Origin of the sequence: Xanthomonas sp. Leaf148 (assembly GCF_001423585.1) — a bacterium.
Classification (GTDB): Bacteria; Pseudomonadota; Gammaproteobacteria; order Xanthomonadales; family Xanthomonadaceae; genus Xanthomonas.
On sequence record NZ_LMOP01000014.1, the window covers coordinates 1 to 81,985 of the forward strand.

The following is an 81,985-nucleotide window of genomic DNA, read 5'->3' on the forward strand; positions in this document are numbered from 1 at the left end:
CCTGCCTGGCGCGGCGACCCGCACGCACGTACCAGCCAATCTTCATTGCGTTACATGGCGCTCGAACCACGCGCAGCTAGGTGACGACGACGTACACGTATGAGGCGACGCACACAAACCCTCGCTCGGAAACCCTCGGCTGTGCCCCTGCAGACCGCTATCTGGTAGCTGGCTGACCGCCACTCGATTGCTTTTCAGCATGCCGACCTCCATATCGTGCCGTGCCGGTGCATGACCGGCTGTTGCTGGATGCGCTGATGCCGGAATTGCCTGAAGTCGAAACTACGGTGCGCGGCCTAGCGCCGCATCTGGTCGGGCAGCGCATCCATGGGGTGATCCTGCGTCGGCCGGATCTGCGTTGGCCCATTGCCGAGCAGATCGAGCGTTTGCTTCCTGGAGCTACCATCACGCAAGTCCGTCGACGTGCCAAGTATCTATTGATGGATACCGATGCCGGCGGGAGTGCGTTGCTGCATCTGGGCATGTCCGGGAGCTTGCGTGTATTGCCTGGCGACACGCTGCCGCGCGCACATGATCATGTAGATATCAGCCTGCAGAACGGGCGTGTGCTGCGCTTCAACGACCCGCGTCGGTTTGGTTGCCTGCTGTGGCAATCCGACACCCAGGTGCATGAGCTGCTTGCTGCGCTAGGTCCGGAGCCATTATCGGAGGCATTTACTGGCGATTATCTCTATGCGCTATCGCGCGGTCGTCGCGCTGCAGTTAAAACCTTTCTGATGGATCAAGCAGTGGTTGTCGGCGTGGGAAATATCTATGCCGCTGAGAGCCTGCATCGTGCGGGAATCAGCCCATTGCGCGAGGCTGGAAAGGTGTCGCTTGATCGATACCGGCATCTGGCTACTGCGGTGAAGGATATTCTGGGATACGCGATCCAACGCGGCGGCACGACATTGCGCGACTTCATCAGCCCGGACGGCGCACCTGGCTATTTCGAGCAGGAACTGACGGTCTACGGCCGCGAGGGTGAGCCCTGCAAACAGTGCGGGCGGGCCTTGAAACACGCAACGATTGGACAACGCGCGACGGTGTGGTGCAGCAGTTGCCAGCGTTGAGGTATGGCAGCACCTTTTAAGCCGTTCCTGCTGCCTCCCGGATCAGATGGATCTTCGCAATCGATGTGCAGCCTCAACGGATAAACAGCCGACCGGGCGATCAATGGCTCCACCTTCGCAGTAACAAGATGCAAACGGCTAGTTTCCACACCTGCACCACGCCACAATCGATACGTCCTGCATTTGGAACTGCCTTATGCCCATGTCACGGCCTCTTTTCATTCCCTTGGTGGCTGGCGGGGCACTGGCGCTATTGCTTCCTGGCAAGGCACATACGGATGAGTCCGCGAAAACTGGCCTCGCGCCAGTAGAACGTACCCAGTTGCACAACGATGCAGTGGAGCTGAGCGTCACGCCGGCATTTGGTGGCCGTGTGCTGTCCTTCAGCCTGCGCGGACACCCTAGTGTGTTGAAGATCGGAGCAGCAGTGGATCGCCAGCCTGCGCCTACGGTGTCTGCCAGCGCAGGCGATGTTCCGTATCTCGGTCACGATGTGTGGGTGGGGCCGCAGAGTCAGTGGTGGTTGCATCAGCAGGTCAACCTCGAGCGCAAGGCCGCCGCCGCGGTGTGGCCGCCGGATCCGTATCTCTCGTTGGCCAGTACGCGGGCCGTTGTACGTGGACCGACCGAGGTGACGCTGAAGGGCGTGCCCAGCCCGGTGACGGGCGTGCAACTGAGCAAGCGCATCGCCCTGTCTACAACGCGCGCCGACACGGTGGACGTGCAAGCCACGGCGCGCAATATCCGCAAGGATGCAATCGCCTGGGATCTGTGGTTCAACACCCGGGTTGCGGCGAGTACGCGGGTCTTTGTGCCGGTGGCCGATGCCGGCGATATTCGGGTGCAACCGCCGAGCGAGCCAGGCACGGTGCCGCCCGTGTTCGGCCACCATGCGGGCGTTCTGGCGTTGCGTGCCGACGTACGAGATGACGGCATGGTCCAGCGCGGCAAGGTGTTGCTGCAACCGTCGGCGGGCTGGATGGCCGGCTTTGCCGGCGCGCAGGTGCTGGTGATCCGCTTCGTGCATCAGCCGTTGGCCGGGATCCATCCGGAACAAGGACAGGTGGAGCTGTACCTGGATGCCCCGCCGCTGCATCCCGAGCAGGGCTTGCTGGAAATGGAGGTGCATGCACCGTATCGCCAGCTTGCGCCAGGTGCGCAGATGCAGGCGCAGGAGCAGTGGACGTTGCTGCAATACAGCGGGCCGGACGATGTGCAGGCGCAGCGGCGCTTCCTGTGCAGCAAGGCGACAGAGCTGGCTTTGGACAATGCGTGCGACGCCGCCGCTGCGGCGCCTTGACGCACGCACGCGCGTCCACGCCGGGCTTGTGGCTATGATGTCGCCCAATTCCCGATCAGATCGATGCGCATGCAACGACGCCACTTCCTGAAGAATGCCGCTGCCGCCTTGGCCGCGCTCGGTTTACCGGCATTGCCGCAGTGGGCGTTGGCTGCCAAGGCCGTGGGGCTGCGTCGGCTCGGGCAGCCGCAACCGTTCGACTATGCGTGGCTCAAGGGGCAGGCGCGTGCGCTGGCCAAGGCGCCGTACAAAAGCCACAAGCAAGTGCTGCCGGGGCCGCTGGAAGCGTTGAACTGGGATCAGTATCAGTCGATCCGCTATCGGCAGGACCACGCGTTGTGGGCCGACGGCAATGGCAAGTTTCAGGCGAAGTTCTTCCACCTGGGGCTGTATTTCCATACCCCGGTGCACATCTACGACATCGTCGATGGCAAGGCCCAGCAGTTGGCCTACGACCCGGCTGCGTTCGATTACGGCAGCAGCGGGCTAGGCGGCAAGCAGTTGCCGAAGGATCTGGGCTTTGCCGGCTTCCGGCTCAACACCCGCAAGGACACCGATCGCGACTTCTCGGCGTTTCTGGGCGCGAGCTATTTCCGTGCGGTGGGCAAGGAAGGCCAGTACGGGCAGTCGGCGCGCGGGCTGGCAATCGATACCGGCACCGGTGGACCGGAAGAGTTTCCGGACTTCATCGCCTACTACCTGGAGCAACCGGCCGACGACTCCGACACCGTGGTGGTGTACGGCCTGCTGGATTCGCCCAGTGTCGCCGGCGCCTACCGCTTTGCCATCACCAACGGCGACGTGCTGGTGATGGATATCGACAGCGCGCTGTATCCGCGCAAGGCCATCGAACGGCTCGGCATCGGCCCGTGCACCAGCATGTACCAAGTCGGCGAAAACGACAGCCGGATGGATTGGGACTGGCGCCCGGAGATCCACGATACCGATGGTCTGGCGATGTGGACCGGCGGTGGCGAATGGATCTGGCGGCCGCTGTGCAACCCGCCGCATCTGCGCTTCAACATGTTTGTCGATGAAAACCCGCGTGGGTTCGGGCTGTTGCAGCGCGACCGCAATTTCGACCATTACCAGGACGACGGCGTGTTCTACGAGAAGCGCCCGTGCCTGTGGGTGGAGCCCAAGAGCGGTTGGGGCAAGGGCTCGGTGCAGTTGGTCGAGATCCCGACCGTGGACGAGACCTTCGACAACATCGTGGCGTTCTGGAACCCGCAGGCCAAGCCGCAGCCGGGGCAGGAGCTGTTGATGGGCTACCGGTTGTATTGGGGCGCCCAACCGCCGGCCAGTTCGCATTTGGCGCATTGCGTGGCCACCCGCACCGGATTGGGCGGCATCGTCGGACAGAAGCGCAGCCATTTTTCATGGCGCTTTGCGGTGGACTTTGCCGGCGGCGACTTGCCTGGGTTGGTGAAGGATGCCAAGACCAAGGTCGAAGCGGTGATCCAGGTGTCGCGCGGCACTACCGAGATTGTCTCGGCGCGGCCGTTGCATGAGCTCAAGGGCTATCGGGCCATGTTCGACCTGGTGCCGCCGGATGACAGCATGCAGCAGATCGATATCCGCCTGTACCTGCGCGCCAATGGCAAGCCGCTGACCGAAACCTGGCTCTATCAATGGACGCCGCCGCCGGTGAGCGAGCGCAAGATCTATTGAGTGTGTGGCGGTGCGCGCGCGGGTGCGCATCGCGCGGTTTCGTCTGCAAAGCGACGTCCTTGTAGGGCGATCCCGGGCGATCGAAGCTAGAAGCGAGGATGCTGCAGTGATCTCGGCGCGGTGAGTGGATCGCCGACATGCGTAAGTCGATCGCAACGACGGCAGACCGCCACTCTCCCAGCCATGCGTACGTGCTGTGCGGCGTAGGCAAGCAATGCCTGCGCCTGCCGTACATCTCGCTGATCAGGCCTGGCTGACATCAGCGACAGACATGCGATCTCGGACATGCTGCGTCTGCCAATGCGCCCATGCACGCCGCGTCCTTACGTGTTGTGCGGCGGAGGCGAGCAATGCCTGCGCCTGCCGTACATCTCGCCGATCAGGCCTGTGCTGACACCAGCGACCGACATGCGATCTGGGCATCCGGCGGTGCACCGTTGCACAGCGCGCCGATCAGGCTGGGATGACGCCAAGGACTGACGTGCGATCTTGGGCATGCAGTGTCCGCCGATGCACCCACGCACGTCGCGTCCTGGAGTGATCGCCGCACGAGAACGTGTGTGCCTCCAAAAGCGCCTATGCGTGAACGCGCTTCCGTAGCGCAACCGCACTGCTGCAGGACACGATCGCCGCGGTGGGGCGATATCGTCGGGTTTAAGCACTCAGGCCGAGGTGGTGCCGCTGACCAGGTGCATGCGCGCACGTGGTCGTGCGCAGGCCAGCTCCACGCGGAAGCAGGTGCCGTCCTTGCCGCTGGTGATACGCAGCTCGCCCTGATGCGCCTGTGCGATCTGCGCGGCCATGTGCAGGCCCAGATCCACTTCCGGCACGGGGCGGCCGGCGGTGTGTACGTGGGTGGAGGCGTGCAGCACATCCAGCCGGCGTGGGTCGATGCCATCCAGATTGCAGACCTCGATGCGCAGGCGGCCCTGTTCGGTGACCGCGACCGCCTTGATCAGCGAACTCTGCTGCCCCTGCACCACCGCGTTGATCATCATGCTGCCGAACATCTGCGCCAGACGCACCGCATCGCCATGCACGGGTTCGTCGATGGCCACGTGCGTGGACAGCACCTGGTTGGGATAGGCGGCGCGGGTTTCGTCGACCACCTGCGACAGCGCATCGAGCAGGTCGCTGCCGCTGCCGTAATCCAGCTGCAGCCAGTCACGCTCGATGCCGCGCGCGAAATCCGAGGCGAAATCGATCAGTTCTTCCATGCGCTGCAGGCTGCGCTGCAGGCAGCGGATGGCGCCGCCCTGGCGCTGGTTGAGCGGGTCGATGGCGAGCATGTCCACCACCGCATGCATGGACTGCAGCGGGTTGCGCAGGTCGTGCCCGAGGATGCCGATGAACTCTTCGCGCAACCGCGCCGAGGCGCCGGCGCGGCCCAGTTCGCTGCGTGCGCGCCGCGATTCCTGCGCGCTCTCTTCGGCGCGCTGTTCGGCCTGGATCTGCGCGGCAAGCAACTGCGCGAGCAGCTCGACCTTCTCCACCAACTGCTGGTCCATGACCCGCGGTAACGGGTCCAGCGCGCACAAGGTGCCGAACACGCTGCCATCGTCGAAACGGATCGGCACCGAGACGTAGCTTTCGAAGCCATACAACCGCGGCGATGGGTGGTCGCGATAGACCGGGTCGTCGGAGGCATGCCCGAACCACACCGCGTTGCCCTTCACCCGCACGCTGTCGCAGAAGGTGGTGGCCAGCGGCAGCTCGTCGCCCGGCATCAGACCGAAGGACAGCTCGTCGCGCACCTGGCAGGTGATCCAGCGCGCCTCGGTCACCCGCGCGACGGCGGCAAAGCCCATGCCGGTGAGGCGGGTGAGGATGTTCAGCACATCGGGAACCGACGATAGCCGGCCAACACGCGCGATATCGGCGCGTAACTCGGGAGGAAGCGTACCCATGTGTGCCTCCCGACAAGTGGATGATCGCCAGTTTACAGGACTGCAGTTGGGCCTGGTTACGTGCCAAGCCACTGCAATCGATGCCAACGATACGCCTTGTCGGCCGGTGTCGGCGATGCCGCTGCGAATGCATGCCTGCATAGGTTTAGCGATGCGTTCGCAGCGTATAGCTTGGCGCCAATGCGCGCTGGCGATCAGGGATGCGGCCACGTATGGTGGCGGCGCTAACGCAGCTGCCCAACGGCGCTATGACCCCGCCGCGCTGACCAAGGCGACGGATGATTCGTGTGTTCGTGCCACACCGCCATCTACTGCTTACAGCGGCGCCATGCGGCAGGTGGCGGAATGAGCGGGCACTACTCGGCGCAGGCCGGACGGACCGACGCTGCGGTGTCGCCAGTCGGCAGGATGCCGGTCGCTCAGGCGTCGGCAGACGGCAGCGGCAAGGCGATCTGCAGTGGGTCGATGCGGCCTTCGCCACGCATGATCTTCTTGAACTCGGGGCGGCTGACCGACACATAGCGCTCGTTGCCGCCGATCTCCACTTGCGGGCCGTCCTGCACCGCATGCCCCTGTGCGTCCACGCGCACGGTCATGGTGGCCTTGCTGCCGCTGTGGCAGATGGTCTTGATCTCCTCCAGCTCGTCGGCCCAGGCCAGCAGGAACTGGCTGCCTTCGAACAGCTCGCCGCGAAAATCCGTGCGCAGGCCATAGCACAGCACCGGGATGCGCAGCCGGTCGACCACCTCGCTCAACTGCCAGACCTGTGCACGGCTGAGGAACTGCGCCTCATCGACCAGCACACAATGCAGGGCGCCCTGGGTGGCGATGTCGCGTTCGACCAGCTGCTGCAGTTCGGTGTCGCGATCAAACGCGCGCCCGTCTGCGCGCAAGCCAATCCGCGATGCGACCACGCCGCTGCCGGCGCGGTGGTCGAGTTTGGGCGTCAGGATCAGCGTGCGCATGCCGCGTTCGCGGTAGTTGTGCGCCGACTGCAGCAAGGTGGTGGTCTTGCCGGCATTCATCGCCGAATAATAGAAATAGAGCTTGGCCATCGGGCGATTTTACCGGGCCGGGCGGCTGCATGCAGCGCGCGTTATTGGTGAGTACTGCCGCGCGGGCCAACGCGGGCGGGCGCTGATGCCGTGCCGCCGTACCTGCAGACCTGTTGCGACGGGACCATTCCCCTGCCGACCTGAATCCATCGCGCCGGCCAGCCCGGGGCCGCCCCCGGTACAATGGCGCGCTCTGTCGGAAGCCTCTATGCACGGTCTCAATCCCCCGCAAAGCGCCGCGGTGCTGCACTGCGAAGGTCCCTTGTTGGTGCTGGCCGGTGCCGGCAGCGGCAAGACGCGCGTGATCGTGGAAAAGATCGCGCATCTGATCGCGATCGGCCGCTATCCGGCCAAGCGTATCGCCGCGATCACCTTCACCAACAAGTCGGCCAAGGAAATGCGCGAGCGTGTGGCCAAGCGCATCCGCGGCGACGGCGCCGATGGCCTGACCATCTGCACCTTCCATGCGCTGGGGCTGAAGTTCCTGCAGATCGAACATGCCGCTGCTGGATTGAAGCGCGGTTTTTCGATCTTCGATTCCGACGATGCTGCCGCGCAGATCAAGGACCTGATGCATGGCGCCAAGCCCGACGCGATCGAAGATGCCAAGAACCTGATCTCGCGCGCCAAGAATGCCGGCCTGTCGCCGGAACAGGCGATGGCCGCTGCGCGCAGCAACCGTGAGAAGGAAGCCGCCAGCCTGTACGAGCGCTATCAGGCGCGACTGACCACCTTCAATGCGGTGGACTTCGACGATCTGATCCGCCTGCCGGTGCAGATCCTGGAAGCCAACGAAGAGATCGTGATGGGCTGGCGCGAGCGCATCGGCTACCTGCTGGTGGACGAGTGCCAGGACACCAACGATGCCCAGTACCGGTTGTTGAAGATGCTGGCCGGGCCGCGCGGCAACTTCACCTGCGTGGGCGACGACGACCAGAGCATCTACGCCTGGCGCGGCGCCAATCCGGAAAACCTGCAGCAGATGGGGCGCGATTACCCGGCGCTGGAAATCATCAAGCTGGAACAGAACTATCGCTGCTCCAATCGCGTGCTGCGCGCGGCCAATGCGCTGATCGCGCACAACCCGCACGAGCATTTGAAGACGCTGTGGAGCGACCAGGCCGACGGCGAACGTATCCGCGTGTGGGAATGCCGCGACAGCGAGCACGAGGCCGAAAAGGTCGCGGCCGAAATCTCGTTTCTGGGCACCGCCAAGCAGGTGCCGTGGAGCGATTTCTGCATTCTGTTTCGCGGTAATTTCCAGTCGCGGCCGCTGGAAAAAGCCATGCAGCTGCTGCGGGTGCCGTATCACCTCACCGGCGGCACCGCGTTTCTGGAGCGGCAGGAGGTCAAGGACGTGTTGTCCTGGCTGCGCCTGATCGTCAACCCCGAGGATGACGCGGCGTTTTTGCGCGCGGTGCAATCGCCCAAGCGCGAAGTGGGGGCGACCTCGCTGGCGCGGTTGGCCGAACTGGCCAGTGCGAAGTCGGTGCCGATGTCGCGCGCGGCCGAATCGATGGGCGCATTGCAGCACCTGCCGCCGCGCGCGGCCAATGGCCTGAGTGCCTTTACCGATATTCTGCGCGACATGCGCGAGCACTCGGCGACCATGCCGGCCGGCGAATTGGTGCGGACGCTGGCCGACAAATCTGGCCTGCTTAACGATCTGCGCAATCAATCCAAAGACGAAACCGGCTTCCAACGCCGCAAGCGCAATCTGGACGAGTTGGCCGAGTGGTTCGAAGGCGGCCCACGTGGCGCGAGCGCCAGCGATCTGGCCGCGCAGCTGGCGCTGTTGTCGCGCAACGACAAGGACGACGGCGGTAACCAAGTGCGCATGATGACCATGCATGCGTCCAAGGGTCTGGAGTTCCGCTATGTGTTCATCGTCGGCTGCGAAGACGGTGTGCTGCCACACGAAGTGAGCCTGGAAGAAGGCAATCTGCAGGAAGAGCGCCGGCTGCTGTATGTGGGCATCACCCGCGCCAAGGAGCAGCTGTGGATGAGTCACAGCAAGCTGACGCGCAAGTTTGGCGAGCATGTGCGGCTCAAGCCGAGCCGGTTCTTCGATGAGATTCCTGCCGAAGAACTGCAGCGCGATGGTGCCGACCCGGTTGCCGATGCCGAGCGCAAAAAAGAGCGCGCCAGCGCCGGGCTGGCGGCGATCCAGGCGTTGTTCGATTAGCCGCGGCTGATCAAGCCACCACGCTTGTCGTCGGGTGGGCGCGGCTGATGCGTGGTTAGCGTTTGGCACCGCGGTCTGGCACGCGCCAGCGTATTGGCGGTGGTATGCAGACCGTTCCAGGCGTGTCCTGCGCTTCAATACGCGTGAGAGTGGCTACTGCACGGATCCGCACACTGCCGCATTGCCAAGGGCGGCACCGCAGTGACCAGTTGTCGAAAGCCTGGCGTTGGCTGCGTGCGGAATGGATCGTGACCGTCGACATCGACATCGACATCTACTTCGATGTGCCAGGTTGGCGACACGTGCATGCACGGCGCGGATCGTCTGCTGGATGATCGCCGTGTCCCACCTGGCTGTAGCGCGCCGAGGCTTGCCAGCGCCACACCCGCACGGCAGTCTGGTTTTCCCTGCTGCAGGAGTGCGCCGTGACTGTCGTGATCGAAACCCCGCGCTTGCGCTTGCGTACGCTCGATCCCGAGCGCGATGCCGATGCGATATTGACGCTGGTCAACGACCCCGGCTTTATCGCCGGCATCAACGATCGCGGCATCCGTACCCGCGAGCAGGCGAGCGCGCATCTGCGCGAGTGGGCACAGGCGCATCACGACATGTACGGGTTTGCGCATTGGGCGCTGGAGACGCGTGACGGGTCCACCTTCATGGGAACGTTGGGTTTGTTGTGCCGCGACACCTTGCCGGTGCCGCATCTCGGCTTTGCGCTGTTGCCGGCTTATCGCGGCAAGGGCTATGTGCGCGAAGCCGGGCGTGCCGTGCTGGACTATGCACGTGATGGGCTGGGGCTGACCCAGCTGTGCGCGATCGTGTCGCCGGACAACGCTGCTTCCATTCGCGCGCTGGAAGCGCTGGGGCTGCACCGCGAGGGCCTGCGGGCGTTGAGTCCCGGCACCGACGCGCTGGCGTATTACACGATCGACCTCGCCTCCACCGACATGGACAGCACCCCAGGTGTGCGGCACCCTGCCGGCCTGCCTCCGACTGCATAAGGACACCCGCATGCCGCTGCTGGTCAATGCCTATTCCACGTTGCGCGAACCGCGCTGGCCGGACTTTCTGCCGCACGACGCCGTGCAGCATCGCGACCATGCCGACCCGGAGCTGGCCAACCATCTGCATGGCTTTGTCGGCTACGTGAATCAGGCGGGCGACGGGCAAATGACCCAGTCGCGGTATCACCTGATGCGGCATGTGCAGCGGGTGCGGCAGCACTTCAGCTTCGAGGTCGACGACAGCGCGTTTGGCGATCTGGCGCAGTGGGCCGAGCAGGCCAATGCGGTGTGTTTTCTGGCCGACGGCAGCGTGCGCGACCCGCAGGGGCGGGTGCTGATCAGCCAGGGCGAGCCGGCGCTCGATGACCAAGCGCAGGTGCCGTACCCGCCGGACGCGCTCGAGCGGCGAGCGCATCATCTGGCGCAGCTGAGCGCACAGGGCATTCGCGTACCGCCGAGCTTGCCGCCGGTGGCCGGTGGGAGCGAAGCGCGGGTACGCGAGGCGACGGCGGTGACGCAACGGATGCTGGCGTTGTTTGCGGTGGCCTTGCGTGCGGAGATGCTGGCCGCCGGCGATGCGCCACCGGCGTTGGAGGAGGTGGAGACGCGCTTGCCCGGCGTGACGGCTGCACTGTCGCCGCAGGAGCGCGCCTTCTTCGCCGAGGCGCACCCAGAAGCACAGATGCTGGCCAATTTTGGCTGGCGTTACGAAAGCCTGGCCGTGTTGCAATGGGCGCTGGGCCTGGCCGACAGCTTGCCGCAGCCGACCGCCCTGTGCGACGTGCCGCTGGCCGCGCAGCGCGCGCTGGAGCATGCGCAGGCGCCTGCGCGCACGTTGCTGACGCTGCGGCCGCTGCCCGGACTGCTGGATGCGTTGGACCTGCATCTGCGCCTGCACTGGGCCGTGCGCCAGGCCGGTCACACCCAGCAGGCACCGCCGGCCGGCATCGTGCCCGGCGTGGTGTACGAGCGCCATTACGCGCTCAACTGGCTGCTGCACTTCGAAGATGCGGACTGGGACGAGGTGGATACGCCGACCTGAGCGGAGCGAGCACCGATCACGTCGGGGCTAAGAGCGGCTAACAAAACGTAGCGAGCAGTCGTCAGGTGGGTGTGGACGGCGCGGAGGAACCGGAGTGTACGGTTGGTACATGAGGATTCCGAGCACCGGCCGCGCCCGCCTGGCGGCTGCACAGTAGTTTTGTTAGCTGCTCTAAGCGTCCCTCAAGGGATGCATCCGCATGGCGTTATGGCGTCGCGCCTGCCATGGCGTGTGGTTCTCACACGCGCCAGGCAAGCGCTCAACAACGCGTCCGTGTGGCTTCGATCGACGCCGCTGGCCATCTTCACTACGCGCAAGCGCTTGATGTTCAGCAGGGAAGGCCGCCGCGTTTGAGCGACATCCCAGGTTCCCCCGTCATGCCACGCGTTGTTCGGACCTTCCTAGCCGAGGAAGGACATGGCATGGGTCAGCGAGCGGTCGGTCTGCAGATCCAGCACGCGGCCGTGCGCGTCATGGAACAGCAGATGGCCGGACTGCTCGCGCACCTTGACCGTGCTGCCCGCAGGCCAGTCCAGCGACGCAACGATGCCGCCGTCATGGTGGCGCACCACCAGATAGCGCGAGCCGTGCGGCCAATGCAGGCCAACCAGGAATCCCGCTTCAAGCGCCACCACGCTCGATCCATCCGGCGCGCCGAATGCGGCACTGTGTTCGTGCAACCGGCACTGACGGGCACTGCCGATGTGCTGGTAGTGCAGGTAACTGTCGCCATTGGGATCGGTGCGCACCTCCGTTTGCTGCACGCTGCCGAGCCGATGCGCGAGCACCGGCGCTTGCGGGTCCACGCGCAGGGGATCGCGCGCTTTGAGGCGTCGCGCGGGCAGGCTGTAGGTCCAGTCCTCCAGGTACTCGCCGGCCTGCACCAGATACACCTCGCAATCGCTGAAGAATCCCGCCGCAATCACCGGCCCGGGCAGGTCGCCGACATGCCACAGCACGCTGTGCAGATCCTTGTCGGTATCGACCACCAGCAGCCGGTTGTCGACCACGATGCTCCAGCCGATTCCGCTGTAGCTGGGCGCGGCGTACTGCAGCGCAATCTGACCAAGGTCGCGCACCGCATGGGTGATCAAATCCAGCCGATGCACGGTGGACACGCGCTCGCGGGGTGCGATTGCCAGGGCGACCTGCCCGCTGTCGGCGATGACCACACCAAAGGCAGGCGCCGGGTAGCGCCGTAGTAAGCGCCCGTGCGCGTCCACCACCGCCGCGCCGGCTTCGCCCAGGGCCAGCAGATAGCGGCGACCGGGGAGTGCCGCCACATCGTGGATGGCCGCCAGGCCGGCTTGCGGTGCCTGCAGTTGTAGCGGGGTGGCGCCGTCCCAGAGCTTGGATTGGCTGGCCGCGACCTGTGGTTTGAAGGTTGGAATATCGGCGCTGAGCAGGGGGTCCTTGGCCAGTTTCAGCAGCGTGGTCAGATCGCCGACGGACAGGCTGTTGCGGGCGAACGCATGATCGGCGGCAATCGCCGGCAGCAGTTGCCGCGCCAGTTGTTGCAGCGAGCGGTTGGGGGCAGCATCCACCAGCAGCGCGGCTGCCATGTCGCTGCGCGGTACGGGATCGGCGCTGGGGTCTGCAAGCGCGGCGATGCGGTCTGCGTAGTGTTCCAGCGTGTCCGGCAACAGCTGCGCGCGTTTGACCAGCGCGCGTGCGCGCAGCGTGCTGCCGGCCTGTTCTGCGGCCAGCAGCCACTGCGCGGCCTGGTGGCGCGCGTTGTGCAACGGCCACACCGCGTCCACGGCGGCCAGCCAGTCGCCGGCCTGCACCAGCGCCTGGCCCCAGTCCAGCCGCAACGCATCGGCCAATGCGCGGTCGGTACCTTGCAGCAGCTGGATTGCGGCGGCAAAGGCGCCATCGCGGCGCGCGACCTGCACCGCACGCGCGTGGTCGCCGGCCAGCATCAGCAGCCGGATGATCATCGCCGCCGCCATGTCCCAGCCCAGCGCCAGCTCCGCGGCCTGTTTGTAACGGGCGTGCTTGACCAGATAGTCGAGCGCTTCCTGGCGCGCATTGAGCAATTCGGCCAGCACGAACACCGCACGATCGATCTGGCCTTCGCGGTCCAGGCGCGCGAAGGCGCTGCGATAGGTCGCGCGCAGATGCGCCTGCAGCTCTTCGCCCAGGCCGATGCTGGTGCCGGCGCCACGCGTGCGCGACAGACTCAGGTCGCTGCGCCGCTGTGGCACCCCGAACGCCTGCCCCAAGGATTCGCCCAGGCCATCGAGCGGCAGCGCGTTGCGCAAGGCTTCGTCCAGATTGCCGTTTTCGAACTGGCGCAGCATCCGGCGCATGTAGGCGCCCTGATGACGTCCGACCAGGCTAGCCATCCGTGAGGCAACCAGTGCGCGGGCCAGCCGCGTGCGCCAGGCCGATACCGATGCAGCGCCCCGGCGTGCCGGCACGGTCGTGTTCTGCCCGGTGGCTGCGCCAGACGCTGCGGATCCGTTCGATGCCGGTGCGTGCTCGCGGCTCAAGCTGCGCTGAGCGCGCGCCAGCAGGCGTTGCCACAGCGTGGTGTTCTGCACGGCGGGGCGCTGCGTCTTCAGCGAATGCAGGAACGCATCGCGCTCGGCGCTGGCTGGCGGGACGGCATTGCCCAGCAATTGCCGCAGCGGTTTGCCGCGCAGCCGGTCCACCTGCAGTGGTGGCTCGCTCGGGCTGCAGTCGTAGGGCATGTGCAGCGGGTAGCCAGACACGTCGATCGCCTCGGAAGGATCCAGCGCCACCGCGTGTTGCCACTGCAAGGCGATCACCTGGGCGCCATGGACCAGGCCGATATCGGCCGGGGGCAACTGCGCCGCCTCGGCGGCGGTCAACGCGCCCGAGAACAGGCCGCCGTGCACCTGGCACAGCACCAGGCCGGTCGCCTGCTCGCAGACCAACGCACGCGGCGCGGCGAAGCACAGCACATCGCCGTCGGCAAAGCGCAGCGCCCGGCTACCCGGTTGCCAGGCGCAGATAAGCCTGGCCAGGCGTTGTTCCGGGCTGAGCCACGCTGCCGAGAACCACAACGCCGACACCATCTGGCTGCCGTGCCACAGCGGGTAGCGCACGCTGCCGCCCGCGTTGTCCGTGCGCGCCGGGCTAGTCATGGCCGGGTTGCTCGGCCTGGCCTTGCACGACCATCAGCGGGGTCAGCCCGCCATCGCCCAAGATCCAGGCCTGCCCCTGCAGGGTCACCAGTGCGACCCGCGCGCCATCGCTGGACACTGCCGCGGCGCTGATCTCGCTGGCGGCGCGATGCAGGGTCCGCCGGCCGCTGGCCCCTATGGCGAGCAGCGCGCGACGATCGGCGCGCAGCACCAGCAGCAGGCTGTGCTGCGGCGCGTCCGGGTCGCCGATCAGGCCGATCGGTCGGTCGCCGGACGCCACTATCGCCTCGAATTCCTGAAAGCCGTCGGCCGGGCCCCCGTGCAGCACCCGGTAAGCCAGCGAGCGGTCGCCGCCGGCCTGACGGCTTGCCAGTTCGAGGGCGATGGCGCCACGCCATTGGCCCTCCTGGACCAGGTTGCGCAGCAACACGACCGGCGGGCGCGACCCCAGCGCCAGCTGCAGGATGAGGTCCTGCTTGCCGTTGCGATGCAGGCGCAGCACCCGCAGTTCGCCAGCGACATGGGTGGCGTAGACCGCGTGTTCGGCATCGCCTTGCGCCAGCGCCACCACCTGCCCGGCGAGCTCGCTGCCTTGCGCAACCCGCTGCCGCTGGTTGGTATCGCGCGTCCAGGTCATCAGCCGGCCGTGCTGGTCCCACAGCAGGAACCGCTGTGGCTTGCCGCCGCTGTTGAGCCACACGCATGGACGCAGCCGCACCTGGCCGGGTGCGGGGCAGAGGCTCTGCCCGCCGGCTTCGATGGAGCCGTGCATGCCATCGAGATTCCAGAACGCGGCTTGCTCCCCGAAAGCGACGATGCCGCCCACGTGCTTGTTCTGCGCCGTCAGGCACAGCGGCTGACCGCCCTGCGCCCATTGGTGGTAGCGCGGCGCCACCCGTTTGGCGATGTTGGCGGGCTGCACCTTCACCATCGCGCTGCGGTAGCCGTCTGCCAGCAGCAGCGCCACATGGCTGCCGTCCGGGCTGAACAGCGGCGCGTGGCGCAGCGAAAACTTGCCCTTGACCACGTGGTTTGCGGTATCGGCTTCGGCTGGGCGTTGCGTGTCGGTGAAGTGCCCAAGCAGCAGCTGCCTGGCGGCCATGCTGGCAGGCACCGGCAACAGGCTGCTGCGGGTGCCGTGGCGCGTTTGCAGCACCACCTGCAGATGCGCATCGGCCGCAGGCACGATGCTGGCCTGGTGGTGGAATGGCGCCACACGCACCGGTTGCGCGCCGATCCACCAGCACTCGCTGGTGGTCGGCGTCGCGCTTGCGCACTGCGTGGCCCAGGCCTGTGCGTGCTGCGGGCCGGTCGCCTCGAAGGTGCGGCCCTGCAGTAGCTGTTGCAGCCGGGCAGGGCTTTCGGCGTCGTGCAGGTCGCCGGGCAGATGCGCCAGACCCCAGACAAAGCGCGCATTGGCGGCCTGCGCACGGCGTGCCAGCAGGATCCACAATGCGATCTGTGCCAGACGCGGCGCGCCCCATTGCGCCGGACCGGCATCGAAGATCGCCACCAGGCGCGCATCGCGCGCGCGGGTCTGCATGCGGGGCACCAGGAACAGGTGCTCGGCATGCGCGGCGCGGCGCAGGAATTCCTCCGGCAGTGCGTCGGCCAGTGCCCACTCGCTCAGTAGCAGGTGGTCGTAGCTGCCGCGCCGACGCAGGTCGTCGATACCGTCCGGTTCGCTGTCGCCATCGCGGCGGCGCAGGCTGTCGCGGCCGAGCAAGGGGTCCAGACGCAACAACCAGATGCCGAGCTGGGAGGCGATTTCCGGGTCGAACCAGTCCAGCCACAGCCGCCAGGCCTGGAGCGGGGCGGGCACCTGCAGCGCGGCGCTCACGCGGCCTCCCAGCGCTGACGGATCTGCGCCACGACCTCGGCACGCGCCGGCAGCAACCGATGCAGCGGCAGCACCAGTGCAGGTAATCGCAGCAGCAACAGCGGCTGCGGCCCGTGTTGGCGGCGCAGCGCACGCTCCAGCAATTCCAGCGGAAGCGCGGGGCGTTCGGCGGTGGGCAACCACAGGCCAGCGGCGTCCGCGCGCGGTGCCACGTACTGCACGCCGTTGGCCCAGGGCAGCTGCGGCGCATGGCCGGTCAGCAGCAACGCCTGCGCGGTGGCGGTGACCAGCAAGTCCGCGCCGTCGGGCAAGCGCGCCCATGCCGCCAGCAACGCGCGTGCGGCCTCGCCCACGCCGATCACTCCCTGCGGGGCGACCGGCAGCGGCTCGTCCTGCCACGACCAGGTCACGCGCCGCTGCCGATCTGCTCGATCAGGCGCGTGCGTTCGTGGGCCAGCTCGGCCGGCAGCGAGGCGGCCGTGAAGTTGGCATCGATCTCGCGCAGCAAGGCTTCGGCCATGGTGCGCAGGGCCGGATTGTGCTGATCCTGCAGGCAAGACTGGGCGGCCTCCACCAGCCGCGCAGTGCGCGAGAGCGGTTGCAGGGCGGCTTGTTCGACGGCCGCGCGCAGGGTGGGATTGGCCGCGGCGGCCAGGGTGCCGCGCAGCAGGTCCTGTGCGCTGGCTTGCTGCGCGCGCGTGGGCAGTACGTAGAACAGCGGCCACAGATCGGCCTCGCTGGCCTGGGTGCGTCCAGCCAGCACGCAGGCGGCGGCGATCAGCCGCTGGGTCTTGACCAGGCGACGGTCCGACAGCTGCACGCCTGCGCCGCGCAATGTCCGGATCGCCGCGGCGAGCGCCGTGCGCGCGCCCTCCATGTCCACCGCACGCGCCTGTTCGCACAGCAGGTCCAGATCGGCCAGCCCGGCCACAGGCTGCAGCGGCGCACGCTCGGCCTGCCATCCGCCGGCCAGCAGCGCTTCGAGCTGATGGTCTGCCACCGGGTCGACGAACAGATGCAGCAGGAAGCGGTCGCTGAAGGCTGCCAGCGCATCGTCTTCCGGCAGCGCGTTGGCCGCGCCCACACACAGGCGCAACGGGCAATGCAGGTCGGTCTGGCCACGCCGGAAGCGGCGTTCGTTGAGCAGCCCGAGCAAGGTGTTGAGGATGGCGGTGGAACCCAGGAAGACTTCGTCGAGGAAGGCGATGTCCGCTTCGGGCAACATCCCGGTCACATCGGTCTGCACGCTGCCATCGCGCAATTTGCGCAGGTCCACCGGGCCGAATAATTCAGCCGGTTCGGTGAAGCGGCCGAGCAGATATTCGAAATAGCGGCCGCCCAATGCGGCGGCGACGCGCCGCACCACCGCGCTCTTGGCGGTGCCCGGCGGGCCGATGATCAACAGATGTTCCTGCGCCACTGCTGCGAGCACGATCAATTCGGCCAGCTGATCGCGCTCGATCAATCCGGTGGTGGCGGCCTGGACGGTGGCGCGAATGCGCGCGGCGGCGGGATGGGCATGCATGCGATCGGTCCTTCGAACAAAACGTGCGGTGCGGTGCAGGCACCGGTGACCGCCTGTGGAACGGGCAATGGAACGGTGGCGCATGGCATTAACGAGGTTGCCATGACCGTGCGGTTATCCTGTGACCTCACCGAGCCAGGGAGGCAATGCAATGACGATCGGCGAGTATTCGGAATTCTATCGCGGCAAGCGCGTGGTGGACTTCAGTGTGGACCAGCCCGCCAGCGGCGGCGACGTGGTGTACCGGCTGCGGCAGGAGTACGAAAGCGAAGGCAGCCAGGCGGAGTTGCTCGACAGCCTGCTGGCGCAGGTCGACCCGGCCAGCATCCAGGCATTGATCATCGGCCCGTGGCGCGAATCCTACGAGGAAGGCCCCAGCGGCTATCTGCAGCGGCTGATCGAACGCCGCGACGAACTGACCGCGCTGCGCGCGCTGTTCGTCGGCGACATGGTCTGCGAGGACTGCGAGGTGTCGTGGATCATCCAGACCGACTACACCCCGCTGCTGGCCGCATTTCCGGCGCTGCAATCGCTGCGCGTGCGCGGTTCATCCAAATTGGTGCTGACCCCGTTCACGCACATGCATCTGCAGGAACTGGCGATTGAATGCGGTGGGCTGCCGTCTGCCATCGTGCAGGCGATCGCCGACTCCACGCTGCCGGCGCTGCAACACCTGGAGCTGTGGCTGGGCGTGGAAGACTACGGTTACGACGGCGATCTGGGCACCTACCAGCGGCTGCTGGCAGCCATCGGCCCGGAGCGTCTGCGCTATCTGGGGCTGCGCAACGCCGCCAACACCGACGAATTGGCCACCTGGCTGGCCACCCAGCCGTGGTTGGGCAACCTGGACACGCTGGACCTGTCGCTGGGCACCATCGGCGATGTCGGGGCGCGGGCGCTGGTCGAAAGCACGCAGCTGGGCCAGTTGCAGCGGATCGATCTGAGCCACCACTACATTTCTGCCGATTGGCAGGCCCGTCTGGCGACGCTGCCGGCCACGGTGATCCTGGAAGAGCACGAAGAGGAAGACGAAGACGAGCGCTACGTCGCTGTCTCCGAATGACGTGAGCGCGCATTGGGTGTTGGTGGGGCCGCGGGGCAGCCGCAGGATCGCCGCCCTGCAGCAGGCGTTGCAGGCGCAGGGGCAGCCCGCGGCGACGGTGTTCGACTATCTGCAGCTGCTGGACATCGCCGCGCCGTTGCAAGACTGGCTGGCGCGGCATCCGGCCGCGCTGGTCAAGCTGGAATCGCCGGGCGAAGCGTCGGCGTTGCATCAGGCGCTGATCGTGCGTGGTTGGCATTGCCTTGGACAGCCTGGGCCTGCGCCTGCGCCATTGGCGCATGGTGAACTGGCGCATCAGCACCTGTGGCATGCCGGGTTTGCGGATTTGCTCGCGACCTTGCCGGCGGCGCGCTATCTCAATCCACCGGCGGACCTGCTGGCAATGACCGACAAACTTGGCTGCCAGCAACGCTTGGCCGCGGCAGGGGTCAGCGTGCCGGCCCTGCTGGGCACGGTCGACAGCTACGCCGGCCTGCGCGAATGCCTGCAGGCCAGCGGCTGCACGCAGGCATTTCTCAAGCCGCGCTACGGCTCCTCCGGTGCGGGCGTGCTGGCGTATCGCTGGCATCGCGATGGACGCCAGATCGCCAGCGGTTCGGCCGAGCTGGTGGTGCAGGATGGCCAGGTGCGCGTGTTCAACGCCTTGCGCCAGCGCCGCTATACCCGCACCGACGAGATCGCGCCGCTGGTCGATGCGATCGCCGCGCAGGGCGCTTACCTGGAACAGTGGATTCCCAAGCCGCGCGCGCCCGGCCTGCCCGGTTATCACTACGACCTGCGCGTGGTCGCGTTCGACGGTGCAGCACGGCAGCGCGTGGCGCGTGCCAGCCGCGGCCCGTTGACCAATCTGCACTTGGGCAACCGGCGTCTGCCGGCGCAGGCCTGGCAGAGCGCCGACGTGGATGCGGCGGTGGCCAGTACCGTGGCGCAGGCGGCCAGCGCGTTTGCCGACTCTCGCATGATCGGTTTCGACCTGATCCAGCGCGCCGGGCGCTGCCACGTGCTGGAGGCCAACGGCTTTGGCGATCTGCTGCCGGAACTGCGCTGGCAGGGACGCACCACCTACGAAGATCAGGCAGCACTCGGCGCCGTCGCCGCCGCTCCTGGCATGACCGCCGACACGCACCAGGAGGGCCTGCTGCATGGCTGAGCTGCTGCCGGACATGCGCGCGATTGTTGGTGCGCACGACATCGTGCTGATCACCTTGGATACGCTGCGCTACGACGCTGCGCAGCGCTGTTTTGCGCGGGGCGAACTGCCGGTGCTGGCGCCGTATCTGCCGGCCGATGGCTGGGAGCGGCGGCACACGCCGGGCAGCTTTACGTATGCGGCGCACATGGCGTTTTTCGCGGGGTTTTTGCCGACTCCCGCGCGGCAGGGACCGCATCCGCGCCTGTTTGCGCTGGCCTTCGATGGCAGCGAAACCATCGTCGCGCAGACCCAGGTGTTCGCCGACAGCGGCACTATCGTCGATGGCCTGGCGCGCTGCGGATACCACACGCTGTGCATCGGCGGCACCGGTTTCTTCAACAAGCGCAACGCGCTGGGCGCACAGTTGCCCGGCCTGTTTCGCGAAAGCCACTGGTCGCCGGAGTTTGGCGTCACCGCCGCCGATTCGACCGAGCGCCAGGTCGCGCTGGCCTGCGCACGCCTGGGCGACCCCGCGCTGCGCGAGACTCGCTGTTTTTTGTTCATCAACGTCTCGGCCATGCATCAGCCCAATTGCCATTACCTGCCTGGCGCGGTGCGCGACGACCTCGATAGCCACTGCGCCGCGCTGCGCTATGTGGATGCCGCGCTGGCGCCGTTGTTTGCCGCACTGCGCGCGCGCGGCGGTGCGTTTGCCATCGTCTGTTCCGACCACGGCACTGCCTACGGCGAGGATGGCTACCATGGCCATCGCCTGGCCCACGAGGTGGTGATGACCGTGCCTTATGCCCATTTCCTGGTGACCCCATGAGTCTGCCTTCGCTGGCCGAATTGCTGCGCCAGCCGCCGTATCAGGCCTATTCGTACTCGTATCCGCACAAGACCAGTTACCGGCCGCTGCGGCCGGCCGTGCCGTTGTCGCAGGTCTGGGCCGACGAGCCCCGGCAGGCGCTGTTTCTGTACCTGCATATTCCGTTCTGCTCGTACCGCTGCGGGTTCTGCAATCTGTTCGCATTGGCGCGGCCGGCGCCGGCGCAGGTGGAGGCGTATCTGGCGCAGATGGAGCAGCAACTGCGCGCCACCGTGCAGGCATTGGGCACGCACCGCTTCGTGCGCTTTGCGATGGGCGGCGGCACGCCGAGCTATCTGGATCCGGCGCAATTGCAGCGCGTATTCGACATGGTGGACCGCCACGCGACGATCGCGCTGGACACCATTCCGGCCGGCATCGAGGTGTCGCCGGAAACCGTCGATGCCGAGCGGCTGCGGGTCTGCCGGCAGGCCGGCATCGATCGGGTCAGCATGGGCATCCAGAGTTTCAGCGCTGCCGAAGTGAGCGCACTGGTGCGGCCGCAGCAGCGCGACACGGTGGAGCGGGCGATCGCCATCATTCGCGCCCAGGACATTCCAACGCTGAATCTGGATCTGATCTACGGCATCGCCGGGCAGACCGTGGACAGTTTCCTGGCCTCCATCGACAGCGCGCTGCAGCATGCGCCCGAAGAACTGTATCTGTATCCGCTGTACGTGCGTCCGATGACCGGCCTGGGCCGGATAGAGGCCAAGGCGGGCGGGCGACGCAGCTTTGTGCTGCAACCCGAGCCGCTGGACGAGCGCCTGGTGCTGTACCGCGCCGGCCGCGACCATCTGCTGGCGGCCGGCTACACGCAGGTGTCGATGCGCATGTTCCGCGCCCCGCATGCGCGCGATAGCGACGCGCCGGTGTACTGCTGCCAGAGCGATGGCATGGTGGGCATCGGCTGCGGCGCGCGCTCGTATACCGCCGGCCTGCATTACTCCAGCGAATACGGGGTCAGCCGGCGCTCGGTGGCGGAGATTCTCGAGCACTATCTGGCGCGCGATCCGGCCAGTTTCGCCTGCGCCGACTACGGCATTGCGCTGGATGCCGACGATGCCATGCGGCGGCATGCGATCCAGTCGCTGTTGGTGTTTCCGGGGCTGGACTGCGATGAGTTCCGTCAGCGCTTTGGCCGCGATTGCCTGGAGGCTTTGCCGCAGCTGCAGGAGTTGCTGGCGTTAGGGCTGGCGCAACGGCACGGAGCGCTGCTGGCGCTCACCGCCGCAGGCATGGAGCGGGCCGACACCATCGGCCCGTGGCTGACCTCGGCGCCGATTGTCGAGCGTATGCAGCAGTACCAGGTCGGGTAAGCGGCCGATGCATCTGTCATTGCTCTATCGCGGCCGGCTGAGCAGCTGCAACTACGCCTGCGATTACTGCCCGTTCGCCAAGACCTACGACAGCCCCGCCGCGCTGCGTCGCGACGCGCAGGATCTGGCGCGGTTTGTCGGCTGGGCACAGGCGCAGACGCGGCCGTTGTCGATCCTGTTCACGCCCTGGGGCGAGGGGCTGGTGCGGCGGCATTACCGCGAGGCGATGGTGCAGCTGAGCCAGCTGCCGCAGCTACGCCGCGTGGCGATCCAGACCAACCTGTGCACGGGCATGCGCTGGCTCGACGCGGCCAATCTCGACCGCCTGGCGCTGTGGTGCACCTACCATCCCAGCCAGGTGACGCGCGCGGCCTTCCTGCGGCGCTGCCAGGCGTTGCGCGACCGCGGCGTGCGCCACAGCGTGGGCATGGTCGCCGCGCACGCGCACATGGACGAGATCGAAGCGCTGCGTGCGGCCTTGCCCGACACCACGCCGATGTGGCTCAACGCCTTCGATCCGCGTCCGCCCGATTACTACACGCCCGAGCAGGTGCAGCGCTTGAGCCGGATCGATCCACATTTCAGCTACAACCTCGCCCCGCCGCCCAGCTTCGGCGCGCCCTGCCTGACCGGCGAATCGGTGTTGTCGGTGGATGGCGACGGCACCGTGCGGCGCTGCCACTTCGTCGATACGCCGCTGGGCAATCTCTACGACGGCAGTTTCGCGACGCAGCTACGTACCCGCAGCTGCCCCAATGCGCGATGCGATTGCTTTATCGGCTATGCGCATCGGCCGGACCTGCCGTTCCAGGCCGACTATGCAGGCGGCGTGCTGGAACGGGTGCCGGCGACGGCGTGAGCCGGCCACTGCAGACCGGTGACTTATCCCGGAGCGGCTGATAGCCGCTGACGCGCGTTCTCCGGCGGAGTGGATGCGCGAAGGAACCGAGGTGCATACGTGACGCCGCATCGAAGACTGCGGCGTGCGCCCTGGCCTTCGCGCACGAACATGTCGATGGTCTGTTCGATGCGTTCGGCAAAGCGGTCTTCGCTCCATGGCAGGAACAGCTCGGCCTGCAGGAACGGGTACACCGTGCGACCCAGCCGGATCAGACCGGCGCGGCTCATGCGGCGGTTGTTCTGGAAGCAGCACGCCACCCGCGACGCGGCGGCGCAGTCGCTTCAATCCCCGCGTTTACTCGCCCAAGCGGGTACGCAGCTCGGTCACCTGCTCGCGCAGTTCCTGCAGCTGCTCTTCCAGACTCTGCACCCGCGCTTCCAGGGCAGCGGTGTCGGCGCCGCGTGGCGTGCTTTCGCGCGTTGCGGCGGCGGCCTGCAGCGCGTCGAGATCCAGCTCGCCACTGAGCAGGTGGGCATAACGCTCTTCGCGCTGGCCGCTGGCGCGCGGCAGTTGTACCGCCAGGCTGCGCTGGATCAGCCGGTCCAGGTGATGGCGCACGTCGTCGGTATCGTTGAAGCGCGCCAGCCGCTCGCTGCGCGCGAACAGCTCGCCCAGGGTCTGCGGGCCGCGCAACAGCAGCAGGCCGATCAGGGCCACTTGCTGGCGCGTCAGATCCAGCACGCTGCCCAGCCGGTGTTCGTAACGTTCTGCACGCGAGGAGAACTGCTGGCGCACCAGTCCCAGCGTTTCCAGCTGGCGCAGCGCGTGATGCACCACGCCGGTCTGCAGGTTCAGCACCGGCTCGCGCGCAGTTTTCTGGTTGGCGGCCACTTGTGCGGCGTTGACGGTGAGCGGATAAGCGTCCGGGGTGGTCGCTTCCTTTTCGATCAGGCAACCAAGCACGCGGGCCTGAGCGGCATCGAGGACGGGCGGTGGCGAGGTCTCTGTCATGGGTGGCTCCAGGGGCGATCAGCCCGCAAGGATATGCCGATCCGGCATCGGCGTTCTTCGGCCCCTGCGATCGTGCAGCGTGGCGCGTCGGTATGGACACGCCATTGCGGCGCCGGAGCCGCAATGGCGCGCGCGCGGGGACGTAACCAGCGCGGCCATCCGGCCACCGGCGGTCGCACCGAAAACCCGGATCGACCAGGCCAGCGGCGGTGTGCCTCTGCGGCTCTCGAATGCACCGCCTTCCGCAGCGGCGAGCGATGCGGCGCGAACCCGCTAAAATTGCGTTCTTCATTACCGCTCCTGTTCTGGTGGATGCCATGCGCCCCTCGCTTTACGCACCGTTGTCCTTGCTCGCCTGCACTGCGCTGGCCTTGAGCGCCTGCAAGCCCGGCCAAGAGGAGATGGGCCAGCGTGCGCAAGCCGCTGCCGTGTCGGCCAACGCGGCCGCCAGTGCCGCTGCGGCGAAACAGGCCTCCGCGCCCACTGCCAGCACCACCCCAGCCGGCGACGACAACCTCAACGCGGTGCTGTGGATGCAGCGCTCGGAGGAATACCGTGCGGTGGCCGAGCAGACCTACCGCGCTGCGGCCGACAAGCTCGATGTCGCGCTCAAACAGCCCAAGTGGGATGCGCTGGTGCCGGAAGAACGCGGCAATGCCGCCACCGGCCTGAAGCCGGCGGTGGTGCTGGACGTGGACGAGACCGTGCTGGACAACTCGCCCTACCAGGCGCGCCTGCTGCGCGATGGCAAGGAGTACGACGAATTGAGCTGGGACCAGTGGGTGGCCGAGAAGAAGGCCAAGCCGATCCCCGGCGTAGTGGATTTCGCCAAGGCCGCCAACGCCCGCGGCATCACCCTGATTTACATCTCCAACCGCGCCGTGCACCTCAAGGACGCCACCCTGGCCAACTTGCGCAGCGCCGGCCTGCCGGTGGCCGACGACAGCGTGTTTCTCGGCCTGGGCACCGTGGTGCAAGGCTGCGAGCAGAACGGCAGCGAGAAGAACTGCCGTCGTCAGTTGGCCGGGCAGACCTACCGCGTGCTGATGCAATTCGGCGACCAGCTGGGCGACTTCGTCCAGGTGACCGCCAACACCAGCCAGGCGCGCGGCGCGTTGCTGCAGCAGTACCACGACTGGTTCGGCGAGCGCTGGTGGATGCTGCCCAATCCCAGCTATGGCGGCTGGGAGCCGGCACAGTTCAACAACGATTATTCCCAACCCTGGCAGACCCGCCACGACGCCAAGCGCGCCGCACTGGAGCTTGCACGATGAGCCGTCCCCCCTTGCCGCTGGCCGCGCACGAGCGGCTGATCTTCGCATTGGACGTGCCCAGCCATGACGAGGCGATCGCCTGGGTCGACCGCTTGGGCGACTCGGTGGCCTTCTATAAGATCGGCATGGAGCTGCTGGCGTCGGGCGAGTACTTCCATGTGCTCGATGCCTTGGCCAAGCGCAACAAGCGCGTGTTCGTCGACCTGAAGTTCTTCGACATTCCCGCCACCGTGGCCGGCACCATCCGCCGGCTATCGCAATGGCCGGTGAGCTATTGCACCGTGCACGGCTGGCACGCCGGCATGCTGCAGGCCGCCGCCGAGGCCAACCAGGGCGACATGCGCCTGCTGGCAGTGACCGTGCTGACCTCGATGGGGCGTCCGGACCTGGCCGCGATGGGCATCGACCGCGAACCGGTGGACGTAGTGGTGGAGCGCGCGCTGGCCGCCCAAGCCGCCGGCATCGACGGCGTGATCGCTTCCGGCCAGGAAGCCGGCCCGATCCGCCGCGCCACCGGCCCGGCCTTTTCGATCGTCTGCCCCGGTATCCGTCCGGGCGGCCCGGTCGGCGACGACCAGCAACGCACCGTGGGCGTGGCGCAGGCCTTCACCGATGGCGCCGATGCGATTGTCGTCGGCCGGCCGATCCGCCTGGCCGCCGACCCGGCAGCGGCGGCTGCCGCTATCCAGGCCGAAATCCGCGTAGCGGTCGGACAGCACCGGGAATGACAACACGCATGCCGTACGCCAGCGCATGCGCTGCCAACAAAATCAACAAGTTAACCCAATAGAATTAAAGTGTTGCTTTAACGTTAAAGTCTGGTTAGCATGCCGCGTCCGATGTCAGTCGGAAGCTGTGCCACTCATTGTCCACCGGGCTTGTCCCGGTTTTCGAAGGGATCGGGCCTTGTGCCCGATCCTTTTTTTTGGCTTTCGTTGGTTACCGTAACTACATCGCCGCCTGATTGCGCGTAATTTGCTGTCGCGGGCGTTCTCGGCTTGCTGCCGCTGCAAATCACCCCTGCATGGTCTCTAGACATGTGTGTCGCCCAGCAGGCATTCAGGGCATAGCCGCTCGTGGCATTAGCGGTAGATGATTGTTGGTAGATCGGCTCAACGTCCACGCAGTGGCTTATTGCCGTCGAAGAAATTTGCATCGCAATTGGCTGTCCTAGCCCAGCAGCAAGCAATCGCGGCTTGGATCTTCTTAAGCGTAGAGAATTCACGGAAAATTCTCAAAAAAAACACTGCAAATTTACTTAAATCCCGTTAAACAAACAGTGCCGCTTTTCTTGCGGCTTCGTAAGGAATACTTCTAACCCATCAAGGAATGCAATATGAAAAGAATTCTCGGCGCCTCACCCGTTTTCTTTCTTATTTTCGTTGCTGGATCTTCATACGCTGCAACTTGCCTCAATTCTGATGGGCTGGTAGTTCCGTGCCCTGCACCGAATACGGTCCAAGCAATATTGCAGCCTGGCACGTTACCGAAATTCGTAGGCGTCCAGGCTGATATTTACATTACCGGCGGCAATACTGTCGACTACGCAAGTAACTTTAAAATTTATGCCAACGACCAATACCTTTGCAACACAAGGGATGAATTTTACAGCGCAACTCCAATAAGGCATTGTAAGGCGACTATTCAGACTCCTGGTACTTATAGAATATCAGCAGTCGCAACATCACCAGGGCAAAACTTCAATCCACCGGCAAGCGTCTATGTGAATGTTGACTAGCCTATGGATTTTTGTAAATTAATTTTTGAATTAAATTGGTTTTATTTAAAATTTTAACTGACAAGAATGGTCTAAAGTTGGAGGGCCCTCGGAGCTGAAGCCGAGCGCCCACTCAGAATGAAGTGTATCTGAGGTTGACTACCAAACCAAATTTGCAACACGCCGGCTACCTGTAATCAGACTGAAATTCCTGAAGAGCAAGTGGTATATCTCATCTTGCCCCCACTCGATGAGAATCGAATTATTGCCAATTTCAGAAACATTATTTAATCTTGGATTAACTGCTCACTTATGAAACCGCCTTGCAATAGCGGTCGATGAACTGCTGGTGGGTCGGCATGACGTCCACGCAGTGGCTGATGGTCTGCGCCACGCTGGCCAGGAAGCCTTCGGCGTCGGTGTCCGGTACCTGGTCCACCAGCGGGTGGTAGCCGGTCGGCAGGATGCCTTGTCCCACCATCACCTGCACCCAGCTGATCTCGGCGAACATCTCTTCGGCATTGCGATAGAACCGCCCGCTGTCGCGGAACAGGTCCAGCGTGGCCTGCAGCTCGGGGGTGATCGGCATGGTCCGGCAGTGCCGCCAGAACGCGCTGTCGTCGCGCTCGGTGGCGTGGTAGTGCAGCAGCAGGAAATCGCGGATGCGGTCGAACTCGAACGCCAGCCGGTCGTTGTAGCGCTGCACCAGCACCGGGCTGATGCCTTGCCGCGGGAACAGCTCCAGCAACTTGGAAATACCGGACTGGATCAGATGGATGCTGGTGGATTCCAGCGGTTCCAGAAAACCGCTGGCCAGGCCCAGCGCGACCACATTGCGGTTCCAGCACTGCTTGCGCCGGCCGGTGGTGAAGCGCAGCGGGCGCGGGTCGCCCAAGGGCGTGCCATCCAGGTTGGCGAGCAAGCTGGCCGCGGCTTCGTCGTCGCTGATGTGCGCGCTGGAATACACGTAGCCGTTGCCGGTGCGGTGCTGCAGCGGGATACGCCATTGCCAGCCTGCTGCGCGCGCGGTGCAGCGCGTGTACGGCGTGGGCGGGCCGATCTTTTCGCAGGGCACGGCCAGCGCGCGATCGCACGGCAGCCAGTGGGTGAAGTCGTGGTAGCCGGTGTGCAACGCGTCTTCGATCAACAGGCCGCGAAAGCCCGAGCAATCGATAAACAGGTCGCCGGCGATGACCTGGCCGGACGCCAGTTGCAACGACACCACATGGCCCGACTCGGGGTGCAGTTGCACCTGCTCCACCATGCCTTCGATGCGGCGCACACCGCGCGCTTCGGCAAACCCGCGCAAGAAGCGCGCGTACAGCGAGGCATCGAAGTGATACGCGTAGGCGATGTTGGCCAGCGGCGAGGTGGCCGGTACATCGCCGGCCGAGGTCATGAACTTGCCGCGCGCGGCGGCCACGGTATTGAGCGTGTACGCGCCCAACGGCTGCGCTTTGCCGCGTAGCTGTTGCCTGATCCAGTATTGATGGAATGGCAGCAGCCCGAGCGGATGGCCGATCTGTGTGCCGAAACCATGGATATACGCGCTGCCCGGGCGTTGCCAGTCGACGAATTCGATCCCCAGCTTGAAGCTGCCCTGGGTCTGGCGCACGAACTCGGCCTCATCGATGCCGAGCAGGTTATTGAAGGCCTTGATGTGCGGCACGGTGGCTTCGCCGACACCCACGGTGCCGAGCTGCTCGGACTCGATCAGCTGCACGTTGAAGGTTGGGCCAAGCACGCGCGCGAAGGCGGCGGCCGCCATCCAGCCGGCGGTGCCGCCACCGACGATGACGATGTTGCGAAGTGGAGCGGGGATCATGTTGCGTTCGAGCCTGTACGAAAGTGGAAACCGCCAACAAGCGAACGGGGCCAGTTGGCCCCGTTCGGATCATATGCCAGCACAGCGCAGGCATATGGCGTTGGGCTGCATCAGAACTTTGCGCCAACTTCCAGCACGATACTGCGTGGCACGTAGCTGATTTCGCCGTTGTCGACCACGGTGATATCAGGCTGCAGGCGACCATCGCTGCCGAAGCTGTTGTACTGATACTGGGTGAAGTTTTTGAAGTTGAAGGCGTTGAGCACGTTGATGCGTGCGTTGAGCTTAAAGTCGCCCACTACCGTGAACTCCTTGTTGGCCTGCAGGTCCACGGTGCGGTAGCCCCAGATCTTGCCACCGAGCAGGAACTTGCCATTGCCTGGCGGGGTAACGCCTACTGCCTGGCAGGTACCACCATCGGGGTCGGTGAAGCCGTAGCAGGCGATCGTGTTGATGGGCTCTGGCGTTGCCAGCACGAGTTTGGCACCGAAGGTCACGCCCCACGGGCCATCGATGGAGCCGGATGCGACGAAGCGATGTGCCGACACGGCATCGGACTTCACGAACGGATAATCGCGGATGGTGGCCTTGTCGAACGCGAAGGGCTCGTCGATGGTGCGGTTCTGGCGCGCGCTGGTGTGGGTGTAGGACAGGTTCAAGCCCCAGCCCGATTCCTTGGTGTAAGGCTTCTCGGCCGACAGCAACACCTGGCTGCTGCGTTGCTCAAGACCGTTGTAGCCCAGGATGGTGTTGCGGTAACCCGGTACCGGCTCGCCCCACGGCACGCTGCCATTGGCGTCGAAATACGCACCGTTCGGGTAGCGGTTGACCAGGCTCATCACCAGGCCGTCGTAAGCCAGCACGCGTTGGAAGGTGACATCGGTTAGCCAGTCGCCCACCTGGTTGCTGATACCGATGCTGTACTGATCACTGTACGGCGTCTTGAGCTTGTTCTTGAACATGAAAAGCTCGGAGCTGTCGCTGGTACCCGGGATCGCGTTGAGTTGATCGATGCCAGTGAGAAACGCTGGATTCCAGGGCGCACAGGCGCGGTCGTCGCGGAAGCAGGGCTGCCCGCTGGCCGCATCACTGAAGTAGACCACCACCGGCGACAACGCTGCCTTGACCGATTCCAGTGCGAGCTGCTCGAACAGGTTACGATCGTACGAGCGACCGGCACCGCCATGCAGTACCGCGCTCTCGTCGCCGAAGAAGTCATACGAGAAGCCGAAGCGCGGCGCCCAGGCGTCCTTGAAGTTCTTGCGGTTGTTGCCGGTGCTGATGTAGTCGGCCACGTTGATGCCGCTGGGCAGCAGGCGGTTGGCCCAGGGCTGACCCGGGTTGGCCGGATCGTCCGAATACAACGCGTCCACAAACGGCTGCGACGTCACGAAGTCGGTGTACGCAGGTGTGTCTTCGTAGTCGTAACGTACGCCGATGTTGAGCATCAGCTTGTCGTTTACCGCCCAATCGTCCTGCAGGTAGATGCCGTACTGCTTGGACGGCGACTCCACCACCGGCAACTGGCCGGGATTGTCGAACGCGCGGATATAGCGCACCTGGAACGGCACCGGTGCGATGCCATTCTGGCCGACTTCATAGCTGAACTGCGGGTTGAGCGAACTGGACTCGCGCGATGTCAGCTTGATGTCGCGATAGGTCACACCGGTCTTGATGGTGTGCTCGCCATGCCACTGCAGCGCATTGAAGGTCAGATCGTTCTGGAACGACCAGCCTTTCTGGCTACGTAGTTTGAAGTCCTCGCCGCTGGCAGCCCCGGTATTGAGAAACACCCATTGGCGCGGATCTGCCTCGGTACGGTCGATGTAGGTGTAGATGGACCCGTTGCCGGTGCCGCGCGGGGTTGGCACGTTGCGCGAATCCTCGGTGGTGAGGATGGCTTCGTTGAACCAGCTGTCGGCACTATGCTGCCAGCGCAGACTGGTGCGCTTGTCCTTGTTGATCTTGTCCACCGCGCGGTCGGGCGCGTTCTGACCGCCGACGTTACTGACCTGGGTTTCGTCGCGGTATTGCGTTGCTAGCTCGATGCGATCGTTATCGGTCGGTTCGAAGTCGATCTTGCCGAAGTACAGGTCTTCGGTGAACGGCATGTTGGACGCGCCGTACTGATCGCGAAGATTGGACGGCAGCAGGCCGATGAACGGGGATGCCTCCGCACTTGGCTGCACGCTCTTGGGCGCCACGTTGTCCTTACCTTCGTAGGCAAAGAAGAAATGCATGCGGTCCTGGATCAGCGGGCCGCCGATCGCAAAGCCGTATTCCTTAGTCTGCGAATCGACTTTGCCGTTTTCCTCGTCGGGGCGTTTCTCGCGCAGATCTTGGTTGGTGAAGCGATAGAACGCCTCGCCATGGAACTCGTTGGTGCCGGACTTGGTAGCCGCAGTGATGGCTGCGCCACTGATCTGGCCGTATTCGGCTTTGTAGTTGGAGGTGATCACCTTGTACTCGCCGATGGCGAGTTGCGGGAACGGATTGCCCTGCGTCTCGTCCTGACCGGCAATGCCGCCGCCGGAAACGTAGCTCTTCTGGCTCACGCCATCGATATACAGATTGCTGGAACTGGCATTGGACGCGCCGCCGCGCAGTTTGGTATTGCCATCCTGGTCTATGGTGAACACCATGCCTGGCACTGTGTCTGCAAACTCCAGGAAGTTGCGCGTGGCTTGCGGCAACTGCTGAATCTGGCGCAGCGACACCGTGTTCCCCACCTCGGACGTCTTGACGTCGCGAATCATCGGCGCGCTGACCGTCACCGTCTCCAGCGTGGTCGCATCGCCGGCCGGTGCAGCCGTCTCGGTGCCCAGGTCGACAGTGGCGCTGGAGGCCACCGACAAGGTCACCGTGCGGCTGACGCCGTTGGACTCGACCTTGTAGGTACCCGGCTGCAACCCGACGATGGTGTAGTTGCCGTTCGCATTGACCGGCGCACGACGCACCGAGCCGGTGGCGATATTGGTGACGACGACTTCGCTGCCGCTCTGCGCGGAAGCGACCTGGCCGCGCAACGTGGCGTTGCTGGACTGGGCCATGGCCGGGGTAGTGGCGAACAACGAGGCGGCCAGGGCGCAGCACAACAGGCTGCGTGCCGGCAGGGTGGAGACGGTGCGGTGCTTCTTCATGACTTTCCCCCTCCCAGGGGTAAAGCGCGAACCAGTGGAGTGACTGGCGCGTCGAGGTTGGTACTTTGATGTGAGTGATACGGGACAACGGACAACGCAACAAACAACAGCAACTGCAAACAAAAACGGCAAAGGCGCAAACGTTGCGGGGGCGCAGCGCTTAGGTGCGCGCGCTATACGGCATGCGTCGCGGCATGCGTCGCACCGAACCAGTAAGCGTTACCAGTCCAGAACGGCGCGATCTCCGTGCGCGGGAAACAGAAGCGTGCGACACCTGCGATCTGCACCAGTCGGTGGTGCAGATCGCCGGGCCGGCTTACCAGATGATGCGGGCGCTCATGAACAAGGTACGGGGCGGGGTGGAGATCGCGCCGTACTGGTTGATGCTCACGCGCGGGCTATACACGCCGGCATTGCCCCAGTCGATGGCGTACTGGTCGTAGTTGCGGAAGTTCAGCGCATTGATCAGATCGCCACGCACCTGCACGGTGAGTGCATCGGTGACATGCATGTCCTTGGACAACGACAGATCCAGTTGACGCGTGCCGAAGATGTCGCCGCCGGCCAGGAACTTGCCGCCCGGTGCATCCACCGACACGATGCGGATGTTGTCCGATGTCGGGCCGCCGTACTGATCGAACGACACCGCTTCGTTGCGTGGCGCCACCGTAGCCAGGGTCAGCTTGGCCGAGGCGCTGATGCCCCAGAACAGATCGTAGATGCCGGTGAGCACCAGCCGGTGGCGCGGCACCGAGTTCAGATCCAGGAACGGGTAGTTGGCGATCGTCGCCGCATCGAAGCCGTACTGATCGTCGTTGCCGCGGTTACCGCGTGCGTGCGAGAACGTGTAGGCGGCGGTCAGGCCCCAGCCGCTTTCCTTGGTGTAGGCCTTGTCGGTGGACAACAGCAGCTGCGCGGTCTTGGTTTCGACACCGTTGTTGCCGATGATCAGGTTGCCGAAGCCCTGCGGCGGCTGGGTCCACGGCTGCGCACCGGCCTGGAAGAAATCGCCATTGGGAAAGCGATTGCCCAAGGTCAAGATCAAACCGTCCTTGCTGTGGATGTACGACACCGTCGCCGAGTTGCTCCACTCGCCCACGCGCGTGCGCAGGCCGAGCGAGTACTGGTCCGAATACGGCGTTTTCAGATCGTTGTTGAGCAGGTCGATCTCGCCGTTGCGCACACGTGCATTGACCAGGCCGCCCAGGCTGTCCGGGTTGCTGACAAAGGACGGATTGAAGTTGGTGCAGGTGCCGGCAGCCGGGGTGCAAGCGGAGGATTCGACAAAGCGGACGGTGTACTGCGACAGCGCCGACTTGACCTGCTCCAGGCCCATGATGTCGAACAGATTGCGGTCGTAGCTGCGCCCGGCGCCACCGAACAGCACCAGCGATTCGTCGCCACGGAAGTCGTAGGAAAAGCCCAGGCGCGGCGCGAAATTGTTGTTGTCCTGTTTGCGATTACGGCCGTTGCTGATGTAGTCGTTGATGTTCACGCCACCCTTGGCCAGTTGTTCGGCATAGGTGGCGCTGACCGCCGGGTTGGTGCCGGGGCCGTTCAATGCGGCGATCACTTCCGGCGGGGTCACGTTGTCCAGGTAGGACGGAATCTTTTCGCCATCCCAGCGCACACCGATGTTCAACTGCAACTTGTCGTTGACGTCCCAATCGTCCTGCAGGTACAGGCCCAGCTGTTTGCTGGTGGTGGTCACCGACGGCGCGGCGCCGGCAAACGGCAGATTGAAGCGCACCTGGTAGGGAATGGACGCGGTGCCTGCGCCATCGGTCACCGCGTAGTAGAACGACGGGTTGGCCGCGGAGTTTTCGCTCTGGGTCAACTCCACTTCCTTGTACTTCACGCCCATCTTGATGACGTGGCTGCCGTGCCACTCGATGTTGTTGAAGGTCAGGTCGTTCTGGAAGCTGGGGCCTTTTTGTCCCTTGCGCTGAATCGCCAGGCCGCTGGTGGCATCGTCGTTGAGCAGCACATCGTCTTCGGCGACGCCGCGCGTGTACACGGTCTGGCTGCCGATGGTGTAGGCGGTCGGGTTGAACAGCACGTCTTCATACGACACCCGCGCTTCGTTGACGTAGTTCTCGCCAAAATGCTGCCAGCGCAGGTCGTAGCGTTCTTCGGAATTGAGATTGGTCTTGGCGGCGATGGCGGTGTTCTGGTCGCCCACGCTGTCGCGGCTTTCTTCGTCGCGCACCTTGGCGGTGAGCTCCAGGCGGTCGTTGTCGCCGATGTCCCAATCGATCTTGCCGAAGTACAGGTCTTCGTTGAACGGACGGGTGACCGAGCCCAGCCGGCTTTGCACGCCGGCCGGCAAATCGTCGCGCAGTGCGCTGAAGGCGTCCGGCACCGCAACCGGGTTGGCCGAGACTTCAAAGCCCTTGCCTTCGTAGCTGAAGAAGAAGTGCGCCTTGTCCTGGACGATCGGCCCGCTCAGCGCAAAGCCGTATTCGTCCTGGTGCGTCTTGCGCTTTTCACCGTCGGCGTTGGGCGCGCCGGCGCGCTCGTCGGCCTGGCGGGCGCGGAAATCGGTGTTGGTGGTGCGCCCGAAGATCTCGCCGTGGAATTCGTTACCGCCGGACTTGGTGGACGCCACGATCGCCGCCGACCCGACCTGGTCGAACTCGGCCTTGTAGTTGGAGGTGATGACCTTGTACTCGCCGATCGCCAACTGCGGGAACGGGTTGCCCGCGCTCTGCTGCTGGCCGGAGACGCCGCCGAACAGATAGCTCTTCTGGCCCACGCCATCGATATAGACGTTGACCGCCGAACTGGCCTGCGCACCGCCGCGGATGCGGCTGTTGCCGTTGGCATCGGTCTCGAACTGCATGCCCGGCACGGTGTCGGCAAATTCCAGGAAGTTGCGCGTCAGCTGCGGCACCGTGTTGATCTGCTTCAACGAGATATTGGTGCCCACCTCGGAGGTCTTGACCTCCTGCAGCGTGGTGGCGGTGACCTGCACCGCGTCCAGCGTGGTGGCGTCGCCGGCCGGCGCCGTGGCCGTCGCATCGCCGCTGCCCAGGTCCAGGCTGACCGAGGAGGCCACCGACAGGGTCACGGTCTTTTCGGTGCCCGGGCCGGCATCCACTTTGTAGGTGCCCGGCGGCAGGCCGACCAGCGCATAAGTCCCGTCCGTACCGGTGGTCACTCGTCGCACCGCGCCGCTGGCGACATTGGTCGCGGTCACGGTGGTGCCCGCCTGGGACGTGGTCACCTGTCCGCGCAATGTGGCATTGCTGGACTGGGCCATCGCCGGAGCGGCGGACAACAACGAAGCGGCGAGGGCGCAGCACAACAGGCTGCGTGCCGGCAGGGTGGACACGGTGCGGTAGGTCTTCATGACTTTCCCCCTCCCAGGGGTCAGGCGCGTACCGGCAAAGTGGTCGGCGTGGCGCGGGTAGTGCGTTGTTTCAAAGACAGCAGAACGGCAACAAACAAACGACAGGCGTTATAAAAAGCATAAGAAACTGCAAAGAATTCGTGAAGATGCGACGTGGCGCATGGTGTCAGCCGCCAGGCGAGGCGCGCGGCGCGCTGGACGCACGCACGATCAGCTCAGGCACCATTTCCGAAAACGCCGGCGGCGCCGCATCGGCCGGCGGTGCGGGTGCATCCACCAACTGCTGGCCCAGCAGCAAGCGCAGCGCACGCGCGCCCAGCCCGGCGATATCCACCCGCATGGTGGTCAGCGCAGGCAACACGTAACGCGCCATCGGCACATCGTCGAAGCCGGCCAGCGCGATGTCCTGCGGCACCTTCAACCCGGCATGGCCGAGCGCGAACAGGCAGCCCAGCGCCATCATGTCGTTGGCGGCGAACACCGCATCCGGATGCACGTCCTGCGCCAGCGTCTGGCCGGCGCGGTAGCCGGATTCCTCATCGAAGTTGCCGGGAAGCACCCACGGCTGCGCATCCGCATCCAGCGCCAGCTCGTCGCGATAGCCCCGTAGGCGCTCGTGCGCGTCGAAGTTGTCGGCGGGGCCGGCGATGAAGGCAATGCGGCGGTGGCCGCTGTCGCGCAGGTGGCGCGTCATCACCCGCGCGCCGCCGTAGTTGTCGACATTGAGCACCGGGCGCTGGCTGGCGCGGCCGGCGCAGTTGAGCAGCACCGCCGGCAGGCCGCCGGGCAATGCGTCTTCGTGCACGCCCGAATCGCCCAGCGACGGCGACATCACCACCACGCCATCCACGCGCCCGGGCAGGCGTTCGAGGGCGCGCCGCTGCGCTTGCGGGTCGCCGTGCGAACTGGACACCAACAAGTGGTAGCCCTGGTCGCGCGCCACCTGGTCGATGCCGCGGATCAATTCGGAAAAGAACTCGCCATGCAGATCCGGCAACACCACCCCGATGGTGTGGGTGCGACGGCTGCTCAGGCTACGCGCAGCGTGGTGGGGAATGTAATTCAGCGCCCGCGCCACCTGCAGCACGCGCTCGCGGACCGACTCGGCCACGTGCTGATGCCCGTTCATGGTGCGCGACACCGTGGCCACCGACACCTGCGCCTCGCGCGCCACATCCTTGATGGTGACGCTGCCGCCTTCCGAACGGGGCCGACTCATGGCGCTTTCTCCAAAACAAGGCGGTGGCGACCGTACGCCAGCACAGGGCGCACGGTCTGCTGGCGCAGAACGTTCGTGTCGCACAGGCTCATGAATGTCATCGGCCCCATCCGATGGCGACCTCGAAGCGAGATGGCGCGCACGCTAGCAGGAACTGCAAGCGCTTACATGATGCGCCGCACCATTGGGTCAAACATAGCTGGGACAAGGGCTGCGACCTGGTGGGTGGACAAAGTTGTCCGAGTAAGACAACAGCAGCCAATGTCGGACACCGGCTGACATCGTGCAGGAAACCACGAAAACCTAACATCTTTGGCCCATACCTTTGCGTACGGCAGCGTCGCGCCTTGCCGCCAGTGCATTCAGACAGCAAGATGCGCCGATCGATCAGGGGAACATCGTGCGCATGTCGCCATTTACCGTCCGCGCCGGCCGGTGTCAGTCCATTGCGTGGGTGCTGCTGGCTGCGCTGTGCATTGGCGGCTGCCAGCGCAACGACACTGCTGCCCCTTTGCCCGGTGCGAATGCCGAGCCCGCCGCCGCGATGCAGTCGATGACCCTGCCGTTGCGCCGCAACGATCTGGTCGCCTATGCGCGGATCCGGGTGACGCCTGCGCAATACACCCAGTTGGAAGCGGCCTGGCGCAGCGGTGCCAGCCGCTGGCCGCTGACCGAGCTGCCGCTGCCCAACGAAGTCGGTGCGCTGCTGGGGTCGTTGTCGGCACCCGATGCCGAGCGCCGCCTGCAGCAGGCCTTCGACGCGCAGCTGGCCGGGCAGTCGCGCGGCATCGCCCAGGCCGCGCAGTCGCTGGGCCAGTTCGGTGTGCAGTACCTGCGCAGCCGTAGCGATTACCAGCCCGAGCAGCGCGCCCATTACGTGCAATTGGTCGACGCGCTGAGCGCCTGGGCGGCCACCGCGCCGCTGGCCGATCGCCCGCGCGCCAAGGCCAGCATCGCCGACCTGGTGGCCGCGGCCCGCGCCACCGGCATCACCTCCGACGCCGACCTGCAACGGCTAGGCATGGAAGAAAGCCTGCGCCGGCTGGGGCCGTTCTGGGCGGCGTGCAAGAAGGTGCTGGAGCGCTACGACCTGTCGATCGACACCAGCCTGGACGCGCTGCGCACCGGCTTGATCAAGCAGGACGGCGATAGCGCCCAGGTGCGGCTGCGCTATCCGCTGGCGGCGCACGCCATCGACCTGACCGTGGCGCTGATCAAGCGCGATGGGCACTGGTACCAGCAGCAGACCCAGAACGAGATACAGGCGCTGCTCGACGCCATGCCGGCCAAGCCCTTACCCGATGCTGCGGCAGGCCCCGATACGGCGCTGCTGCCGCCTGTACCGGCCCCAGACGCCGGGCAACGCCCGGCTGGGCGATAATGACCGCGATGCCAGAACAGAACCCCCTGCCGTTTCCGGACGGCCAGCCTGCCCCGACCACCCCGGTCGCTGCCGACCCCGGCGCGAGCGCGGCCGCCCTGCCGTTGCCCACCGCCGCCCCGGTGCCGCCGGAAGCATCGGCGTCGACAGCGCCGATGCTGGCCACTGCACGTCAGGCCAAGCGCCCGTGGTGGGCGCGCCTGCTCGGGCGCCTGGCCGACCCGTGGCTGAGCCTGACCATCGAGCCGGAACCGCTCGCCCGCTACGACGACGGCACCCAGGTGGTTTACGTGCTGGAGGACTACGGTCTGTCCAGCGCCCTGATCCTGGACAAGGCCTGCCGCGAGGCCGGCCTACCGTCGCCCCTGGTGCCGCTGCCGGGCGACCCGCTGCAGCGCAAGCGCGCCTATCTGGCGCTGTCGCGGCGTAGCAGCAGCAATTCGCTGATTCCCGAACAGCGCGGCGGCAAGACCCACTCCGACTCGCTGGCCAAGCTGCTGCAGGCGCATCGGGTGCGCGCCGATCTGGACGTGCATCTGGTGCCGGTGTCGATCTTCGTCGGGCGCGCACCGGACAAGCAGAGCGGCTGGTTTGCGGTGCTGTTTTCGGAAAACTGGGCGCTGGTCGGCCGGTTCCGCCGTCTTTTGGCGGTGCTGCTCAATGGCCGCACCACCATCGTGCGTTTCGCCCCGCCGATCTCGCTGCGCCAGACCATGGCCGAAGGTCTGCCGCCCGAGCGCACCTTGCGCAAGTTGCAGCGCGTGTTGCGTACGCATTTCCGGCGGATCCGCGAGGCGGTGATCGGGCCGGATCTGTCCACCCGCCGTCTGCTGGTGGACCAGGTGCTGGCCGCCGACTCGGTACGCGAAGCCATCGCCACCCAGGCCAAGCGCGATAACTCCAAGCCGGTCGATGCCTGGCGCAAGGCGCATGCCTATGCGTGGGAAATCGCCGCCGACTATTCCAGCCCGGTGGTGCGTTCGGCCAGTTTCCTGCTCACCCATGTGTGGAATCGCATCTACGCTGGCGTGCTGGTGCATCACCTGGACAAGCTCAAGCAGGCCGCGCCCGGACACGAAGTGGTGTACGTGCCCAGCCACCGCAGCCACATGGATTACCTGCTGCTGAGCTACCTGCTGTACGAACGCGGCATCGTGCCGCCGCACATCGTGGCCGGCATCAACCTCAATCTGCCCGTGGTGGGCACGCTGCTGCGCAAGGGCGGCGCGTTCTTCATCCGCCGCAGCATCCGCGGCAATGCGCTGTATTCGGCGGTGCTGAGCGAATACGTCGCGCAGCTGGTGGCCGGCGGCTATTCGATCGAATACTTCGTCGAAGGTGGACGCTCGCGCACCGGGCGTCTGTTGCAGCCAAAGGGCGGCATGATCGCGATGACGCTGCGCGCTTATCTGCGTCAGCCGCGCAAGCCGGTGCTGTTCCAGCCGGTCTACATCGGTTACGAGAAGCTGATGGAAGGCAACAGCTATCTGGACGAGCTCACCGGCCGGCCCAAGGAAAAAGAATCCATCTGGGGCCTGCTGTGGTCGATCCCCAAGGTGCTCAAGCAGAACTACGGCCAGGTGGTGGTGAACTTCGGCGAGCCGATCGCGCTCAACGACGTGCTGGCCAAGCACGCCCCGGATTGGGACGGCCAGCCGCTGCCGGAAGATGCCAAACCCAGCTGGCTGGCACCGGCGGTGGATACCTTGTCCACGCAGATCCAGACCCGCATCAACTGCGCGGCCGACGTCAACCCGATCAACCTGCTGGCGCTGGCGCTGCTGTCCACGCCCAAGCACGCGATGGGCGAGGCGGATCTGATCGCGCAGATCGAGTTGTGCAAGAAACTGCTGGCGGAGATGCCGTATTCGGACCGCGTCACGGTGACTCCGCATACCCCGGCACGCATCATCACTCATGCCGAAGAGATCAACGTACTCACGCGCGTGTCGCACCCGCTGGGCGATGTGCTCAGCGTCAGCGGCGATACCGCGGTGCTGCTGAGCTACTTCCGCAACAACGTGCTGCATTTGTTCACCGCATCGTCGTGGGTGGCGTGCTGCTTCCAGAACAACCGCCGCATGAGCCGCGCCGGTCTGATCCGGCTGGGTCGCACGGTTTACCCGTTCCTGCAGGCCGAGCTGTTCCTGCCGTGGAGCGAAGACCGCTTTGCCGAACGCATCGAACAGACCATCGACATGTTCGTGCGCGAAGGCCTGCTACTCAATGTCACCGAAGACGACGGCGGCATCCTGACCCGCAACACCGGGCAGACCGATGAAGTGTTCCGTCTGCGCGCGATTGGCCACTCGCTGCAACAGGCATTCGAGCGCTATTACATCGCCATTTCGGTGCTGGTGAAGAACGGCCCCGGCGTGCTCGGCGCTGGCGAACTGGAAAGCCTGTGCCAACAGGCGGCGCAGCGTTTGAGCCTGTTGTATGCACCTGCCGCGCCGGAGTTCTTCGACAAGACCCTGTTCCGCAGCTTCATCCAGAAACTGCGCGAACTGCGCCTGGTCTGGCCGGACGAGAACAGCAAGTTGCTGTTCGATGAGCGGCTGGATGCATGGGCCAAGGATGCCAAGTTCATCCTCGGCCGCGAACTGCGCCACACCATCGAGCGGGTCAGCCCGGAAGCGGTGAAACCGGATGTGGTGTTGCCGCCGGAGTGAGGCGGCGGTCTTGGCGGTAAGAGCCGCGCGCGTGGCAAAGCGCGCGGCAATGCTTGGCGATGACGCACTGTTCCCGTTCGGTCGAGTTGGAAATGGTGCGACATCGCGCGCCGCAGTGCGGCCGCCGCAAATCGAACGCGGTGTTGCCGCTGAAGCGGGACAGCGCGGCAGAGACACGACACGCGCGCGGCATAGACAAAACACCAGCGCGGCATCAAGGCACCCCACCTGCAGCAACGACCCGGTGACTCCTTCTCCCACCGGGAGAAGGTGGCGCACAGCGCCGGATGAGGGTGCGGCTGCAGGCAACCATGCAGCCATGCAGCGCATCGATCCTCACTACACATCGATTCGCACCCTATCCAACGACCCGATGATTCCTTCTCCCACCGGGAGAAGGTGGCGCATAGCGCCGGATGAGAGTACGGCTGCAGGCAACCGTGCAGCCATGCAGCACATCACCCCTCACCACACATCGATTCGCTCCCTATCCCACGACCCGATGACTCCTTCTCCCACCGGGAGAAGGTGGCGCGTAGCGCCGGATGAGGGTACGGCTACAGGTAACCATGCAGCCATGCAGCACATCGCCCCTCACCAGACATAGATCCGCAGCACCCCACGATTTCACACAACAGTTGCGTTCGTTTCATCAGCCGCTTGCGCGCATGTCGATAGCATCGAACCACCTTTTACAGTGATCGAGCGCATCGCAATGCGGATGCGCTTGGCAGGAGATTCCATGCGCGCAGCCATCCATACCCAATTCGGCGATCCCGCCAAGGTGCTTGAACTCGGCGAGCGGCCCGTGCCGCAGCCCGGTAAGGGGCAGGTGCGCATCGCCATGCGCCGCTCACCCATCCACAACCACGACCTGTGGACCGTGCGCGGCAACTACGGCTACAAGCCGGAACTGCCGGCGATCGGTGGCAGCGAAGGGGCCGGCGTCATTGACGCCCTGGGCGAGGGCGTGGAAGGCCTGCAGACCGGGCAGCGCGTGGTCGCGGCCGGCGTCCACGAAAGCTGGGCCGAGTATTTCCTGGCCGATGCAGCCGGCGTGGTCCCGCTGCCCGACGCACTGGACGACGACCGCGGTTGCCAGTTGATCGCCATGCCCCTGAGCGCCCTGATGCTGATCGAATTCCTGCGCGTGGAAAAAGGCGACTGGATCGTGCAGAACACCGCCAATGGCGCCGTCGGCAAGACCGTGGCCATGCTTGCCGCCGCACGCGGCATCAACGTGATCAACCTGGTCCGCCGCGATGCGGGCGTGGACGAACTCAAGGCGCTGGGCATCGGCAATGCTGTTTCCACCGCGCAGGACGGCTGGCAGGACACCGTGCGCGCGCTGGCCGGCGATGCGCCGATCATCCGCGCCGTCGATTCGGTCGCCGGCAGTGCTGCCGGCGACTTGATGGGGCTGCTGGCCGAAGGCGGCGAGCTGGTGTCGTTCGGGTCGATGACCGGCGAGCCGCTGCAGATCTCCAGCGGCGATGTGATTTTCAAGCAGGCGACCGTGCGCGGCTTCTGGGGCAGTAAGGTGATGCAGGCCACAAAATCAGAGGACAAGCGCCGCATGATCGGCGAGCTGTTGAAGGCCGCCGTCGATGGCAGCCTGGTCTTGCCGGTGGAAGCGGTGTTCGACCTGAAAGATGCGGCCAAGGCGGCGGCGGCAAGTGACGAGCCAGGCCGGCGCGGCAAGATCCTGTTGCGTGCTGGCTGACAGGCGCGTGGCTTAGCAAAAAGAGTGTCAGGAGGTTCGGGGCTGGTCGTGATCGGAGCAGTCCGTGTGCGGCCGAAGTAGAGCAACTGCGGCCAGAGTGGAACAACGCGGCCAGGGTAGGAATCTGTGGCGACCACGACCGACGCCGCACTCGCTTTTGTACTCCAATCCGAATCCACACCCAACTGCATCTGCACTCAAATCCGGAACAGGGCAGGAGCAGCGCCGGGCAGCAGAAGGTGCAGCAGAAGGACCGAAATCGGGCCCCATGTCCGTAGACAAATTCAAACCTGTAAACCGATTCGAATCGCGCCCGTCCCCTCATCCGCCCCTGCGGGGCACCTTCTCCCGCAGGCGGGAGAAGGCAGTCCGCCGATCGCTGCTCTGAAGCCCCTCTCCCGCCTGCGGGAGAGGGGTTGGGGGTGAGGGGACGGCTTGCGAGGCACGGTGCGTCCACTCCGCGTGCTGCTTCACCACTGCTACAAAGTCGATCAGCCTAGGTCACGCCAGACCAGCGCCTGTAAAGGATCGCCGGACACCTGACACCGAAGCGCGGGTCCAAGCGCACCTGCCCTCGCAACGAAGGTCCAGGTCCGGGCAAAGCCCCCAACGCCTCAAGCGGGCTCGTCGGGCACCAGCTCCATTTCCAGCCGAATAATGCAGTCCTTGATCTGCAATTTGCGCTTCTTCAGGCGCTTCATCTGCAGCTCGTCTTCCAGGTTCGCGGGCATGCGCTGGATTTCGTCGTCCAACGCACGGTGCGTGCGTCGCAACTCGGCGATCTGTTCGACGATCTCGGCGGGTGAGAGGGTTTCCACGCCCCGAGCATACACAACCCCGGGCGACCCGCGTCACCCGCGCTTGCCAAGTGGCCGCAGGCTGCGACAATGCGTGTGCGTCGTTGGGGATAACGGCGGCGCGCCTCACCCCATCATTGCCGCGCGGCCACGGCCGTCGAGAAAGGAGTCTTTACGATGCGTTTGCGTTCTTCCCTGCTGGCCCTGAGCCTGCTCACCGCCGCCAACCTGGCCTCGGCCGCCGATGTGGCCAAGTACGACGGCTTTCTGTGCTGCAACCTGCGCACCGACGGCAGTTGGATCAGCGACAGCAACTACGCCGAAGACGGCAAGCGCGTGCTCCCCGTCGGCACCCCGGTCAGCGTCACCGGCTTTGGCCGTAACCGCGTCAACCTCAAGATCGCCGGCGAAAAGCAGTCCATCGGCAACGATTACAGCCGCGACCTGGACAACACCGCCTTCGCCGCCCGCTACATCGTCACCGCCGATCCCAAGCTCAAGCTCGCCACCTTCCCGCCGAAGATCCGCCAGGCCATCGTGGACGGCAAGCTCACCGGCGGCATGACCCGCGAACAGGTGCTCATGGCGGTCGGCTACCCGATCAGCAGCGAGAACCCGAATCTGGAAGCCTCGTTGTGGCGCTACTGGCGCGACAGCTTCGCCGAGTACCAGGTTCAGTTCGGCCCCAGCGGCAAGCTGGTCAAGGTGACCGCCGACCCGCAGTTGATGAATCTGGTCTGGGTGCCTTGATTTCACATGGCGGCCGTGTTCCGTGCGCGGTCGCCACTTAGCTGGTTCGTCATCGCGGCACCTCTGCAGATCACAGAGAGCGCACCGCGCTTCGACCAGCGTGCGGGACACCATTCAAGCAGACGCCCATGCCGTTTCTCTGTGGCCCAAAAAACTCGCGTTTCACCTACACAGGGAGCTTGTGTCCACATCTGGATCTGGCCTTGCGCTCTACAGCCCGCTCACTCGGCGAAGCGATTTTGGAATATGAGGCGCATTTCAACACCAAGATAGAACCGCTGGCTGAGCCATTCGAAGGAAATCCTGAGAATGTCGGAAAGTACTTCCACCTGATTGACCTCGATGACAGCGCAAATCGGATTGTCGACATTCATATCTTTCGTAAAAATAGCGAAATATGCGTCAAGCAGGATCTCGACTTCCCATTGGAACCCGACGATGTCGTTGAATTAGGTGGGCTGATCTGTTGATGGCTGTCAGCATCGCACGGTGCGCCCCAACAAAGCGCGCATCTTGTTTTGCAGTTAATGACCGCAATTTTTCTCAGCTTTCTATCTCAACAAAGATAGCGGAAACATCTTCTGTAACATTGCTGAGTGATGAGTGGATCTCGCCGAGTCCAGAGAGATCGTTTTCTAGTTGTGCTTCCTAGCAAGGAATTGGCGATGGAATTGGGCTTGATCATGCTGAGTTGCGAACAGAAGGCATGTTGTCGGTATTGCGAACAGACCAAAGACTTGCTTGCGGATGTCATCGTGTATCCGGGCATGGTTCTGATCTGCCAGCGTTGCCTTTGAGAAGGGCCTGGCGTTGTAAGCAAAGCGCTTGGGTTGGATATCACGATGTTTGAGTTCTCCTAGTAAGCAACAGGCATCTTCCGGCTGCAGTCGTTTATCTATCCTCCGATATAAGACGATCGGTGGATTTCGCCCTCATGAGAAGAGAACAAGTTAATGACAAATCCATACGACTCTTCGCCGATCCACTCAGCGATTTACTCGCTCAACGACACTATGGTAACCACAGCGCTGGAGCTTCCTGGACATCGAATCATCCGCAACCTGGGCTTGGTGCGCGGTATCACCGTGAGGTCGCGCTCAATCGTCGGCAACTTCTTCGGCAGTCTGCAGAGCTTGTTCGGCGGCAACATCACCATCTACACCGAACTGTGCGAACAGGCACGCTCGGAGACCTATCGCGACATGGTGCAGCATGCCAGGCAACTTGGCGCCAACGCCGTCATTGCGGTGCGCTACGACGCTACCGAGTTGATGGCCGGCCTGACCGAAGTCCTGTGCTATGGCACCGCAGTCGTCGTCGAGGCGCAGCATGCATAGCGGGTCAAGCATTCACCGAGGGGGCTCCGTGAAACTGCGGTGCGTGGCGGTGGTCGTCTTCGTTATGGCAACTTGGCTGCCGGCGGTGCAGGCCTCGAGCTCGTCCACCTTCATGTCCGAAGTCGGGAAAGTGTCGCCGGTATACGAGCGTCTGGCCAACTCTGCCGAGTCAGAGCGCCTTATCGATGAAGGTAGGAAGAGCGAGGTCAATGCAAGGTTGAAGCGACTGGTGCCGGAGACAAGCAAAAGCGCGTATGACGCGTTTGTCCTGTCCAATATCCTCTACCGAGCCGATGTCGCTGCCAGTGACGCCTACATGAAGCTCGCTGACGAAAAGCTTCCTGGCAATCCATTCATCATATTCGAGCGAGGTATGCGCGAACACCGCGCGGGACGCTGTGATATCGCGCTGCCTCTGTACGAAAAAGCCGCGAAACTGCTGCCAAGGTCGCAAGTGCCGGATCGCCTGTGGGCCTACATCACGCACTGCCGCCTCGTGCTTGAGGATGCACGCGGAGCTGTCGCCGCCTGGACACATGTGGACTTCAAGGAGAAACACACGGCGATCGAGAAATCGATGTATGACATCTTCTCGACGACAGATCCGGACGCCGAAAGAGAGCGCTTGATCACGTCCATCCGTGCAGGGGCAGCAGGTGACGTTTGTACGTTGATCAAACTCGACAAGAATTGGGAAATCGACTGGTGGAATGCGAAAAAGCAGCCCGAGTACCTTGCGTATGACATTGCACTTGTCAGGTCATTGTGCAGGAACGACAAGAAGATTCAGAAAGTTGCGGGGCTGTGTATCGACGCGGTGGACCTCGATGACGATAAATTCAGACGCCTTATCGCCTCGGCGGGTTATTGGGGAGAGGGTGCCCGGTTGCCGGAAGATCCGATAGCGAGCTATACGTTGATCAGTCAGTTGCAGAAACGAAAGATGGCGACGGCGGACGAGATCTTCCAGCGTTACGGCGCGGCGCTGGAGCAGCGCTACAAGCGGATGCCCTCCGATCGTTCGACGCTGGATCTGCTGGCGTTTCTGTACAGCGCGACAGGGCGAAGCAAGCAACTCCAACCGATAGACCTGTACGGCTGGAAGACACTGAAGATCGAGGCCTATGCGCTGAGCTATCTGAAAGGCCTGACCGAGGCAAACGCCGGGTACTCCGCTGCGCTTGCGCAGGCCGCACGCGACTTCCCCAATAGCGCCGAAATTCAGCGGCTCAACCTTGTGCTACATGCTAAGTCCGACGATAAGGTGACGTATTTGATGCGTTATGTTGCAGCGCAGTTTCCGAATGTGCAGGAGCATCTAAGCGGGCGCTATCGGCTCGATGATTTCATGGCGGCGTTGAAGAACGAGCTGAAGGTCTCGGCTCCAAAAAAGTAGCGGCGCAGGATGCTTTATCGTCTGGGCCTGTGCGCCGTCTGGAGCCGCCGGCGCCAGGTATGAATCGCCTCAGATGACTATTAGTGGTCCCTCGTGGCATGGCTGGGACGTGCACGCGTTGCAAGAAAGCGGAGGTGAGCTCACCCCTTCAGAAAGCGACGCTGTGCATTTTTCAGCAGTGGGCAAGACCCGACCAAGACTGCCTTACGCTCAACTCTCAGGGCAGGCTCCGGCTACACGACTTGGCGGGACGCCTGGATGTTAGAAGATACAGATCGCTGACCGCCAAGGCGCTAAGCTTCTGTATCGGCCAACCAGGCGCCACACAGCGAATCAACCATGCAGCGAAATCTGGATCTGTATCCCAAAGACGATAACGGCGACACCTTGTGGCACATTGCGGAGCAGGGCGTGGATCTTTCCAAGCCACGCGAGGTCGCGTTTTCCGTGGTGTTCCCGAGCAAAGAGTCCGCACTGGAATTTTCGGTGACGTTGCTGCGCTTTGAGCAAAAGGTACGTTGCTGCCATTACCCGGAAAACACCGCGTTTCCGATGGATGTCACGGTGTATCCGACCATGGTGCCGACATACAAGGCGATTTGCGCGTTCGAGGAGGAGTTGGCGACAGAAGCCAAGCCCTTGGGTGGGTTGAACGATGGATGGGAATTTTCTGTAGACACCAAAGACGTCTGATGTGCGCGGCAGGTGCGTTGGAGAGCGCGGCGTGCGGGCTCTCCAACAGGTTGGGCCACATCAACGCGATGATTGCGGGACGCGGCGCAGCTGTGACACGTCGTAGCCCATTGCCGCAATGCGCGCGAGCGCCTGCTGATAATCGGCATCGGAGACCTGCGGGGTCCGTGCCATGTACCAGACGTAATCGCGCTTGCTGCGCGCCACGATGGTCTGGGTGTAGTCGGCATCGCGCCAGGCGATGACATATTCGGCCTTGAACGGCCAGAGGAATTGCATGCTCCATAGCGCGCCGTTGCCATTCTCTGCGACTTGGCCGATCGGGTGCATGGACTTGAGCGGGGCCTGGAAGCTGCCTTTGCGGAAAGTGAAGGTGGTCTGGATACGGCCATCCTGTCGCAGGGCATAACTCTCTACTGCGTCGTAGGCTTTGCGTTCTGGACGGGTTGGAATATGTGCGATGACATACCAGTCGCCCATGAAGCGCGGCACGTCAACGCTGTCTGCGCGGGGCAGTGCGGCGCGCGGCTCGCTGCCGCTTGCATTGCCGTAGACCGCAAGGGTGAGTAAGAACAGCATCGACGCCTGGCGCATGGCAACCTCTCTCAACAGTCTCAGTGCAGAGGCATACGTTGCGACGATGCGTGTGGATGCAGCGTGCAATGCGCTGCCTATCGAAAGGCGCGTTGGGTTCCCGTTGGTTGACGGGCTCTACCCTTGCAAGGACGGCTCGGACGCATTGAAGAATGCGATGGCTGCGATGGCTGCGATGGCTGCGGTGATCACGGGCGGTAGCAGGCAGGTTTGCACGATCTCCCACATCGGCTCGACAGCTGGCTCGCGAGTGTGACGATCAGGTGCTATGCCGGTGCGAGGTCGGGAGCGAGCTTAGGGCAACGCTGCATAAGTCTTGTCATCCAGGCGATAGCGTGAGGCCATGGACGTGAATCGCTGGCTTGCGAGGCCCTGGAGTTTCTGCTTTCGCGGGAATGACTGGCGCGGGGGACTTGATGAGCGTTGCCTTACAGCGACTGATACGTCACGAGCAGTCATCAGATGGATGTGAACGGCGTACTCAGCACTGGAGTGTACGGGTGGTTGGTGCCGCGCCGAGGACCGGCTGAGCCTGCCTGGCCATCAGCCGATGTCGTTCTGTCAGCCGCTCTGATGCGCATTCGGCCGGCGACCCCATGATGGACAGACAGCAGCGAACTTGATCGCCACCGCCATCTCACCAAGGCGAGACAGCATCTTTTCCGTACGGATAAATCGTCGCGATCGTTCCGTCCCCCAGATGTTCCAGCGGTGCCATCTTGATGTTGCGCAGATGGGTCTGGCCGCCCGATACCACCGCGTCGTGATAGAACAAATACCAATGGCCGTCGAACGCGCAGATGGAGTGGTGGGTGGTCCAGCCGATCACCGGCTGCATCAGTACGCCCTGGTAGCGGAATGGGCCATACGGCGAGTCGCTGGTGGCGTAGCAGATCAGGTGCGTATCGCCGGTGGAATACGACAGGTAGTAACGACCGGCGTGGCGGTGCAGCCAGGGGCCTTCGAAGAAGCGACGGTCGAGGTCGTCGGCGCGTAGCGGGGCGCCGTGTTCGTCGAGGATGACGATCTCGCGCGTGGGTTCGGCCAGTGCGGTCATGCTCTCGTGCAGCCGCGCCACGCGCGGGCCCAGTGCGGGCGCATCGCCCACCGGTTCCTGGTTGGTCTGCGCGTAGACGTTGTCGCGGTAGTGCTGCAGCTGACCACCCCAGATGCCGCCGAAGTACAGGTAATGCGCGCCATCGTCGTCGGCGAACACGGCCGGGTCGATTGAGTAGGTGCCGGCGATCGGTTCGGCTTCGGCGATGAAGGGGCCGTGGGGTTGATCGCCGACTGCCACACCGATCTGGAAGATGCCGTCGGCGCGCTTTGCCGGGAAATACAAATAGGTCTTGCCATTGCGTTGCGCTGCATCCGGTGCCCACATCTGGCGCTGGGCCCACGGCACGTCGCGCACGTGCAGCACTTCGCCCAGGTCTTCGACCGGCGCGTTGGGATGCGCCATGCGAAAGACGTGGTAATCCTCCATGCCGAAATGCGAGCCGTCGTCGCTGAAGGCCACGCCGGCATCGATGTCGTGCGAGGGATAGATGTACAGCGCGCCGTCGAAGACGTGCGCGGACGGGTCGGCGGTGTAGAGATGGGTGACCAGCGGTGCGGAAATGGCGGTGCGCGCCAGCGCCTGCAGTGTGGCGGCTTGCAGTTCATCGGACATGCGCGGACCTGTGCATGAGGTGGAAGGAAGGGGTTAGGGCGACGCGAGCGGAGCGGCCTGACGGCGCACGCCCAGTTCGCGTTCGATGCGGGATTCCAGCGGCTTGTCGATCTCGTAAAACACCAGCAGTGCGGTGCCGAGCAGGAACGGGATGGACGCATACACGCTGATGGCTAGCCGAATGCCGTCGGTGACCGCGCCGCTTTGCTGCGGCAGCGCGGCGTCGTAGCCATAGATGGCAAGCAGGCCGGCGACCAGTGCACCGCCGACGCTCAGGCCGATCTTCAGGCCGCACAACATCGCCGAAAAAATGATGGCGGTGGCACGGCGGTGGTTCTTCCACTCCGAGTAATCGGCCACGTCGGCAATCATCGCCCACAGCAACGGGATGGTGATGCCATAGAAAAAGCCGTGCAGCACATAGGAGCCGAATACCCAGCCGATGGCAGTCGCCGGATAGACATAGAACGCCAGCAGAAACAGCGTGGAAATCAGCAGCGCCCCACCAAACACATTGCGCTTGCCGTAGCGGTCGGCCAGGCGTTTGGAAAACCCGATGCCGACGATCATGGCCAGGATGCCGCCGGCACTGAACACACTGAACGCTGAGGTTGGCGCGTCTTGCGGCCACTGCAAGGCGCTCATGCCGGCGCCGGTCAGCACGCTGTTGATTGCGGCAATAAACCGGTTGAATCCGGCGGCATCGAGAAAGTGAGTCAGCGCGCCCGCGTCGAGGGTGTACTTGAAGTAGTAGATGTACATCCCGCCCTTCATGGCGAGATTGATGAAGACCAGAATAGTCAGCGCCAGCATTACCAGCCAGGGTTTGTTGCGTACCAGGTCGGTGAGGTCCTGTCGCACGCTACTGCGTTGTTCGGTGATCGGCAGCACGCGCTCGCGGGTGGTGAAAAAGGTGATCAGAAAGCACAGCGTGCCGACCGCGGCGAACAACCCCATGGTGTTGCGAAAGCCTTGTGCCTTGTCGCCATTGCCCAGGATCAGCACCAGCGGCAGCAGCAGGACCTGGATGATGAATTGCGCAAACGTCACCGCCAGAAAGCGATACGCCGACAGGCTGTTGCGCTGCTCCATGCTGCCGGTGAGCACGCCGCTCAGCGCCGAATACGGCAGGTTGTTGGCCACGTAGACCAGCATCAGCAAGGCGTAGGTGGCAAATGCGTAGGTGATCTTGCCGTGCTCGCCCAGCGCAGGTGTATTGAAAGCTGCCAGCGACAGTGCGCCAAACGGCAGTGCGGTCCACAGGATCCACGGGCGGAATTTGCCCCAGCGGGTGCGGGTGCGATCGGCCAGGATGCCGATGATGGGCGTAAACACGAACGCGCCCAGCAGGCCGACCACGAAGATCAACGTGGCCGCCGCGCTCGCCGGGATGCGGAATACGTCGGTGTAGAAGAACGCCAAAAACGTCACCAGCGTCTGGAAGATCAGATTGGCAGCCAGGTCGCCCAGGCTGTAGCCGATCTTTTCGCGCACGGAGAGCTGCTGTGATCGATCGTTCATGAGGTGAGGCAGGCTCGAAGAGTGCTGCGGAAAACGCCGCGGCGCGCGCTACGCCGCTGGCCGCGATCCCTCTGGATCGCGGTTGCAGGCGCAGTGCCTGAAGTGTCGGGCAAAACCTCGTGCGCCGTCGTGCAGGCATGTTGGACGGCGCGCGGCAGACGGAGTGCACGCGAATCACGCGTGCACTCCGAATACCCGCTACACCCGGCAGCCAGCGGCGAGCGCGTCTCGATGGACACTGTCAAAACGTGCCGCGGATGCCGAGCATGACGGTGCGCCCGGGCTCGTACAGATCGTAGGTAGCGTTGGGCCACGCATAGGTGGTGCGCAGCGGCTCGTCGGTGATGTTGGTGACGTTGAGCGTGATTTGCGGCTTGGAAGGCAGCCAGTCCAGCGCGTAGCTGGCCGACAGATCCAGCTGGCCGCGTGCATCGGCATTCAGGCGTGCGTACGGGATGCCGTTCTGGTTGGCGCCGGAGATCACCATGTCGTCGTTCCAGGTGTAGGAAAGGCGCACCGAGGCGGCGTTCTTCTCCCAGTACACGGTGCCGTTCCACAGATTGGGCGCCACACCGACGGCCACTGCCGGGATGCCTTCGCCTTCCGAGGATTGGGTGACATGGGTGTAGTTCACGCTGAAGCCCATGCCGTCGACCAGCTTGTCCAACGGCTGCACCCAGATCGCTTCGGTGCCGCGGATGTTGAGCACGCCATCGGCGTTGACCTGGGTCTGCACGTCCACCGTGGCGGCATTGGGGCCACCGCGCTGGTCCAGGCCGGCTTGCTGGATCGGCAGCAGGCTCTCGTAGGGCACACCAAGATCGTTGAAGGGAATGCGCCGCACGCCATTGACGGTGAAGCCGCTGATGCGCTTGTTGAACAGCGTCAGGCCCACATAGCCTTCGCCGCCGGTGTACCACTCGCCGCCGAAGTCGACATTGGTGGACAGATACGGCGCCAGGTTCGGATTGCCCTGGGTCGCGGTCTGTGCGGACGGGTCGCTGAAGTTGGTATTGGGCAACATCGCGCTCGGGTCCGGGCGCGTGAGCGTGCGCGAGCTGGACAGGCGCAGCACCACGTTGTCGGCCACATCCCAGGCCGCGTTGAACGAGGGCAGGGTTTCGGCGTAATCGGAATCGAGCACCTGCACGCGGCGGATGCCGTTGATGGTGACCGGGCCGGTGATGGTCTGGTCGGTGGTGACGTAACGCACACCGGCGTTGAAGCGCAGCGTGCGGTTCCACACTTCGGTTTCGGCGTTGGTTTCGATATAGAAACCCAGGTTCTTTTCGCGGATGCCGCCGGCCGAGGCGCCGGTGTTGGCGGAGTTGGTTTCCGGGGCGGAATCGCGTAGCGCGTAATAGTTGGTGTCGCCCAGGAAACGGTTGAAGTCGGCGGTGATGAAGCCGCCCGGGCCGGGCCGCAAGTAACTGGCCAGGGCCGCATTCGGGACTGCGGAGCCGGGGCCGCCGTTGCACACGTTGCCGCCACCGCCGCGACACACCACCTGCTCCCAGGCAATGCTGTTGTCGAAGCCGCGAATGGTGCGCTCGGCCTGGTCGTATGCGGCGCCGATCTTGATGTTGCGCTTGTCTTCGCCGAACTGCAGATCGGCACGTCCACCACGGGTCTGGGTGACGCGTTTTTCGTTCTGGATATTGACCCGTCCGCCGCTCCAGCCCCAGCCCAGGTTCGGGTCGTTGAGATCCAGCGGGCTGCTGATCGACGGGCGGTCGCCGCCTTGGTTGCGGTAATCGACGGTGGTGAACGGCGAGGTGACCAGGATGCTGGGCGACTCGCGATCCAGCCAGCTGCGCGTGGCGTTGGCCTGCACGTTGAGCTTGATGTCCTGCTCGGCACCGAACAGCAGTTCGGCACCGGGATTGACGCTCCAGAACTTGACCTCTTCGCGGTACGGGCGCGCTTCCAGGAAATACTGCGCGTTGGCAAAGGTGGCGCTGGTGACCACGTTGTTCTGATCCAGCTGCATGCCCAGCGGGATCATGTTGCCGTTGCGGCCGATCAGATTCATGCTGATCCGCTCGGTGGTGCGCTTGGCTTCGGAATACAGCGTGTCCAGGTAGAAATGCATGCTGTCGGAGGGGCGCCATTCCAGCGACATCACCGACGCATCGCGGTCGCGATCGCCATTCATGTACACGCTGCGGCCCAGGCGCGGAATCAATGCATCGCTGATCTGGTCGATGCTCAAGCCGGGGTTGCGCGCCAGCAGCCATGCCGCGTCGATGGTTTCGCCGGTGGTCAAGCCGCTGCCGGCGGTGGCCGGCACGCGGTCGGGAATGCGCCAGTTGCCGCCGCCGTTGACGTTGCAGGCCGCCGGTTGATTGGTCGCCGGCGTGCCTGCAGGCGGGGTGAGCCCACATTGGGTGTAGGTGAGGCCGGGGTTGGTCCAGCCCACGCTTTCGAAGCCGCGCACGCCCAGCTTGCTGCGCACCGAGGCCACGCCGAACAACGCGCCGAGCGTGCCTGCTTCGTTGGTCCAGCTGCCCATGAAGGCGCCACGCGGGGTGGTCTTTTCGCTGGTGCTGTTCCAGTCGGCCTGCGCCTGGTAGGTGAAGTGCACGCCGGGGCGATCGAACGGGCGCGCGCTGCGCATGTCCACTACACCGGAAACGCCGCCTTCGAGCATGCTGGCGGTGGGCGTCTTGCTCACGGTGAGCTGGGTGAAGAATTCGGTGGGAAACAGGTTCAGATCGACTTCGCGATTCTGGTTCTGCGCATTCAGACCGATCGAGGCGGTGGCGATGCTGGCGCCGTTGAGCGTGGTCTTGGTGAAGCTGGTGCCCAGGCCGCGGATGGCGATGTTGAGGCCTTCGCCATTGACGTCGCGCGAGAGCTGCACGCCGGGGATGCGGTTGAGCGACTCGGCGATATTCATGTCCGGAAATTTGCCGATGTCCTCGGCAAACACGGTGTCGGCAAAGCCGACCGAGTCGCGCTTGGCATCGGTGGAAAACTGGATGCTGCGTCGGTAGCCGGAGACGGTGACGGTGTCGAGCTGGGTCACTGCGTCATTGTTGCCGGCCGTGGCCGGTGGCGTTTGCGCGGCGCTGTCGGCGTCGGTGGACTGTGCCCAGGCGGCAGTGCTGGTCATGCCCAGCAGGATGGACCCCAACGCGCAGGACAACGCGGTTCGTGCGTAGCTGTTCTTCACCGTATTCCCTTCCCTAACAGGTGAGCAGATGTCCCACGCATCGCCCCTGCGTAGGGAGTGCCGCTGCCCGGAATCGGCGCGACGATGATGCGATGGGGGAGACGGGCGATCAGTGGCGCTGGATGTTAGCGCTACCAAATTCAGAACATCACGCTGCAGGGCAGCATAGTTGCCGGGGCATAGCGAAGCGGCGCTGCCATGACGCTGCACCGCGAGCACGCAACGCCGACGGGCGGTCGCCGCGTGCTGCACTGCGCGATGGATTCCTGCGTGCAGCGTGGTAATGGTAGCGCTATCACCCGTGGCGCAAGGCCACCTTCGTGCAGGTGCAGTGGTCGATGAATCGAATCGGACAACGCGCAAGCGACATGCTGCTTGCGCCCTTGCTTGCCGCGATGCGCAGCAGGTATCGCGACAACGCAGGCGACACGGTTGCGCGCGTGCAGGAGCCTTGCCCATGAGCGATGCGCCTGCGGCCGATGCTGCCGGCCCCGGAGCGCGCCTGGGCCGGGTGCGCTGGCGCGTCTGCGCGCTGCTGCTGGCAGCGACCACCATCAACTACGTGGACCGCCAGGTGCTGGGCGTGCTTGCGCCGTTCTTGCAGACGCAGATCGGCTGGAACGAGATCCAGTACGGTTACATCGTCACTGCGTTTCAGGCGGCGTATGCGCTGGGCCTGTTGTGCAGCGGTGCGGTGATCGACCGCTTCGGGACGCGGCTTGGCTATGCGTTGGCGATCGGGGTGTGGAGTCTGGCGGCGATGGGCCACGCGTTGGCGACCAGCGTGGTGGGCTTTGCGATTGCGCGGTTTTTCCTGGGGCTGGGCGAGTCCGGCAACTTTCCCGCCGCGCTCAAGACCGTGGCCGAATGGTTCCCGCGCCGCGAGCGCGCGCTGGCCACCGGCATCTTCAATTCCGGCTCCAACATCGGTGCCATCGTCGCGCCCTTGCTGGTGCCGGTGATCGCTACTGCCTGGGGCTGGCAGGCGGCATTTCTGTTTACCGGCATCTTGAGCGCTACCTGGCTGGTGGTGTGGTGGTGCAGTTACCACGCGCCCGAGCAGCAACCCGGTCTGTCGAGCGCAGAACTTGCGCACATCCGCAGCGATGCACATGAGCCGGTGCAAGCGCGGTTGTCGTGGCTGCAGGTGCTGCGGCATCGCCAGGCCTGGGCGTTCGTGCTGGGCAAGTTCATCACCGACCCGATCTGGTGGTTCTTCCTGTTCTGGTTGCCTAAATTCCTGCATGCCGAGTACGGCCTGAGTCTGCTGCAGCTGGGTGCGCCATTGATCGTGATCTTCGTGCTGGCCGATATCGGCAGCATCGCCGGTGGCTGGGTTGCCGGGCGCTTCATCGCGCGCGGCTGGAGCGTCAACCGTGCGCGCAAGACCGCGATGCTGATCTGCGCCGTCTCGGTGGTGCCGATCGTGTTTGCCGCACGCGCAGACAATCTGTGGCTCGCGGTGGGTCTGATCGGCCTGGCCACCGCTGCACACCAGGGCTGGTCGGCTAATCTGTTTACGCTGCCCTCGGACATGTTTCCGCGGCATGCGGTGGCCACCGTGGTGGGCATCGGCGGATTTGCCGGTGCAGTGGGCGGCATGTTGATCGCCACGTTCATCGGGTTTCTACTGCAGGCGACCGGCAGCTACGTGCCGGTGTTTCTGATGGCCGGTTCGGCCTACCTGCTGGCATTGGCGGTCGTGCATGCTCTGGTACCGCGGCTGCAGCCGGCGCAGCTGCCTGCGGCCACCGCAACGCCTCCATCTTCCTGAGGAATCACCATGTCCCTGCACACCGCGAGAATCGCACTGTTGCTGGCAGCAAGCATCGCATCGGTGGCGCAAGCCGCGCCGCTGGCAGCGGGCGCGTCCAAGTTTCTGGGTAGCGCCTACAGCCCGCAACAGGCGCAGGGCTTTGCGCAGTACTGGAACAAGCTCACCCCGGAAAACGGCGGCAAGTGGGGCACGGTGGAGACAGTGCGCGACCAGATGGACTGGCGCACGCTGGATACCGCTTACCGGTTCGCAAAAGCCAACGGCATGCCGTTCCAGATGCATGTGATGGTGTGGGGCAATCAGCAGCCGGAATGGATCAAGACCTTGCCCCCGGCCGAGCAGCGCCGCGAGATCGAGCAGTGGTTTGCGGCCGTGGCCCAGCGCTACCCGGACATCGACCTGCTGGAAGTGGTCAACGAGCCGCTCAACGACCCGCCCAGCAAGGCCGATACCGGCGGCGGCAATTATCTGCAGGCGCTCGGCGGTGACGGCGCCAGCGGCTGGGAGTGGGTACTGCAGTCGTTTCGGCTCGCGCGCCAGCACTTTCCGCATACCAAGCTGATGATCAACGACTACAGCATCACCAACAGCGCGCAGGCTACGCAGAAGTATCTGCAGATCGTGCGGTTGCTGCAGCGCGAACAGTTGGTCGATGCCATCGGCATCCAGGAGCATGCATTCGAGACCACGCCAAACGTGGCGATGTCGGTGCATCGCACCAATCTGGATGCATTGGCCGCCACCGGCTTGCCGATTTACATCACCGAATTCGATCTGGATGGGCCAAGCGATGCGCAGCAGCTGGCCGATTACCAGCGCGTGTTTCCGATCTTCTGGGAGCACCCGGCGGTGCGCGGCATCACGCTGTGGGGATTCCGCCCCGGCCTGTGGCGCGATAAGGAAGCCGCCTACCTGGTGCGTGGCGATGGCAGCGAGCGCCCGGCGATGACCTGGTTACGCGATTACGTGGCTGCCCATCCCGGCACGCCTGCGCCCTGACGCGCGCGTTGCACGACCCATCTCAACTGTTCGGTGCCCGACCCCATGCCCACCTCCTTGCCGCTGACCTGGCACGACGACCGCCTGTTGCCAGCCGACCCCGGCACGCGGGCGATTGCGCGCCGGTTGTATGCGCAGATCGCCACGCTCCCCATCATCAGCCCGCATGGCCATACCGACCCGGCCTGGTTCGCGACCAATGCCGCGTTCGCCAATGCCACCGAACTGTTGCTGGTGCCCGATCACTACGTGTTCCGCATGTTGTATAGCCAGGGCATCGATCTGGATGCGTTGGGTATCCCGCACGCCGATGGCACGCGCGCACCGGTGGACCCGCGCGCGGCATGGCGCGTGTTTGCTACGCACTACACGTTGCTGCGCGGCACGCCGTCGGCGGTGTGGCTGAATCATGTCTTCCACACCGTCTTCGATCTGCGCATCCGCCTGGATGCTGGCACTGCCGATCATTACTACGACCACATCACCGCCGCGCTGCAGACACCAGGCTTTCGTCCGCGTGCGCTGTTCGAGCGTTTCAACATCGAGGTGATCGCCACCACCGAATCGCCGCTGGACACGCTGCAGCATCACGCGACCATTCGCGACAGCGGTTGGGCCGGCCGTGTGGTGACCGCGTACCGCCCGGACCCGGTGGTGGACCCGGAGCATGAGCAGTTTGCCGGTGCGCTGCAGCAGTTCGGTGTGCTTACTGGAGAAGACGTGCTGACCTGGCCAGGCTATCTGCGCGCGCATCGGCAACGCCGCGCATTCTTCGCAGCGCACGGCGCGACCTCCACCGATCATGGACATCCCAGTGCCGCCACCGCCGATCTGTCGCCGGGCGAGGCGCAACGCCTGTTCGACACCGTGGTGCGTGGCGCTGCAACGCCGGAACAGGCCGAGTTGTTCCGCGCACAGGTGCTGACCGAAATGGCGGCGATGAGCCTGGACGATGGCCTGGTGATGCAGCTGCATCCGGGCTGCTTCCGCAATCACAACCGGCCATTGTTTGAGCGCTACGGGCGCGACAAGGGCGCCGATATTCCGATGCGCACCGACTATGTGCATGCGCTCAAGCCATTGCTGGATCGCTACGGCAATGATCCGCGCCTGCGCCTGATCGTGTTCACGCTGGACGAAACCAGCTACAGCCGCGAACTGGCACCTTTGGCCGGCCATTACCCCTCGCTGCTGCTGGGCCCTGCATGGTGGTTTCATGATGCGCCGGAGGGCATGTGGCGCTTCCGCGAGCAGACCCTGGCCAGCGCGGGCTTCTACAACACGGTGGGTTTCAACGACGACACGCGTGCATTCCTGTCGATCCCGGCCCGCCACGATGTCGCGCGGCGGGTAGACAGTGCGTTCCTGGCCAAGCTGGTCGCCGAGCATCGCTTGGAGGAAGACGAAGCAGTGGAGGTGGCGATGGATCTTGCGTATCGGCTGCCCAAACAGGCTTACAAGCTGTGATGCAACCGCAGCGCTGCGTGTGCGGCAGTGATACGACGCAGCAGCGGCGTGCAACGTCGCGTCATACGCAATGCGGGGGGGGGCTGAGGTCATGACCAACGTACAGTCGCCACGCGCTGCAACGTGGAGCAATGCCATGCGCGTTAGCTGCACCAACATGATCTGCACCGTCATGATCTGTGCCGGGCTTGCACTGCCCACCCTCGACGCCACCGCACAGACCAGCGCACCGCGCGAGCGGGTGTCGCTCAACGGGCAATGGCGCTTTCAGCGCGACGACCCGCCGGGTAATACGGTGGTACTCGATTACGACGCGCGCCCGCAGGTGATCCGCAGCGAAGACGGCAAGGTGGCCGATGCGCGCCCGGATCAGGCGCAGCAGCTGCGCACAGCGGCCAAGGACGTGCTCAAGCCGTGGATTCTGCCAACCGCCAACGCCCTGATCGCCGACCCGGCGCAACGGCATCGACGCCCGCCCGGCAATCCCGGCAACGACGTCGCGTATGTGCAGCCGCAGTTCGACGATAGCCGCTGGCAAACCGTGGATCTGCCACACGACTGGGCCATCGCCGGGCCGTTTCTGGTCGATGGTCCGTACGGCGGGATGGGGCGTCTGCCGAGTTGGGGCATCGGCTGGTATCGCAAAACCCTGGACATTCCGGTCAGCGATCGCGGCCGCTCGCTGTTTCTTGATCTCGATGGCGCGATGTCCTATGCCACGGTCTGGCTCAACGGCAGGCTGGTCGGCGGCTGGCCTTACGGCTATAGCTCCTGGCGTGTGGACCTGACACCGTATGCGATTCCCGGCGCGCGCAACCAGCTGGCGATTCGTCTGGATAATCCACCCGATTCGGCGCGCTGGTATCCCGGTGGCGGGCTATATCGCAGTGTGTGGCTGACCAAGACTGCGCCGCTGCACATCGCACAGTGGGGCACGCAGCTGACCACCCCCCAGGTGTCGGCCGCATCCGCACAGATCCAGCTGGCCGTGACGCTGGATAACGCTGCGCGCACTGCTGCGCAGGCGCAGGTCAGCACCGCCATCTACGTGCTCGACGCGGCAACAGGCACACGCAGTGGCGATGCGGTCGCGCAGATTCCCGTAGCGCAGATTGCCGTGCCTGCCGGCGGTAGCACCCGCGTTCAGGGCAGCGTGCAGATCGATGCACCACGCCTATGGGGCCCACCGCCGACCCAGCAACCGCATCGCTACGTGGCGGTGACCGAGGTGCGCCAGCGGGGGCAGGTGATGGATCGCTACGAAACCCCGTTCGGCATCCGCAGCATCGTGTTCGATGCGGACAAGGGCCTGCTGGTCAACGGCGAGCATGTGGCGATTCGCGGGGTGAACAACCATCACGATCTCGGCGCGCTCGGTGCCGCGTTCAATGTGCGCGCCGCCGAGCGGCAGTTGCAGTTGCTGCAACAGATGGGTGCCAACGCCATCCGCATGAGCCACAACCCACCCGCACCGGAGTTGCTGGAACTCACCGATCGCATGGGCCTGCTGGTGGTGGACGAGGTGTTCGACAGTTGGGAGATGAACAAGACGCCGCTGGATTTCCATCTGGTATTTGGGCAATGGCATGAGCCGGATCTGCGCGCGATGTTGCGACGCGACCGCAACCATCCGTCGGTGATGCTGTGGAGTGTCGGCAATGAAGTCGGCGAGCAATACACCGGGCAACAGGGCGCGTCCATCGCGCGCACGCTGCACGCCATCGTGCATGACGAAGATCCGTCGCGGCCGGCCACGGTCGCGATGAACTACGCTTCGCCGGACATGCCATTGCCGGCCGCGCTGGATGTCATCAGCCTCAACTACCAGGGCGAGGGCATCCGCGATGCGCCGGAGTTCGCAGGCACCGAGCGCATCCGCAAACCGCCGCAATATCCGGCGTTTCATGCGGCATTCCCGCACAAGGCCATTGTCAGCAGTGAAACCGCATCGGCCTTGAGCAGCCGCGGCGTGTATCTGTTTCCGGTGAGCCCGGACATCAGCGCGCCGGTGCGCGACGGGCGCGGCGGCGACTCGGTGGCGCATCAGGTCAGCGCCTACGAGCTGCATGCGGTGGACTTCGGCTCCAGTGCCGACAAGGTATTTGCGGCGCTGGACCGGCACCCGTATGTCGCCGGTGAATTCGTCTGGACCGGCTTCGACTATCTGGGTGAGCCCACGCCGTATTACAGCTCGCGCAGTGCGTATTCGGGCATCTTCGATCTGGCAGGGTTTCCCAAGGATCGCTACTGGTTGTATCAGGCGCGCTGGCGCCCGCAGCTGCCCATGGCGCATCTGCTGCCGCACTGGAGCTGGCCCGGCCGCGAGGGCCAGGTGACGCCGGTGCATGTGTTTACCTCTGGCGATGAGGCCGAGCTGTTCGTCAATGGTGTCTCGCAGGGGCGCAAGCGCAAGCGCGCGCTGCACTACCGGCTGCGCTGGGACGATGTGGTGTACCAGCCCGGCGAGCTACGTGTGCAGGCCTACAAGGACGGCAAGCCGTGGGCCAGCGATCGCGTGCAGACCGCCGGCCGCGCGGCGCGCCTGCAGATCACGCCCGACCGCAGCCGCATCGACGGCGACGGCCGGGATCTGAGCTTCGTCACCGTGCAATTGCTGGATCGCGACGGACGGCCTGCACCCACCGCCGGCGACCGCCTGCGGTTTCGGATCGATGGCCCGGGCGAACTGGTCGCCACCGACAACGGCGACCCCACCAATCTGGAGTCGTTCGCTTCGCCGCAACGCAACGCCTTCAACGGGCTGTGCCTGGCGATCGTGCGGGCGAAGGCGGGCGCACGCGGCACCATCACCCTGCATGTCGAATCGGACAGCCTGGACGCCGCGCAGGCGCAGATCGTGGCGCAGTGATAAGGCTGCTCACTACCTGTCGCCTGCAGCACCTCACCTTGGAACCTGCCATGCACACGCACCTGCCCACTCTTGCAACCCTGTTGCGCATTGCCATTGTGGGCGTCAGCGCGATCGCCGCCCTGCCTGCAGCCGCGCGTTGCGACACCGCCGCCACATCGCTCAAGCGCGCGTATGCCGACGGGTTTTTGCTCGGCACTGCGGTCAATGCCGACATCGTCTCCGGCAAGGACGCCGCGGCCGCAGCATTGGTGGCCTGCCACTTCAACGCGGTCACCCCGGAGAACGTGATGAAGGCCGAGGTCGTTGCGCCGCGCCCGGGCGTCTTCGACTTTCGCGCTGCAGATGCGTTCGCGGACTACGCGCAACGCAATCACCTGTTTGTGGTGGGGCATACGCTGGTCTGGCATAACCAGACCCCGGACTGGTTCTTTGTCGATGCGCAGGGCAAGCCTAATAGCTCGGCCGCGCAGATCGAGCGCATGCGCGCACACATCGCAGGCGTGGCCGGGCGCTACGTCGGCAAGGTGCAGGCCTGGGATGTGGTCAACGAGATCATCGACGAAGATGGCAGTTACCGTTCCACCAACTGGGTACAACGCGTGGGCGATGGCGACACCGTGGTGCGCAATGCGTTTACCTTTGCGCAGCGGTATGCACCGGATGCAGAGCTCTACTACAACGACTTCAACGCATGGCGGCCGGCCAAGCGCGACGGCATCGTACGCATGGTCAAGATGCTGCAGCAATCCGGCATCCGCATCGACGGTGTCGGCATGCAAGGGCACTGGGGGCTCGACTATCCCAGCCTGCGCGATATCGAAGACGCCATCGACGCCTACGCCGCACTCGGCATCAAGGTCATGATCACCGAGCTCGATGTGGACGTGCTGCCGCTCACCAAGGAAGGCCAGGTCATCGGCACCGGGATGGCACACAAACAGTTCCAACTGCCAGAATTCAAGCGCTTTCTGGATCCCTACCGCGATGGGCTGCCGCCTGCTGTGCAGGCACAATTGCGCGACCGCTACGCGGAGCTGTTCGCACTGTTCTGGCGCAAGCGCGACAAGCTGGCGCGCGTGAGCGTGTGGGGCGTCAGCGACGGCATGTCGTGGAAGAACGATTACCCGGTGCCAGGCCGCACCAATTACCCGCTGCTATTCGACCGCAATCACCAGCCAAAACCGGCGCTGGATGCGGTGTTGGCGGTGCCTGAGAGTGCGGGTCGATAGTCGCGTTCGCCAACATGCACGGGGACCCTGCCGCCGCATGATGGCATGATGCACTCACCTGGATTTCCGGACTTCCCGATGCGCTTGCCGTCCTATCTGTTGTTGGCCGTTCCGTTATTGGCGATTGTCGCTGCCTGCACCAAGAAGGATCCGCCGCCGCCGCGCTTCCCAGCCATCGGGCATGTGGAAACCTTCGATCGCCGCTTCGGCGAGGTGGTTGCCGCAGACGCGCGGATCGAGAAGCTCACCGAAGGCTTCACCTGGTCCGAAGGCCCGGCATGGGTGCGCAATGGCGGCTATCTGTTGTTTACCGATGTGCCGGAAAACAAGCTGTATCGCTGGTCCGAAGAGGCCGGCCTGTCGGTGTTGCTGTCGCCCTCGGGCTATGTGGGCCCGGAGCAGGCCACGCTACGCGAAGCCGGTGCCAACGGACTGTATGCCGAGCCCGATGGCACCGTGTTGCTGGCCGACTCCGGTACCCGCATCGTCGCCAGGCTCGACCCGGCCACACGCAAAAAAACGCCGCTGGCCACCAGCTTCGAAGGCAAACGTTTCAATAGCCCGAATGATGTGGTCCGTCGCACTGACGGCGTGGTGTTCTTCACCGACCCGCCGTACGGCTTGAAGGATCTGAACGACTCGCCGGTCAAGGAGCTGCGTTTCAACGGCGTCTATCGGCTGGACACCGATGGCAGCGTGCATCTGCTGGACGACAGCCTGAGCTTCCCCAACGGCATTGCGCTCTCGCCCGATGCGCGCACCTTGTACGTTTCCAATTCCGATCCGGAACGGCCGATCTGGATGGCGTACGCGCTCGACGCGCGTGGCGCGGTCACCAGCAAGCGTGTGTTCGCCGATGCCTCGGATCTGGTGGGCAAGGACTCGCCAGGACTGCCGGACGGCATGGCTGTGTCCGCCGACGGCCACTTGTTTGCCACCGGCCCCGGCGGCGTCATCGTCTTCAACCCGGCCGGCCAACGCCTGGGCCGCATCGAAACCGGCGAAGCCATCTCCAACTGCGCCTTCGGCAACGACGGTCACACGCTCTACATGACCTCGCACGCGATGCTGACACGCGTGCGGGTCAAGGCGCTGGGGTTGCAGTTTGCGCGATAACACCTATCGGGCGACCAAACTTTAGTCCATCCAGTCGCCGCTCTTGTAGGAGCGGCCCTGGCCGCGATGGAGCGTTAGCGATATCCCTGCATGACAAGTAGCCCTGCATGACACGTCGCTTTTCCTTCAAGCCACTCCTGCGATTCGACTCGGCTGTCGCCCACGCTGCTTAGCGCATGGCTTCCGCGTCACCCAACATCAACACATCATCCAACTCCGGCCCACCACCCCGGTTGCCGCTGCCCGCAACGATGTAGAGATCGTCGCCGACTGCTGCGGCCTGGGTGCCGTGACGCCCTTGCGGGAGTGCGGCCAGCGCTGTCCAGGTGGATTTAGCCGGGTCGTAGGCTTCTACCTCGTCGTGCGCTTTGACCTGACGCATGCTCTCGCCACCGATGATCAGCAGCTGGCCATTGCGCACGATGGCGGCGGTGCCCGCACGCTGCGTCGGTAAGGCCGCCGGCGCGACTGACCATGTGCCGCGTTGAATATCGTAGATGTCCACTTCCGGAATCGTCTGCGCCAGGGTGTTGCCGCTTTCATGCGCGGACCTGCGCCCACCGGCGGCATACAGCTTGCCGTCGATCACTGCCGCATGAAAATGGTCGCGTGCGTGCGGGGCGTCGGCCAGCTGCGTCCACTGCTGGGTCTTGGTATCGAAGGCGTCCAGCCACGGCACATAGCCGCTCATGTGCCCGCGCGTGTTGCCGCCCACCAGATACAGCACGCCATCATGCGCAACTGCGCCCGCCGCACCACGCCGACGGTGCGCGGGAATTTCCGGCCCCACCTGCCAGGTGTCGGTCTGCGGATCGTAGATCAGCATGTGGGTCAGCGAGGCTTCCTCCGGGTAATCGCCGGTAAATCCGCCTACAAAATACAGCTTGCCCGACACCACCACTGCTTGCGCGTGGCTCACCATCAGTGGTGGCGCACTGCCTCGCGACCAGCGACGCGTTCGGGTGTCGAAGATATCCAAGGGCCGCTGGTCGCGCCCGCCGATCAGATACAACCGCTCGCCGATGGCCACCATGCTGTTCTCGTGACGTGCATGCGGTGTGCTGTCGGCGTGGATCTGTTTCCAGCTCTCGCCTGCAACTATCTGATCGTGCGATGCCCGCTCTACAGCACGCGCGTCCTCGACCGGCAGTGCAAGGAGCGGCGCGGCGAACGCGACGGCGGTGATGACGGCGAGTGCTGACAGTTTCAAGGCATGTTCCCTCCGATGACAACGTGTGATCGAGTGTATCGACACGACGATGCCACGTCTTCGCTGCGAGCAGGCTGATCCATAGATGATCAATCGCGGTTCGATGGGCAATTCGACGTGGTCAGCCTTTCACGAGCATGCAGCAGCGCGGGTTCGCGTCGCCGCTTCAGGCGGCTGCCATTCAATCGACGACATACGCGGTGCACCGCAGGCTTGCGGCAATCATTGGCTGATCTGCTGGGTCATCGTGCAGCATCAACGTATGGCACCGAGGAGTACGCGTCATTCTTCGGCGACAAGTGGATTGGCGTTGCGCAGGCAGTTGCTGCAGCGCATGCAGCACAGACAGGTCAACGAGAATCAACCGCTACACGTCTTCACGTAGGCTGCATCGCAGATGCGAACACTACCGGTCACGCTTCCTATCAGGACTCTTCGCATGGCGCGCACTGCTACGACGCACACGGTTGATCTCTCACCGCCAAAGAATGTCGCGCAGGCGGCGGCACGCGGCCTGAAGCTGCGCGAGCAGCATGGGCGTGGCGGCACCGCGATTGGTGTGGCGCGGGCACGCGATCTGTCCGCGCAGAAGTCGCTATCTGCACAGACGATACGGCGCATGCATGCGTACTTCGCACGTCACAGCGTGGACAAGCAGGGCAAGGGGTGGGCAGATGCCAAGGCACCTTCGGCCGGGTACATCGCCTGGCTGTTGTGGGGCGGCGATGCCGGGCAACGCTGGGCCGAGCGGGTGTTGCGGCAGCTGGACGCGCAGGCCACCACTAAGACGGCCACCCCATTGAAGCGGAGCACCAGCGGTACCGCTGCCGGAGGCAAGAAGGCAGCGACCAAGACAAGCGCAGCCAAGAAAGGCGCACCTAAAAAGACCGGCAAGAAGGCCGTAGCGAAGAAGGCCACCGCTAAAACGACGGCAAGTAAAAAAGCAGCTGGAAAAAAGAGCAACGCGGGTTCTGTCGTGAAGAAAGTTGCAAGGAAATCAAGCAAGAAGACAGCCAGCAAGAAGACAGCAGCCAAGAAGGTGGCGACCAAGAAGGCTGACACTCGCAACGGCGCTGCAAAGAAACGTGATGCTGCGCGTAGTGCAAAGACGAGCGGCGCGAAACAGGCCGCGCCTTGGACCAAGCCCAATCCGGTCAAAAAGTCGGCCTCAACGTCGCTGTCCCCTACCCAGAAAGCCAAAGCCAAAGAGCGCGCCAAAGCAGCCGGCCGACCGTATCCGAACCTGGTCGACAATATGGCAGTGGCTAGCGAGCGCAGCAGCATCAAGCGTGCGAGCAAGTCGAGTACGGCGAAGAAGGCGGCAACAAAGCGTTAGCGGTTGTCAGTGGATACCCGTCATCGGGTTGCGCTGCGTCAGCGTCAAAAACGTGGCCGCAGCGGAGTAGCGTTGCGGCCTTATCAAACCAGGCGGCCGGCAAGCGTTGCCAGCAATCGTCACCTGGGCATTAATGGCGGGTACGGCGCGGCGCACCTTCAGCGGCCGTATGCGGCATACCGATCCGAGCACCGTCCCTGCGTGTTCGGCGACGGCGCAAGCGATAGGCCAGCTGCGCTAGGGCACAGATCGATGGCGCTTGCTATCGCCGCGGCATCGGTCCGAGCAGTATTTCACCTCGTCCCAGACCTTCTCCCACTTCTTGCGCCAACGGAATGGACGCCTGCATTGCACGCAAACCTTCTCCGGCAAATCCTGCTTTTTGCGCATTGCCATGTCGATGGTGGTAACGCATGTCCTGGTGAAAACGGAGGTCAAGCATGTCACAGGTCCACAAAAAAGTTGCTAGCGGAGCCTGAGGAAGGTAGATGAATTAAGAGAGGTGTCGACCTCCGCAAAGGAGCAACTACGCCTCTTGTGGTAGATAAGCAACAACCGCTTCCTTGATCCTGTCGGCTAGACCATAAATATCATCAATCGAGCTGATATCGATCTGTTCCTCCTCCTTATTCTGATTGAATACGCCAATCCGCAACTTTTGAAGATTATTGAAGCGGAGTCTGCAAATAGGTTTTCGGTTGTTATCGTCAAGAAGAACTGCGCAATAGCTTTGTGCATCTCTCATGAAGACTCGCTTTCCAGGCACGAGTTCACGCACGATGGCGCGTACAACATGAAATCCCTCGATTTCCTCTGGAGTGGTAACTACCATGGCGTCAGACGAAAGGTTTGATGCTGCCGATGCAGCCTGCTCGGGAACAATAGTTGGAGTGTGCTCATTGATAGAAATTGCCTCGGGCGCCATCGCACCCTTCAGTCTTTCATTGATCCTTTCGCTGACAAGCTGCTCAAAGGCTCTGCGTGTAATGGTTGTGAACTGTTCTCGTATGGCAGGTGTGAAACGTCGACTTCCAATAAGCTCAGCTGATACCAGTTTGACGAAATCTTCGGTTGGCTGATGCATCAATTCCGCAAGTCTTGTCTGAATGGCTCGCGTGTACTTTAATTCGTTGGCGGTCGTCAGGATTGTGTCAAGATCGAAAGCTGACTTGGCAAATTTCTTCAGTTCTTCAACGTCGCGATCCTTGAAGTCCAGCACGTTGAATTCGAAGAATGGCTTTTCATCCATCTTGTTCGGCTGCTCCAGGTCCGTAAAGAACCGATAGACCAAACCGTTTGTAAGCACTCCAAAACGTGCTGCGGTAACGTGGAAATAGCGGAAAAGTTGACTGGCGTGATTAATGCTTAACTCTGCTCCAGCTTTCTTGCATTCAAATAAAATGATGGGTTTTCCATCGCGAAGAATTGCGTAATCTACTTTCTCTCCCTTCTTCGTTCCGACGTCAGCTACGATTTCCGGTGTGACTTCTAGGGGATCAAAAACGTTGTAACCCAAAATCTGTATAAGAGGCATCACCATGGCATTCTTGGTGGCTTCTTCTGTCTGAATCAATGCTCGTGTTGTGCTTATGCGCGTTGCCAGAACACGTAATTGATCAACAAAATCCATGTGGCTTGCTCCGTTCCCCGTTGTTTTTGTCTTCTACCACAGCCTGCGTTGACATGGGAAGTCGCCAACTTTTAATAGATGAGGTCGCTTAGTTCTTTACCGCTCTCACAAAGAGTGATCGCTCGACCCTTCTCTATTGAGTAGCTGTGCTCCTGAGATGCCTGACATTGTCAGCAGCCCTGTCGTTATGTCAGTTGCTGGCGGTGTAGTCTTTGCTGGTGTCCAATTGCGTCATGAAAGAGCAAATCATGATCCAGCTTTCAGAGCATGACCAAACCATCCCAATCCTGCCCAGCTGCTCGATTGCGCAAACGCTGACGTTCTATCGGCGGCTCGGGTTTGAGGGCGATGCGCATCCGCATGATGCGGGATACGCGATTATGCGGCGTGGCGCTGTGGAACTGCATTTCTTTGCGCATCCGGATCTCGACCCGGCCGCTTGTTATGCGGGGTGCTATCTGCGGGTGGGCGACGTGGATGAGATCTACGCGGCGATGCAGTCGGCGGCACTTCCGCAGCGCGGCATTCCGCGGATCGACCCGGTGGGCGACAAGCCTTGGGGGATGCGCGAGTTTGCGATTGTGGATGAGAGCGGCAATCTGCTGCGGATTGGTCAGGTCATTGCAGCCGGGTAACCGGGCAGGGGCTGACGACGCTGGAGCAGCGGATTCGACTCCCGTCGACAGCGCTCGACGGCAATGCTGACGCTGGTGCCGCGTTAGATTGCATGCCCGCTGATCTGCCATCGCGTCAGGCCGTGGCGCATTGCGCATCGCAGCGCTTTCAAAGCAGCGCTTTCAAATCCACGGCCGACTTATCGCTGGCCGAACTGGCGCCCTGCGCATCCGCTAGACAACACGCATCGCGACAAGCGCTTTCTCCACGTCGTGCGGTGTCGCGGTACCCAGCGCGGCATACGCGGTGGTCAGCGCTGAAGAAAACCGCACATCTGCAGACAACGGTGCGAACACGGCATCCAGCTTAAGGAACAAGGCGATATCGTGGCCGGCATCGCCGGTTGCGTCGCGTCCCAGCGCGCTGAGCACCTCGCTCAAGGGATCGATCAGCGCGATACCGGTGTGCGCCTGCCTACGAACGAACTGCAGCCACGCGGCCAGCGGCAGGCAGAGGCGGTCGATCTGTTGGCCTGCAGCGAGCGCGTCGCCGATCGTGGAGAGCAGCCGCACGGGAAGTTTTTGCGAGCCGTCCCAGGCGATCTGTGCCAATAGATGGCGAATGGCGGGATTGCGGAACCGCGCAAGGATGGCATCGCTGTAGCGCTGCGCATCGAAGCCCGCCATGAGCGGCAGGGTGGGGGCGATGTCCTCGCGCATCAGTGTTTCGACAAAAGCTGCCAATGGCGGCTGACGCATGGCGTCGGCCACGGTGTCGCGCCCCAGCAGACTGCCCAGGTAGGCCAGTGCGGAGTGAGGTGCATTGAGCAGGCGCAGCTTGGCGCGCGCGTAACCGGCGATGTCGTCGCTCAGTACGACACCGACGCGCTCCAGCGCAGGACGACCATTGCAGAAGCGATCTTCGACAACCCACTGGGTGTAACGCTCGCGCTGGATAGGCCATGCGTCGGACTGACCGAGTTGTGTTTGTACCTGCTGGCGCACCGCATCGTCGGTGGCAGGGGTGATGCTGTCGACCATCGAGCGCGGAAAGCTGACGTGCTGGTCGATCCACACCGCAAGCGCGGGATCGTGCCGGCCTGCAAGCGTCACCACCGCGCGACGCAGCAGGCTGCCGTTGTCGGCCAGGTTGTCGCAACTCAGTGCGGTGAACGGTGCGATGCCGCGCTGCATGCGCTGTTGCAGGCCGGCCACCAGATAGCCGATGGCGCTGCGGGGTGTGGCAGGGCTCGCGATGTCGTGCACGATATCGGGGTGGCTCAGATCCAACGTATCGCCGGCCAGGCAGTAGCCTTTTTCGGTGATGGTGAGCGTGACCAGGCGCACCGCTGGGTCGGCGAGGCGTGCGAGCACGGCGGCGTGTTCGTCCGCAGCGCACAACACTTCGCGAATGGAGCCAATGACGCGCAGCTGCGGCGTCTCGTCGAGCAGGGCGAGTGTGTAGAGACCATCCTGCGGACGCAGGGAATCGCGCACCTGCGGGCTGTGCAACGAGACGGCGCTGATGGCCCAACTTGGGTCGTTGGCAAGCAGGTCATCGATGTAGACCGCTTGATGCGCGCGAAAAAAAGCGCCGGCGCCCAGATGCACGATACCGATGGTGGTGGCTGCAGTGTCGTAGCCGGGCGTGATCACGGTGGGTGGCAGGGCGGCGAGTGTACTGCGTGACAAGCGTGACGTTGGCATATGGGCTTCTGCGAAAAGTGTTGCCTGGTGAGGGTGCGTGGGGCCGTACCCTCACCCCAACCCCTCTCCCGGTGGGAGAGGGGCGAATGCTTTACTTTTTGTCGATGGTGAAAACTTTTTTGGCGCGGATGTCGCTGCTGGAGGTACCAATCTGCACTTCATACGTGCCCGGATCCACGGCGTACGACTTGCGCTGCTCGTCGTAGAGACGCAGGTCGGTCTGTGGGGTGATGGTGAAGCTCACCTCGCGGTGTTCGCCCGGTTGCAGGGTGATGCGCTGGAAGCCACGCAGCTCCTTGCCGGCACGTTCGCGTTGCGGTGCGAGTGGGTGCAGGTAGAGCTGCACCACTTCGTCGCCCGCACGTTGACCGGTGTTTTTCAGGGTCATGCTGGCGCGTAGCGTGCCATCGGCGGCGACGGTGTTGCGATCCAGGCGCAGGTTCGAATACGCAAATTGCGTGTACGACAGGCCATGGCCGAACGGGTACAGCGGTGTGCCGTTGAAATAGCGATAGGTGCGGCCGCGCATGGCGTAATCATCGAAGGCCGGCAAGCGCTCGTTTTCCTTGTAGAACGTGATCGGCAGGCGACCGCCGGGATTGGCTTGACCAAACAACACATCGCCCACCGCGCTGCCGCCGCGTTGGCCGGGATACCAGGCCAGCAGAATTGCGGGAATGTGTTGCTGCGCCCAATCGATGGCCAGTGCCGAGCCGGTGGTCAGCACCATCACTACCGGCGTGCCGGTGGCCTGCAATGCCTGCAGTAAGTCACGCTGCGGTTTGGGCAGACGCGTGTCGGTGCGGTCGCCACCGGCAAAGCCGGGGTAGTTGACGTCCATCTCTTCGCCTTCGACATCGCCAGTGAGCCCGCCGACGAAGACCACCACCTCGGCGTTACGCGCGGCGTCCACGGCTTCCTGCAATGGTGGCTTGGCGCCGGGCATGCGCCAGGCCAGACGCACCCCGGCATCGCGGGTGGCTTCGTAATACTCCACGCGCAGGTCGTAGGCCTTGCCGGCTTCCAGGTGTACGCTGGCGTTGCCGCTGCGCATGCGCGGTGCATCGCTCCACTGGTCGATCAGCAACTTGCCATCCAGCGATAGCCGCACGCCGTCATCGGCGGCGATCTGCAGTTCGTAATCGCCGGTGACCGGCGGCAACAGCTGGCCGTGCCAACGCACGCTGAAATCGTCTTTCTCCAAGGCCTGCCCGGGCTGCAGTTCGCCACGGCCCAGCGCATCATCGGTCGGCGCATTGCGGTCCCAGCGGAACGCAATACGCGGGTCGATGCGGGTGAGCACCGGTTGCCCGGCCAAGCTACGTCCCTTGAAGTATTCACCGGTCAATCCGTTCTGTTTGGCATCCGCGGCTGGACGCAGATAGCGCGCGTCGATCGGCGCGGCGGCATTGGGGTCTTCGCGTCCTTCCACCAGATCGCTGCCGCGCGCATACACCACCTGCGCCTGTGGCGCCGCATCGCGAATACCCTGCAGGATGGTGACCGGCGCGGCAGGCGTGCCGTAGTAATTGCCCAGCAGCGACATCGGGTCATCGGCGGTGGGGCCGACCACGGCGATGCGTTTGAGCGTGGATTTGAGCGGCAGCAGGCCATTGTTTTTCATCAGTACCAGCGATTCGCGCGCGGTGCGGCGTGCCAGTGCATCGTGCTGCGGCGATTGATTGGCCGATGCGGGAATCTGCGCCCAGGGCACCTTGGCCGGTGGGTCGAACATCCCCAAGCGCATGCGCGTGATCATCAAGCGCTTGAGCGAGGTATCGATGGTGGCTTCGTCTATCAACCCGGCGCGCACTGCCTTGGGCAATGCCGCATAGGTGTCGCCGCAATCCAGGTCGGTGCCGTGTTTGACGCCCAATGCGGCAGCAGCCTCTGGCGTGGGCACGATCTTGTGGTTCTGCCAGATGTCGCGAATCGCCGCGCAGTCGCTGACGATATAGCCATCGAAGCCCCAGTCGTTGCGCAGGATGCCTTCCAGCCGCGTGCTGGCCGAGGCGGACTCGCCGTTGACGCGGTTGTAGGCGCCCATCACCGCGGCCACATGGCCTTCCTGCACCAAGGCCTGAAATGCGGGCAGGTATGTTTCATACAGATCGCGTTCGCTGGGATGCACATCGAAGTGGTGGCGGTCGGCTTCCGGGCCGCTGTGCACCGCGTAGTGCTTGGCGGTGGCATCGAGCTTGCGATATGCGCCCTGCTGCGCCTGCAGGCCTTGCACGAAGGTCACGCCCATGCGCGCGGTGAGAAACGGGTCTTCGCCGTAAGTTTCCTGGCCGCGGCCCCAGCGTGGGTCGCGGAAGATGTTGATGTTGGGCGACCAGAACGTGAGCCCTTGGTAGCGCTTGTGCTCGCCGCCCGCCAGAAAGGCGTGATGTTTGGCGCGCGCTTCGTCGCTGATGGCGGTGGCGACCTCGGCCATCAGCGGGGTGTCGAAGGTGGCTGCCAGCCCGATCGCCTGCGGAAACACCGTGGCGCCACCGGCGCGCGCCACGCCGTGCAGCGCTTCGTTCCACCAATCGTAGGCGGGCACCTGCAGGCGCGGGATGGCCGGCGCGGCGTTCTGCATCTGCGCGGCTTTTTCGTCCAGCGTCATGCGCGACACCAGGTCGGCGGCGCGTGTCTCGAACGGCAGTTGGGTGTCCAGATACGGCGGCGGTGTGGCCGCCTGGGTGGTGGTGCTTGCGACGGCAATCACCAGCAGCAGGCCGGCGGCCAGGGCGCGGCGCGGGGCGGTGGTGGAACGGGCAGAGTGCGAAAGCATGGTCAGTCCTCCTTGGTGCGGTCCGGTTGCAAACGGGCGAAGGGCCCGATCATGCTGCCGACGAAGCCGCCGGCCTGTGCGGTGCTGAGCATGCCGGCGTCGTCGTTGCGGCGCAGCGATTGCCAGCCGGCGCCGGTGGCGTCGTAGTCGAAGCTGTACGCGCCACCATCGCCACTGATCTGCAGACGCAGCTGCGTGGTGGTGGCCGGGATGCGGGTGCGCGCCAGCGTGGTGGTGGTGGCGCCGTCGCGCTTGTCGACAAACACCTCCAGTGCAGCGCCGTCGCGGCGCACGCCCAGCGCATACCACGCGTTGGCGTTCTGGAACGCGGCCAGCCCGGCCTGCACGCCGGCCTGCGTGGGCACCGCCAGCGCGGTGCTGGCATGAAAGCGGGCGTGTTGCTGGCGACGCGCCACAAACGCAGGCGTGCCGCTGCCCTCGAGGCCCTGCGCAGTCGCATGCAGGGTCAACCAACCGGCGCGTGCCTGCGTATCGGCCACCGCGCGTTTGGGTACGCGCAAGCTGAGCCATTCGCGTTGCAAGGTGGCGGCAGTGAAGTCGTCGTGCCAGGTGAAGTTGCCCGACAGCGGCGCCTGGTCGACAGGCGACTTTGCCCCCGCAGGTGCGTTGGCGATGGAGGGAATCGGTGTGCGGGCGGGCAGGATCGACGGCCAGCCATCGCGCCACTGCACTGGCAACAAGAACGTTTCGCGCCCGGTGTTGTAGCGCTCGCCGGAGTACGGCCGGCTGGCCAGAAACACCGCCCACCATTGCCCGTCGGGTGCTTCGACAAAATCGGCATGACCGGCGTTGCTGACCGGATGCGCACGCTCGGCGGGCAGGTCGCGCTGGGTGAGGATGGGGTTGTGCGGCGAGGGCGCATACGGCCCCCACACGTTGCGGCTGCGCAGCACCACCTGCGAATGTTGCAGCCCGGTGCCGCCTTCGGCGCACGACAGGTAGTACCAGCCGTCGCGTTGATACAGGTGCGGGCCTTCGATCCAGATCGGCTTGCTGGCCAGGTCAACGCCGCCGTTGAGCAGCACCTTGCGCGGGCCGGTGGGCTGATTGGTGGCGATGTCGAAGCGCTGCATCCAGATCGCGCGGTGGCCTTCGTACAACGGTGTGCCTTCCGGTGGGCCGTTGTTGAGCAAGTACGCGCTGCCGTCGGTGTCGAAGAACAACGACGGGTCGATCCCTTCGATGCTCGGCAGCCATGTGAGCGCCGACCAGGGGCCGGATGCACGCTCGGCGCTGGCGATGAAATTGCCGCCGCTGTCCACCGACGTGCCCACCACGTAGAAGCGCCCGTCGTGATGCCGAATGCTGGCGGCGAACATGCCGCGCGAGACGCCCAGACCGTCGTAGTCGAGCTGGTCGGCACGCTCGACCACATTGCCGATCTGCGTCCAGTGCACCAGATCGCGGCTCTCGAACACCGGGATCGCCGGAAAATACGCAAACGTGGAATTGATCAGGTAATAGCGCTCGCCCACGCGGCTGATGCTGGGATCCGGATAGAAGCCGGCCAGGATCGGGTTGCGGTACTGACCAGCTGCCAGCGGCGCGGCGAACACCGCATCGTCGCCGCGATAATCGAACCAATCGAAGGCGACATCGGCAGTGATAGCGGCGCTGGCCTGCGCCTGCGCCACACCAGGCGCAAGCGCTGCCATCAGCAAAGTAAGCGCTGCCGGCAACAGGCGCATCACCAGTCCCACATCGCGCCGTCTTCCAGGCGTGCAATCGGCAATTGCTTGGGCACATAGGGATACTTGGCAGCGAGTTCTTCGTCGATGTCCACGCCATGCCCTGGGGTTTCGCCGCAATGCAGGCGCCCGTCGCGGAACACGTAGTCGTGCGGGAACACCGCATTGGCTTCGTCGGAATGGAACATGTACTCCTGGATGCCGAAGTTGGGCACCCAGGTGTCGAAGTGCAGCGCCGCGCCCATGCACACCGGCGACAGATCGGTGGCGCCGTGGAAGCCGGTGCGCACCTGATGCAGGGCGGCAAAATCCGCCAGCCGCCGCACATGGGTGATGCCGCCAGCGTGGACAATCGTGGTGCGGATGTAGTCGATCAGTTGCTGCTCGATCAGGTGCTTGCAGTCCCAGATCGAATTGAACACTTCTCCCACCGCCAGCGGCGTCACCGTGTGCTGGCGAATGATCTCGAAAGCGCGCTGGTTTTCCGCAGGCGTGGCATCTTCCAGCCAGAACAGCCGGTACGGCTCCAGATCGCGGCCCAGGCGCGCGGCTTCGATCGGTGTGAGCCGGTGATGCGCATCGTGCAGCAATTCGATTTCATCGCCGTGGTCGTTGCGCAGTTGTTCGAACAGTTTCGGCACCACACCGAGATAGCGCGGCGTGGACCACACGGTTTCGGTGGGCAGTTCGCTCTCGGCCGGCTCGTAGGGCTTGCCGCCGCTGGAAATGCCATAGGTCTTCTTGATGCCGGGCACGCCGCACTGGGCGCGGATGGCGATAAAGCCCATCTCGCGGAAGCGTCCCACTTCGTCGCTGGTTTCGGCGATATCGCGGCCGTTGGCGTGGCCGTAGACCAGCGCACCTTCGCGCGAGCGCCCGCCAAGCAGCTGGTACAGCGGCATGCCGGCCATCTTGCCCAGGATGTCCCACAGCGCCACGTCCACCGCGGCAATCGCGCTCATCGTCACCGGGCCACGGCGCCAATACGCACCGCGATAGAAGAACTGCCAGATGTCTTCGATGCGGCCGGCGTCGCGGCCGATCAGGTTCGGCACCAGGTGTTCCTGCAAATATGCCGCCACCGCCAGCTCGCGGCCATTGAGCGTGGCATCGCCCAGCCCGGTGATGCCCGAGCGGGTACGGATCTTCAAGGTGACGAAATTGCGGCCCGGGCAGGTGACGATGACGCGCGCCTCGACGATCTCGCGATCGCGGGCTGAGCCTTGCAGCGGAGCAGGGGAGACGGGGGTCTGTGACATCGTGGTCTCGCTCATGGGGAAGAGGCGGTAGTGATGGGGAGTTCGAACGGACCGGCGGGCAGGCCGCTGCGGTCGTACAGCGTGCACACTGGGCTGTCGGCCCAGCAGTAGCGCACGCGCGTTGCGGTGATGCCGGAAGGAATGCGCAGGCTGACTTCGCGGCCCTGCAGCGTGGCGCTGGTGTAGCGGCAACTGTTGGCTGCCGCGGCGCAGACTTCAAAGCCGATCGGCGCGTCGTTGCCATAACTCAGCAACGCCGCATCCACGTCGTCGAAAGCGATGCGGATACTGTCGCCATCGCGACGTGCGCTGCGCGACACCGGGCCGGACGGCGCAATCGTCTCGCCATACACCACATGCCGCGCTGCACGCGCCAGGCGCCGCCCAAGTTCCTGCTTGTTGGCCGGATGGATGTCGTAGCGGTCGCCGATGTCGATGGCCACTGCCAGGCCGGCATGCGCATCGTCTGCAACGAAGCGGCGCTGCGCCTCGCGCAACTGCGCCCAGCCGCTCTCCGCAGGTTGCGTGGGCGGCGCGCCGTAATTGGCCAGCTGCACAACCAGCAGCGGCAGCTGCGCGCCGAAGCGTGCACGCCAGTCGCGCTGCCACGCCTGCAGCAGCGCCGGGTAATGCACCGCGTCGCCGGCATTGGATTCGCCCTGATACCACAGCACGCCACGCAGCCCGAGCTGGCCAAGCGGGGCGATCATGCCGTTGTACAAGGTGGTCAGCCCGGCCGCCGACGACCACGGCGCGCGTGGCGGTGTGCCCAGTTGCGGCGACACGATCTGGTACTGCCAGGGCGCATCCAGCGGCAACGTGCTGCCATCGCCAAACTGCAGTGCACGCGATGACGCATCGCCCAGCAATCCACCACGGCGATAGGTGTTGAGCACGTTGAGCACGATGCTGTTGCGCCCGGCATGCAGGTGGCCACGCGGCAGCGTGTAGCGTCGCGGCTGATCGGCACCGTAACTACTGCCTACGCCGCGTCCATTGACCCAGGTCTGGTCCAGCTCGTCCACCGGCCCCAGCAACAGGGTTGCTTCCTGCGCGGCCTGCGCTGCGGTCAGCTCAATGGTGGTGCGGTACCAGACCATGCCGTTGAAACCGACCAGCTGCGGCACGCCCCAGTCGTCCCATGCGCCCAGCGCCGCAGGAGCGGGTTGCCACGCGCCCGGCGCATCCGGTTGCCATGGTGTGCCGTCGCCATGCGCACGCCACCAGGTTTCCCACAACGTGCCCCAGCGCGGCGCGGCATCGGTCGGGTTGGTGGCGTAACGCGCCAGCACGTCCAGCGCCGGACCATCGTCGCCTGCCGCACGCAATGCCTTGTCGCCGATCCAGGCCTGCATCTGCGAGCCGCCCCACGAGGCGTTGATCAAGCCCATCGGCACCGCGACGGTCTTCTGCAATTCGCGTGCGAAGTAGTAACACGCCGCAGAAAAGTCCTTCACCGTTTCCGGCGTGGTGAGCTGCCACGCCGCCTCGCCACCGAAGTGTGTCTGTGGCGTGGGGCTGGATTGCGCCGGCACCTTGAACATGCGGATGCTGGGGTGATCGGCATCGGCAATTTCGCTGCGCGCATCCAGCGAGCGATGTACCTGCAATTCCATGTTGGATTGGCCCGAACACAGCCACACATCGCCAATCACTACATCGCTCACCTGCTGCGTCGTGCCGTTGGGCGTGCTCGCCTGTAAACGGTACGGACCACCGGCCGGGTGTGCAGGCAGGCGCGCCTGCCAATGGCCATCACGGTCGGCGCGTGCCTGCACCTGCTGCGCATCCAGCTGCACGGTGACGCGTGCGCCGGGCGCCGCATCGCCCCAGACCTTGATCGGTGCATCGCGCTGCAACACCACATGATCTTGAAAGAGCGCATGCAGCAACGGTGCATCGGCAGCTTGCGCAGCGTTGGATAGCATCGCCGCAGACAGCAGCACCGCCAGGGTCGTCATCACGCGCGTGCTCATTTCGGATTTCCTGGTGCGTAGGGAAATTTCAATGCCTGGTAGTACGCCAGCGGATGCGCAGGCGGCACCACGCCGGCCGGCAATGCGCGCCCTGAGACGCTCTGAAAATAGGCAATGCTGGCATCGCGCCACCACTGTGCTTCGTCCTGCTGGATGGCTAAAAAATCGCCCACCTGCTGGTAGCGCGGCGCATCGATCTTGCCTGCCAGGCCTTGCCAGGTCGCACGCATCGCACGCACTTCGTCCACGCCATGGTCGTAATGCCACACCAGCTCATCCCATAGCGGCCGCCCGGAGGCCATGCGCCGGTCCCACGGCACATGGTGGAACCACAGCAGGGACTGCTCGGGCACGCGCTGCATATCGCCGAACACACGCGCCACCGGCGCGGCGTATTGCGCCACCGCATTGCTGCCGCTGGCGCTGCGATCGAAGCCAATGCCGTTGCGATCGGCGCGGTGGTAATACACCGGGTCCCAATCCGGCCGCTCGCTGCCCGCATCCCACGGCGCCGGCCCGTAGTGATGGCCGCGCCCCATCAGGTGGTGCAGCCCGAGCGGGGTCATGTAATCCACCACCGCCTCGCGCGAGCGCAGCATCATGCCGACCACCGGTGTTACCACCGCAGGGTCGTTGGACAGGGTCATGCGCACCCAGTCCTGCGCGATGGCCTCTGGCGACAACGCCGGATCCCAGGCCAACCGCCCGTAGGCGTACCAGTTGGCCTGATCGAAAAGCGAGCCGCTCCAGTTGCGATCCGCCCCGATATTGGCCACGCCGGCAATGCCGGTGAGGCGCGGACGCTTGCCAGCGTTGAATAGCGTGCCGTCCACCGTTTTTGCCACCGTCGAGCCCTTGCCGCGCGCATAGGTATCGGCCTGCAGGGTCTCGGCAAACAGCGTGCCCAGATACGCCAGATGGGTGGAAAAGCCCAGATACTCCTTGGTGATCTGAAACTCCGGCATCAGCGGTGTCTTGTGCATCGCGCCGAACAACGGATGAAACGGCTCGCGCGGTTGAAAGTCGATCGCGCCATTTTTGACCTGCACGATCACGTTGTCGCGGAAGGCGCCGTCGAGCGGGACGAACTCGCTATACGCCTGCTTGGCGCGGTCGTCCGGCTGCTCGTGCGAATAGACGAACGCGCGCCACATCACCACGCCGCCGTGCGGCGCCAGCGCGTCGGCCAACAGGTTTGCGCCATCGGCATGGGAGCGCCCGTAATCCTGCGGTCCGGGCTGGCCTTCGGAGTTGGCCTTGACCAGGAACCCGCCAAAATCCGGAATGCGCGCGTAGATCTCGTCGGCCTTGGTCCGCCACCACTGCTGCACCTGCGGGTCCAGCGGGTCGGCGGTGTGCAGGCCGCCAATCTCGATCGGCGCACTGAAGCGCGCGCTGAGAAACACGCGGATGCCGTAGGGACGAAACACCGTGGCCAGCGCCGCGGCCTTGTCCAGATACTGCGGAGTCAGGCTCCAGGCTTTGGCATTGACGTTGTTGAGCACGGTTCCGTTGATGCCCAGCGATGCGTTGGCGCGCGCATAGTCGGTGTAACGCGGGTCCAGGTAGCCGGGCAGGGTCTGCCAGTTCCACAACGATGCACCGGCATAGCCGCGCTCCACCACGCCATCCAGGTTGTCCCAATGGTTGAGCATGCGCAGCTGCAAGCGCGGCGATTCGCGCACGTTCAGCGCGGTGATCGGTTGGCCGGTCTGCAGCAGGCGCAGGAAATGAAAGGCGCCATACAACGCGCCGACATCGCTGCCGCCCACGATGGCGGTGGCGCGATGTCCATCCACGCGCACCGTCTGGATCAGATACCCCTCACGGCCCAGATCGCCGGTTTTCAGCTGTAATGCGGCGATTTGCGGTGCGTTGGCGGCGCCTAGCAAGAGTGCGCCATCGGCCGTCACCGTGGTAGCGCTCTGCAGCGCGTGGCCGAGCAAGCCCTGCACGCCGCGCGCCAGCTCATCGCGCGCCGCATGCAGGGTGGGCGAATCGCCGGCAACCACCAAGGTCCGTGCGCTTGCCTGCAACTGCGCGGCGTCGCGCACGCTCTGGTAGCGCAACCATAATTCGTAGCCATCTTCGGCCTGTACCGGTGCCGCCGGTAGCAGCACAGCGCCCAACAGCACCAGACACATCAGCGCCAACGCACGCACGCTTGCGCGAGTGCGTCCCATCGGCCAAGCGCTCATGCCGTACGCTCGGATGCGGCAACAGCGGTTGCGCGCATCACCCCGCTCTGTCTGCTTCCCGGTACCATGACGTGCATCCTCATGCCCGCACCCGCTGCACGTGCACCGGCAGCAACACGCATGCATCCGCCAACGTTCGTTCGCACTTGAAGAGGCCACGCTTGGAGAAGGTCAGGAAATCGGTCCGCCGCACCAGCCGCGCGACCACCATCGACGAGGTAGCGGCGCTGGCAAAGGTGTCGCCGATGACCGTTTCGCGTGTGGTCAACAATAACGGCAGCGTGCGCGATGCCACCCGCGAGCGCGTGATGCGTGCGGTCGACAAACTCGGCTACACACCCAACCTCGCCGCAAGTGCGCTGGCCGCTGCGCAGAGCACGCGCATTGCGCTGATCTACAGCGACCCCAGCGGCGCGTATCTGCGCGAGTTGCTGCTGGGCGTGCTGCGAGTCGCCTCGCGCACTTCGATCCAGCTGGTGATCGACTGCTGGGACGATCTGGACGCCGATGCCGAACGCAAGGCCGCGCGCAAACTCGCCAAGGGTGTGGCCGGGGTGATCCTGCCGCCGCCGTTGTGCGAATCCCGTGCTGCGGTGCTGGAACTGGTGCGCGCCAAGGTGCCGGTGGTAGTGATCGCGTCCAATCATTTCAGTCCCGACGTGGCCTGTGTGCGCATCGATGAATTTGCTGCGGCCAAGGAGATCACCGAGCATCTGATCGAGCAGGGGCATACCCGCATCGGCTATATCGCCGGACACCCCAATCTGTCGGCCAGCACGCGGCGTTTCGAAGGATTTCAGGCCGCGCTTGCGCAAGCCGGGCTGCGTCTGGACAAGCATCTGGTGCAACCGGGCGACTACACCTACCGCTCGGGTCTGCTGGCGGCCGAAAAACTGCTGGCCCGCAAGCGCCGTCCCAGCGCGATCTTCGCCAGCAACGACGACATGGCCGCTGCGGCCATCTCGGTGGCGCATCGGCGTGGGCTGGACGTGCCACGCGATCTGTCGGTCGTTGGCTTCGACGACACCTCCGCCGCCACTGCCGTCTGGCCCGAACTCACCACCGTGCAGCAGCCCATCGCCGCCATGGCCGATGCCGCGCTGGACATCTTGTTGAAGACGATTCGCGCCAAGGAACGCACGTCGAAGATGGTCGATCATGTGGTCGCGCACCTGCTGGTCAAGCGGGATTCGGTGGCCGCACCGATCGCAATCGGCCCGGCCGAGTAAAAGCGGCTAGCGCACCACGGTGTCGCTGCAAGGTGGGCGCTAGCTGGGGTGTGCATGTCTCACGTGTGTTGTGCGGTTGTCGGTGCAGTGATCCCCTGACTAGAGCACCACGTTGTCAGCCATGTCGATACGTCGCGCGGTCACGTGCATCGCGTAGTGGCAATGCACGCAGTTGCCGTACACGCGCGGCGTCATACGACGCGCGTGCGATGGCAAACATCAACGCGTCAGGTACTGATTGATCAGGTTTTCGTAGGCTTCCTGGCGGCCGCTGATCTGGGTCGGCACATTGCCGGCCGCATGCTTGGCCACGTCCACCAGCGTGCTGGANGTACTGATTGATCAGGTTTTCGTAGGCTTCCTGGCGGCCGCTGATCTGGGTCGGCACATTGCCGGCCGCATGCTTGGCCACGTCCACCAGCGTGCTGGATCCATTGGCGAACGCCGCACCGGCGCCGCTGTCGAAGCTGGCGTAACGCTCGGCACGCCAGGTTTCCAGCGGCGAGGAGGTCAGCAGCGCATTGGCCACTTCCAGACCGCGCGCAAACGCGTCCATGCCGCCGATATGGGCCATGAACAGGTCCTGCGGGTCGGACGATTCGCGACGCACCTTGGCATCGAAGTTCAAGCCGCCCGGTGCCAGCCCGCCCTGCCGCAGCACTACCAGCATCGCGCCGACGGTGTCGTA

Annotated in this window: 56 protein-coding genes, 1 other RNA gene and 2 pseudogenes; 31 read left to right on the forward strand and 28 right to left on the reverse strand. The window is 64.3% G+C overall.

Annotation, left to right across the window (positions count from 1 at the left end; genetic code table 11):
• The first annotated feature begins 257 nt into the window (after positions 1–257).
• The 3 genes from mutM to ASF90_RS20560 all read left to right on the forward strand — a co-directional run bounded on the left by mutM (position 258) and on the right by ASF90_RS20560 (position 4,044).
• Positions 258–1,073, forward strand: a complete 816-nt coding sequence (gene mutM, locus ASF90_RS20550; protein WP_055854745.1) for a bifunctional DNA-formamidopyrimidine glycosylase/DNA-(apurinic or apyrimidinic site) lyase — start codon at positions 258–260, stop codon at positions 1,071–1,073.
• 196 nt (positions 1,074–1,269) lie between these two features.
• On the forward strand, positions 1,270–2,373 hold the full coding sequence (locus ASF90_RS20555; protein ID WP_082473641.1) for a DUF4380 domain-containing protein: 1,104 nt from the start codon (positions 1,270–1,272) through the stop codon (positions 2,371–2,373).
• Between the two features lie 69 nt (positions 2,374–2,442).
• Positions 2,443–4,044: a glucan biosynthesis protein D gene (locus ASF90_RS20560; protein WP_055854750.1), complete on the forward strand. Its 1,602-nt coding sequence runs from the start codon at positions 2,443–2,445 to the stop codon at positions 4,042–4,044.
• A 662-nt stretch (positions 4,045–4,706) separates the two neighbouring features.
• Here ASF90_RS20560 and ASF90_RS20565 read toward each other — a convergent pair.
• The gene (locus tag ASF90_RS20565; protein ID WP_055854608.1) at positions 4,707–5,951 is read right to left on the reverse strand and encodes a GAF domain-containing protein; all 1,245 of its coding nucleotides are present in this window, start codon (positions 5,949–5,951) and stop codon (positions 4,707–4,709) included.
• A 419-nt stretch (positions 5,952–6,370) separates the two neighbouring features.
• Positions 6,371–7,006, reverse strand: coding sequence for a thymidine kinase (locus ASF90_RS20570; protein ID WP_055854611.1), 636 nt, complete (start codon positions 7,004–7,006; stop codon positions 6,371–6,373).
• A 208-nt stretch (positions 7,007–7,214) separates the two neighbouring features.
• Between ASF90_RS20570 and ASF90_RS20575 the strand changes: the two genes are divergently transcribed.
• From ASF90_RS20575 to ASF90_RS20585, 3 genes are all read left to right on the forward strand, one after another.
• On the forward strand, positions 7,215–9,191 hold the full coding sequence (locus ASF90_RS20575; protein WP_055854615.1) for a UvrD-helicase domain-containing protein: 1,977 nt from the start codon (positions 7,215–7,217) through the stop codon (positions 9,189–9,191).
• A 407-nt stretch (positions 9,192–9,598) separates the two neighbouring features.
• Complete coding sequence (locus ASF90_RS20580; protein ID WP_082473642.1) at positions 9,599–10,195, forward strand: GNAT family N-acetyltransferase; 597 nt, start codon at positions 9,599–9,601, stop codon at positions 10,193–10,195.
• A 10-nt stretch (positions 10,196–10,205) separates the two neighbouring features.
• Positions 10,206–11,240 carry a DUF4272 domain-containing protein gene (locus ASF90_RS20585; RefSeq protein WP_055854621.1) on the forward strand — a complete coding sequence of 345 codons (1,035 nt, stop codon included), beginning with the start codon at positions 10,206–10,208 and terminating at the stop codon, positions 11,238–11,240.
• Between the two features lie 35 nt (positions 11,241–11,275).
• Here the strand turns inward: ASF90_RS20585 and ASF90_RS23080 are convergent.
• The 5 genes from ASF90_RS23080 to ASF90_RS20605 form a co-directional block, all read right to left on the reverse strand.
• Positions 11,276–11,351, reverse strand: a non-coding RNA gene (locus ASF90_RS23080) — sX9 sRNA.
• 290 nt (positions 11,352–11,641) lie between these two features.
• Positions 11,642–14,353: a bpX6 domain-containing protein gene (locus ASF90_RS20590; RefSeq protein ID WP_055854625.1), complete on the reverse strand. Its 2,712-nt coding sequence runs from the start codon at positions 14,351–14,353 to the stop codon at positions 11,642–11,644.
• A complete protein-coding gene (locus tag ASF90_RS20595) occupies positions 14,346–16,193 on the reverse strand; it encodes a hypothetical protein (protein WP_055854628.1) in 1,848 nt (615 codons plus the stop codon). Before ASF90_RS20595 ends, ASF90_RS20590 begins: the two co-directional genes overlap by 8 nt.
• Positions 16,190–16,603: a hypothetical protein gene (locus ASF90_RS20600; protein WP_055854631.1), complete on the reverse strand. Its 414-nt coding sequence runs from the start codon at positions 16,601–16,603 to the stop codon at positions 16,190–16,192. Before ASF90_RS20600 ends, ASF90_RS20595 begins: the two co-directional genes overlap by 4 nt.
• Complete coding sequence (locus ASF90_RS20605) at positions 16,600–17,718, reverse strand: AAA family ATPase (RefSeq protein ID WP_055854634.1); 1,119 nt, start codon at positions 17,716–17,718, stop codon at positions 16,600–16,602. The genes ASF90_RS20600 and ASF90_RS20605 overlap by 4 nt, the downstream gene beginning before the upstream one ends.
• A gap of 151 nt (positions 17,719–17,869) precedes the next feature.
• On the opposite strand from ASF90_RS20605, the gene ASF90_RS20610 reads away from it, so the two are divergent.
• Genes ASF90_RS20610 through ASF90_RS20630 form a run of 5 tightly spaced genes read left to right on the forward strand, consistent with a single transcriptional unit; the run spans position 17,870 to position 22,959 of the window.
• The gene (locus tag ASF90_RS20610; RefSeq protein ID WP_055854636.1) at positions 17,870–18,781 is read left to right on the forward strand and encodes an STM4015 family protein; all 912 of its coding nucleotides are present in this window, start codon (positions 17,870–17,872) and stop codon (positions 18,779–18,781) included.
• A gap of 19 nt (positions 18,782–18,800) precedes the next feature.
• Positions 18,801–19,931: an STM4014 family protein gene (locus ASF90_RS20615; protein ID WP_055854752.1), complete on the forward strand. Its 1,131-nt coding sequence runs from the start codon at positions 18,801–18,803 to the stop codon at positions 19,929–19,931.
• Positions 19,924–20,742, forward strand: coding sequence for an STM4013/SEN3800 family hydrolase (locus ASF90_RS20620; protein ID WP_055854639.1), 819 nt, complete (start codon positions 19,924–19,926; stop codon positions 20,740–20,742). The genes ASF90_RS20615 and ASF90_RS20620 overlap by 8 nt, the downstream gene beginning before the upstream one ends.
• Positions 20,739–22,100 carry an STM4012 family radical SAM protein gene (locus tag ASF90_RS20625; RefSeq protein WP_055854640.1) on the forward strand — a complete coding sequence of 454 codons (1,362 nt, stop codon included), beginning with the start codon at positions 20,739–20,741 and terminating at the stop codon, positions 22,098–22,100. Before ASF90_RS20620 ends, ASF90_RS20625 begins: the two co-directional genes overlap by 4 nt.
• Before the next feature lie 7 nt (positions 22,101–22,107).
• Complete coding sequence (locus ASF90_RS20630; RefSeq protein WP_055854642.1) at positions 22,108–22,959, forward strand: STM4011 family radical SAM protein; 852 nt, start codon at positions 22,108–22,110, stop codon at positions 22,957–22,959.
• 134 nt (positions 22,960–23,093) lie between these two features.
• On the opposite strand, the pseudogene ASF90_RS24555 reads toward ASF90_RS20630, so the two are convergent.
• Both ASF90_RS24555 and ASF90_RS20640 read right to left on the reverse strand, forming a co-directional pair.
• Positions 23,094–23,270 (reverse strand): annotated as a pseudogene (locus tag ASF90_RS24555) (hypothetical protein); the annotation flags it as partial.
• A gap of 25 nt (positions 23,271–23,295) precedes the next feature.
• Positions 23,296–23,952, reverse strand: coding sequence for a YceH family protein (locus ASF90_RS20640; RefSeq protein ID WP_055854651.1), 657 nt, complete (start codon positions 23,950–23,952; stop codon positions 23,296–23,298).
• A gap of 308 nt (positions 23,953–24,260) precedes the next feature.
• On the opposite strand from ASF90_RS20640, the gene ASF90_RS20645 reads away from it, so the two are divergent.
• The 3 genes from ASF90_RS20645 to ASF90_RS23085 all read left to right on the forward strand — a co-directional run bounded on the left by ASF90_RS20645 (position 24,261) and on the right by ASF90_RS23085 (position 26,964).
• Positions 24,261–25,226: a 5'-nucleotidase, lipoprotein e(P4) family gene (locus ASF90_RS20645; RefSeq protein ID WP_055854754.1), complete on the forward strand. Its 966-nt coding sequence runs from the start codon at positions 24,261–24,263 to the stop codon at positions 25,224–25,226.
• Positions 25,223–25,954, forward strand: coding sequence for an orotidine-5'-phosphate decarboxylase (gene pyrF / locus ASF90_RS20650; RefSeq protein ID WP_055854653.1), 732 nt, complete (start codon positions 25,223–25,225; stop codon positions 25,952–25,954). The genes ASF90_RS20645 and pyrF overlap by 4 nt, the downstream gene beginning before the upstream one ends.
• A gap of 608 nt (positions 25,955–26,562) precedes the next feature.
• Positions 26,563–26,964, forward strand: a complete 402-nt coding sequence (locus tag ASF90_RS23085; protein ID WP_082473644.1) for a hypothetical protein — start codon at positions 26,563–26,565, stop codon at positions 26,962–26,964.
• 289 nt (positions 26,965–27,253) lie between these two features.
• On the opposite strand, the gene ASF90_RS20655 is transcribed toward ASF90_RS23085, so the two are convergent.
• From ASF90_RS20655 to ASF90_RS20670, 4 genes are all read right to left on the reverse strand, one after another.
• A complete protein-coding gene (locus ASF90_RS20655) occupies positions 27,254–28,768 on the reverse strand; it encodes a tryptophan halogenase family protein (RefSeq protein WP_055854658.1) in 1,515 nt (504 codons plus the stop codon).
• A gap of 110 nt (positions 28,769–28,878) precedes the next feature.
• Positions 28,879–31,908 carry a TonB-dependent receptor gene (locus ASF90_RS20660; RefSeq protein ID WP_055854662.1) on the reverse strand — a complete coding sequence of 1,010 codons (3,030 nt, stop codon included), beginning with the start codon at positions 31,906–31,908 and terminating at the stop codon, positions 28,879–28,881.
• Between the two features lie 316 nt (positions 31,909–32,224).
• Entirely contained in the window at positions 32,225–35,260 is a 3,036-nt protein-coding gene (locus ASF90_RS20665; protein WP_055854665.1) for a TonB-dependent receptor, read from the reverse strand.
• Positions 35,261–35,426: 166 nt separating this feature from the next.
• Positions 35,427–36,479 (reverse strand): LacI family DNA-binding transcriptional regulator, encoded by a 1,053-nt coding sequence (locus ASF90_RS20670; protein WP_055854668.1) that lies wholly within the window; start codon positions 36,477–36,479, stop codon positions 35,427–35,429.
• Positions 36,480–36,885: 406 nt separating this feature from the next.
• On the opposite strand from ASF90_RS20670, the gene ASF90_RS20675 reads away from it, so the two are divergent.
• From ASF90_RS20675 to ASF90_RS20685, 3 genes are all read left to right on the forward strand, one after another.
• Entirely contained in the window at positions 36,886–37,860 is a 975-nt protein-coding gene (locus ASF90_RS20675; RefSeq protein WP_055854757.1) for a hypothetical protein, read from the forward strand.
• Positions 37,860–40,532 (forward strand): glycerol-3-phosphate 1-O-acyltransferase PlsB, encoded by a 2,673-nt coding sequence (plsB, locus tag ASF90_RS20680; RefSeq protein WP_055854672.1) that lies wholly within the window; start codon positions 37,860–37,862, stop codon positions 40,530–40,532. Before ASF90_RS20675 ends, plsB begins: the two co-directional genes overlap by 1 nt.
• Before the next feature lie 742 nt (positions 40,533–41,274).
• Complete coding sequence (locus ASF90_RS20685; protein WP_055854676.1) at positions 41,275–42,255, forward strand: zinc-binding dehydrogenase; 981 nt, start codon at positions 41,275–41,277, stop codon at positions 42,253–42,255.
• A gap of 614 nt (positions 42,256–42,869) precedes the next feature.
• On the opposite strand, the gene ASF90_RS20690 is transcribed toward ASF90_RS20685, so the two are convergent.
• Positions 42,870–43,073 carry a YdcH family protein gene (locus ASF90_RS20690; protein WP_055854679.1) on the reverse strand — a complete coding sequence of 68 codons (204 nt, stop codon included), beginning with the start codon at positions 43,071–43,073 and terminating at the stop codon, positions 42,870–42,872.
• 156 nt (positions 43,074–43,229) lie between these two features.
• Here ASF90_RS20690 and ASF90_RS20695 point away from each other — a divergent pair, with 156 nt between their 5' ends.
• The 5 genes from ASF90_RS20695 to ASF90_RS20710 all read left to right on the forward strand — a co-directional run bounded on the left by ASF90_RS20695 (position 43,230) and on the right by ASF90_RS20710 (position 47,228).
• Entirely contained in the window at positions 43,230–43,802 is a 573-nt protein-coding gene (locus ASF90_RS20695) for a hypothetical protein (protein ID WP_055854683.1), read from the forward strand.
• A 128-nt stretch (positions 43,803–43,930) separates the two neighbouring features.
• On the forward strand, positions 43,931–44,272 hold the full coding sequence (locus ASF90_RS23720; RefSeq protein WP_153066608.1) for a hypothetical protein: 342 nt from the start codon (positions 43,931–43,933) through the stop codon (positions 44,270–44,272).
• A gap of 483 nt (positions 44,273–44,755) precedes the next feature.
• Complete coding sequence (locus tag ASF90_RS20700) at positions 44,756–45,139, forward strand: YbjQ family protein (RefSeq protein ID WP_055854686.1); 384 nt, start codon at positions 44,756–44,758, stop codon at positions 45,137–45,139.
• Positions 45,140–45,182: 43 nt separating this feature from the next.
• Complete coding sequence (locus ASF90_RS20705; RefSeq protein ID WP_055854689.1) at positions 45,183–46,535, forward strand: hypothetical protein; 1,353 nt, start codon at positions 45,183–45,185, stop codon at positions 46,533–46,535.
• 339 nt (positions 46,536–46,874) lie between these two features.
• On the forward strand, positions 46,875–47,228 hold the full coding sequence (locus ASF90_RS20710) for a ribonuclease E inhibitor RraB (RefSeq protein ID WP_055854692.1): 354 nt from the start codon (positions 46,875–46,877) through the stop codon (positions 47,226–47,228).
• Between the two features lie 60 nt (positions 47,229–47,288).
• Here ASF90_RS20710 and ASF90_RS20715 read toward each other — a convergent pair whose 3' ends face one another.
• The 4 genes from ASF90_RS20715 to ASF90_RS20730 all read right to left on the reverse strand — a co-directional run bounded on the left by ASF90_RS20715 (position 47,289) and on the right by ASF90_RS20730 (position 54,190).
• A complete protein-coding gene (locus tag ASF90_RS20715; RefSeq protein ID WP_055854696.1) occupies positions 47,289–47,822 on the reverse strand; it encodes a lipocalin family protein in 534 nt (177 codons plus the stop codon).
• Between the two features lie 637 nt (positions 47,823–48,459).
• Complete coding sequence (locus ASF90_RS24410; protein WP_055854699.1) at positions 48,460–49,494, reverse strand: glycoside hydrolase family 43 protein; 1,035 nt, start codon at positions 49,492–49,494, stop codon at positions 48,460–48,462.
• 33 nt (positions 49,495–49,527) lie between these two features.
• Positions 49,528–51,015 carry an MFS transporter gene (locus ASF90_RS24415; RefSeq protein ID WP_055854702.1) on the reverse strand — a complete coding sequence of 496 codons (1,488 nt, stop codon included), beginning with the start codon at positions 51,013–51,015 and terminating at the stop codon, positions 49,528–49,530.
• Between the two features lie 241 nt (positions 51,016–51,256).
• The gene (locus tag ASF90_RS20730) at positions 51,257–54,190 is read right to left on the reverse strand and encodes a TonB-dependent receptor (RefSeq protein ID WP_055854705.1); all 2,934 of its coding nucleotides are present in this window, start codon (positions 54,188–54,190) and stop codon (positions 51,257–51,259) included.
• A 457-nt stretch (positions 54,191–54,647) separates the two neighbouring features.
• Here ASF90_RS20730 and ASF90_RS20735 point away from each other — a divergent pair, with 457 nt between their 5' ends.
• From ASF90_RS20735 to ASF90_RS20760, 6 genes are all read left to right on the forward strand, one after another.
• Positions 54,648–55,964, forward strand: a complete 1,317-nt coding sequence (locus tag ASF90_RS20735) for an MFS transporter (protein WP_055854708.1) — start codon at positions 54,648–54,650, stop codon at positions 55,962–55,964.
• A gap of 9 nt (positions 55,965–55,973) precedes the next feature.
• Entirely contained in the window at positions 55,974–56,966 is a 993-nt protein-coding gene (locus ASF90_RS20740) for an endo-1,4-beta-xylanase (protein WP_055854711.1), read from the forward strand.
• Positions 56,967–57,011: 45 nt separating this feature from the next.
• A complete protein-coding gene (gene uxaC / locus ASF90_RS20745; RefSeq protein ID WP_055854713.1) occupies positions 57,012–58,433 on the forward strand; it encodes a glucuronate isomerase in 1,422 nt (473 codons plus the stop codon).
• Between the two features lie 172 nt (positions 58,434–58,605).
• Positions 58,606–61,302, forward strand: a complete 2,697-nt coding sequence (gene galB / locus ASF90_RS20750) for a beta-galactosidase GalB (RefSeq protein WP_115560713.1) — start codon at positions 58,606–58,608, stop codon at positions 61,300–61,302.
• Between the two features lie 50 nt (positions 61,303–61,352).
• The gene (locus ASF90_RS20755) at positions 61,353–62,534 is read left to right on the forward strand and encodes an endo-1,4-beta-xylanase (protein ID WP_055854716.1); all 1,182 of its coding nucleotides are present in this window, start codon (positions 61,353–61,355) and stop codon (positions 62,532–62,534) included.
• Positions 62,535–62,612: 78 nt separating this feature from the next.
• Positions 62,613–63,650: an SMP-30/gluconolactonase/LRE family protein gene (locus tag ASF90_RS20760; RefSeq protein ID WP_055854719.1), complete on the forward strand. Its 1,038-nt coding sequence runs from the start codon at positions 62,613–62,615 to the stop codon at positions 63,648–63,650.
• 169 nt (positions 63,651–63,819) lie between these two features.
• Here the strand turns inward: ASF90_RS20760 and ASF90_RS20765 are convergent, their stop codons facing one another.
• The gene (locus ASF90_RS20765; protein WP_236699323.1) at positions 63,820–64,752 is read right to left on the reverse strand and encodes a kelch repeat-containing protein; all 933 of its coding nucleotides are present in this window, start codon (positions 64,750–64,752) and stop codon (positions 63,820–63,822) included.
• A 547-nt stretch (positions 64,753–65,299) separates the two neighbouring features.
• Here ASF90_RS20765 and ASF90_RS23095 point away from each other — a divergent pair.
• Positions 65,300–66,196, forward strand: a complete 897-nt coding sequence (locus ASF90_RS23095; RefSeq protein WP_082473645.1) for a DNA-binding protein — start codon at positions 65,300–65,302, stop codon at positions 66,194–66,196.
• Between the two features lie 237 nt (positions 66,197–66,433).
• Here ASF90_RS23095 and ASF90_RS23100 read toward each other — a convergent pair whose 3' ends face one another.
• Together ASF90_RS23100 and ASF90_RS20780 are read right to left on the reverse strand one after the other, a co-directional pair.
• A complete protein-coding gene (locus tag ASF90_RS23100; protein ID WP_082473646.1) occupies positions 66,434–66,592 on the reverse strand; it encodes a DUF2256 domain-containing protein in 159 nt (52 codons plus the stop codon).
• Between the two features lie 130 nt (positions 66,593–66,722).
• On the reverse strand, positions 66,723–67,826 hold the full coding sequence (locus tag ASF90_RS20780; RefSeq protein WP_055854722.1) for a type I restriction endonuclease: 1,104 nt from the start codon (positions 67,824–67,826) through the stop codon (positions 66,723–66,725).
• 248 nt (positions 67,827–68,074) lie between these two features.
• Between ASF90_RS20780 and ASF90_RS20785 the strand changes: the two genes are divergently transcribed.
• The gene (locus ASF90_RS20785; RefSeq protein ID WP_055854767.1) at positions 68,075–68,461 is read left to right on the forward strand and encodes a VOC family protein; all 387 of its coding nucleotides are present in this window, start codon (positions 68,075–68,077) and stop codon (positions 68,459–68,461) included.
• A gap of 213 nt (positions 68,462–68,674) precedes the next feature.
• Here ASF90_RS20785 and ASF90_RS20790 read toward each other — a convergent pair whose 3' ends face one another.
• From ASF90_RS20790 to ASF90_RS20815, 6 genes are all read right to left on the reverse strand, one after another.
• Positions 68,675–70,147 (reverse strand): mannitol dehydrogenase family protein, encoded by a 1,473-nt coding sequence (locus tag ASF90_RS20790; protein ID WP_055854725.1) that lies wholly within the window; start codon positions 70,145–70,147, stop codon positions 68,675–68,677.
• A 91-nt stretch (positions 70,148–70,238) separates the two neighbouring features.
• The gene (locus ASF90_RS20795; protein ID WP_055854727.1) at positions 70,239–72,926 is read right to left on the reverse strand and encodes a glycoside hydrolase family 3 protein; all 2,688 of its coding nucleotides are present in this window, start codon (positions 72,924–72,926) and stop codon (positions 70,239–70,241) included.
• A gap of 2 nt (positions 72,927–72,928) precedes the next feature.
• Positions 72,929–74,635 carry a glycoside hydrolase family 43 protein gene (locus ASF90_RS20800; protein ID WP_055854731.1) on the reverse strand — a complete coding sequence of 569 codons (1,707 nt, stop codon included), beginning with the start codon at positions 74,633–74,635 and terminating at the stop codon, positions 72,929–72,931.
• Entirely contained in the window at positions 74,635–75,894 is a 1,260-nt protein-coding gene (manD, locus tag ASF90_RS20805; protein WP_055854770.1) for a D-mannonate dehydratase ManD, read from the reverse strand. Before manD ends, ASF90_RS20800 begins: the two co-directional genes overlap by 1 nt.
• 11 nt (positions 75,895–75,905) lie before the next feature.
• Positions 75,906–77,870, reverse strand: a complete 1,965-nt coding sequence (locus tag ASF90_RS20810; RefSeq protein ID WP_055854734.1) for a sialate O-acetylesterase — start codon at positions 77,868–77,870, stop codon at positions 75,906–75,908.
• Entirely contained in the window at positions 77,867–80,053 is a 2,187-nt protein-coding gene (locus ASF90_RS20815; protein ID WP_193552649.1) for an alpha-glucuronidase family glycosyl hydrolase, read from the reverse strand. The genes ASF90_RS20810 and ASF90_RS20815 overlap by 4 nt, the downstream gene beginning before the upstream one ends.
• Before the next feature lie 176 nt (positions 80,054–80,229).
• On the opposite strand from ASF90_RS20815, the gene ASF90_RS20820 reads away from it, so the two are divergent.
• Positions 80,230–81,297 (forward strand): LacI family DNA-binding transcriptional regulator, encoded by a 1,068-nt coding sequence (locus ASF90_RS20820; protein ID WP_055854741.1) that lies wholly within the window; start codon positions 80,230–80,232, stop codon positions 81,295–81,297.
• Positions 81,298–81,628: 331 nt separating this feature from the next.
• On the opposite strand, the pseudogene ASF90_RS23105 reads toward ASF90_RS20820, so the two are convergent.
• Positions 81,629–81,985 (reverse strand): annotated as a pseudogene (locus ASF90_RS23105) (xylose isomerase); the annotation flags it as partial.

Bases quoted from the DNA above. Each gene is read 5' to 3' on its own strand.
- mutM (WP_055854745.1), top strand. From the start codon at position 258: ATGCCGGAATTGCCTGAAGTCGAAACTACGGTGCGCGGCCTAGCGCCG.
- ASF90_RS20555 (WP_082473641.1), top strand. From the start codon at position 1,270: ATGCCCATGTCACGGCCTCTTTTCATTCCCTTGGTGGCTGGCGGGGCA.
- ASF90_RS20560 (WP_055854750.1), top strand. From the start codon at position 2,443: ATGCAACGACGCCACTTCCTGAAGAATGCCGCTGCCGCCTTGGCCGCG.
- ASF90_RS20565 (WP_055854608.1), bottom strand. From the start codon at position 5,951: ATGGGTACGCTTCCTCCCGAGTTACGCGCCGATATCGCGCGTGTTGGC.
- ASF90_RS20570 (WP_055854611.1), bottom strand. From the start codon at position 7,006: ATGGCCAAGCTCTATTTCTATTATTCGGCGATGAATGCCGGCAAGACC.
- ASF90_RS20575 (WP_055854615.1), top strand. From the start codon at position 7,215: ATGCACGGTCTCAATCCCCCGCAAAGCGCCGCGGTGCTGCACTGCGAA.
- ASF90_RS20585 (WP_055854621.1), top strand. From the start codon at position 10,206: ATGCCGCTGCTGGTCAATGCCTATTCCACGTTGCGCGAACCGCGCTGG.
- ASF90_RS20590 (WP_055854625.1), bottom strand. From the start codon at position 14,353: ATGACTAGCCCGGCGCGCACGGACAACGCGGGCGGCAGCGTGCGCTAC.
- ASF90_RS20605 (WP_055854634.1), bottom strand. From the start codon at position 17,718: ATGCATGCCCATCCCGCCGCCGCGCGCATTCGCGCCACCGTCCAGGCC.
- ASF90_RS20610 (WP_055854636.1), top strand. From the start codon at position 17,870: ATGACGATCGGCGAGTATTCGGAATTCTATCGCGGCAAGCGCGTGGTG.
- ASF90_RS20620 (WP_055854639.1), top strand. From the start codon at position 19,924: ATGGCTGAGCTGCTGCCGGACATGCGCGCGATTGTTGGTGCGCACGAC.
- ASF90_RS20625 (WP_055854640.1), top strand. From the start codon at position 20,739: ATGAGTCTGCCTTCGCTGGCCGAATTGCTGCGCCAGCCGCCGTATCAG.
- ASF90_RS20630 (WP_055854642.1), top strand. From the start codon at position 22,108: ATGCATCTGTCATTGCTCTATCGCGGCCGGCTGAGCAGCTGCAACTAC.
- ASF90_RS20640 (WP_055854651.1), bottom strand. From the start codon at position 23,952: ATGACAGAGACCTCGCCACCGCCCGTCCTCGATGCCGCTCAGGCCCGC.
- pyrF (WP_055854653.1), top strand. From the start codon at position 25,223: ATGAGCCGTCCCCCCTTGCCGCTGGCCGCGCACGAGCGGCTGATCTTC.
- ASF90_RS23085 (WP_082473644.1), top strand. From the start codon at position 26,563: ATGAAAAGAATTCTCGGCGCCTCACCCGTTTTCTTTCTTATTTTCGTT.
- ASF90_RS20655 (WP_055854658.1), bottom strand. From the start codon at position 28,768: ATGATCCCCGCTCCACTTCGCAACATCGTCATCGTCGGTGGCGGCACC.
- ASF90_RS20660 (WP_055854662.1), bottom strand. From the start codon at position 31,908: ATGAAGAAGCACCGCACCGTCTCCACCCTGCCGGCACGCAGCCTGTTG.
- ASF90_RS20665 (WP_055854665.1), bottom strand. From the start codon at position 35,260: ATGAAGACCTACCGCACCGTGTCCACCCTGCCGGCACGCAGCCTGTTG.
- ASF90_RS20670 (WP_055854668.1), bottom strand. From the start codon at position 36,479: ATGAGTCGGCCCCGTTCGGAAGGCGGCAGCGTCACCATCAAGGATGTG.
- ASF90_RS20675 (WP_055854757.1), top strand. From the start codon at position 36,886: ATGTCGCCATTTACCGTCCGCGCCGGCCGGTGTCAGTCCATTGCGTGG.
- plsB (WP_055854672.1), top strand. From the start codon at position 37,860: ATGACCGCGATGCCAGAACAGAACCCCCTGCCGTTTCCGGACGGCCAG.
- ASF90_RS20685 (WP_055854676.1), top strand. From the start codon at position 41,275: ATGCGCGCAGCCATCCATACCCAATTCGGCGATCCCGCCAAGGTGCTT.
- ASF90_RS20695 (WP_055854683.1), top strand. From the start codon at position 43,230: ATGCGTTTGCGTTCTTCCCTGCTGGCCCTGAGCCTGCTCACCGCCGCC.
- ASF90_RS23720 (WP_153066608.1), top strand. From the start codon at position 43,931: ATGCCGTTTCTCTGTGGCCCAAAAAACTCGCGTTTCACCTACACAGGG.
- ASF90_RS20700 (WP_055854686.1), top strand. From the start codon at position 44,756: ATGACAAATCCATACGACTCTTCGCCGATCCACTCAGCGATTTACTCG.
- ASF90_RS20710 (WP_055854692.1), top strand. From the start codon at position 46,875: ATGCAGCGAAATCTGGATCTGTATCCCAAAGACGATAACGGCGACACC.
- ASF90_RS20715 (WP_055854696.1), bottom strand. From the start codon at position 47,822: ATGCGCCAGGCGTCGATGCTGTTCTTACTCACCCTTGCGGTCTACGGC.
- ASF90_RS24410 (WP_055854699.1), bottom strand. From the start codon at position 49,494: ATGTCCGATGAACTGCAAGCCGCCACACTGCAGGCGCTGGCGCGCACC.
- ASF90_RS24415 (WP_055854702.1), bottom strand. From the start codon at position 51,015: ATGAACGATCGATCACAGCAGCTCTCCGTGCGCGAAAAGATCGGCTAC.
- ASF90_RS20735 (WP_055854708.1), top strand. From the start codon at position 54,648: ATGAGCGATGCGCCTGCGGCCGATGCTGCCGGCCCCGGAGCGCGCCTG.
- ASF90_RS20740 (WP_055854711.1), top strand. From the start codon at position 55,974: ATGTCCCTGCACACCGCGAGAATCGCACTGTTGCTGGCAGCAAGCATC.
- uxaC (WP_055854713.1), top strand. From the start codon at position 57,012: ATGCCCACCTCCTTGCCGCTGACCTGGCACGACGACCGCCTGTTGCCA.
- galB (WP_115560713.1), top strand. From the start codon at position 58,606: ATGATCTGTGCCGGGCTTGCACTGCCCACCCTCGACGCCACCGCACAG.
- ASF90_RS20755 (WP_055854716.1), top strand. From the start codon at position 61,353: ATGCACACGCACCTGCCCACTCTTGCAACCCTGTTGCGCATTGCCATT.
- ASF90_RS20760 (WP_055854719.1), top strand. From the start codon at position 62,613: ATGCGCTTGCCGTCCTATCTGTTGTTGGCCGTTCCGTTATTGGCGATT.
- ASF90_RS23095 (WP_082473645.1), top strand. From the start codon at position 65,300: ATGGCGCGCACTGCTACGACGCACACGGTTGATCTCTCACCGCCAAAG.
- ASF90_RS23100 (WP_082473646.1), bottom strand. From the start codon at position 66,592: ATGGCAATGCGCAAAAAGCAGGATTTGCCGGAGAAGGTTTGCGTGCAA.
- ASF90_RS20780 (WP_055854722.1), bottom strand. From the start codon at position 67,826: ATGGATTTTGTTGATCAATTACGTGTTCTGGCAACGCGCATAAGCACA.
- ASF90_RS20785 (WP_055854767.1), top strand. From the start codon at position 68,075: ATGATCCAGCTTTCAGAGCATGACCAAACCATCCCAATCCTGCCCAGC.
- ASF90_RS20790 (WP_055854725.1), bottom strand. From the start codon at position 70,147: ATGCCAACGTCACGCTTGTCACGCAGTACACTCGCCGCCCTGCCACCC.
- ASF90_RS20795 (WP_055854727.1), bottom strand. From the start codon at position 72,926: ATGCTTTCGCACTCTGCCCGTTCCACCACCGCCCCGCGCCGCGCCCTG.
- ASF90_RS20800 (WP_055854731.1), bottom strand. From the start codon at position 74,635: ATGCGCCTGTTGCCGGCAGCGCTTACTTTGCTGATGGCAGCGCTTGCG.
- manD (WP_055854770.1), bottom strand. From the start codon at position 75,894: ATGTCACAGACCCCCGTCTCCCCTGCTCCGCTGCAAGGCTCAGCCCGC.
- ASF90_RS20810 (WP_055854734.1), bottom strand. From the start codon at position 77,870: ATGAGCACGCGCGTGATGACGACCCTGGCGGTGCTGCTGTCTGCGGCG.
- ASF90_RS20815 (WP_193552649.1), bottom strand. From the start codon at position 80,053: ATGGGACGCACTCGCGCAAGCGTGCGTGCGTTGGCGCTGATGTGTCTG.